102 protein-coding genes, 1 tRNA gene and 1 riboswitch (2 of these 104 cut by a window edge) are annotated in these 114,887 nt (G+C 68.9%); of the genes, 43 read left to right on the top strand and 60 right to left on the bottom strand.

The window, feature by feature from the left end:
• Positions 1-651, top strand: the final stretch of a protein-coding gene (gene gndA / locus M2317_RS10605) for an NADP-dependent phosphogluconate dehydrogenase (protein ID WP_429459954.1). The gene continues 798 nt to the left of window position 1, outside the view; 651 of the gene's 1,449 nt are visible here — the last part of the coding sequence; the start codon falls outside the window, past its left edge; it ends in the stop codon at positions 649-651.
• 49 nt (positions 652-700) lie between these two features.
• Here gndA and M2317_RS10600 read toward each other — a convergent pair whose 3' ends face one another.
• Positions 701-1,933: an FAD-binding oxidoreductase gene (locus M2317_RS10600; protein WP_429459953.1), complete on the bottom strand. Its 1,233-nt coding sequence runs from the start codon at positions 1,931-1,933 to the stop codon at positions 701-703.
• 84 nt (positions 1,934-2,017) lie between these two features.
• Entirely contained in the window at positions 2,018-3,169 is a 1,152-nt protein-coding gene (dgoD, locus tag M2317_RS10595) for a galactonate dehydratase (RefSeq protein WP_429459951.1), read from the bottom strand.
• A 164-nt stretch (positions 3,170-3,333) separates the two neighbouring features.
• Here dgoD and M2317_RS10590 point away from each other — a divergent pair, with 164 nt between their 5' ends.
• On the top strand, positions 3,334-4,062 hold the full coding sequence (locus M2317_RS10590; RefSeq protein WP_429459950.1) for a response regulator transcription factor: 729 nt from the start codon (positions 3,334-3,336) through the stop codon (positions 4,060-4,062).
• A gap of 47 nt (positions 4,063-4,109) precedes the next feature.
• Positions 4,110-5,588, top strand: coding sequence for a sensor histidine kinase (locus M2317_RS10585; protein ID WP_429460219.1), 1,479 nt, complete (start codon positions 4,110-4,112; stop codon positions 5,586-5,588).
• Between the two features lies 1 nt (position 5,589).
• Here M2317_RS10585 and M2317_RS10580 read toward each other — a convergent pair whose 3' ends face one another.
• From M2317_RS10580 to M2317_RS10545, 8 genes are all read right to left on the bottom strand, one after another.
• Positions 5,590-7,164, bottom strand: coding sequence for an FAD-dependent oxidoreductase (locus M2317_RS10580; RefSeq protein ID WP_429459948.1), 1,575 nt, complete (start codon positions 7,162-7,164; stop codon positions 5,590-5,592).
• A gap of 29 nt (positions 7,165-7,193) precedes the next feature.
• Entirely contained in the window at positions 7,194-8,048 is an 855-nt protein-coding gene (locus tag M2317_RS10575) for an FAD:protein FMN transferase (protein ID WP_429459947.1), read from the bottom strand.
• 11 nt (positions 8,049-8,059) lie between these two features.
• The gene (locus tag M2317_RS10570) at positions 8,060-8,515 is read right to left on the bottom strand and encodes an FMN-binding protein (protein ID WP_429459945.1); all 456 of its coding nucleotides are present in this window, start codon (positions 8,513-8,515) and stop codon (positions 8,060-8,062) included.
• Between the two features lie 80 nt (positions 8,516-8,595).
• Positions 8,596-9,630: a ribose-phosphate diphosphokinase gene (locus M2317_RS10565; RefSeq protein WP_429459944.1), complete on the bottom strand. Its 1,035-nt coding sequence runs from the start codon at positions 9,628-9,630 to the stop codon at positions 8,596-8,598.
• Positions 9,605-11,068, bottom strand: a complete 1,464-nt coding sequence (gene glmU, locus M2317_RS10560; RefSeq protein ID WP_429459942.1) for a bifunctional UDP-N-acetylglucosamine diphosphorylase/glucosamine-1-phosphate N-acetyltransferase GlmU — start codon at positions 11,066-11,068, stop codon at positions 9,605-9,607. Before glmU ends, M2317_RS10565 begins: the two co-directional genes overlap by 26 nt.
• A 1-nt stretch (position 11,069) precedes the next feature.
• Positions 11,070-11,141: transfer RNA gene (locus M2317_RS10555), tRNA-Gln, on the bottom strand.
• A gap of 103 nt (positions 11,142-11,244) precedes the next feature.
• Complete coding sequence (locus tag M2317_RS10550) at positions 11,245-12,780, bottom strand: gluconokinase (protein WP_429459941.1); 1,536 nt, start codon at positions 12,778-12,780, stop codon at positions 11,245-11,247.
• Positions 12,781-12,793: 13 nt separating this feature from the next.
• Entirely contained in the window at positions 12,794-14,176 is a 1,383-nt protein-coding gene (locus M2317_RS10545) for a GntP family permease (protein WP_429459939.1), read from the bottom strand.
• A gap of 113 nt (positions 14,177-14,289) precedes the next feature.
• On the opposite strand from M2317_RS10545, the gene M2317_RS10540 reads away from it, so the two are divergent.
• The 6 genes from M2317_RS10540 (at position 14,290) to M2317_RS10515 (ending at position 19,513) form a co-directional block, all read left to right on the top strand.
• Complete coding sequence (locus M2317_RS10540; protein ID WP_429459937.1) at positions 14,290-14,988, top strand: FadR/GntR family transcriptional regulator; 699 nt, start codon at positions 14,290-14,292, stop codon at positions 14,986-14,988.
• Positions 14,985-15,482, top strand: a complete 498-nt coding sequence (locus M2317_RS10535) for a GNAT family N-acetyltransferase (protein WP_429459935.1) — start codon at positions 14,985-14,987, stop codon at positions 15,480-15,482. The genes M2317_RS10540 and M2317_RS10535 overlap by 4 nt, the downstream gene beginning before the upstream one ends.
• Positions 15,483-15,489: 7 nt before the next feature.
• Entirely contained in the window at positions 15,490-15,984 is a 495-nt protein-coding gene (locus M2317_RS10530) for a MarR family winged helix-turn-helix transcriptional regulator (RefSeq protein ID WP_429459934.1), read from the top strand.
• Between the two features lie 5 nt (positions 15,985-15,989).
• On the top strand, positions 15,990-16,898 hold the full coding sequence (locus tag M2317_RS10525; RefSeq protein ID WP_429459932.1) for a pseudouridine synthase: 909 nt from the start codon (positions 15,990-15,992) through the stop codon (positions 16,896-16,898).
• Between the two features lie 62 nt (positions 16,899-16,960).
• Complete coding sequence (locus tag M2317_RS10520) at positions 16,961-17,902, top strand: L,D-transpeptidase (RefSeq protein WP_429459931.1); 942 nt, start codon at positions 16,961-16,963, stop codon at positions 17,900-17,902.
• A gap of 108 nt (positions 17,903-18,010) precedes the next feature.
• Positions 18,011-19,513: an arylsulfatase gene (locus M2317_RS10515; protein WP_429459929.1), complete on the top strand. Its 1,503-nt coding sequence runs from the start codon at positions 18,011-18,013 to the stop codon at positions 19,511-19,513.
• A gap of 53 nt (positions 19,514-19,566) precedes the next feature.
• On the opposite strand, the gene M2317_RS10510 is transcribed toward M2317_RS10515, so the two are convergent.
• The 10 genes from M2317_RS10510 to rsmA all read right to left on the bottom strand — a co-directional run bounded on the left by M2317_RS10510 (position 19,567) and on the right by rsmA (position 30,450).
• Positions 19,567-21,375 (bottom strand): ABC-F family ATP-binding cassette domain-containing protein, encoded by a 1,809-nt coding sequence (locus tag M2317_RS10510; RefSeq protein WP_429459928.1) that lies wholly within the window; start codon positions 21,373-21,375, stop codon positions 19,567-19,569.
• 35 nt (positions 21,376-21,410) lie between these two features.
• On the bottom strand, positions 21,411-21,671 hold the full coding sequence (locus M2317_RS10505; RefSeq protein WP_429459926.1) for a hypothetical protein: 261 nt from the start codon (positions 21,669-21,671) through the stop codon (positions 21,411-21,413).
• 70 nt (positions 21,672-21,741) lie between these two features.
• Positions 21,742-22,863, bottom strand: coding sequence for a substrate-binding domain-containing protein (locus M2317_RS10500; RefSeq protein WP_429459923.1), 1,122 nt, complete (start codon positions 22,861-22,863; stop codon positions 21,742-21,744).
• Between the two features lie 35 nt (positions 22,864-22,898).
• Positions 22,899-24,257 carry a multiple monosaccharide ABC transporter permease gene (gene mmsB, locus M2317_RS10495; protein WP_429459921.1) on the bottom strand — a complete coding sequence of 453 codons (1,359 nt, stop codon included), beginning with the start codon at positions 24,255-24,257 and terminating at the stop codon, positions 22,899-22,901.
• A complete protein-coding gene (mmsA, locus tag M2317_RS10490) occupies positions 24,254-25,774 on the bottom strand; it encodes a multiple monosaccharide ABC transporter ATP-binding protein (RefSeq protein WP_429460217.1) in 1,521 nt (506 codons plus the stop codon). Before mmsA ends, mmsB begins: the two co-directional genes overlap by 4 nt.
• A gap of 155 nt (positions 25,775-25,929) precedes the next feature.
• A complete protein-coding gene (locus tag M2317_RS10485; RefSeq protein ID WP_429459919.1) occupies positions 25,930-26,943 on the bottom strand; it encodes a LacI family DNA-binding transcriptional regulator in 1,014 nt (337 codons plus the stop codon).
• A gap of 108 nt (positions 26,944-27,051) precedes the next feature.
• Complete coding sequence (locus M2317_RS10480) at positions 27,052-27,471, bottom strand: hypothetical protein (protein WP_429459917.1); 420 nt, start codon at positions 27,469-27,471, stop codon at positions 27,052-27,054.
• A gap of 93 nt (positions 27,472-27,564) precedes the next feature.
• The gene (locus M2317_RS10475) at positions 27,565-28,500 is read right to left on the bottom strand and encodes a 4-(cytidine 5'-diphospho)-2-C-methyl-D-erythritol kinase (protein ID WP_429459915.1); all 936 of its coding nucleotides are present in this window, start codon (positions 28,498-28,500) and stop codon (positions 27,565-27,567) included.
• Between the two features lie 25 nt (positions 28,501-28,525).
• On the bottom strand, positions 28,526-29,593 hold the full coding sequence (gene mgrA / locus M2317_RS10470) for an L-glyceraldehyde 3-phosphate reductase (protein ID WP_429459913.1): 1,068 nt from the start codon (positions 29,591-29,593) through the stop codon (positions 28,526-28,528).
• Positions 29,590-30,450, bottom strand: coding sequence for a 16S rRNA (adenine(1518)-N(6)/adenine(1519)-N(6))-dimethyltransferase RsmA (rsmA, locus tag M2317_RS10465; RefSeq protein ID WP_429459911.1), 861 nt, complete (start codon positions 30,448-30,450; stop codon positions 29,590-29,592). The genes mgrA and rsmA overlap by 4 nt, the downstream gene beginning before the upstream one ends.
• A 35-nt stretch (positions 30,451-30,485) precedes the next feature.
• On the opposite strand from rsmA, the gene M2317_RS10460 reads away from it, so the two are divergent.
• Complete coding sequence (locus tag M2317_RS10460) at positions 30,486-31,739, top strand: MFS transporter (protein ID WP_429459909.1); 1,254 nt, start codon at positions 30,486-30,488, stop codon at positions 31,737-31,739.
• 3 nt (positions 31,740-31,742) lie between these two features.
• Here M2317_RS10460 and M2317_RS10455 read toward each other — a convergent pair whose 3' ends face one another.
• The 10 genes from M2317_RS10455 to rsmI all read right to left on the bottom strand — a co-directional run bounded on the left by M2317_RS10455 (position 31,743) and on the right by rsmI (position 43,664).
• A complete protein-coding gene (locus tag M2317_RS10455; protein ID WP_429459908.1) occupies positions 31,743-32,627 on the bottom strand; it encodes a TatD family hydrolase in 885 nt (294 codons plus the stop codon).
• 46 nt (positions 32,628-32,673) lie between these two features.
• A complete protein-coding gene (gene metG / locus M2317_RS10450) occupies positions 32,674-34,251 on the bottom strand; it encodes a methionine--tRNA ligase (protein ID WP_429459906.1) in 1,578 nt (525 codons plus the stop codon).
• 62 nt (positions 34,252-34,313) lie between these two features.
• Positions 34,314-35,483 carry a glycoside hydrolase family 1 protein gene (locus M2317_RS10445; RefSeq protein ID WP_429459904.1) on the bottom strand — a complete coding sequence of 390 codons (1,170 nt, stop codon included), beginning with the start codon at positions 35,481-35,483 and terminating at the stop codon, positions 34,314-34,316.
• Positions 35,484-35,527: 44 nt separating this feature from the next.
• Entirely contained in the window at positions 35,528-37,261 is a 1,734-nt protein-coding gene (locus M2317_RS10440; RefSeq protein ID WP_429459902.1) for an ABC transporter ATP-binding protein, read from the bottom strand.
• Positions 37,258-38,172, bottom strand: a complete 915-nt coding sequence (locus M2317_RS10435; protein ID WP_429459900.1) for an ABC transporter permease — start codon at positions 38,170-38,172, stop codon at positions 37,258-37,260. Before M2317_RS10435 ends, M2317_RS10440 begins: the two co-directional genes overlap by 4 nt.
• On the bottom strand, positions 38,169-39,149 hold the full coding sequence (locus M2317_RS10430; protein ID WP_429459899.1) for an ABC transporter permease: 981 nt from the start codon (positions 39,147-39,149) through the stop codon (positions 38,169-38,171). Before M2317_RS10430 ends, M2317_RS10435 begins: the two co-directional genes overlap by 4 nt.
• Positions 39,146-40,801 (bottom strand): ABC transporter substrate-binding protein, encoded by a 1,656-nt coding sequence (locus M2317_RS10425; protein ID WP_429459897.1) that lies wholly within the window; start codon positions 40,799-40,801, stop codon positions 39,146-39,148. The genes M2317_RS10430 and M2317_RS10425 overlap by 4 nt, the downstream gene beginning before the upstream one ends.
• Before the next feature lie 152 nt (positions 40,802-40,953).
• Entirely contained in the window at positions 40,954-42,063 is a 1,110-nt protein-coding gene (locus M2317_RS10420; RefSeq protein WP_429459895.1) for a LacI family DNA-binding transcriptional regulator, read from the bottom strand.
• Positions 42,064-42,127: 64 nt separating this feature from the next.
• Positions 42,128-42,739: a class I SAM-dependent methyltransferase gene (locus M2317_RS10415; RefSeq protein WP_429459893.1), complete on the bottom strand. Its 612-nt coding sequence runs from the start codon at positions 42,737-42,739 to the stop codon at positions 42,128-42,130.
• A gap of 103 nt (positions 42,740-42,842) precedes the next feature.
• On the bottom strand, positions 42,843-43,664 hold the full coding sequence (rsmI, locus tag M2317_RS10410; protein WP_429459891.1) for a 16S rRNA (cytidine(1402)-2'-O)-methyltransferase: 822 nt from the start codon (positions 43,662-43,664) through the stop codon (positions 42,843-42,845).
• A gap of 36 nt (positions 43,665-43,700) precedes the next feature.
• On the opposite strand from rsmI, the gene M2317_RS10405 reads away from it, so the two are divergent.
• Positions 43,701-45,257: a dolichyl-phosphate-mannose--protein mannosyltransferase gene (locus M2317_RS10405; protein WP_429459890.1), complete on the top strand. Its 1,557-nt coding sequence runs from the start codon at positions 43,701-43,703 to the stop codon at positions 45,255-45,257.
• Positions 45,258-45,259: 2 nt separating this feature from the next.
• On the top strand, positions 45,260-45,481 hold the full coding sequence (locus tag M2317_RS10400) for a hypothetical protein (RefSeq protein ID WP_429459888.1): 222 nt from the start codon (positions 45,260-45,262) through the stop codon (positions 45,479-45,481).
• A 9-nt stretch (positions 45,482-45,490) separates the two neighbouring features.
• Here the strand turns inward: M2317_RS10400 and M2317_RS10395 are convergent, their stop codons facing one another.
• From M2317_RS10395 to M2317_RS10365, 7 genes are all read right to left on the bottom strand, one after another.
• On the bottom strand, positions 45,491-47,026 hold the full coding sequence (locus tag M2317_RS10395) for a DUF222 domain-containing protein (protein WP_429459886.1): 1,536 nt from the start codon (positions 47,024-47,026) through the stop codon (positions 45,491-45,493).
• Positions 47,027-47,189: 163 nt separating this feature from the next.
• Positions 47,190-48,992, bottom strand: coding sequence for a thioredoxin domain-containing protein (locus tag M2317_RS10390; RefSeq protein WP_429459884.1), 1,803 nt, complete (start codon positions 48,990-48,992; stop codon positions 47,190-47,192).
• Positions 48,993-49,156: 164 nt separating this feature from the next.
• Positions 49,157-49,726, bottom strand: coding sequence for an FMN reductase (msuE, locus tag M2317_RS10385; protein WP_429459883.1), 570 nt, complete (start codon positions 49,724-49,726; stop codon positions 49,157-49,159).
• A 74-nt stretch (positions 49,727-49,800) separates the two neighbouring features.
• A complete protein-coding gene (locus M2317_RS10380; protein WP_429459881.1) occupies positions 49,801-50,637 on the bottom strand; it encodes an aldo/keto reductase in 837 nt (278 codons plus the stop codon).
• A 45-nt stretch (positions 50,638-50,682) separates the two neighbouring features.
• Complete coding sequence (locus tag M2317_RS10375) at positions 50,683-50,979, bottom strand: transcriptional regulator (RefSeq protein WP_429459879.1); 297 nt, start codon at positions 50,977-50,979, stop codon at positions 50,683-50,685.
• Positions 50,976-51,629 carry a hypothetical protein gene (locus M2317_RS10370; protein WP_429459877.1) on the bottom strand — a complete coding sequence of 218 codons (654 nt, stop codon included), beginning with the start codon at positions 51,627-51,629 and terminating at the stop codon, positions 50,976-50,978. The genes M2317_RS10375 and M2317_RS10370 overlap by 4 nt, the downstream gene beginning before the upstream one ends.
• Positions 51,630-51,642: 13 nt before the next feature.
• Complete coding sequence (locus tag M2317_RS10365; protein WP_429459875.1) at positions 51,643-52,407, bottom strand: CPBP family intramembrane glutamic endopeptidase; 765 nt, start codon at positions 52,405-52,407, stop codon at positions 51,643-51,645.
• Positions 52,408-52,488: 81 nt separating this feature from the next.
• Between M2317_RS10365 and hrpA the strand changes: the two genes are divergently transcribed.
• The 7 genes from hrpA (at position 52,489) to M2317_RS10330 (ending at position 62,713) form a co-directional block, all read left to right on the top strand.
• On the top strand, positions 52,489-56,679 hold the full coding sequence (hrpA, locus tag M2317_RS10360; protein ID WP_429459873.1) for an ATP-dependent RNA helicase HrpA: 4,191 nt from the start codon (positions 52,489-52,491) through the stop codon (positions 56,677-56,679).
• Between the two features lie 9 nt (positions 56,680-56,688).
• Entirely contained in the window at positions 56,689-57,633 is a 945-nt protein-coding gene (locus M2317_RS10355; RefSeq protein ID WP_429459871.1) for a quinone oxidoreductase family protein, read from the top strand.
• 141 nt (positions 57,634-57,774) lie between these two features.
• Positions 57,775-59,103 (top strand): O-acetylhomoserine aminocarboxypropyltransferase/cysteine synthase family protein, encoded by a 1,329-nt coding sequence (locus tag M2317_RS10350; RefSeq protein WP_429459869.1) that lies wholly within the window; start codon positions 57,775-57,777, stop codon positions 59,101-59,103.
• Between the two features lie 38 nt (positions 59,104-59,141).
• Positions 59,142-60,125: a Gfo/Idh/MocA family protein gene (locus M2317_RS10345; RefSeq protein ID WP_429459867.1), complete on the top strand. Its 984-nt coding sequence runs from the start codon at positions 59,142-59,144 to the stop codon at positions 60,123-60,125.
• 4 nt (positions 60,126-60,129) lie between these two features.
• On the top strand, positions 60,130-61,098 hold the full coding sequence (locus M2317_RS10340) for an NYN domain-containing protein (protein WP_429459865.1): 969 nt from the start codon (positions 60,130-60,132) through the stop codon (positions 61,096-61,098).
• Positions 61,099-61,127: 29 nt separating this feature from the next.
• Complete coding sequence (locus M2317_RS10335; RefSeq protein ID WP_429459864.1) at positions 61,128-61,745, top strand: DUF4166 domain-containing protein; 618 nt, start codon at positions 61,128-61,130, stop codon at positions 61,743-61,745.
• Entirely contained in the window at positions 61,742-62,713 is a 972-nt protein-coding gene (locus M2317_RS10330) for an epimerase (RefSeq protein WP_429459862.1), read from the top strand. Before M2317_RS10335 ends, M2317_RS10330 begins: the two co-directional genes overlap by 4 nt.
• A 6-nt stretch (positions 62,714-62,719) precedes the next feature.
• On the opposite strand, the gene M2317_RS10325 is transcribed toward M2317_RS10330, so the two are convergent.
• Together M2317_RS10325 and M2317_RS10320 are read right to left on the bottom strand one after the other, a co-directional pair.
• Complete coding sequence (locus tag M2317_RS10325) at positions 62,720-63,094, bottom strand: PLDc N-terminal domain-containing protein (RefSeq protein ID WP_429459860.1); 375 nt, start codon at positions 63,092-63,094, stop codon at positions 62,720-62,722.
• A gap of 29 nt (positions 63,095-63,123) precedes the next feature.
• Positions 63,124-64,053, bottom strand: coding sequence for an aldo/keto reductase (locus M2317_RS10320; RefSeq protein WP_429459858.1), 930 nt, complete (start codon positions 64,051-64,053; stop codon positions 63,124-63,126).
• A 50-nt stretch (positions 64,054-64,103) separates the two neighbouring features.
• Here M2317_RS10320 and M2317_RS10315 point away from each other — a divergent pair, with 50 nt between their 5' ends.
• Complete coding sequence (locus M2317_RS10315) at positions 64,104-64,706, top strand: GNAT family N-acetyltransferase (RefSeq protein ID WP_429459856.1); 603 nt, start codon at positions 64,104-64,106, stop codon at positions 64,704-64,706.
• Between the two features lie 13 nt (positions 64,707-64,719).
• On the opposite strand, the gene M2317_RS10310 is transcribed toward M2317_RS10315, so the two are convergent.
• Positions 64,720-64,929, bottom strand: coding sequence for a hypothetical protein (locus tag M2317_RS10310; RefSeq protein WP_429459854.1), 210 nt, complete (start codon positions 64,927-64,929; stop codon positions 64,720-64,722).
• 122 nt (positions 64,930-65,051) lie between these two features.
• Between M2317_RS10310 and pgi the strand changes: the two genes are divergently transcribed.
• Positions 65,052-66,731 carry a glucose-6-phosphate isomerase gene (pgi, locus tag M2317_RS10305; RefSeq protein ID WP_429459852.1) on the top strand — a complete coding sequence of 560 codons (1,680 nt, stop codon included), beginning with the start codon at positions 65,052-65,054 and terminating at the stop codon, positions 66,729-66,731.
• 63 nt (positions 66,732-66,794) lie between these two features.
• On the opposite strand, the gene M2317_RS10300 is transcribed toward pgi, so the two are convergent.
• Positions 66,795-67,646, bottom strand: a complete 852-nt coding sequence (locus M2317_RS10300; RefSeq protein ID WP_429459851.1) for an SDR family NAD(P)-dependent oxidoreductase — start codon at positions 67,644-67,646, stop codon at positions 66,795-66,797.
• Between the two features lie 211 nt (positions 67,647-67,857).
• Here M2317_RS10300 and M2317_RS10295 point away from each other — a divergent pair, with 211 nt between their 5' ends.
• A complete protein-coding gene (locus M2317_RS10295) occupies positions 67,858-68,472 on the top strand; it encodes a flavodoxin family protein (RefSeq protein ID WP_429459849.1) in 615 nt (204 codons plus the stop codon).
• Between the two features lie 166 nt (positions 68,473-68,638).
• Here M2317_RS10295 and M2317_RS10290 read toward each other — a convergent pair whose 3' ends face one another.
• The 4 genes from M2317_RS10290 to M2317_RS10275 are packed head-to-tail and all read right to left on the bottom strand — an operon-like array spanning position 68,639 to position 70,987.
• Positions 68,639-68,938 carry a hypothetical protein gene (locus M2317_RS10290; protein ID WP_429459847.1) on the bottom strand — a complete coding sequence of 100 codons (300 nt, stop codon included), beginning with the start codon at positions 68,936-68,938 and terminating at the stop codon, positions 68,639-68,641.
• A gap of 28 nt (positions 68,939-68,966) precedes the next feature.
• Positions 68,967-69,341: a YciI family protein gene (locus M2317_RS10285; protein WP_429459845.1), complete on the bottom strand. Its 375-nt coding sequence runs from the start codon at positions 69,339-69,341 to the stop codon at positions 68,967-68,969.
• Positions 69,338-70,636 (bottom strand): RNA polymerase sigma factor, encoded by a 1,299-nt coding sequence (locus M2317_RS10280; RefSeq protein ID WP_429459843.1) that lies wholly within the window; start codon positions 70,634-70,636, stop codon positions 69,338-69,340. Before M2317_RS10280 ends, M2317_RS10285 begins: the two co-directional genes overlap by 4 nt.
• On the bottom strand, positions 70,637-70,987 hold the full coding sequence (locus M2317_RS10275) for a YciI family protein (RefSeq protein ID WP_429459842.1): 351 nt from the start codon (positions 70,985-70,987) through the stop codon (positions 70,637-70,639).
• 183 nt (positions 70,988-71,170) lie between these two features.
• Here M2317_RS10275 and M2317_RS10270 point away from each other — a divergent pair, with 183 nt between their 5' ends.
• On the top strand, positions 71,171-71,356 hold the full coding sequence (locus tag M2317_RS10270) for a hypothetical protein (protein WP_429459840.1): 186 nt from the start codon (positions 71,171-71,173) through the stop codon (positions 71,354-71,356).
• A gap of 57 nt (positions 71,357-71,413) precedes the next feature.
• Here the strand turns inward: M2317_RS10270 and nrdF are convergent, their stop codons facing one another.
• Genes nrdF through nrdH form a run of 4 tightly spaced genes read right to left on the bottom strand, consistent with a single transcriptional unit; the run spans position 71,414 to position 75,251 of the window.
• A complete protein-coding gene (nrdF, locus tag M2317_RS10265) occupies positions 71,414-72,394 on the bottom strand; it encodes a class 1b ribonucleoside-diphosphate reductase subunit beta (protein WP_429459838.1) in 981 nt (326 codons plus the stop codon).
• Between the two features lie 35 nt (positions 72,395-72,429).
• Complete coding sequence (nrdE, locus tag M2317_RS10260; protein ID WP_429459836.1) at positions 72,430-74,574, bottom strand: class 1b ribonucleoside-diphosphate reductase subunit alpha; 2,145 nt, start codon at positions 74,572-74,574, stop codon at positions 72,430-72,432.
• Positions 74,571-75,005, bottom strand: a complete 435-nt coding sequence (gene nrdI, locus M2317_RS10255; RefSeq protein ID WP_429459832.1) for a class Ib ribonucleoside-diphosphate reductase assembly flavoprotein NrdI — start codon at positions 75,003-75,005, stop codon at positions 74,571-74,573. The genes nrdE and nrdI overlap by 4 nt, the downstream gene beginning before the upstream one ends.
• A 12-nt stretch (positions 75,006-75,017) precedes the next feature.
• Positions 75,018-75,251, bottom strand: coding sequence for a glutaredoxin-like protein NrdH (nrdH, locus tag M2317_RS10250; protein ID WP_120228032.1), 234 nt, complete (start codon positions 75,249-75,251; stop codon positions 75,018-75,020).
• Positions 75,252-75,662: 411 nt separating this feature from the next.
• On the opposite strand from nrdH, the gene M2317_RS10245 reads away from it, so the two are divergent.
• Genes M2317_RS10245 through M2317_RS10235 form a run of 3 tightly spaced genes read left to right on the top strand, consistent with a single transcriptional unit; the run spans position 75,663 to position 78,752 of the window.
• Positions 75,663-76,829 (top strand): MFS transporter, encoded by a 1,167-nt coding sequence (locus M2317_RS10245; RefSeq protein WP_429459830.1) that lies wholly within the window; start codon positions 75,663-75,665, stop codon positions 76,827-76,829.
• 13 nt (positions 76,830-76,842) lie between these two features.
• On the top strand, positions 76,843-77,598 hold the full coding sequence (locus M2317_RS10240; RefSeq protein ID WP_429459828.1) for an alpha/beta fold hydrolase: 756 nt from the start codon (positions 76,843-76,845) through the stop codon (positions 77,596-77,598).
• Positions 77,595-78,752, top strand: coding sequence for an acyl-CoA dehydrogenase family protein (locus tag M2317_RS10235; protein WP_429459826.1), 1,158 nt, complete (start codon positions 77,595-77,597; stop codon positions 78,750-78,752). Before M2317_RS10240 ends, M2317_RS10235 begins: the two co-directional genes overlap by 4 nt.
• 5 nt (positions 78,753-78,757) lie before the next feature.
• On the opposite strand, the gene M2317_RS10230 is transcribed toward M2317_RS10235, so the two are convergent.
• Positions 78,758-79,030: a metal-sensitive transcriptional regulator gene (locus M2317_RS10230; RefSeq protein ID WP_429459824.1), complete on the bottom strand. Its 273-nt coding sequence runs from the start codon at positions 79,028-79,030 to the stop codon at positions 78,758-78,760.
• Positions 79,031-79,100: 70 nt separating this feature from the next.
• Here M2317_RS10230 and M2317_RS10225 point away from each other — a divergent pair, with 70 nt between their 5' ends.
• The 4 genes from M2317_RS10225 to M2317_RS10210 all read left to right on the top strand — a co-directional run bounded on the left by M2317_RS10225 (position 79,101) and on the right by M2317_RS10210 (position 81,891).
• Entirely contained in the window at positions 79,101-80,378 is a 1,278-nt protein-coding gene (locus tag M2317_RS10225) for a DUF445 domain-containing protein (RefSeq protein ID WP_429459822.1), read from the top strand.
• A gap of 1 nt (position 80,379) precedes the next feature.
• Complete coding sequence (locus M2317_RS10220; protein WP_429459820.1) at positions 80,380-81,267, top strand: arginase family protein; 888 nt, start codon at positions 80,380-80,382, stop codon at positions 81,265-81,267.
• A gap of 118 nt (positions 81,268-81,385) precedes the next feature.
• Positions 81,386-81,625 carry a hypothetical protein gene (locus M2317_RS10215; protein ID WP_429459818.1) on the top strand — a complete coding sequence of 80 codons (240 nt, stop codon included), beginning with the start codon at positions 81,386-81,388 and terminating at the stop codon, positions 81,623-81,625.
• Positions 81,622-81,891: a hypothetical protein gene (locus tag M2317_RS10210; RefSeq protein ID WP_429459816.1), complete on the top strand. Its 270-nt coding sequence runs from the start codon at positions 81,622-81,624 to the stop codon at positions 81,889-81,891. The genes M2317_RS10215 and M2317_RS10210 overlap by 4 nt, the downstream gene beginning before the upstream one ends.
• 8 nt (positions 81,892-81,899) lie before the next feature.
• Here M2317_RS10210 and M2317_RS10205 read toward each other — a convergent pair whose 3' ends face one another.
• Both M2317_RS10205 and mfd read right to left on the bottom strand, forming a co-directional pair.
• Positions 81,900-82,496, bottom strand: a complete 597-nt coding sequence (locus M2317_RS10205; protein WP_429459814.1) for a gamma carbonic anhydrase family protein — start codon at positions 82,494-82,496, stop codon at positions 81,900-81,902.
• Between the two features lie 53 nt (positions 82,497-82,549).
• On the bottom strand, positions 82,550-86,098 hold the full coding sequence (gene mfd / locus M2317_RS10200) for a transcription-repair coupling factor (protein ID WP_429459812.1): 3,549 nt from the start codon (positions 86,096-86,098) through the stop codon (positions 82,550-82,552).
• A gap of 196 nt (positions 86,099-86,294) precedes the next feature.
• Between mfd and M2317_RS10195 the strand changes: the two genes are divergently transcribed.
• From M2317_RS10195 to M2317_RS10165, 7 genes are all read left to right on the top strand, one after another.
• Entirely contained in the window at positions 86,295-86,861 is a 567-nt protein-coding gene (locus M2317_RS10195; protein WP_429459810.1) for a GNAT family N-acetyltransferase, read from the top strand.
• 48 nt (positions 86,862-86,909) lie between these two features.
• Positions 86,910-87,773 (top strand): Fpg/Nei family DNA glycosylase, encoded by an 864-nt coding sequence (locus tag M2317_RS10190; RefSeq protein WP_429459808.1) that lies wholly within the window; start codon positions 86,910-86,912, stop codon positions 87,771-87,773.
• A gap of 48 nt (positions 87,774-87,821) precedes the next feature.
• Positions 87,822-87,967: riboswitch (FMN riboswitch) on the top strand.
• Between the two features lie 53 nt (positions 87,968-88,020).
• Complete coding sequence (gene ribD, locus M2317_RS10185) at positions 88,021-89,058, top strand: bifunctional diaminohydroxyphosphoribosylaminopyrimidine deaminase/5-amino-6-(5-phosphoribosylamino)uracil reductase RibD (protein ID WP_429459806.1); 1,038 nt, start codon at positions 88,021-88,023, stop codon at positions 89,056-89,058.
• Positions 89,058-89,687: a riboflavin synthase gene (locus M2317_RS10180; RefSeq protein WP_429459805.1), complete on the top strand. Its 630-nt coding sequence runs from the start codon at positions 89,058-89,060 to the stop codon at positions 89,685-89,687. The genes ribD and M2317_RS10180 overlap by 1 nt, the downstream gene beginning before the upstream one ends.
• The gene (gene ribA / locus M2317_RS10175) at positions 89,684-90,958 is read left to right on the top strand and encodes a GTP cyclohydrolase II (RefSeq protein ID WP_429459803.1); all 1,275 of its coding nucleotides are present in this window, start codon (positions 89,684-89,686) and stop codon (positions 90,956-90,958) included. Before M2317_RS10180 ends, ribA begins: the two co-directional genes overlap by 4 nt.
• Positions 90,955-91,431, top strand: coding sequence for a 6,7-dimethyl-8-ribityllumazine synthase (gene ribH, locus M2317_RS10170; RefSeq protein ID WP_429459801.1), 477 nt, complete (start codon positions 90,955-90,957; stop codon positions 91,429-91,431). The genes ribA and ribH overlap by 4 nt, the downstream gene beginning before the upstream one ends.
• 57 nt (positions 91,432-91,488) lie before the next feature.
• Positions 91,489-91,848: a Fe-S protein gene (locus M2317_RS10165; protein ID WP_429459799.1), complete on the top strand. Its 360-nt coding sequence runs from the start codon at positions 91,489-91,491 to the stop codon at positions 91,846-91,848.
• 165 nt (positions 91,849-92,013) lie between these two features.
• Here M2317_RS10165 and M2317_RS10160 read toward each other — a convergent pair whose 3' ends face one another.
• Complete coding sequence (locus M2317_RS10160) at positions 92,014-93,003, bottom strand: LacI family DNA-binding transcriptional regulator (protein ID WP_429460215.1); 990 nt, start codon at positions 93,001-93,003, stop codon at positions 92,014-92,016.
• 156 nt (positions 93,004-93,159) lie between these two features.
• On the opposite strand from M2317_RS10160, the gene M2317_RS10155 reads away from it, so the two are divergent.
• Together M2317_RS10155 and M2317_RS10150 are read left to right on the top strand one after the other, a co-directional pair.
• Complete coding sequence (locus tag M2317_RS10155; RefSeq protein WP_429459797.1) at positions 93,160-94,896, top strand: glycoside hydrolase family 35 protein; 1,737 nt, start codon at positions 93,160-93,162, stop codon at positions 94,894-94,896.
• Positions 94,897-94,983: 87 nt separating this feature from the next.
• Positions 94,984-96,438, top strand: a complete 1,455-nt coding sequence (locus M2317_RS10150) for an MFS transporter (RefSeq protein ID WP_429459795.1) — start codon at positions 94,984-94,986, stop codon at positions 96,436-96,438.
• Positions 96,439-96,547: 109 nt separating this feature from the next.
• Here M2317_RS10150 and M2317_RS10145 read toward each other — a convergent pair whose 3' ends face one another.
• Positions 96,548-97,579, bottom strand: coding sequence for an LD-carboxypeptidase (locus tag M2317_RS10145; RefSeq protein ID WP_429459792.1), 1,032 nt, complete (start codon positions 97,577-97,579; stop codon positions 96,548-96,550).
• 92 nt (positions 97,580-97,671) lie between these two features.
• Here M2317_RS10145 and M2317_RS10140 point away from each other — a divergent pair, with 92 nt between their 5' ends.
• Positions 97,672-97,878, top strand: a complete 207-nt coding sequence (locus tag M2317_RS10140) for an AsnC family protein (RefSeq protein ID WP_406246075.1) — start codon at positions 97,672-97,674, stop codon at positions 97,876-97,878.
• 8 nt (positions 97,879-97,886) lie between these two features.
• Here M2317_RS10140 and M2317_RS10135 read toward each other — a convergent pair whose 3' ends face one another.
• The 5 genes from M2317_RS10135 to M2317_RS10115 form a co-directional block, all read right to left on the bottom strand.
• On the bottom strand, positions 97,887-98,642 hold the full coding sequence (locus M2317_RS10135) for an HNH endonuclease family protein (RefSeq protein ID WP_429459790.1): 756 nt from the start codon (positions 98,640-98,642) through the stop codon (positions 97,887-97,889).
• A 157-nt stretch (positions 98,643-98,799) separates the two neighbouring features.
• Positions 98,800-102,369, bottom strand: coding sequence for a hypothetical protein (locus M2317_RS10130; RefSeq protein ID WP_429459788.1), 3,570 nt, complete (start codon positions 102,367-102,369; stop codon positions 98,800-98,802).
• A 1-nt stretch (position 102,370) separates the two neighbouring features.
• Entirely contained in the window at positions 102,371-105,784 is a 3,414-nt protein-coding gene (locus M2317_RS10125) for a tubulin-like doman-containing protein (protein ID WP_429459786.1), read from the bottom strand.
• A 33-nt stretch (positions 105,785-105,817) separates the two neighbouring features.
• Positions 105,818-108,616 (bottom strand): hypothetical protein, encoded by a 2,799-nt coding sequence (locus M2317_RS10120; RefSeq protein WP_429459784.1) that lies wholly within the window; start codon positions 108,614-108,616, stop codon positions 105,818-105,820.
• Positions 108,613-109,029, bottom strand: a complete 417-nt coding sequence (locus M2317_RS10115; RefSeq protein WP_429459782.1) for a hypothetical protein — start codon at positions 109,027-109,029, stop codon at positions 108,613-108,615. Before M2317_RS10115 ends, M2317_RS10120 begins: the two co-directional genes overlap by 4 nt.
• 203 nt (positions 109,030-109,232) lie before the next feature.
• Between M2317_RS10115 and M2317_RS10110 the strand changes: the two genes are divergently transcribed.
• The gene (locus tag M2317_RS10110; protein WP_429459780.1) at positions 109,233-111,122 is read left to right on the top strand and encodes an ABC transporter ATP-binding protein; all 1,890 of its coding nucleotides are present in this window, start codon (positions 109,233-109,235) and stop codon (positions 111,120-111,122) included.
• Between the two features lie 109 nt (positions 111,123-111,231).
• Here M2317_RS10110 and M2317_RS10105 read toward each other — a convergent pair whose 3' ends face one another.
• On the bottom strand, positions 111,232-113,097 hold the full coding sequence (locus tag M2317_RS10105) for a phosphoenolpyruvate carboxykinase (GTP) (RefSeq protein WP_429459778.1): 1,866 nt from the start codon (positions 113,095-113,097) through the stop codon (positions 111,232-111,234).
• A 109-nt stretch (positions 113,098-113,206) separates the two neighbouring features.
• Between M2317_RS10105 and M2317_RS10100 the strand changes: the two genes are divergently transcribed.
• Together M2317_RS10100 and M2317_RS10095 are read left to right on the top strand one after the other, a co-directional pair.
• Positions 113,207-114,649 (top strand): helix-turn-helix domain-containing protein, encoded by a 1,443-nt coding sequence (locus M2317_RS10100; RefSeq protein WP_429459776.1) that lies wholly within the window; start codon positions 113,207-113,209, stop codon positions 114,647-114,649.
• Positions 114,650-114,668: 19 nt separating this feature from the next.
• Positions 114,669-114,887, top strand: partial view of an HAD-IA family hydrolase gene (locus M2317_RS10095; RefSeq protein ID WP_429459774.1) — the 5' end (the start) only. Its footprint extends 432 nt past the window's final position; the window shows 219 of its 651 coding nt (coding positions 1-219); the start codon lies at positions 114,669-114,671; the stop codon falls past the right edge of the window.

Below are 114,887 nucleotides of genomic sequence, written 5' to 3'. Positions count from 1 at the left end.
GCCTGGACCGTGCAGACGGCTCTCTCCCTCGGAGTGCCCGTCTCCGGCATCGCCGAGGCGACGTTCGCGCGCTCCCTTTCGAGCCACCCCGAGCAGCGCGCCGTCGCCGGTGCCCTCCCCGGACCCGATGAGGCGTTCGCGGTCGCCGATCAGGCCGCCTTCATCGAGGACGTCCGCCTCGCCCTGTACGCGTCGAAGATCGTCGCCTACTCGCAGGGCTTCGACGAGATCCGCGCCGGTGCCGCCGAGTACGACTGGTCGATCGACCTGGGGGCCGTGTCGAAGATCTGGCGCGGTGGCTGCATCATCCGCGCCCAGTTCCTCAACCGCATCGCGGACGCGTACGCCGAGGACGCGGATCTGCCCGTCCTGATGACCGCTCCGTACTTCGCCGAGGCGCTCACCCGCGCGCAGGCCGCATGGCGCCGCGTCGTCGTGACCGCCGCACAGGCCGGGATCCCGGCGCCGGCGTTCTCGTCGTCGCTGTCGTACTACGACGGTCTCCGCGCCGATCGTCTTCCGGCGGCCCTCGTCCAGGGTCAGCGCGACTTCTTCGGCGCGCACACCTACAAGCGCATCGACAAGGAAGGCACCTTCCACACGCAGTGGTCGGGCGACCGCACCGAGATCGAAGCCGAAGACACGCACTGAGGTGACGAGACGGAAGGACCGGGGCCAGTGGCTCCCGGTCCTTCCGCGTTCACGGCGCGATGTTGTGATTGCGCCGGAACAGGTTCTCGGGATCCCAGGTCCGCTTGATCCCGATGAGCCGGTCGTATCCGGGACCGGTGAACATTCCCGGCACGTCAGCAGGTCGTTCGACCGGAGAGAAGTTGCCGTACTCGGCGAGACGATCCTGCGCGATCTGCTCCCAGTCCGCGAGGATGCGCCCCCGTGCCGCGTCATCGACCAGGCCGGGGATGTCGAAGGCGCCGGCCATCACGAACCAGGTCGCCTCCCGCGCCGGGAACGCCGTCGACTCCTGCTCGACGGCGCCGAAGGCACCGCCGAGCGATCGCAGGAACACCACGGAGGCCGGGTAGGCGGCGCGGAACGCCACCAGCGCATCGATCAGATCGTCATCGAGTCGCGCGAACAGACCGTTGCCGCCGATGAACCCCGGAGGGGCCTGCTCCTCGCCCTCGGGAGGTGTCGGCGGCACCATCAGGATGTCGCGATACGCGGGTGTCGTGATCTCGGTGGAGACGCCGTCGATCGCGGTGATCGGTGCGAGAGCGTCTCGGAGGCGATCGGGATCCGCGCCGGCCCATACGGCGCTGAGGCTCGCGCCCGCCGGCGCGCTCGGGTCCATCGGCGGGACGTCCATGTAGGTGACGGTGAGCTCGTGCGGCGCGGCCTGCATGACGTCGCGCGTCGCCCGCAGCACGGCCGCCGGGTCGCCGGTGAACGTGTTCTGGGCGAACGCGATGCCGTCGAGCGCGTGGGCGGCGAAATCGAACCGGGTGACGATGCCGAAGTTGCCCCCGCCGCCGCGCAGCGCCCAGAACAGGTCGGCGTTCTCGGAAGCCGACGCCTCGACGACGTCGCCGGTCGCGGTGACGACCTGGGCGCCGACGAGCTGGTCGCCGGCGAGCCCCCAGGCGCGCACCATCCAGCCGATGCCGCCGCCGAGCGTCAGCCCGCCGACGCCGACGGTCGCGGTATCGCCGGAGCTGATGGCGAGTCCGTGCGGGGCGAGCGCGGCCGCGACATCGCCCCAGACGGCACCGCCGCCGACATGGACGGTCGTTCCTTCGATCGTGATCTCGGACAACTCGGAGAGCTCGATGCGCAGACCAGGCGATGCGCCGTGGGACCAGACGCCGTGGCCACCGGCGACGACGGTGAGTGATGCTTCTTCGGTGCGAGCGCGCTGCACGGCGGCAGCGACCTCGGAGACGGTGGTCGGACGGATGATGACGGATTCGGTCATGCCGCAAAGGTAGACCCGGCCGCGGACATCGCGGCATGCTGTGCGCTCACGGCGAAACTGCGAGGCGTCCCGCGTCGCCGGCGCTCACCACTCCGCGACGGACCCGTCCGGATGCCGCCACACCGGATTCTGCCACCGCTCCCATCGTGCCGAGGCATCCCGGACGGCGGCCTCGTCGATCTCGATCCCGAGCCCTGGCCCGGTGAGCCGCTCGAAGTGGCCGTCCACGAAACGCAGCGGCTCGGTGTCGGCGACGTAGTCGAGCACCTCTGCACCGGCGTTGTAGTGGATGCCGATCGACTGCTCCTGGATGAGATGGTTCGGCGTGGCGAAGCCGACCTGCAGGCACGCGGCCAGCGCGAGGGGCCCGAGCGGGCAGTGCGGCGCCACGACGGCATCGAAGGTCTCGGCGAGTGCGGCGATCCGGCGCACCTCCGAGATCCCCCCGGCGTGCGACACATCCGGTTGCAGGATGGCGGTGCCGGCCTGCAGCACGGGGAGGAACTCCTGCCTGCTGTACAACCTCTCCCCCGTGGCGATCGGGATCGTCGTGGCATCGACCATGCGCCCGATCATGTGCGAGTTCTCCGGCACGACCGGCTCCTCGATGAAGAACGGATGCAGCGGCTCGAGCAGCGGTGCGAGCCGACGCGCCGTCGCCAGCGTGAAGCGGCCGTGCAGATCCACTGCGACATCCCGATCCGGGCCGAGCACCTCGCGGGCGCTGGCGACGCGGGAGACCACGCCGTCGAGCTCGGCGACCGAGCCGTTGCGGCTCATGCGACCGGACGCGTTCATCTTCACCGCGGTCAAGCCGACGGCGAGCTGCGCGGCGATGTGATCGGCCACCTCGGACGGATCGTCTCCGCCGACCCAGCCGTAGGCCCGGATGCGCTCTCGCACCGCACCGCCGAGCAGGTCGTGCACCGGTACGCCGAGCCGCTTGCCCTTCAGATCCCACAGCGCCTGGTCGACACCGGCGACCGCGCTCGCGAGCACGGCGCCGCCGCGGTAGAACTGCCCCTTGGACAGCACCTGCCAGTGCTCCTCGATGAGACCGGCAGCCTGGCCGAGCAGATAGTCGGCGAACTGGTCGACAGCGGCACGGACGACATCCGCGTAGCCCTCCAGGGAGGCCTCGCCCCAGCCGACGAGTCCGTCCGAGGTCTCGATGCGGACGAACAGCCAGCGCGGTGCCACGGGGAACGCCTCCACCCTCGTGATGACATCGCTCATCATGCCGCCTCCGGCTTCGCGCGGTCGGCGCACTGCAGTTTCGTCACCTTCGACGTTCCTCTCCTGGCCCTCCCGGAAGAATATCGGGATCGCACGGCGCGATTCACAGCCAGCCCATAACGCGTTCCATAGAAATCACATAGGAGACTCCGCAGAATGGGGTCATGACCACCGATCAGCCCGACCTCCGTCGCCCGGACGGCTCTCCCCTGCGCATCCTCGCCGTCGACGACGAGCAGATGCTCACCGATCTGCTCGCGATGGCCCTGCGCATGGAGGGCTGGGAGGTGCGCACCGCGGCATCCGGTCTCGAGGCGCTCCAGGTCGCGCGCGAGTTCGAGCCGGACGCCCTGGTGCTCGACATCATGATGCCCGACCTCGACGGCATGGCCGTCCTCAAGCGCCTGCGCGAGTCGGGCAACTTCGTGCCTGTGCTGTTCCTCACCGCGAAGGATGCCGTCGGCGACCGCATCGCCGGTCTCACCGCCGGAGGCGACGACTACGTCACCAAGCCCTTCAGCCTGGAGGAGATCATCGCCCGACTGCGCGCGATCATCCGCCGTACCGGTCACGCCACCGCCGACGACGCCCAGTCGATCCTGCGCGTCGCCGATCTGACGCTGAACGAGGACAGTCACGAGGTCGTGCGCGCCGGCGAGGAGATCGAGCTCACAGCGACCGAGTTCGAACTGCTGCGCTACCTGATGCGCAACGAACGGCGCGTGCTGTCCAAGCCGCAGATCCTCGACCGGGTGTGGAGCTACGACTTCGGCGGCAAGTCCTCCGTCGTGGAGCTGTACATCTCGTACCTGCGGAAGAAGATCGATGCCGGCCGCACGCCCCTGCTGCACACGGTGCGCGGCGTCGGCTACATGATCAAGGCTCCGCAGTGACCACGACGAGCCCGGCGCGGCGACCGCTCAGCCTGCAGACCCGGTTGATGGCGGCTGTCATCGGGTTCGTCTCCCTCATCCTCATCGTCGTCGCGCTCATCACGAGCGCGACCCTGGGGACCACGCTCGAGAATCAGCTCGATCAGAAGGTGCTCGCCAACCTCTCCCGGCTCGAATCCCTCACGGATCAGAGGGCGCCGCTGGCGAAGATCACCGGGACCGACCTCACCGCTGAAATGGTCGTGGACGGAATCTCTTCCGGAGACGGTGTCGTCCTCGCGATCGCCGGCGGACAGGACTCCACCCCGCCCAGCGGCGTCATCGTGCAACAGGGGCTCCCGACCGATCTCACCGACACCCAACTGCGTCAGATCGATCAAGCGCTCGACGACGCTCGACTCGTCACCGCCACGATCGACGATCTGGGCTCGTACCGGCTCGCCGCCACTCAGACGCAGCACGGCGGCATCACCGTCGTCACCGGCCTCCCCCGGGACGAGATCCAGAACACGCTCGCCCGCCTGTTCACCGTCATCGCGATGGCCACCCTCGGCGGACTCATCCTGCTCGCCCTGACCACCGCGATCACGATCCGCGTCGGCCTGCGCCCGTTGCGCGCCGTCGCGGCGACCGCGACCCGCGTCGCGAACCAGCCGCTCGATCGCGGCGAGGTGTCCATCACCGAACGCGTGCCCGCCACCGAGGCCGACCCGCGGACCGAGACCGGTCTCGTCGGCGCCGCCCTGAACACGCTGCTCGACCATGTCGACAGCTCGCTGTCCGCGCGTCAGCAGAACGAAGAGCGCATGCGGCGCTTCGTCGCGGATGCGAGCCACGAGCTGCGCACGCCCCTGGCATCGATCCGCGGCTACTCCGAGCTGTCCCTCAAGGCCCTCGAGAAGGCGGAGCAGGCCGGCATCACGACTGCGCCCGCCACGATGGAGAGCACGGGGTCGGCATTGGAGCGCATCCAGGCGCAGTCGCTGCGGATGACCCGGCTCGTCGAGGACCTTCTGCTGCTCGCCCGCCTCGATGAGGGCCGCGAACTCGTCTACGGCACAGTGGACCTCACCCAGCTCGCCGTCGAAGGCGTCGCGGACGCCCGCCCCATCGCCCCGGATCACGCCTGGGAGCTCGAGGTCCCCGAGGAACCCGTCACGGTCGTCGGCGACACCGGGCGCCTGCACCAGGTCGTCACGAATCTGCTGGCGAACGCGCGCACGCACACCCCCGCCGGCACACGGATCACGCTGACCGTGGCGCGGGACGGCGACAACGGCATTCTGCGCGTGCACGACGACGGACCGGGGATCGACCCCGCCGTCCGCGAGGAGCTGTTCGCCCGGTTCGCGAGGGGCGACAGCTCCCGGGCGCGTCAGACCGGCGGCACGGGGCTGGGTCTCGCGATCGTGAAGGCGATCATCGACGGCCACCATGGCGAGATCCTCGTCGACAGCGAACCGGGGTCGACCACGTTCACGGTCCGGATCCCGGTGAACCCGGCATCCGCGCACGAGACGGACTGACTCAGTACCCGGCGAAGGCGTCGGTCGTGAGCGATCGCGCCTTGTGCAGCGCGGGCGCGAGATCGGCGATGAGCCGCGGCGGCCCCGAGATGAACGCGTGCCGCGCGGCCAGGTCGCCCACCACGCGCTCCAGGTGCTCGGCGTCCAGGCGGACGCCACGCGCCCAGCTCCAGTGCTCGGGGAGCCCGACCGGCTCGTCCCGGGTGAACACGATCACCCGGGCCCCCGTCGCCGCGAGCTCGTCGCGGAAGGCGAGCTCGGACGCATCGGAGGCGACGTACACCAGCACGACGTCCCGCTGCTGCCCTGTGAGCTGCAGCTGGCGCAGCTGGGAGACGAACGGCGTCACGCCGATGCCCGCCGCGACCATCAGCACCGGAGCATCGCCTCGGGGCAGCAGGAAGTCGCCCCAGGTGCCTGTGACCGCGAGCGTCGCGCCGGGTTCGGCCGCTGCGAGGGCGAGCTTGTAGCTGGACGGATGCTTCTGATCGCCGTTCTTATAGGCGATCCGCAGCGTGGGGAGGTCCGCCGGCGCGGAGACGATGCTGAACTCCCGGCGGGTGCCCCTGGCGTCCGGACGATGATGCGGCACGTCGAGCTCGAGGTACTGCCCAGCCAGGAACCGCAGCTTCCCGCGGGCCTCGAACGTGAGCTCCTGCACGGTCGGAGTGATGAACTCGCGTGCGCGGAGCGTCAGACGCACCGACCCGCGCAGCGCGAAAGCGAAGGCGAGGAGGTTGCCGATCAGCAGCGCGCGTTCCTGCCCCAGCGTGAAGAGCCCGGCGACCGAGACCGGCCACCCGGCGAGCACGCCGACGACGCCGGCGACCCAGAACTGCTGCCACCGCCTCGGCGGCAGCGTGAGCGGCTCGGACAGCATGAAGGCACCGAGGAAGAGGAACGGCGTCTGCAGCACCGCGAACGACAGAGCCGATGCGAGATCGACGGGGATGCCGAACTGCTGTGCCTGGATGAACTGACGCACGACCGCGGTCGCGACGGCGATGAGCACGAAGACCAGCACCACCCGCACCTTCTCGGTGCGCCAGAGCACGATGAGCCCGAGCACCGCGACCGGCAGCGCCATCGACGGCGTGCCGATCCACCAGGACGACGCCGTGCCGAGCCATTCGAACGCGCCGAAGGAGCCGACGATCGAGACCACGGCCGCCCCGAAGGCGGCCGGGTTGAAGATGTGGCGCCCGCGCCAGGCGATCACGTACTTCGACAGGCTCGCCAGCGCACCGGCCAGCGCCAGGCCGAGGATCACCTGCGGCTCGTACCCCGGTCGCAACACGAACAGCAGGATCAGTGCGGTGACGAGGGACGACTCCACGCGCCACGGCAGCCGCAGGATGCGCTGGGCCGCGGCATCCATCGCCGAGATCACGGCGGTCAGCACGACGAAGGCGACCAGGATCTCCAGCGGCCCGGGCGAGACGATCACGCCGAGACTCGACAGCACGAGGGCGATCACGGCGAGGGTCGCGAGCGCCGTCAGCACGAGGCGGTACATCGACAGGGATCCGAGCCGTGCGAGGACCCGCTGGCGGAATGCGGTGAAGGACGTCGTCACGCTACTCACTCTGCCGTATCCGTCCCGGTTCAGGGCGTTCCGGTGAACAACTCGATCGGACACCCCGGTGAGCGCTGGACACGGCCGTCGGTGCTCATGCGCACCCACGAGACGCCCCAGGTCTCCGCGAGCCGCGCCCCGCCGTCGAAGAACAGCGCGGTCGCCGCGGCATCCGCGTGCAAGGCGTCGGCGGCGATCGCCCAGGTCGCGGCCCAGGTGCGCACCGGCACGCCCGTCCTCGCGTCGAGCACGTGATGCAGACCGTTCCCCCACGCTCGGCGATTGATCGCGGACGCGCACAGCGCCTGGTCGCGGATCGTCGCGACACCGATCGCCCGCGTCGGGTCGAAGGGATGCTCCAACCCGACCCGAATGCTGCCGCCGCGGACGGCGAGATCACCAGAGGCGTCGACGACGACATCTCCGAGGACCCCGGCCAGCGCCTGCAGGACGAGATCGACGAGCCGTCCCTTTCCGAGTGCACCGACGTCGATGATCGCCGGGCCTGCGAGCGTCAGTCGTCCGTCCCAGCCCAGGATCGAGCGCCAGTCGGCCGGTGCCGGCCGCGGATCGGATGCCACCAGCGAGATCGACGCGTCGTAGCCCAACGCGGCCAGGCTGCCGCCGATCAACGGGTTGACCGCGCCGTCGGTGGCGTCCGACAGCTCGCGATAGGCGTCCAGCATGTCCGCGGCATCCGGCGGCAGAGGTGCGGACCCGCCCTCGACGAGCGAGGCGACGACCGAGTCGGAACGGAACCGCGACCACTCCCGATCGAACCGGTCGATCACCGCGGTCGCGGTCGAGCGCTCCTCGTCCGTGAGCTCTCGGGCGCTCTCGATCTCCCAACGGGTGCCGATCGCCTCGAACCGCCACACGGGCATGATGCGGCGACCTACGCTGCCGCCTGCTCTTTGATGTCGTCGACCGCGGCATTGAAGCCGCCGCTCGTCAGCGAGGACCCGGCGACTCTGTGGACGTCGAGCTCGTCGATCGCGACTCCGACGACCTCGGCCTCGATGCCGTCGATGAACTCGCCCTGGTACTGCTCCGTCTCCGGGGCCTGGGGGTCGCCCGTCACCTCGACCTCGGTGACGACGCCGTCCGCCAGCGTCAGCGTGACCGAGATCGTCTCGACCGTCTCGGGCGTCTGATAGGACCCGTCGGCCGTGTACGTGCCGTCGGCGTACTCGCCGCTGCTCGTCGCGGTCGACTCCGACTCGGTCGCGTCCGCATCGGCGCTCCCCTCGGCATCCGCGGCTCCTGAGCAACCGGCGAGAACGAGGAGTCCGGCGACGCCGACGACGGCGGCGCCCTTGCGGGCGGACGAGGGAACGGTCGTGCGGATCATGGCTGTCCTCCTGGCGGAATCGATTGCTTCGACAGTAGGAGCGCAGCCTATGGGCTCGCTGTGGCGCTGCCCCTGTTTCGTTACGCGTCGCCGCCGAACATGCTCGTGACGGAGCCGTCCTCGAACACCTCGCGGATCGCACGTGCCAGCAGCGGCGCGATCGGCAGGATCGTGAGGTTCTGCCAGCGGCGGGACTCGGTCAGCGGGATCGTGTCGGTGACGACGACCTCGTCGATCGAGGAGTCCTGCAGGCGCTCGTTGGCCGGGTCGCTGAAGATCGCGTGCGTCGCCGCGACGATGACGCGGTGCGCGCCGTTGGCCTTCAGCGCCTGGGCGGCCTTGACGATCGTTCCGCCGGTGTCGATCATGTCGTCCACGAGCAGGCAGGTGCGGCCCTCGACCGTGCCGACGATCTCGTGCACGGAGACCTGGTTGGCCACCTTCGGGTCGCGGCGCTTGTGGATGATCGCCAGCGGAGCGCCCAGGCTGTCGGACCACGTGTCGGCCACGCGGACGCGGCCCATGTCCGGCGACACGACCGTGAGGATCTCGCGGTCCTCGGGGCTGAGGGTGCGCTCGAAGTAGTCCAGCAGCACCGGCTTGGCGAACAGGTGGTCGACGGGACCGTCGAAGAAGCCCTGGATCTGCGCCGCGTGCAGGTCGACGCTCATGACGCGATCGGCACCGGCCGTCTTCAGCAGATCGGCGACGAGGCGGGCGCTGATCGGCTCGCGGCCGCGGCCCTTCTTGTCCTGACGCGAGTACGGATAGTAGGGGGCGACGACGGTGATCCGCTTGGCCGACGCGCGCTTGGCCGCGTCGATCATGATGAGGGTCTCCATGAGCCACTCGTTGACAGGCTCGCCGAAGGTCTGGATGAGGAACAGGTCGCAGCCGCGGATCGACACCTCGAAGCGCGCATAGATCTCGCCGGATGCGAACGTGCGGTGCTCGGTCGGAGCGAGCTCGGTTCCCAGCGCCTCGGCGACCGCTCGGGTCAGCTCCGGATGCGAACGGCCGCCCGCGACGACGAGCCGCTTCTTCGTCTTGGCGACGAGCCCTGGAGCTATGCCGTTGTCCCGATCCAGTTCAACGGTCTTCTTCTTGCGCGCCATCGCCTGCCTTCTCTGCCGCATCGTGTGCACGGGATGCCGCATCGGCCGCGCCCGTACCTGCCCTGTTCTTCTCGACCCACCCCTCGATGTTGCGCTGAGGGGCGACGCTCATGGCCAGGGCACCCGCCGGGACGTCCTTGCGGACGACGGCACCGGCTCCGGTCTTCGCTCCAGCACCCAGCCTAACGGGCGCGACGAGCACCGTGTGCGAGCCGGTGTGCACCTCGTCGCCGATCTCGGTGCGGTGCTTGTTCACGTCGTCGTAGTTCGCGGTGATCGTGCTGGCGCCGAGGTTCACTCCACGACCGATCGTCGCGTCGCCGACGTACGACAGATGCGGGACCTTGCTGCCCTCGCCGATCTGCGCGTTCTTGGTCTCGACGTACGCGCCGATCTTGCCGTGCGCGCCCAGGATCGTGCCGGGGCGCAGGAACGAGAAGGGACCGACCGTGGCGCCGGCGCCGATGACCGCCAGGTTCGCGTCTGTGCGCTTGACCACGGCGTCCGCACCGATCTCGCAATCGACCAGTGTCGTGTCCGGGCCGACGGTGGCGCCCTCGGCGATGACGGTGGCGCCGAGGATCTGGGTATGCGGCAGGATCGTGACGTCGGCGGCGAGCTTCGCGTCGTCGTCGATCCAGGTGGTCGCCGGGTCGACGATGGTGACGCCGGCGAGCTGCCACCCCCGCACGATGCGCTCGTTGAGGAGGCGCCCGACCAGGGCCAGCTGCGCGCGGTCGTTGACGCCGTAGGTCACGGTGACATCGGAGACGACGGATGCCGCGACCCGATCGCCTGCCTGGCGGAGGAGCCCTGGCACGTCCGTGAGGTACTTCTCGCCCTGCGCATTGTCGACGCCGACGGTCGGCAGGTACCGGCGGAGCTCTGCCGCGCGGAACACGTACATGCCCGCGTTGATCTCGCTGACCGCGGCTTCATCCGCGGTGGCGTCCTTCTGCTCGACGATGCGATCGACGTCGCCCGCTGCGTCGCGGATGACGCGTCCGTAACCGGTGGGATCGTCGACGACCGCCGTCATGAGGGTGGCCGCGGCTCCCGTGGACCGGTGCTCGGCGACGAAGGCGGCGAGGGTGTCGGCGTCGGCCAGCGGGCAGTCGCCGGAGAGGATGAGCACATCGCCGTCGAAGTCGGGAATGGCATCCAGCGCCACCTCGACCGCGCGGCCCGTGCCGGGCACATCGTCCTGGTCGACGAAGACCGTGCCGGGGTAGTCCTCGGTGAGCGCTGCGACGACCTGGTCGCGCTCGTGGCGGACAACGACCTCGATGTGGTCCGCGCCCAGGCGCCCTGCCGTGGTCAGCACGTGCCCGACGAGGGGGCGACCGGCGATCGGGTGGAGCACCTTCGGCAGGCGCGAGCGCATCCGGGTGCCCTGACCTGCGGCGAGAACGACGATGGCGAGGTTGTTCTGGGTCATGCTCCGCCGCCAGGACTCGAACCTGAACCTCACAGCTCCAAAGGCTGTCGTGCTGCCATTACACCACGGCGGATCACGGGCCTTCCGGCTGCCTGAGCATGTCGAAGGGCCCGCCCGTCAAGTCTGCCATGAGCGACGGAGTGCGACCTGACAGGGATTGCACTGCGTCGCACGCGTCAGTGCGACACGGGCAACGACGGGGCGAGCCGTCGCAGGCGGTGGAAGGTGGGCAGCAGCGCATCGTAGATCTCGTCGAACACGGGCAGCAGCGAGCGGTACACCGCGGACTCGGCCGGCCGCGGCCGCACGACGCGCTCGACCGGCTGCAACCGGGCCGCGACGTCGATCGACTCGATGAGTCCGAGCGCCTGCATGCCGAGGAGAGCTGCTCCGAAGCCCGAGCCCTCCTGACCTGCGAGCAGCCCGATGGGCGCTCCGAAGGCGTCGGCGATCGTCTGCTGCCAGAGAGGATGCTTGATCACACCGCCCGTCGCCCTGATCTCGTCGATCTCGAGACCGGCCGCTCGCATCGACTGCAGCACGAGCGCGAGCTGGAGGGCGACGCCCTCGACGGCCGCCCTGACCATGTGCTCGCGCGTGTGCGCACGGGTGAGGCCGATGTACGCACCGCTGGCGATGCTGCTCCAGTGCGGTGCGCGCTCGCTGAGCAGATACGGCAGCATCAGCAGGCCGCCGGAGCCGACCGGGACCTCCCCCGCGCGGTCGAGCAGCTCCTCGATCGGCGTGGTGGCGTCCGCGATCTCCTGACGCACCCAGTCCAGCGTGACGCCGCCGTTGTTGATGGCGCCGCCGATGACCCAGCGGTCCTCGGTGAGGGCGTAGCAGAAGACGCCTCCGCGGGGATCGACCACCGGCCGGTCCACAGCGACGCGCAGCGCGCCGCTCGTGCCGATCGAGCATGCGGCGACCCCCGGACGCACCGCGCCGACGCCGAGATTGGCGAGCGGGCCGTCGCCGGCGCCGACGACCACCGGAGTCGACATCGGCAGCCCGGTGGCAGCCGCGGCCTCCTCGGTGAGGCCGTCGAGGACCGTGGTGGTCGGTACGAGCTCCGGAAGCTGCTCGGCGCGGATGCCGGCGAGCGACAGCGCCTCCTCATCCCACGCCAGCCGATGGATGTCCATCAGACCGGAGCTCGAGCCCAGCGAATGGTCGGTCACCAGGGCGCCGCACAGCCGCAGCAGCACCCAGTCCTTCGCGTTGACCCACATCGCGGCTTCCTGACGGATGCGGGGCTCCTGCTCGCGGAACCATACGAGCTTGGGCAGCGGCGACATCGGGTGCACCGGCGTGCCGGTGCGGCGATGCAGCTCGAGTCCACTCGCCGATGCGCGGATGCGCTCGGCCTGGACGGATGCCCGCGTGTCCGCCCATGTGACCACCGGCGTGATCGGGGCGAGCTGCGCGTCGAGCGCCATCAGCGAGTGCATCGCCGCCGAGAACGACAGCCCTGCGATGCGCGCCGTGCCGATCTCGGCCACGACCTCGCGCACCGACTGGAGGACGGCGCCGAGGATGAGCTCGGGGTCCTGCACAGCGTGACCGGGGTGCGGCTCGTCCAGCGGATAGCCCTGCGAAGCCGTCGCGATCTGCTCGCCGTCCACCGTGTACGCCACGGCCTTGGTCGCCGTCGTGCCCATGTCGACACCGATGACGATGTCGCGTGCGGTGCCCGTGTCCGGTGCGTTCATGTCGCCGCCCCGGTCAGAAGATCGCGTAGACCGCGAGCACGAAGACGAATCCGATGACCGACTCGATCGCCTGCTGGACCGTCCACGTCTTCAGGGTCGTCTTGACGTCCATGCCCATGAGCCGGCCCACGAGCCAGAAGCCGGAGTCGTTCACGTGGCTGGCGAAGACCGATCCCGCCGCGGCCGCGAGCGTGATGGCCGCGACGTCGATGACGCTGAAGCCCCCGCTGGTGACCGCGGGAGCCAGCAGGCCGGCCGTCGTCACCAGGGCGACGGTCGCAGAGCCCTGAGCCACGCGGAGCGCGACGGCGATGAGATAGGCCGCGAAGATCACCGGCAACCCGAGTCCGTCCAGGCTCGTCGAGAGCGCGTCGCCGATGCCGGAGGCGCGGAGCACGCCGCCGAACATGCCGCCGGCGCCGGTGATGAGGATCACCGAGGCGACGCTGCCGAGGGTGCCCTCGACCAGCTTCTCCAGCGCGCTGCCGGTCTCCCCCCGGAACTTGCCGAGCACGAGCAGCGCGACGAGCGCCGTGATGAGCAGTGCGACCGGCGAGGTGCCGATCAGCATGAGGGCCTGGACCCATGTGGCGTCGCGATCGACTGCGCCGACGCTGCCGAGGGCGTTGAGACCCGTGTTGAGGAAGATCAGCACCATCGGCAGCAGCAGGATCGCGACGACGGTTCCGACCTTGGGCGGGTTGACGGGCTGGTCGTCGTCCTTCTCGCCGAACAGCGCGGGGACGATCATCGGGTAGCGCTTGTTGACGAACTTGCCCCAGAGATATCCGGACAGATACCACGTCGGGAACGCGAGGATGAGGCCGAGGATCAGGACGACGCCGAGGTCGGCCCCGAAGAGCTCGGTCGCGGCGACCGGCCCCGGATGCGGCGGCAGGAACACGTGCATGACCGAGAACGCCGCAGCACCGCTGAGGCCGAACAGCAGCAGGTTCTTGCCGCCGATGCGCCGGGCGACCGCGAAGATGATCGGCAGCATCACGATGAGACCGGCGTCGAAGAAGATCGGGAACCCGAGGATCAGCGAGGTGATGCCGAGCGCGAACGCGGCGCGCTTCTCGCCGAAGATCGACACCATCTTCTCGGCGATGACCTTGGCGCCGCCGCTGGATTCGATGAGCCGGCCGATGATCGCGCCCAGGCCGATGAGCAGCGCGACGGCGCCGAGTGTGCCGCCGAAGTTCTTCACGAGAACGTCGTTGACGAGGACGCCCATCGGCAACCCGGTGGCGATGGCCGTCAGAAGGGAAACGACGATGAGCACGAGGAACGCGTGCAGTCGGACCTTGATGACGAGGAACAGGATGAGGAGCACGGCGGCCGCGGCGATGCCGAGGAGCGGGCCGGTCCCGAGGGTCTGGGTCCAGTCTTCCATGGGGTTTCTCCGTTGAAATGGGATGAATGCGGCTCAAAAGTACTACTTATTAGACCGCGGCGTCAATAGTAGTATCAATTCCGGATTCAGGCGACCACGACCAGGGAGCGACGATGCCCGCAGACCTGCACGGCGATCTACTCGACGACCTCGGGCGCCGGATAGCGGCCGGGGAGCTGCTCGATGGCGAGGTCCTCACGCTCGCGCAGCTCGAGGCGGACTACGGCGCCTCCCGCACGCTCGTGCGCGAAGCCGTGCGGGTGCTGGAGAGCATGGGGATGCTGGCATCCCGCCGGCGCGTCGGCATCACGGTCCAGCCGCGCATCCGGTGGGACGAGCTCGATCCGAAGATCATCCAGTGGACGCTCGCCGGCCCGGATCGGCAGCAGCACCTCGAGGCGCTGATGGAGCTGCGCGTGGCTGTCGAGCCGCTGGCCGCCGCCCTCGCCGCCGAGCGCGCGAGCGATGATCAGCGCGTCGAGATCCGGCGCCTCGCCGAGGTTCTGGACGATCTCGGTCACCGGGGGCTCGGCGCCTCGGCGGAGTACCTCGACGCTGACCTGCGCTTCCATGCCCTCGTCCTCGCCGCATCCGGGAACCCGCTCCTGGCCGCGCTCGAACGGCCCGTCCATGAGGTGCTGACCGGGCGGACCCGGCTCGGCATGCATCCGAGCACTCCTGCCCCCGGCACTCTGGAGCAGCACCTTCGCGTCGCGATGGACATCGCCCACGCAGACGCCGCCGCCGCCGAACAGCACTCGCGCGAGCATCTGCGCGGCGTCTGGCACGAGATCCTTCCGGAGGGCAGATGACCATCGCCATCGAGCGCGTCCGCGTCTCGACACCCGCCCTCGCCGACTTCATCGCCGCCCACCACGCCGACATGGTCGGCACAGCACCGCCGGAGAGCCAGCACGCGCTGCCGATGGACGGGCTGCTCGCGCCGGGAGTGCGTCTGTTCGCGGCCTTCGACGACGGTGCGCCGGTCGCCACCGGCGCACTCGCACGGGTGGGCGACGGCCATGAGGAGCTCAAGTCGATGCGCACCGACCCGCAGCTGCGCGGGCGCGGGATCGGACGCACGATACTCGCGTTCCTCATCGAGGATGCGCGCAGCCGCGGCATCCGTCGGCTCTCGCTCGAGACAGGAGCCGACGACTTCTTCGCCCCGGCGCGCATGATGTACACGAGGGCGGGATTCGTCGAGTGCGAGGCGTTCGGACGCTACGCGCCGGACCCGCTCAGCACGTTCATGACGCTTCCACTCGCGCCCCGAGGCGAGTCCGTCGGCGGCCGCACGCGATAATGAACGGATGAGCGAGGCGGATGAGGTCGACCGGATCGTCGAGGCGTGGAACGTGCAGCGCCCCGATCTGGACTTCTCGCCGCTCGAGGTGCTCTCCCGGATGGACCGCCTGACGCGCCTGCTGGACCGCGCGCGACGCGAGGTGTTCCGTCGCAGCGAACTGGAGCCGTGGGAGTGGGACGTGCTGTCGGCGCTGCGCCGCGCAGGAGCGCCGTTCCAACTGAGCCCGAAGCAGCTGCTGCAGCAGACCCTGGTCTCCAGCGGCACCATGACCAACCGGATCGACCGGCTCGTCGCCCGCCGCCTGGTCAGACGCGAGGCCGACCCCGGCGACGGGCGCAGCGTCCAGGTCACCCTCACGGACGACGGCCGCATCCGTGTCGATGCGGCGATCACCCGGCTCGTCGACGTCGAAGCCGACCTGCTGCAGGCACTCTCGCGCGGCGACCGCGACCGTCTGGCCACCCTGCTGCGCAAGCTGAGTCTGAGCTTCGACGCCTGATGGCCATGCCCTCTCCCCTGCCGGCGCGCGACGGCGTCGGCGCGACCCGCCTGCACGTGCCGCTGAGCGGCGAATGGCCGACCGTCGCGGCCTACATGGTCGAGCGCTTCCATCACCTCGATGCCGATCGCCTGCTCGCCCGCTTCGACGACGGCGAGATCGTCGGCATCGACGGATCCGCGGTGCGACGCGACACCCCGCTGGGCGCCGCCGAGTTCGTCTGGTACTACCGCGAGCCGTCCGTGGAGACCGACATCCCGTTCGATATCGAGGTCCTGCATCAGGATCTCGACCTCGTCGTGATCGACAAGCCGCACTTCCTGCCGAGCACGCCCGGTGGCAAGTACCTGCAGAACTCCGCGCTCGTGCGGCTGCGCCGCCTGCTCGGCAACGACGACCTCACGCCGATCCACCGCCTCGACCGTGCGACGGCCGGGCTGCTGATGTTCTCCGCGCGCGCGGAGACGCGCGGCGCGTACCAGCTCCTGTTCCAGAACCGGCAGGTCGAGAAGGTGTACGAGGCGGTCTCAGCCCGCCCGGCCGAGGTTCCGGTGTTCCCGATCGTGTACCGCAACCACATCGTCAAGGAGCGCGGGCACGTCTGCGTCCGGGTGGATGCCGCGCGGGAACCGAACTCCGAGACGCTGATCGAGCTGCTGCCCGGCGATGAGCACGTCGTGCACACGCTGCTGCGACCGCACTCCGGCAAGATGCATCAGCTGCGCGTGCATCTCTCCGCCCTGGGTCTCGGCATCCTCAACGACGCCTTCTACCCCGAACTGCTGCCCGAGGCGCCGGACGACTTCGCGCGCCCCCTCCAGCTGCTGGCGCGCGAAGTGCGCTTCGTCGATCCGCTCTCCGGCGCCGACCGCGAGTTCGTCACCCGGCGCACGCTGGCGTTCGCGCCGCGCTGATCGCCGCGCTGATCGCGGCGCCACGGTGTCACTGACCCGGAACGATAAGCGACGATGGACTCATGACCGAGACGCCGCAGGCCCCGCCGCTGCGCATCCGCCGGCGGCCGCGCAGCACGCCATGGCGGCGTCGGCACGCCTTCATCGGCGCCGCGATGGTGGTGGTCGCCGCCGCCGCCGCGACGATCGCGCTCTGGCCGCGTCCGTCGCCGGAGCCGGTCGCCTCCGGCCTCGCAGCGGTCGACATCCCGCTGTCCGCTCCGACGCCCACCCGCACTCCCGCCCCGACCGGGTTCCCGGCCGACACCGCAGCGTACGACCTGGCAGCCCTCCCCGACGTGAACGTGTTCGCGATCCTCCCGGCGCTGCAGACCGACGCCGCGGAGAACCCCGATGCCACCGGCGAGACCGCGCGCGCGACCGCGGAGGCGATCCCGGTGTGGTCGGATCCCGCAGCGGCCCCGGTGGCCCGGCTCGGTCGCGACTACCGCTACGGCGGCACCACGGTGCCGGTGATCGAACGCCAGGAGCACTGGGTGCGAGTGCTGCTCACCGGACGGCAGTCGCTGCCGTCCGCGGGGGACCCGGGGCAGGTCACCGGCTGGCTGCGCGTGCAGGACGTCGAGTTCGGCCTGGTCGACAGTCGGATCGAGGTCGATCTGTCCGACCGCACGGTCGACATCGTGAGCGCGGCGGGCACGGAGCGCGTGGCCGCGGACTTCGCGTGGGGACGGGAGGACACCCCCACCCCGATCGGGCGCAGCTTCATCATGCTCGTCGAGACGGTGTCGTTCGCGTACACGCGCGGCCACCCCATGGTGTATCTCTCCGTGCACTCCCCGACCATCGACGACTTCGACGACTCGGATGCCGCGGTCACCGCATTCCACTACCACGACGCCCGCACCGGCGCGATCTCCAACGGCTGCATCCGCTTGGACGGCCCGGCGATCGATCGGCTCGCCCAGCTGCCCGTCGGCACCCCGGTCACGATCCGGGAGTGACGACGTCACCCGCGCGGGACGACAGATCTTCCCCGCACGGATCCGATGTGATGAAGTGGTCCTCGAACGCGTTCCGCGTCGCGCACGACTCCGAAGGGAAGAGGCACCATGGCCGACAAGCCGAACATTCTCATCATCTGGGGCGATGACATCGGCATCTCCAACCTCAGCACCTACACCGACGGCCTGATGGGCTATCGCACGCCCCACATCGACCGCATCGCCGACGAGGGTGTGAAGTTCACCGACTACTACGGCGAGCAGAGCTGCACGGCCGGCCGCGCCGCGTTCATCACCGGACAGAACCCGTACCGCACCGGCCTCACCAAGGTCGGCATGCCCGGCGCGAAGCTGGGCCTGCAGCCGGAGGATCCGACGATCGCGGACGCGCTCAAGCACCACGGCTACGCCACGGGTCAGTTCGGCAAGAACCACCTCGGCGACCGCGACGAGCACCTGCCGACCGCGCATGGTTTCGACGAGTTCTTCGGCAACCTGTACCACCTCAACGCCGAGGAGGAGCCGGAGCATCCCGACTACCCCACCGACGAGGAGTTTCCCGGATTCAGCGAGAAGTTCCGCCCGCGCGGTGTCATCCACTCCTGGGCGAACGCGGACGGGACGCAGAAGATCGAGGACACCGGCCCTCTGACGAGAAAGCGCATGGAGACCGTGGACGAGGAGTTCCGCGACGCGGCCGCCGACTTCATCCGCGCCAAGGCCGAGGAGGACACCCCGTTCTTCGTCTGGTTCAACTCCACGCACATGCACTTCCGCACGCACACGAAGGAGGAGAGCAAAGGCCGCGCCGGCCGCTGGCAGTCGAACTACCACGACACCATGCTCGATCACGATGACACCGTGGGGAGCCTCCTGGATCTGCTCGACGAGCTGGGCCTGGCGGAGAACACGATCGTGATGTACTCCACCGACAACGGCCCGCACATGAACAGCTGGCCGGATGCCGGGATGACCCCGTTCCGCAACGAGAAGAACTCCAACTGGGAGGGTGCGTACCGCGTGCCTGCGATGGTCCGCTGGCCGGGGCGCATCCCCGCCGGGACCACGCTGAACGGGATCGTCAGCCACAACGACTGGTTCGTCACCCTGCTCGCCGCCGTCGGCGACACGGACATCGCCGAACGGCTCAAAGCCGGCACCGAGCTGCACGGCACCGAGTACAAGGTGCATCTGGACGGGCACAACCAGCTCGACTACATCACGGGCGAAGCGGAGCACAGCCCGCGACGGCACTTCTTCTACGTCTCGGACGACGGCGACCTCACCGCGCTGCGCTTCGAGAACTGGAAGCTGGTCTTCCTCGAGCAGCGGGCACCCGGCACGCTCGCGGTCTGGCAGGAGCCCTACATCGAACTGCGCTTCCCGAAGCTGTTCAATCTGCGCACCGACCCGTTCGAACGTGCGGACATCACGTCGAACACCTACTGGGACTGGGTCATCGATCGCATCTTCCTGTTCGTCCCCGCGCAGGCGTATGTCGCGCGCATGCTGCAGACCCTCGCCGAGTTCCCCCAGCGCCAGGAATCGGCGTCCTTCACGATCAACCAAGTGATGAAGAAGCTGGAGAACGCCACGGCCGGCGCCTCCTGAGCACACACGCGAAGGGCGGGGTCCGGATCGTTCCGGGCCCCGCCTTCGTCATGTCAGCCGATCTGCTCCGTGAGCTCGAACCAGCGCATCTCGAGCTCTTCGATCTCGTCCTGCTGCGCCTGGATCGCCTTCATCTTCTCGCCGAGTCCCGCATAGTCCGCCTGATCGTGCTCGGCGAGCGCGTGCTTCGCGCGGTCGACCTGGTCGGTCAGCTTCTGGATGCGGCGTTCGAGCGCCGAGACCTCTTTCTGCGCCGCTCGCAGCGCCGCGCCGTCCAGGCCCTTCGGCGCACCGGGCGCTGATGGCTGAGACGGCTGCGGCTCGGCATCCTGCAGCGCGCGCAGCCGCAGGTACTCGTCCACTCCCCCGGGGAGATGGCGCAGGCGACCGCCGAGGACCGCGTACTGCTGATCCGTGACGCGCTCGAGGAAGTACCGGTCGTGGCTCACGACGAGCAGCGTGCCCGGCCAGGAGTCCAGGAGGTCCTCGATGGCCGCGAGCATGTCGGTGTCCATGTCGTTGGTCGGCTCGTCGAGGATCAGGACGTTCGGCTGGTCGAGCAGCACGAGCAGCAGCTGCAGGCGGCGCTGCTGTCCGCCGGAGAGGTCCTTGACCGGCGTCGAGAGCTGAGCGGTGGAGAACCCGAGGCGCTCCAGGAGCTGCCCCGGCGTGAGGTCCTGGCTCTTCGAACCGGTCCCGAACGTGTAGTCCGTGCGCAGGCCCGAGATGACGACGCGCACCGGATCGTTCCAGTGCTCGGCGAGCTCGTCGATGCGCTGCGTGAGCGTGCGCACCTGGACCGTCTTGCCGCGCTTGACCCGCCCGCTGGTCGGCTCGATGGTCCCCGCGACGAGGCCGAGCAGGGTCGATTTGCCCGCTCCGTTGACGCCGAGGATGCCGGTGCGCTCGCCCGGCGCGATGCGCCACTCGACGTCGCGCAGCACTTCGCGCGCGGGTGCGGCCGCTGTCGAAGGGTACGTCACCCCGGCATCCAGCAGGTCGACGACGTCCTTGCCGAGGCGGGCGGTCGCCAGCGACTGCAGCGACACCGCGTCGCGGATCTCCGGGACGTCCTCGATGAGCTGGTTGGCCGCATCGATGCGGAATTTGGGCTTGCTCGTGCGCGCGGGGGCTCCGCGGCGCAGCCAGGCCAGTTCCTTGCGGGCGAGGTTCTGGCGCTTGGCCTCGGATGCCGCGGCCATCCGGTCGCGCTCGACGCGCTGGAGGATGTACGCCGCGTAACCGCCCTCGAACGGCTCGACGATGCGGTCGTGCACCTCCCACGTCTCGGTGCACACCTCGTCCAGGAACCAGCGGTCGTGCGTGACGACGAGGAACGCGCCGGAGTTCGCGGCCCAGCGCTTGTTCAGATGAGCCGCAAGCCACGTGATCGCCTCGACATCGAGGTGGTTGGTGGGCTCGTCGAGGGCGATGATGTCCCAGTCCTGGGCGAGCAGGGCCGCGAGGGCGACCCGGCGACGCTGGCCACCGCTGAGGGCGTCGACCGGCGCGTTCCAATCCAGGTCCCGCAGGAGCCCGTGGATGACGTCGCGGACGCGCGCGTCGCCCGCCCACTCGTGCTCCGGCGTGTCGCCGACGACGGCCTGCGCGATCGTCTGAGTGTCGTCGAGGGTGTCGGCCTGGTCGAGGACGCCGACGCGGGTGCCCGCACGCATCGTGACGCGTCCGGCATCCGGCTCCTTGCGCCCGGCGAGCATCGCGAGCAGCGACGACTTCCCGTCGCCGTTGCGGCCGACGATGCCGATGCGGTCGCCCTCTTCGATGCCGAGCGTGATGGAGTCGAAGACGACCTTGGTCGGGTATTCGAGGTGGAGGCCTTCGGCCCCGAGAAGATGTGCCATGTCCCCTCAAGGGTAGTCGCGTGGGATGACCCCGCTCACCGGGAGCGGCTCCGAGCCGGGCGAGTGCGAGTGCGGCATCCACGATCGGAGCATGCCGCGCGGAACGAGTCGGTGTGCTCCAGCACGGCGAGGACATCGGCCTTCCACTGGACCTCGCCGTCGGCCTCCGAGGGCCGGAGCACGATCGGTCCGGCACGCCACGCGAGGCCGCGTCCGCCGCGAAGACTCTGAAGCGCGACATCCGATGCGCCGAAGGCTGCGAGGACGGCGTCGGACGGGCGTCGCGGCTCGGTCATGGATCGAGCCTAGACGCGCTGAGCCGCCCGGGTCGGACCCGGACGGCTCGGCGCGCTGTGTACGTCGTGCTTACTGGAACGACTCGACGATCTCGAGGAGGCTCGGGACGTTGGCGTACGCCTCTGCCGCGTTCTCCTTCGTGACGATCAGCGGCTCCAGCAGGTACGCCGGGACGACCTTGACGCCGTTGTCGTACGACTCGGTGTCGTTGACGTCGACCTCTTCGCCCGCCTGCAGCTGCTGCACCATCTTGATCGACTGCTCGACGAGCAGCGTGGTGTCCTTGTTGATCGTGGAGTACTGGACGCCCTCCATGATCGACTTGACGGACTCGACCTCGGAGTCCTGACCCGTGACGACCGGAACCGGCTTGCCGGCCTGCTGCACCGACGTGATGATGGCGCGGGCGAGGGTGTCGTTCGGGGACAGCACGCCGTCGAGGACCGTGTCGCCACCGTACGAACCGGTCAGGAGCGTGTCCATGCGGTTCTGGGCGTTCTCGGCCAGCCAGCCCTCGGTCGCCGTCTGGGCGATCTCGGTCTGACCGGACACGACGTTCAGCGTTCCATCGTCGATCTTGTCCTGCAGCACGCTCATCGCGCCGTCGAAGAACACCGCCGAGTTGGCGTCGTCCGGCGAGCCCGAGAACAGCTCGATGTTGTACGGCGCCTCGTGGGCAGCACGCTCCTCGAGGCCCTGCAGCAGGGCGTTGCCCTGCAGCTCGCCGACCTTGAAGTTGTCGAACGCGACGTAGTAGTCGACGGCCTCGGTGTTCTCGATGAGACGGTCGTAGGCGATCACACGGGCGCCGGCGTCGTGAGCCGCCTGCACCTGCGTGGCCAGCTGCTTGCCGTCCTTCGCGCCGATGATGATGACCTTGGCGCCGTTGGTGACCATCGACTGGATCTGGTTCTGCTGCTCGGCGACCGTGTTGCTGGCCGGGGCGTACTGGACGTCGGCCTTGAACCCGGCCTTCTCCAGCCCGTCGGTGAACAGCTGGCCGGCCAGCACCCAGTTCTCACTGGTCTTGTCCGGCAGGGCGACGCCGATCGTGGAACCGGCCTCGAAACCCGTCGCCGTCTCCTCCTCGGAGCCCGCCGGCGTTTCGCCGCCGCGCTCACCGGCGCAACCGGTGAGGGCGAGCGCTGCTGCGGCGACCAACGCTGTCGCCGCGACTGCCATTCTCTTCATGCGATCTCTTTCTCTCGTGGTTAGGGGGACGGCCGTCACTCGGACGGAGTCGTCTCCTTCTTGCCGCTCGCGGTGCCCGCGGCGGAGGTCGGATAGTCGGTCAGGTTCGGGGCATCCTTCTGATGACGCTTGCGCGTCATGAAGCCGATGAGAGACGGGCGGCCCTGCTGCTTGTTCCAGACGTCGATGCCGACCGCGAACAGCAGCACGAGGCCCTTGATCATCGCCACGACGTCGGCACCCTGGCCGAGCAGCTGCAGACCGTTGTTGAGGAACGCCATCACGAGGCCACCGATGATCGAGCCGACCACCGTGCCGATGCCGCCGGCGACCGCCGCTCCGCCGATGAAGACACTGGCGATGGCATCCAGCTCCCAGCCGTTCCCGTCTCCGGGACCGGATGCCTGGGAGCGGGCGACGAAGATCATTCCGGCGAGCGCCGCCATGACGGACATGTTCATCATGACGAAGAAGTCCACCCAGCGGTCCTTCACACCGGACAGCCGCGCCGCCTGACGATTGCCGCCGACGGCGTAGATGTGCCGGCCGAAGATCGTGTTGCGGGTGATGAAGGAGTACAGGATGACGAGTGCGAGCAGGATCAGACCCGGCACCGGGAAGCTCGTGCCAGGGCGACCCGTGGCGAACATCCAGCCGGCGGCGAGCACGACGATCGACAGCAGCACGACCTTGGTGACGCTCACCCAGAGCGGCGCGCTCTCGGATCCCATCCTGCGCTGGATCCGGCGAGTGCGGATCTCCCAGAAGATCAACCAGGCGACCGCGGCGAGCGCGAGCACCATCGTCAGGACGTTGAACTGGAACGGGCCTCCGACCTCGGGCAGATAGCCGGTGCCGATGATCTGGAACCCCTTGGGCACGGGAATGGTCTGCGAGTTGCCGATCCACTGGTTCGCACCGCGGAAGAAGAGCATTCCGGCAAGAGTCACGATGAACGCCGGTACGCCGACGTAGGCGACCCAGAATCCCTGCCAGGCGCCCACCAGCGCTCCGACGACCAGCCCCAGCACGATCGCCAGGGGCCAGGGCAGGTTCCAGTCCGCCATCGCCTTCGCGACGATGATCCCGACGAACGCGGCGACCGATCCGACGGACAGGTCGATGTGTCCCATGATGATCACCATCACCATGCCGATGGCCAGGATCAGGATGAACGAGTACTGGTTGACGACGTTGATCACGTTGCCGGGAGTCAGTGTGGCGCCGCCCGGACCGTTGCGCAGGAGCGTCAGCACCTCGAACAGCAGGATGATGACGATCAGGCTGCCGAGGATGCCGAACTGACGCAGCGACGAGGTGCTGCCGCCGAACATCTTCCTGATGTCGCCGAAGTGGAAGCCCTGCTTCGCGGTCTCGGTGGACTGGGTGCTCATGCGTTCGCCTTCTGGTTCGTGGAGGTCATGCTGCGCATGAGCGCCTCCGGTGTGGCTTCGGCCGCGTCGATGCAGTCGGTGACGCGGCCTTCGAAGATGGTGTAGATGCGGTCGGTGATGCCCATGAGCTCGGGCAGCTCGCTCGAGATGACGATGACGCCCTTGCCCGCAGCGGCGAGCTCATTGATGATCGAGTAGATCTCGTACTTCGCGCCGACGTCGATGCCGCGCGTCGGCTCGTCGAGGATGAGCAGGTCAGGGTCGGTGAACATCCACTTGGCCAGCACGACCTTCTGCTGGTTGCCGCCGGACAGCTTGGAGACGCCCTCTTCGACCGAGGGGGTCTTGATGCGCAGCGCCTTGCGGTAGCGCTCCGCCACCGCGAACTCCTCGCGGTCGTCGACCACGCCGCGTCGGGCGATCTTGGACAGCTTCGCCGACACGATCGAGCGCTTGATGGTGTCGAGGAGGTTGAGCCCCAGCACCTTGCGGTCCTCGCTGACGTACGCCAGGCCGTGCTGGATCGCCGCCGCGACATCGCGCAGCTCGATCTCCTGCCCGTCCTTGAACAGCCTCCCGCTGAGGAACGTGCCGTAAGACCGACCGAAGATGCTGCGCGCGAACTCGGTGCGACCGGCGCCCATGAGGCCGGCGATGCCGACGACCTCGCCCCGGCGAACGGTCAGGCTCGATCCCTTCACGACCATGCGCTCGCTCACCGTGGGGTGCTGGACCCACCAGTCCTCGACCTCGAACATCACCTCGCCGATCTCGGGGGTGCGGTCGGGGTAGCGGCTCTCGAGCGACCGACCGACCATCCCGCGGATGATGCGGTCCTCGTTGATCTCGCCCTTGGTGATGTCGAGCGTCTCGACCGTGCGGCCGTCGCGGATGATCGTGATCTCGTCGGCGATCTGCTCGATCTCGTTGAGCTTGTGACTGATCATGATCGACGCGATGCCCTTGGCCTTGAGACCGAGGATGAGGCCGAGCAGATGCTGGGAGTCGTTCTCGTTGAGTGCGGCGGTCGGCTCGTCCAGGATGAGCAGCTTGACGTCCTTGTTGAGCGCCTTGGCGATCTCGATGAGCTGCTGCTTGCCGACGCCGAGATGCTTGATCGCGAGGTCGGGGTCCTCATCGAGGCCGACGCGGGCGAGGAGCTCGATGGCTCGGCTCTTCGCCTTCTGCCAGTCGATCGTCCCGAAGCGCGCGATCTCGTTGCCGAGGAAGATGTTCTCGGTGATCGACAGCTCGGGGATCAGCGCCAGTTCCTGGTGGATGATCGCGATGCCGGCCTGCTCGCTGGACACGATGTCCTTGAACCGCTGCTCTTCGCCGTACAGCAGGATGTCGCCGTCGTAGGTGCCGTACGGATACACCCCCGAGAGGACCTTCATCAGGGTGGACTTGCCCGCGCCGTTCTCGCCGCAGATCGCGTGGATCTCACCTGCGCGCACGGTGATGCTGACATCGGACAGCGCCTTGACGCCCGGGAACTCCTTGGTGATGCTGCGCATCTCCAAGATGGGGCCCGATACGACCGGCAACGTTGCTGTGCTGCTCACGGATCTTCCTCGATACTTGACGGCCACTCCCAATGTGACCGTTCACATGGAACACCATATTGCGCCTCCGTCGCTCCGCTGTCAAGTGGAGCGACGAATTCGCAGCGCTATCGAGACGCGCTGGATGACCGCACGCGCAGCAGCGGCTCCACCGGGCCGAACTGCGGCACCGGCTCGTTGCGGATCTCGGCGAGCAGGATCGCCACCGCCCTGCGGCCGAGTTCGAGGAAGTCCTGATGCACGGTGGTCAATGGCGGCCAGACGTGCGCCGCGACCGGGATGTCGTCGAATCCGACGACGCTGACATCCCGCGGCACGTCGAGTCCGGCATCCCGGAAGCCGTGCATCAGGCCGATCGCCATCAGATCGTTCGCGGCGAAGACGGCTGTGAAGTCCCGTCGGCGGGTGAGCTCGGATCCGGCGAAGTACCCGAAGTCCGCGGTCCAGTCCCCCCGGATCGGTGGGAACGTCGGCAGATCGGCGTCCCGCAGGGCGTCGAGGTAGCCCCGCATCCTGGACTCCGCCTCGATCCAGTCCTGCGGACCGGCGAGGTGCAGGATATCGGTGTGGCCCAGTGCGATCAGGTGCTCTGTGACCGAGCGGGCGCCCGCGACCTGGTCAGCCGAGTGCGTGAATCCGTCGGACCCGGATGCCGTCTGAAGACTCACCAGTGGCACCCCGACCGCCATGCCCCTCAGCACGTTGAACACGCGCACCTGCGGTGCGAGAGCGACGATGCCGCTGACCTGCTCGCGTCCGAGCTGACGGATCGCCTCGCCGATCGCCTCTGGCGATGTGGTCGGAAGATTGACCGTGGTCACCGAGTACCCCTCGGCACGCGCGGCGTCCTCGATCCCGGCGATCGACGACGTCGGACCGAACTCGCCGATCGTCGCGGAAAGGATGCCGAGGGTCGTCGTCGTGCTCGTGACGAGGGCGCGCGCTGCGAGGTTCGGCCGGTAGTCCAGCACGGCGATCGCGTCCTGGACGCGCTTCTTCGTCTCGGGCCGGATGCTGGGATGGTCGTTCAGGACGCGGGACACGGTCTGGTGCGAGACGCCGGCCAGCCGCGCGACATCGCGGATGCTGGGAACCCGCGCACGCTCGCCGGAGGCCGCCATGGCATCGCCTCCCTTGCGTGTGCACGGTCACATCTCCTCCCATTATGTCGCCAATGGGGGCCGGAGCGCTCCCCCGCGCTCCGGCCCCCGGGTCTCGTCGCCGTGATGTCAGGCTCGCGGCGCGAGACCCGCATACAGCAGACCGCCGGTCTGCGGATCGCGCAGCACCAGCACCTGCTCGCCCGCACGCGGGATCTCCAGCCGGGACACGAGCGCCGCGATGGCGACCTGCTGTCCGCTCAGATCCAGGGTGAGGACGATGTTCGGGTTGTCGTTGATGGTCTGACCGGTGTCCTGCAGGGCGAGCACGGTCGCCGTCTCGGTCGGGGTGCCGAGCGCCCGCAGCTGCGCAACGTACTCGGCCTGGTGCAGGGAGTTCGTGGCGCCCTGCATCGCCTCGGTGAACTCGCGGCCCATGAAGGCCTGCGTCATCTTTCCCATGAGGCCACGGCCCTGGGCGATGTCATCCGCCATCCGCATGGCCTCGGTCTGGCGCTCCTCCTGCGTCTTCCTGCTGAACAGTCCCATGATCACTCCTGACGTTTCGCGGTGTCTGTCGTGATCCACGCTACGAGGACGACGTCGCTCCCGATCACAGGTTCGGTGGCGGGCGCGTGAACGTCAGGCGGACAGGATGCGCGCTCCGCTCACGGGCCCGTGCACGTGAAGCGCCTCGCGCCCCTGCGCCTCGAGCTGGTCCTGGACGTAGCGGGCCGACTCCGGTGTGTCGCACAGGAAGGCGACCGTGGGGCCCGACCCGGAGACGATGCCGCTGAGCGCACCGGCACCCAGACCCTCGCGGATGATCTCCTCGAGCACCGGACGCTCTTCGAGCGCTGGCGACTCGAGATCGTTGTGCATGCAGGCCGCGAGCGAATGCGGATCCCCGGCGCGCAGCGCCTGCAGCACGGGGATCGGCACGTCCAGCGACAGCGGCGGATCGTCCGCGAGCGCCTCCCCGCGAGCGCGCTGCTCGTCGAGACGCTGATAGATCACCGGCGTCGACAGACCCTCGTCACTGGTCACGAGCACCCAGTCGAAGCGGCCGCGCGCCAGCGCGGGATTGAGCTGATCACCGCGTCCGGTGCCTACGGCCGTGCCGCCGTGCAGCGCGAACGGGACATCCGCGCCGAGCCGGGTCGCGAGTTCGTGCAGACGCGCCGAGGACAGCCCGGTCCCCCAGAGCGCGTCGCACGCGAGCAGGGCCGCCGCGGCATCCGCCGACCCGCCACCCATGCCCCCGGCGACCGGGACGCTCTTGCGCAACTCGAGCGCCACACCGCCGTCGTGCCCGGTCGCCGTGGCGAGCAGTTTGGCCGCGCGCATCGCAAGGTTGCGATCGTCCAGCGGAACGGATGCCGGGTCGACCGCCCCCTTCACGACGATCGAGAAGTCGTCGGAGGGCCGGGCGATCACGTCCTCGTAGAGCGAGACGGCCTGGAAGACCGTGGCCAGTGCGTGATAGCCGTCGTCGTGCCTGTCGCCCACGCCGAGGTAGACGTTGATCTTGCCCGGAGCCCGCACGTGGACGGCGTCCGGAAAGGGCAGCAGGGTCATCTCTGGTTCCTCTCGGCGCGGCGGGTCAGAGCTCGGAGGACTTCGCCCACAGGTCGACGTCGATGCCGTGCGAGAGGGCGTCGATGCGGGCGAGCTGGTCCGCGGTGAATTCCGGCCCGTCGAGAGCTGCGACGTTCTCATCGAGCTGCTCGGGGCGCGAAGCCCCGATGAGCGCGGAGGCGACCACCGGGTCGCGCAGTGTCCACTGCAGCGCCATCTGGGCGAGCGACTGCTCGCGCTCGACGGCGATCTCGTTGAGCGAGCGCAGGATCGCCAGACCCTCGTCGCTGACCGGCCGATCCGGGAGCGACCCGCGTTTCTGCGCGCGTTCGGCGGTGCCGTTCGCGAGGTACTTGCCGGTGAGCAGTCCCTGCGCGAGCGGGACGAACGCGATCGCGCCTACGCCCTCGGTGCGCAGCGTGTCGGTCAGACCGTCCTCGATCCAACGGTTCAGGATCGAGTACGAGGGCTGATGGATCACCAGCGGGGTGCCGAGATCCCGGGCGACGGCGACGGCCCGTTCGGTGCGCTCGGCACTGTACGACGAGATGCCCACGTACAGCGCCTTGCCCTGTCGCACCAGCGTGTCCAGCGCCCCGATGGTCTCCTCGATCGGCGTCACCGGGTCGACGCGGTGGGAGTAGAAGATGTCGACGTAGTCCAGCCCCATGCGGGTGAGCGACTGTTCGGCGCTGGCCATGATGTACTTCCGGCTCGCGAAATCGCCGTAGGGACCGGGCCACATGTCATAGCCGGCCTTCGACGAGATGATCAGCTCGTCGCGGTAGGGCCGCAGGTCCTCGGCGAGGATGCGCCCGAAGTTCTTCTCGGCCGATCCGTACGGCGGACCGTAGTTGTTCGCGAGGTCGAAGTGCGTGATGCCGAGGTCGAACGCGTGGCGCAGCAGCGCGCGCTGGTTGTCCATCGGGATGTTGTCGCCGAAGTTCCACCACAGCCCGAGCGAGATGGGCGGCAGGTACAGGCCGGAGGACCCGACCTGGCGATAGTCGAAACGGCCGTAGCGGCCGGCATCCGCGACGTACGGACGGTGCAGCTCGGGGATGCCTGGGCGGAAGCGCGGATTCTCGGTCACGACTCCAGGCTAGCCGCCTGCGCCTGCGCGATCTTCACGAAGTCCTCGATCCTCAGCTGCTCGCCGCGGGACGTCGGTGCGACGCCCGCCCGTTCCAGCACAGCGGATGCCTCGGCCGACGATCCTCCGAACACACCGGCGAGGGCCTGACGCAGCATCTTGCGGCGCTGCTGGAACGCCGCATCGACGATCCGGAAGGTCGCGAGGCGGAGGGCTTCATCGCCGCGGGACTCGGTGGAGCGCTCGAAGGCGACCAGCACGCTGTCGACGTTCGGCACGGGCCAGAAGACCTGACGCGAGATCGTGCCGGCGAGCCGCCACGGCCCGTACCAGGCGGCCTTGACGCTCGGCGTGCCGTACGCCTTGCTGCCCGGAGGGGCGGCGAGCCGCTCGCCGACCTCGGCCTGCACCATCACGACGCCGCGTTGCAGGCTCGGGAACGTCTCCATGAAGTGCAGCAGCACCGGCACCGACACGTTGTAGGGCAGGTTGGCCACGAGCACCGTCGGGTCGCCGGGGAGCTCGGTGACCCGCAGCGCATCGGCATCGACCACCGTGAGCGCGTCGGCGGGGACGCCGTGGTCGGCCGCTGTCTGCGGCAGGCGGGCGGCGAGGCGGTGATCGATCTCGACCGCGGTCACCGTCGCGCCGGCTTCGAGGATCGCAAGGGTCAGCGAACCGAGCCCCGGTCCGACTTCGACCACCCGCTCCCCCGGCCGCACGGCACCCGCGTGCACGATCTTGCGGACGGTGTTGGCATCGACGACGAAGTTCTGCCCGAGCTTCTTCGTGGGGGTCACGTCGAGTTCTGCGGCGAGCCTGCGGATCTCGGTCGCACCGAGCAGGGTGACGGTCATCCTCCCATTGTCCCCCACGTCGGTACTCTGGACGGATGCCCTCCCTCGGTGAACTCGTCGCGCCTCGTCGGATGGGCCGGGACTTCCGCTGGCTCCTCGCGTCGTCGTGGACGAGCAACATCGGCGACGGCGTGGCGCTCGCGGCGGCTCCGCTGCTGATCGCGTCGATGACGTCGTCGCCGATCCTCGTGGCGGCCGGCGCCGTGCTGCAGTTCCTGCCCTGGTTGATCTTCGGCCTGCACGCGGGAGCCATCGCCGACCGGTTCGACCGGCGGCGTCTCGTCATGTTCGCCAATGCGGCGCGCGCGATCGTGCTCGTCGCGCTGTGCGCGTTCCTCGTCACGGGCACTGCGAACATCTGGATCGTGCTGGCCGTGGCCTTCCTGTACGGCACCGCTGAGGTCTTCGTCGACACCGCGGGCAGCACGCTGCTGCCGATGATCGTGAAGCCCGCTGAACTCGGCATCGGCAACGCGCGCCTCCAGGCGGGCTACCTGGTGGCGAACCAGTTCGCCGGTCCTCCGCTCGGCGCGTTCCTGTTCGCCGCCGGAAGCGCCTGGCCGTTCCTGGTCGAGGTCCTGTGCGTCACGCTCGCGATCGTGCTCATCTCGCGGATGACCAGGACACCCGTGCCTCCGCGCGAGGAGCATGCACCGGTGCACACCGACATCGCGAAGGGTCTGCGGTGGCTGTGGCGCAACCCGCCCGTGCGCACGCTCGTGCTGATCATCCTCGTGTTCAACGTCACGTGGGCCGCCCCCTGGGGCGTCCTGGTGCTGTACGCGACCGAGCATCTCAACATGGGCGCCGTCGGCTACGGGGCACTCACCACGGCATCCGCCGCCGGAGGGCTGCTGGCAACGCTGAGCTTCGGATGGCTGGAGAAGCGGGTCTCGTTCGCGACCCTGATGCGGGTGTGCCTGTCACTCGAGGTGGTCATGCATCTCGCCTTCGCCCTCACCACGACCGGATGGGTGGCGCTGGTGATCATGGCCGGGTTCGGCTTCTACGCCTTCATCTGGGGCACCATCTCGACCACGGTGCGCCAGCGGCTCGTGCCGAAGGAGCTGCAGGGCCGGATCGCCTCGGTGAACATGGTCGGCGTCTTCGGTGGAATGGTGCTCGGCAACGCGCTCGGCGGCGTGATCGCCCAGATCTGGGGGCTGACAGCACCGTGGTGGTTCGCGTTCGTGGGTGCCGCGATCACGCTGCTGCTGGTGTGGAAGCCGATCTCGCACATCGTCAGCGCGAAGCCGGTGAGCGACCCGGAGCCCGACCCGGTGGCGTGAGCGTCAGTCGCCGAAGGCGCCGTACACGGCGACCGTGTTCGCGGCGAGCTGCATGCTGAGCTCGTCGACCTCGACGCCGAGTTCAGCGGCCATGAAGCGCACGGTGATCGGCACGAGATACGGCGCGTTGGGGCGCCCGCGCAGCGGCACGGGTGTGAGGAACGGCGCATCCGTCTCGACGAGGATCCTGTCGAGCGGGGTGACCTGCAGCGCGTCGCGGAGGTTCTGGGCGTTCTTGAACGTCACGTTGCCGGCGAAGGAGAGGTAGTACCCGGCATCCGCCGCGGTGCGGGCCATCGCGTCGTCACCGGAGAAGCAGTGGAACACCGTCCTGTCCGGTGCACCGACCCTGATCAGGGTGTCGAGCACCGCGTCGTGGGCCTCGCGGTCGTGGATCTGCATCGCGATGCCGTGCTTCTTCGCGAGCGCGATGTGCGCTTCGAAGCTCTCGAACTGCGCTGGTCTGCCCGGCTCGTCCGTGCGGAAGAAGTCGAGCCCCGTCTCACCGATCGCGCGCGTGCGCGGGTGGGCGGCGAGCTCGTCCATGATGGCGAGCGCCTCATCGAGCCGCCCGGCGGCCGCGTAGGTCGGTGCATCGTTCGGGTGGATCGCGACGGCGGCGAGGACACGCGGGTCCTGCTCCGCCGCCGCCACAGCCCAGCGCGACGATTCGATGTCGCCCGACGCCTGCACCACGCCGGCGATGCCGACGGCCTGGGCACGATCGAGCTGCTCCGCAAGGCTGAGCTGTTCGTCGCCGTCCGCGATCTCCAGGTGCGCATGGTTGTCGTACACCGGAACGGTCAGCGGCTCGGGCGCCGGCGGATATCGCAGATCCTTGCGACCGCTCGTCGAGCGCTCGCGGACATAGGTTTCGGGCTCGCTCATGCGTTTCGGCTCCTGGCTGCGCTCGCCGCTCGACGAGCGCATGACGTCAGGCCTGCGACTCCACGCGCGGGAACAACGGCGCCAGTCCGTTGACGTCGGAACCAGGCTTCAGGATGCCCCACGCGCCGGCCTCTCGGATCGGCTGGTCCTGCAGGCGCCCGATGCTCTCGGCCGCGCCCAGCGCGATCCACAGCTTCTCGGTGGACTGCGGCATGACCGGCGAGAGCAGCACTGCCAGCGCGCGCAGACCCTCGGCGCACGTGTACAGCACGGTGCCCAGGCGCGAACGCTTGTCCTCGTCGCGGGCGAGCGCCCACGGCTCGTTCTCGGTGATGTAGCCGTTCAGCGCGTCGACGATCGTCCAGATCGACTTGATCGCCTCATCGATGCGGAACTGCTCGACCGCGGCATCCGCCTCAGACGCGGCATCCGCGACGATCCTCTGGATCGCGAGGTCCGCCTCGGTGTAGTCGCCTGCCGGAGGAACGATCCCCTCGAAGTAGCGCTCGATCATGGCGACCGTGCGGGAGGCGAGGTTGCCGAAGCCGTTCGCGAGCTCGGCCTGATAACGGGCGGACAGATCCTCCCAGCTGAACGAGCCGTCCTGACCGAACGCGATGGCCGACAGGAAGTAGAACCGGTACGCGTCGGAGCCGAAGACGTCCGTGATCTCGGTCGGCGCGATGCCGGTGAGCTTGGACTTGGACATCTTCTCGCCGCCGACCAGCAGCCAGCCGTGCGCGAAGACGCCCTTGGGCACGTCGAGACCGGCTGCCATCAGCAGGGCGGGCCAGATGACGGCGTGGAAGCGCAGGATGTCCTTGCCGACCACGTGGTACGCGGGCCAGCGGCGCTCGAACAGCGCCTCATCCGCGCCGTACCCGACCGCGGTGGCGTAGTTGAGCAGCGCGTCCACCCACACGTAGATGACGTGCGACTCGTCCCACGGCAGCGGGATGCCCCAATCGAACGTGGAGCGCGAGATCGAGAGGTCCTTCAGTCCCTGGCTCACGAACGAGACGACCTCGTTGCGGGCGGAGTGCGGGCGCACGAAGTCGGGCTCGGTCTTGTACAGCTCGAGCAGGCGGTCCTGGAACTCGCTGAGCTTGAAGAAGTAGTTCTTCTCCTGCAGCAGCTCGAGCGGCTTCGAGTGGATCGCGCACACCTTGAGCCCTTCGAAGGGCCCGGTGCCGTCGACGATCTCGGATTCCGGCTTGAACTCCTCGCAGCCGACGCAGTACAGCGCCTCGTACTCGCCCGCGTAGATGTAGCCGGCGTCGTACAGACGCTGGAAGAACACCTGAACGTTGGTCTCGTGACGCTCCTGCGTCGTGCGGATGAAGTCGTCGTTGGCGACGTCGAGTGTCTTCAGCAGCGGGAACCAGCTCTCGGTAACGAGCTTGTCGACCCATTCCTGCGGGGTGACGTTGTTGGCCGCCGCAGCGCGCAGCATCTTCTGACCGTGCTCGTCCGTGCCGGTGAGCATCCAGGTGTCATCACCCGACTGGCGGTGCCAGCGCGCGAGCGTGTCGACCGCCACCGACGTGTACCCGTGTCCGATGTGCGGCACATCGGAGGGGTAGTAGATGGGCGTGGTGATGTAGAAGGATTCGCCTGCGGGCATGCGGTCAATTCTAGGTGCGATCACCGGTGCGTTACGCCGGGGGCGGGCGCGCTCGTCCCCGGTCATAGTCCGTTGCGGCGGGCGACCTCTCCCAGCCAGCCGAGGCTGGGCTTGGGCCGGCGCTCGAACGTCTCCTTGTCGAAGGCGATCAGGCCGAAGGTCGGCGCGTAACCGCTGGCCCACTCGTAGTTGTCCAGCGCGCTCCAGTGCTGATAGGCGCGCACGTCGATGCCGTCCGCCATCGCACGGTGCAGGCCCTCCAGCGCGCCCCGCGTGTAGGCGATGCGACGGGAGTCGTCCGCGGTGGCGATGCCATTCTCCGTCACGAGGATCGGCGCTCCCCCGCTGAGCTCCCACGCGCTGCGCACACCGAGTTCCAGCGCCTCGGGGAAGAACTCCCACCCGGTGAGCGTCGTCTCGACGTCCGCCGCCACCGGACGGGGTCCCTCCGGGCCGATGAAGGTGCGGGTATACGCCTGCACTCCGACGAAGTCGTCGCCGGCCGACTGCTCCAGGTACCAGAAATCCCGAGGATGACCGTACTCGTGCAGCATCTCGTCCGCGCCCGGTTCACCGGTCGAGTGGAACGCCTGCGTCGCGATCGTCCACCCCGCCTGCGCGCCGGGGACCGTGTGCACGAGCTCGGAGGCACGGCGGTGCGCGGCGAGCAGCGTGTCGGCCACGGCCAGATCGGGGTTGGGAAGGCCGTAGGCGACGAGATTCGCTGCATCCTCGCCACCGGCGAGCATGGCGGCGATGTTGGGTTCGTTGATGGTGCAGACGTAGGTCACGTCCTCGAGGATCGGCAGCACCGTCTCGACGTAGCGGCTGAACAGGTCGACGGCATCCGGCGCCCGCCAGAAGCCGTCCCGCTGGAACCACTGCGGCACGGTGAAGTGGATGAGCGTGACGGTGGGATCGAGACCGAGGTCGCGCGCGGTGCCGATCATTCGTCGGTAGTGATCGATCATCGCGCGTGAGACGAAGCCGCGCTCCGGTTCGATGCGCGCCCATTCCAGCGAGAACCGGTACGAGTTCAGACCCGCCTCAGCGAGCAGGCGCATGTCCTCCGGGTAGCGGTGGAAGTGATCGGCGGCATCACCCGACGGCTCCACCATGGGCGAACCGGGAGCATGCTCCATGGTCCACCAGTTGCTGGTCGTGTTGTTCCCCTCCACCTGGTGGGCCGCTGTCGCGGCGCCCCAGAGGAAGCCGTCGGGGAAGGTGAGCACAGATGCTCCTCTCGTCAAGGGTGATCGGTTCGGTGCCGCGCGCGTCAACGGGCTGCGCGGGCGGGGTTGGGCACGGCATCCAGGAGCTGGACCGTGTAAGGGTCCTCGGGATGCTGCAGCACCTGCGCGGTCTCACCGCGTTCGACGACGCGGCCATCGTGCAGCACGAGGATGTTCTCTGTGACCAGCCGAGCGCTCAGCAGATCGTGGGTGATGTAGAGCATGCTGATGCCCCAGCGCTCACGGAGATCCTCGAGCAGCGCCAGTACGCCGGCGCGCAGCGAGACATCGAGCATCGACACGGGCTCGTCGGCGATCAGCACCTGCGGGTCGCTCGCCAGCGCACGGGCGATGACGACCCGCTGACGCTGGCCGCCCGACAGCTGGTGCGGCAGCTTGGCCGCGAACTGCTCCACCGGCGTGAGGCCGACCGTCTCGAGCAGTTCGAGGACGCGCGCCCGCGCCTCGTCGCCGCGCAGGCGCGTGTAATTGCGGATCGGGCGACTGAGCGTGTACTCCACGGTGTGCAGCGGGTTCAGCGCCGAGTAGGGATCCTGGAACACCATCTGGACGTCCTTGCGCAGATCCCGAAGACCACCGCGGCGGAGCGACGCGACATCCACGTCTCCGAAGCGCACCGACCCGGAGGTCGGCTTCTCGACGCCGGTGATGAGCTTGGCGATGGTCGACTTGCCCGAGCCCGAGGCGCCGACGAGCGCGAGCGCCTCACCCGGCTCCAGGCGGAACGAGACGTCGTCGACGGCGGTGACCGCCTCCTGTCCCCGACGAGGTGCCGGGTACAGCTTCGAGACGCCCTCCAGCACGATCGCGGCATCCGCCCGGCGCTCATCGCGCTCGGAGACGGTCGGCAGGGTGTCGGTCACCTCCGCGCGGGAGGTCCCCTCGCGGCGCCGCGTGCCCAGATCGACGAACCCCGGGATCGACAGCGACTCCGCCCGCGGGTCCGCGTAGTGACTGAGCAGCATCCGGGTGTACTCGTCCTGCGGACGCTCCAGGATGTCTCGGCTCGGTGCGTCTTCGACGATCCGACCCTCATGCATGACCATGACGCGATCGGTCGCCTCCAGGACGATGCCGAGGTCGTGGCTGATGAGGATCGCGGTGAACTGCTCGGCGCGCTGCAGCTCCTGGATCGTCTCCATCACGGCGTGCTGCACCAGCACGTCCAATGCGGTCGTCGGCTCGTCGAAGACCATGAGCTGCGGCTCCAGCGAGAGGGCGATCGCGATCGAGGCGCGCTGCCGCATCCCGCCGGAGAGCTCGCCAGGGTACCGGTCGAGGACCTCAGGGCCGAGCCCGACCTTTCCGACCAGTTCACGCGCGCGCTGTTCGCGATCGGTCGAGGAGATGTGCCCGTGGGCCGCGAAGACATCGAAGAAGTGAGCCCGCACCGTGCGCACGGGATTCAGCGCGTTCATGCCGGACTGCAGCACCATGGCGAAGCCGCCCTGCCGCTGGCGGCGCAGCTCCTCGGCATCCAGACCCCGGATGTCGCGACCACCGAACAGGATCCGACCGCCGCTGATGCGGGCCGGTGGTTTCTGCAGACGCGTCAGAGCGAAGCCGAGCGTCGACTTGCCCGAACCGGACTCGCCGACCAGCCCGACGAACTCGCCGCGCCGCAGCGTGAAAGAGACGTCCTCGACGGCTGAGACCGGTGTCGCACCCGGCGAGGCGTACTCGACGGACAGCCCCTGGACCTCGAGCAGGATCTCCCGCTCGTCCGCGGCGGTCGCCGCATCGATCGTCGGGTTCATCGTCCCTTCCCTTCCCGCAGGCGCGGATTGGATATGCCGTCCACGCCGAAGTTGATGAGTGTGAGACTCAGCGCGAGGAGGGCGATGCAGAGTCCAGGAGCGAACAGCAGCAGCCATTGCCCGGTGAGCAGCGAGTTCGAGTTCTGCGCCCAGTAGAGCATCGTGCCCCAGCTGACGATGCTCGAGTCTCCGAGCCCGAGGAACTCCAGTCCTGCCTCGGCGAGGATCGCCGCCGTGGCCGCGCCGAACAGCGTTCCGGCGATGATCGACGTCATGTTCGGGAGGATCTCGCGGAAGATGATGCGGGCCGAACTGTCGCCGGAGAACTGCGCGGACGCGACGAAGTCGTTGCCGCGCAGGGACTGCGTCTGGCTGCGGAGCACCCGCGCCCCCCACGCCCACCCGGTGACCACGATCACGGCGATGATCATGAGGATCCCGCCGTTCTGGAGGTAGGCGGCGATGACGATCATGAGCGGCAGGCCGGGGATGACGAGGAACAGGTTGACGAAGAAGCCGACCGTCTCGGAGGCGATGCCGCGCAGATACCCCCAGCTCAGCCCGATGAGCACGGCCACGATCGTGGAGAGGATGCCGGCGGCGAAGCCGACCAGCAGGCTGACCTGCGCGCCGTGGATGAGCTGACTCAGCACGTCTTCTCCGGCGGCGGTGGTGCCCAGCCAGTGCTCCGGGCTGGCTCCGGCGTTGCGCTCGAAGCCGTTGTCCTTCGGATCGTACGGAGCGAGCCAGGGCGCGAAGACCGCGACGAGGACGAACACGGCGAGCAGGCACAGCCCGATCCGCGCCTTGCCGTTGCCCCAGAGGGTCCCGACCATGCGCCCGAGGGAGCGCCATCGGCTGGGGGCCGCGATGCGGGAGGAGGGCACTTTGACGTTCATCGTGGAGGTCATCGGCGGGTCCTTGGGTCCAGCACGCCGTACAGGATGTCGACGAGGAAGTTGGCGATGAGCACGCTGACCGTGATCATCAGGAAGAGCGCCTGCATGAGCGGATAGTCCTGTCCGATCACGGCGTTGAACAGCAGGTACCCGATGCCGGGATAGCCGAACACCTGCTCGACGAGGATCGATCCTCCGACCACACCGCCGAGTGTGAGCCCGAAGCCGGTGAGGTTCGGCAGGATCGCGTTGCGTGCGGCGTAGCGCAGCGCGATCGTACGGCCGCGCAGGCCGTTGGCCTCGGCGAAGGTGACATAGTCCTCACCCAGTGTGTTGATCATCGCGTTGCGCATGCCGATGATCCAGCCGCCGAGAGAGGTGAGCAGGATCGTCAGCGCGGGAAGTGCGGCATGACGGATCAGGTCGACGATGAAGTCGAGCGTGAACCCTGGTGTCGTGGTCGCCGAATACGCCCCGGTCGTCGGGAACCAGTGCAGGACGTAACCGAGGAAGAACAGCAGCAGCAGCGCGGTCCAGAAATACGGGAACGTGCTGAGGAAGGACCCGGTCAGCGTCGGCAGGGAATCCAGCCAGGTGCCGCGGCGCCACGCGGCGGCGACGCCGATGAGCGTGCCGATGACGAACGCGAGCACGGTGACGACGCCCACCAGGACGATCGTGTACGGCAGCGCCGTCGACACCATGCTGGCGACGGTCTGCGGGTAGAACGTGTACGAGACGCCGAAGTCGAGGGTGGCGACCTGGCCGAGATACGTGACGTACTGGTCCCACAGCGAGCCCGTGGGCACGCCGAGCTGCGCCTCGATGGCCGCTCGGGTGGCCTCGGAGACGGGGCCGTTCTGGGCGAGTTTGGCGATCGCGGCGTCCGCCGGCGAGCCGGGCATCATCCTCGGGAGGAAGAAGTTCAGCGTGACGGCCGCCCAGAGCGTGAGGGCGAAGAGGCCGAGTTTCTGGAGTGCGTACTTCACTGGTCCTCTCCCTTCACGCGCTCGAGCCGCGGGAAGATCCCGAGGGGTGCCGAGTCGTAGTTCTGCGGGATCATGTAGGGGTCTTCCTCGGAGGGCCAGCCGGTGAACTTCGCGTCGCTGAAGAGTCCCCAGATGCCGCCGTAGTAGAGGCCGATCACGGGCAGTTCGTCGTACACGATGTTCTGCAGCTCGCGCACGATCTCGTCCTGCCTGACCGGGTCCACCGTGGATCGGAACTCGGCCAGCAGCGCGTCCGCCTCGTCCGAGCGATAGCGCTGGAAGTTGTTCGACGTCGTCTCACCGGCCGGGACGTAGAAGTCGCTCGAGAGCAGACTGTTGAACGCCTGATAGACGTCGCCGTTGCCCATGCCGCCGATCGCCATCTCGAAATCGCCGTTGCCGATCGCACTCTGGTAGCCGGCGGGCTGCGGCAGGTTCAGGGTGACCTTCACGCCGACGTCGGCGAGCTGGCGCTGCACCGCCTGCGCCGCTCTGGTCCAGTCGGAATAGCCGTTCGCGGTCGTGAGGGCGAACTCGAGCTGTGCACCGTCCGCACCGACCAGCCGGTCGCCCTGCAGCGCGTAGCCGGACTCGGCGAAGGCCTCCAGCGCGGCATCCCGATCCTGAGCGATCATGCCCTGATCAGGGATGCCGGGGTCCAGATACTGCTCCTGGTTGGGCAGGATGAGGCCGGTCTGGCCGGCGGGCTCCATGTAGCCCTCGGATGCCGTTTCCGCGATCTCCTCGCGGTCGAGCGCGAGGGCGATGCCGCGGCGGACGTTCACGTCGTCGAACGGCGCGACCTCGAGATTCGGAACGAGCGAGATCACCCCGCCCGGTGGGAACCACCAGGTGTTGTCCGGACTGGCCGCGCCCCAGGTCCCCTCGACATCCGAGATGAACGAGTACGCCCAGTCGTACCCGCGCGTGACCGTGTCGAGCTGCGAGTTCGTGGCCGGAAGCAGGATGTGCTCGATCTCGATCGAATCGGCCTGCCAGTATTCCGGGTTCTTGTCCATCGAGTACTGCTGATCGTTGTAGTTGCCCAGCACGAAAGGACCGGTGCCCACCGGCTCCTCGTTGCGCCATGTGCCCGGGTCGGCGACGTCCGACCAGAGGTGCTCGGGGACGATCATGGTCTGACCGATGATCGACAGCGACGGAGCATCCTCGCTCTTCAGATGGAAGACGATGTCATCCCCGTCGACCTCGACGCTCTCCAGGTGCTGCCAGGCGCCCTTGATGTCGAGCGAGGGGTTCTCCTTCAGCAGGTCGAAGGTGAAGGCGACGTCTTCAGGTGTCAGGCTCTCGCCGTCGCTCCAATCGACGTCGTCGCGGATCGTCATGACGATCGTGCGGGCGTCCGGCTGGGACCATTCGGCGGCCAGCCACGGGATGCGCTCGCCGTCGAGCGGGTTGATGAGGATGAGCGGTTCGTAGATCCACCGTGCCGCCGTGCGCGTGTTGGTGAGATACGGGTTGAAGTTCCGTGTGAAGAACGGGTTGCCGTGGTCGGCGTTGATCAGCATCGTGTCATCGCCGATCGACGGATCGGGCTGGGACGTGATCTGGATGCTGCAACCGCTGAGAGCGATCGCCGCCGCTGTCAGACCGATCGCCGCGGCCCTCCGCCAGCGCTGGAACCTGCGCATCTTCGCCACCTGGGAACCTCATGTCGTCTCTGTCATGACGGGCCCTCTGTCGGGGCACCCGTGCGGATCGCATCCGCTTCCCCGATTGTAAGCGCATACATTTCTGGTCCGCAACCCCCCGACGCCGACCGGGCTCGGTCTCGACGCAGACGTCAGGAGCGGCGCCGCGAGCTCTCGCGCAGGGTGATCGCGAGCGGAAGACGAACGAACATCGGGTCGGCATCCGGCTGCTCCAGCCGACGTGCGAGCACCTGCACGGACGCGCGCCCGAGGTCGATCATCGGCTGCCGGACGGTCGTGAGCCGCGGGTCCGAGAGCGCGGCGGCGTCGATGCCGTCGAACCCGGTCACGAGCAGGTCCTCCGGCACGCGCACACCCGCGGATCGCAGGGTGTCGAGAGCACCGAGAGCCATCTGATCGTTCGCCGACATCAGCGCGGGAGGAAGGCTCCCCGTGAGCAGTTCCCCCGCCGCGCGACGTCCGGATGCTCGGGTGAAGTCGCCGCGCAGGACGGTCACGTCATCGATCGGTATGCCGGCCCCGGTGATGGCCGAAGCGAATCCCTGCCATCGCTGCATGCCGTCGGGCGAGTCGGCCGGCCCCGTCAGGAATGCCGGAGGACGCCCACCGGTCTGCGCCAGCACGAGGCGGGTGAGCTCCGCCATCGCCTCGGCGTTGTTGACCGTGACGTGGTCATAGCGATCGCCACGAGGAGGACCCGCGAGAACGACGACCGGGATCCGCCGGGCGAGCCGGGCGAGAACGTCATCCGGCACACTGCTGGCGAGCACCACCAGACCGTCGACGCGCCCCGCCATGTCCCGCACCGTCGCGCGCTGCGGGTCGTCCCTGCCGACGCCGATCATGAGCACGAAGCCCTGCTTCCAGGCTTCCAGCTCCGCACCACGCAGCACCTCGTCGAGGAACAGGTTCGTCGGATGCTCATCCGGCTGGCCGTCCTGATCGTCGAGCACGGTGAACGGCCGCGCTTTCGAGGTGCCCGACGCGAGAACGTCGAGGGCGGGCGCTTCCTCCGCCGCATCGAAGCCGGGGAAATACAGCCCCAGGACTCCCGTGCGCCGCTCCGCGAGTCCGCGGGCGCTGCCGCTGGGGACATATCCGAGCGCCGCGACGGCATCCAGGACGCGGTCGCGCGTGACCGGCCGCACGGCATCCGGCGTGCGCAGCACTCGCGAGACGGTCGCGATCGACACGCCCGCACGGTCGGCGACGTCGTAGACCGTCGCTGCCTTCGTCACCATGAGATCCCTTCGCCCGGGCTGTCCCCCAGGGTACCGAGGTCGCGCTCGACCGGATTACGGCGCGTCAGGCGCGCCGCGCCATGAGAGCACCGTGCGGGCGACCGCTGACCTCGCCGGGTGCCCGCTCGCGGCGTTCGGAGCGGACGACGGCGAACCCGGCATCCTGCAGCAGGATGCCGAGCGACTCAGCATCCCAGAAGTACGCGGTCGTGATCGCGTGCCCGAACGGCTCGTGAGGGATGCCGTCGAAGTATCCGATCAGCAGCGAGCCGCCCGGCGCGAGCACGCGGGCGAGCTCCGCCAGGATCTCGGGAAGCTCCGCGGGCGGCACGTGGATCATTGCGTACCAGGCGAGGATGCCGTCGAACACCGCATCCTCGAAGGGAACGTCCCGCAGGTTCGCCTGTTCGAAGCGCAGATCGGGGTACCGCGACCGCGCAGTCGTGACGAACTGCGCCGAAAGATCGACGCCGACCGCATCGCGGCCGCCGTCGTGGAGGAGCTGCGTCCAGTGCCCCGGACCGCACCCGGCGTCCAGCAGTCGCCCCGGCGTCGCGTCGCGCCATGCTTCGATGCAGCGTCGGTCTGCGGCATCCATCTGCTCGATCGAACCGAGCAGCGCGGTGTACTCGGCGGCGCGGGCGTCGTAGGCTTCGGCGATCGAGGCGTCGGTCATCGCACCAGCCTATGAGCGGCGGCACGCCCACGACTCTCGCAGATCGACATGGATCTCGTACGTATGCGACCGATTCCTGCGAGCTGCGTGCGCTTCTGCGAGATCAGCGCTGCCGCGACGCCAGCGCCTGCTGGTACAGGTCCCGAGAGCTCAGGCCAGTGACTGCGGCAACCTCGGCACAGGCATCCTTCAAGCGCATGCCGGACGCGACGAGCGCCTGCACCTGCGCTGAGGCGTCCTCCGCGGAGATCTCGACCGGCGACGCACCTTCCACGACGACGACGATCTCGCCCTTGACTCCCTGCTCGGCCCAGTCGACGAGTTCGGATGCCGTCCCCCGCCTCACCTCTTCATACAGTTTCGTCAGTTCACGGCAGACCGCGATGCGCCGGTCCGATCCGAAGGCCGCGCCCATGTCGGCGAGCGACGCCGCGAGGCGCGACGGCGACTCGAAGAAGACCATGGTGCGCGGTTCGGCGGCGAGCGCGACCATCGTCGAGCGCCGCTCCCCCGGCTTGCGCGGCAGGAATCCCTCGAACGTGAACCGGTCGGTCGGCAGTCCCGAGATCGCCAACGCCATGAGCACCGCGCTCGGACCGGGGATCGCCGTCACGGTCACGCCGGCGTCGACCGCCGCGGCGACGACGCCGTAGCCGGGATCGCTGACCGCCGGCATCCCGGCGTCACTGACGAGCACGACGTCCTGGTCGGCGGCGAGGGCGACGAGTTCTGCCGCCTTGTGCTTCTCGTTGTGGTCGTGCAGCGCGATCAGCCGCGGGCGGTTCGCGATCTGCAGCGCCCGCAGGAGCCGCTGCGTGGTGCGGGTGTCCTCGGCGGCGACCACCTCGGCATTCTCGAGCACCTCGATCAGGCGCCGCGATGCGTCGCCGAGATTGCCGATCGGGGTGGCGGCCAGGATGATCACACGTTCAGCTTAGGCGGCACGATCTAGGCTTGAGCCGTGACCGCCCCTGTGCCCCTGCTGCCGCCCCCGGCCCAGCGATCGACGCTGTGGGGGCGCTTCGGCACCCGGTTCCTCGAGGACCCGGAGTGGATCAGGCTCCTGCGCTGGTTCGTCCCGCTCATCATCACCGCGCTCGCGGCGGTGCTGCGGCTGGTGAACCTCGACCGACCGCACACGCTGGCGTTCGACGAGACGTACTACGTCAAGGATGCCTGGGCGCTGTGGGCTCAGGGATATGAAGGCGTCTGGGGCGACGGCGCGAACGAGCAGCTGCCGTCCGGGGACGCGAGCGCACTCGGCGACGAGGGCAGCTTCATCGTGCATCCCCCGCTGGGCAAGTGGATCATCGCTCTCGGCATGGCGCTGTTCGGTCCTGGGTCGAGCGGGGGCTGGCGCCTGACGACGGCGATCCTGGGCACCGCAACGGTACTCGTCGTGTATCTGATCGCGCTCGCGATGACCCGTTCGATCCCGGTCGCGGCGATCGCGAGCGGGATGCTGGCGATCGATGGCCTGAGCATCGTGATGAGCCGGATCGCGTTGCTCGACGGCATCCTCACCTTCTTCATCATGCTGGGCTTCCTGTTCGTGATCCTGGATCGGCGGCGCACGATCCCCGACCTGGAGCGGCGGGATGCCGAGGCGCCCGACCCGCTCTGGGGCCGCATCCTCTGGCGGCGCCCGTGGATCGTCGCGGCCGGCCTCGCGCTGGGTGCCGCGACGGCCGTCAAGTGGTCCGGACTGTACGCGCTCGCCGGTCTCGGCATCTACCTCGTCGTCACGGATGCTCTCGCCCGCCGTCGCGCCGGGATTGTGTTCTGGCCGACGGATGCCGCGGTGCGCCAGGGCCCGGTGACGTTCCTGCTGCTCGTACCACCGGCACTGCTCGTGTATCTGGTGTCGTGGACCGGTTGGTTGGTGACGAGCGCGGGATACGACCGCTCCAGCGACCCGAATCCCCTGACGGCCCTGTGGAACTACCACCAGGCGATGTACGGGTTCCACGTCGGCCTCGCCACCGGCCATCCGTACGCGAGCCCGGCCTGGCAGTGGCCGCTGCTGCTGCGGCCGACGGCGGTCTGGGTGGACAGCTCCGACCAGTCCTGCTGGGGAACCGACCATTGCATCGCCGTGATCACCGCCCTGCCGAATCCGCTGATCTGGTACGCCGGCGTCGCCGCTGCCGTGTACCTGATGTACCGGTTCGTGCGCGGTCTGATCGAGCGGAAAGCGATGCCGTGGCAGTACGGGATCCCACTGGTCGGCCTCACCGTCACCTATGTGCCGTGGCTGCTGACGCCGGGGCGGACGATCTTCCAGTTCTACACCGTGGCGATGATGCCGTTCCTCGTGATCGCGCTCGCGCTCGCGCTGCGGGATCTCGCCGGACGCCGACGTGAACCGCTGCATCGGCGACAGGCCGGCGAGCGGACTGTCATGGTGTTCCTCGTGCTCGCGGTGCTCGCGTCGGTGTTCTTCTACCCGCTCTGGGCCGGGATCAACGTGCCGTACGGATTCTGGCTCGTGCACAACTGGCTGCCGGGGTGGGTGTAGCGATGCGATCCGGTCCGAGCGGGTTCGCGTACACCGTGCGCGGCGCAGAGGTCGTGATCACGCACCATGGTGCGCGCGCCGGTCTCCTTCGGGGTGCGAAGGCTGCCGCCTTCCTCGATGCCGTGGAGAGTGCCGACCCGCAAATGCTCATGGCCAAGGCGACGGGCAACTACCGACACGGCAACGAACGCACAGCCAAGCAGCACCCGCGCAACGCGGGCTGATCGCGCCCGTCAGGCCGGCGTGCGCTTTCGTCGTCGCGGAGGAATGGCGAGGTGGGGCGAACGGGCGCGATGCCAGCTCTGATGGGGATCCCACCAGGCAGGGCCGCGGACTTCGGGAACGCCTCGGTTCATCCGGATGACCCACTCGGTCAGATGCAGAGTGCGGTGATGCCACCAACACAGCAGCACGCCGTTGTCGGTATGGGTGGGCCCTCCGTCGGCCCATTCCTGCACGTGGTGGATTTCACACCAGTCAGCCGGGACGGTGCACCCGGGGATCACGCACCCGCCATCGCGGACGGTGATCGCCCGACGCTGCAGTGCGTTGAAGATGCGGTTGCTGGTCCCGATCGAGACGATCCGTCCGTGATCGTCGAACAGCACACGCTGGATCCCGCCCGCGCATCCGGTCTGCGCCGCTGAGGACACCGGAATCGGATCTCCGGTGCTCAGGATGGTGGCCCACCCCGCACCCCGGGTCAGATCTTCGGCGGTCGCGGTCACGACCAGCGTCGGCGCCGCGCCGCCGACCTGCGGAAACCCGCCCGACGCGGCCGCGGCCGCCAGGATCATCGCCAGTGCGTCGTGCAGGCGCTGCGGCCGGGTACGTCCATCTACCAGCGTGGGATCCTCGGGCGCGTGGTCGAACGAGAGATCATCATCGCCGGACGGCTCGAATCGGACTCCGGCGTCTCGGCCCACTTCAGTGTCGGGCGCGTCCCCCGCCGCCGTCGGGTCGGTCGGCCCGTCGTTGCGAGGGTTGAGGATGCTGTCCATCAACAGCTTCAGTTGTCCGGCGGCTTCGGGCAGCAACGCACCCCGGACCGGATGCACTCCGTTCTTCAACGCACCGATCGTCAGGAACCGCCCCCGCGCGTCCTCTTCTGCAGATGGCTCCGCCCCGTCCGGGTCGAGATACGCCACGATGACCTGCGCGTACACGCCCAGCTCTTCAGGTGAGGCCGATGGGCGCTGCGCGCCGTCCACTTCGACCTCCGTGGCCTCGAAGTCGGGGTCGTCGAGCTCTCGGCCGGATGCGAGTGCCGCGAGATGGATATCCGCCCGTCGACGATCGTCGTCGCTGATCCGCTTGGCCGCCTTTTCCAACGGCCCGGTGGCGGCCAGCACCCCCGCCAATGACAACTCTCCCGCGAGCATCGCCCGCCGCAGGGCGGGGAACCGCGCCGGCTGGAACTCACCATCGGTGATGCGGCGATAGCGCGCATTCAGTCCTGCCGCCTTCACGACCCGGCTTGCACCATGGCGATCCGTGCCGAGAAGCACCTGCACCAGATCGAGCGGCTTCGCGCATCCGTACCGCGTGGTGAGTCGTTCCTCACGGAGTCCCTCGGATCGACCGCGCACCTGCACTGCCGCCTCGACGACGACCGCGTCCAGTCTCCGCTGAATCCGGCCTGCCACAGCCAGCAGACGCACCACGTCGTCATCGGACAGGTCCGGAATCTGCTCGCCGGTGAACGCATCGTCCAGCACGGAGGCGACGCGGGCCTCCGTTTCCTCCAGACGAGCGACGATGCTGTTCATACCCATCATTCAACCTGGGGGCACCGACATTCGAACGCATGTTCTCATGAAACCTTCAATCTCAGGTTGAACCCAGTTTCAGAGTGAACGGCAGGGGCGGTCACGGGCTGTGTCGTGACCCCGTTTCGACTCACTCCACTCGCTCAGCGAACGAGAGGCGGGGTCAGCGCACCTGCGGGATCGCGGAAGGATCCGACGTCGGCAGCCGGCACACGAACGCCCGGCAGTCGTAGGCGACATCTTCTTCCGCGGCCTTGCCCGCGAACAGCTCGAACCCGGCATCCTCGAACGCCTGCGCCTGCGCCGGGGTGACCACGGCGATCACGTCGGCATCCACTCGGCGCGCAGCGGCGGCCAACGCAGACGTCGGATCCGACGTCACAACCACCAATTGACGCGGCGACTCGGCGAGCCCGGCCGCGACCCGCAGCAGGCTGCCGCGCCCGAACGGATGCCGAAGAGCCGCCTCCCCCTGATCCCGCACCCGCGCTTCGGCCGCCGCGCGGTACCGCTCGCCCGCTCCGAGGCGCCATGCCGCCAGCGCCGCCTGCGCGACGGCCGAGACGCCGGACGGCAGGTCTCCATCGGTCTGGTCCGGAGCTGCCGCGATGCCCTGCGCGGTCAGCACCGGGTCGATGTCCGCACCCTCTGTCAGGATGCCGTCGAGGAGCGACAGCGCCGTCACCGCCCACGTGGCATCGCCGGTCGCCACTGCCAGCGAGAGGAGTCCGTCCGCCAGCAGCCCGAGATCAGCGGCCGTGGCCACGGCGCGCGATGCCGAGCCTTCCAGCGACAGGCGCACGAGTCGACCGTCGTCACCACGGTTCGTCACCAGCACGAAAGACGCTGCGCCGACCGCGGCATCCACCCACGCCTGTTCCCCCAGCGCCGCGCCCGCACGCGCGAGCGCACCGATCGCCAGGCCGTTCCAGCCCGTGATGACCTTGCCGTCGACCGCCGGCGGCTCGAGCTCGGCGCGCTCCCCACGGCCGCGCAGGTAGTAGCCGCCCTCGCTGCGCTCGCCGTCGATCCACGATTCCGAATCCTGTGCCGCACCGAACCCTCCGCCGTCGCGGCGGAGCGTGTCGAGCAGGAACGATGAGACTCCGCGCGCGGTCTCCTCATCGCCCGCGCGCACGGCGACGTCCAGCAACTGGGCGTTGTCGGTCAGCATCCGCTCGTAGTGCGGAACCGACCAATCCCGCTGGGTCGCATACCGGAAGAACCCGCCGTCGGCATCGCGCAGGGCGGAAGCAGCCATCGCCTCCAGCGCGCGCGAAGCGGATGCCGCGGCATCCGACGCCTCGGCCTGCACGACCGGGGACTGCAGGTAGACCAGCGTCGTCGCGACCGGGAACTTGGGCGCCCCGCCGAACCCGCCGTACGCACGATCCTCCTGCGCGGCGATCGACCGTGCCGCCTCGGCCAGGTCCTGTGCCGTCGGGAGGTCGCTCGGCACCGAGGCGGATGCTTCGGCGAGCGCGTGCGCGACGGCATCCGCCGACTCCACCACTCTGTCGTGCCGCACCGTCCAGGCCTCCTGCACGGCGGCGAGCACGTCACGGTACGCCGGCAGTTGGCCCCGCGCCTGCGGCGGCCAGTAGGTCCCGGCGTAGAACGTGTGCCCGTCGCCCGTCGCGAACACCGTCAGCGGCCAGCCCAGATTCTGGGTGAAGGCGGATGCCGCGGCCATGTACGCCCCGTCGACGTCCGGATGCTCCTCGCGATCGACCTTGACGTTCACGAAGTCGCGGTTCATCGTGGCCGCGATCTCCGGATCCGAGAAGGATTCCCTGGCCATGACATGGCACCAGTGGCACGTGGAGTATCCGATCGAGATCAGCAGCGGCACCCCGCGGCGGCGGGCCTCCTCGAACGCCTCCGTCCCCCACGGGTACCAGTCGACGGGGTTCTCGGCGTGCGCGCGCAGGTACGGGCTCAATGTGTCGGCGAGCCGGTTCGTCATGATGCCACGGTACGCCGCTGCGGGAAGTCGCGCCCGGCGCACAGCCTCAGCGGTTCGAAACCTCTCCGTGTCGGCGAGAGCTCTCGGTATCCGCGGGATTGCGACGGCGGGCTTCGCAGACACGACGGGTCTCGGGGACAGGTCGTGCCCGATCGCGGCGCGCGTCAGCCGGCGAGCACCTCGACCGACCGCGTCGCGGCATAGCCGACCAGCGGCAGAGCCCGGTCGGCGGCGAGCGCGATGCGGTTCTGCAGGATCTCCGAGGTGATCGTGTACCGATCGAAGTCGGTGTCGCTCGCGTAAACGCCGATCGGCAGCGTGAGCGACTGGAAGAACGCGAACAGCGGTCGCAGCTGATGCTCGATGATGAGAGCGTGCCGCTCGCCGCCGCCCGTCGCGGCGAGCAGCACGGGTTTGCCGACCAGGTCGTACTGGCCGATGAAATCGAAGAGGTGCTTGAACAGCCCCGTGAAGGATGCCCGGTACACCGGGCTTCCGACGATGAGCAGATCGGCCTGCTCGATGGCGACCAGTTGCGCCTCCACATCGGGGGACAGATCGTCGCGGCGCAGTGCGCCGGCGAGCGCCGGGCCGATCGCCGTGAGTTCGATGATCGTGACTTCGGCTGGTGCGCGCTCGGCGACGGCATCCGCGATCGCACGGACGAGGGCGGTCGTCTTGCTGGGCTCGTGGAGCGAACCGGAAACGGCCACGATGCGGTAGGGAGCTGTCATGTCTGAGGACGGTACTCGCGATGACGCCCCGTGGCGCACCAGGCGACACGGGGCGTCATGTGACGTGAGATGACTCAGTTGAACTCGTTCGGGTGCGTGCCCACGCGGCCCGTTCCATCCAGCGGGTCGAGAGCGTCGATCGCGTCCACTTCGGCATCCGACAGGGTGAAGTCGAAGACGTCGATGTTCTCGCGGAGCCGCTCGGGGTGCACCGACTTCGGGAACACGATGAAGTCCTTCTGCAGGTGCCAGCGCAGCACCACCTGGGCCGGAGACTTGCCGTGCGCGGTTGCCGCCTCGGTGACGGCCTGCGTGCCGAACAGGTCGTACTTGCCCTGCCCGAGCGGACCCCACGACTCGATGCGGATGCCGTGTTCGCTCGCCCACGTCGTCACTTCGCGCTGCTGGTAGGCCGGGTGCAGTTCGATCTGGTCGACCGCCGGGATGACCTGGGTCTCGGCGACGATGCGCTCGAGATGCGGCACGAGGAAGTTCGAGACGCCGATGGAGCGGGCGAGCCCCTGCTGACGGATCTCGATGAGCTTCTGCCAGGCGTTGACGTAGTTCTCCTTGGCCGGGGTCGGCCAGTGCACGAGGTACAGATCGACGCGATCGAGGCCGAGCTTCTCGAGGCTCTGGGCGATCGCGGCGTGCGGCTCCTCGCCGTCGTGGCGGTCGTTCCAGAGCTTCGTGGTGATGAACAGCTCATCGCGCGGGATGCCGCTGGACGCGATCGCCGCACCGACTCCCTCCTCGTTGCCGTAGATCGCGGCGGTGTCGATGTGGCGGTAGCCGACTTCGAGAGCTTCGGAGACAGCACGCTCGGTGTCGGCCGGGTCGACCTTGAAGACGCCGTAGCCGAGCTGGGGGATCGAGTGTCCGTCGTTGAGGGAGAGCGTGGGAATCGTCATGGGATCAACCCTAGAACCGATCGGGCGGACACGGCAGGGATCGCATCAGGATGCGCCGTCGAGCACGTCGCGCAAAGCGGTCGTGTAGTCCTCGAACGCCCGCCGGCCGCGAACGGAGAGCGCGACGTAGGTGACGGGGGTGCGACCGCGATGCGCTTTCTCCACGACGACGTACCCGGCGTCCTCCAGCTTGCGCAGGTGCGTCGACAGGTTGCCCGCCGTCATGTCGAGCAGCTCCTGCAACCGAGGGAACGTGACGCTCTCGTCCGCGGCCAGCGTCGCGAGCGCCGCGGTGATCCGCAGACGCGCCGCGGCATGGATGACAGGGTCGAGCTCGGTCATGCGGCACCCCCGCCGCCGACCCGATGGCGCGCGCGCGCCGTCCACACGAAGGTCCAGACCGCCCCGGCGAGGAACCCCCCGCCTCCGGCGATGGCGAACACCAGGAAGTGCGTCGGAGCGCCCGCGAACGGTGCGACGGCGCTCACGAGGATCGCCCACGCACCGAGGAAGACCATCGGCACGGCACGCCACAGCGCCCCTCCCAGGAAGTACATGAGTCCCGCGAAGAACACATAGGCCGACGGGTAGAGGATGCCGAGCAGCGCGTCATCCATGCCGTTCGCGACCATGGCCTGCGCGATGGCGAATATGGCGAGCCCGCCGATCCACCAGGCCTGCCCGTAGACGATGCCGACGAACGCCGCATCCTTCCCAGTGCGCACGCCCCGGCTCGAGCGGATGCCGAGGATGACGGACACCGCGCCCGCAGCGACGAACAGCAGGATGCACAGCGGTCCGGCGACGACCATCGGCAGAGATGCCGGCCCCGCCTCGAGCCAGAGCGCGAGGAAGCCGCCCGACCAGGCGATCCCCCACGCGAGCAGGATGTACGGCACGAAGACACCCATCCGACCGCTGACGCTGCGCTGCTGATCGCGCGCGAGCGCGAGCATCTCGGCCGGATCCAGCGTCGGGTCGTGATCAGTCATGTCAGGCTCCGTTCTACGTGAGGAGGAAGGGGATCGCGAGAGCGGGCAGGGTGAAGCCCAGATTGACCAGACCGTGCGCGAACACGAGCGGCATCAACCGCCCCTGGAGCCGGTAGATGACTCCGGATCCCACGCCCCACACGAAGAATGCGCAGACGAAGGCGACCACGGCGTCGGGGCTCGGGGCGTACCAGACGTGCTGAACGGCGAAGATCGCCGCGGAGACGACGATCGCGAAGGCCGTCGGCACTCGTCGCGACAGCATCCCCTGGGAATAGCCGCGGTAGACGAGCTCCTCGACCGGAGCGTTCAGCGGGGCGAACGTGAGCACCGCGACGACTGCGATGACGGACCAGAAGACCGGATCGAGCGACGGGATGCTCGAAGGATCGAAGAACACGGTCTCCATGGCCACGAACACCTGGTTTCCGTGCTGCAGCCAGACCACGAGGATGATCGCTCCGGCGAACGGCAGATACATCACGGCGACCCAGAGCAGTCCCCAGAGCACGTCTCTGCCGATGCGACGAGGCTCGTAGCCGAGCACCTCGCGCAGCGTTCGACCGTCCCTGCGCAGCAGCCGGGCCACGAGAATCAGGCACACGATGTTCACCGGCAGCATGGCGATCACGGCGATGACCGCGGGCGGCGGAAACGCGACGCCGGGGTCGACCGCGCTGATCACGAGCCAGGCGAGTGCGGATGCCGCGGCCACCGACGCGACGCGCAGCAGAGGCAGGCCGATGGCCCATCCAGAGATCGTCCGCTGCTCGCTCACATCAACTTTGTAACGCAAACTTCTTTGCAAGTCAAGAGAATCGAGGCCAGTGACGCTCTCCACGTCGTACGATGGAGGGCTATGTCCTCCCCCGTGATCACGTACCCCGCCGAGCTGCCCGTCAGCGCGGCCAGGGACGAGATCGCCGGCGCGATCCGCGCGAATCAGGTCGTCATCGTGGCAGGCGCCACCGGATCGGGCAAGACGACCCAGCTGCCCAAGATCTGCCTCGAACTCGGTCGCACGAAGATCGCGCACACGCAGCCGCGACGCCTCGCCGCCCGCACGATCGCGGAGCGCGTGGCGGAGGAGCTGCAGGTCGAGCTCGGAGGGCTCGTCGGCTATAAGGTCCGCTTCACGGATCAGGTCTCGGACGCCACGCAGATCGCTCTGATGACCGACGGCATACTGCTGAACGAGATCCATCGCGACCGTCTGCTGCGCCGCTACGACACGATCATCATCGACGAGGCGCACGAGCGGTCGCTGAACGTCGACTTCCTGCTCGGCTATCTCACCCGCATCCTGCCTGAGCGTCCGGATCTGAAGGTGATCATCACCTCGGCGACGATCGATCCGGAGAGCTTCGCCCGGCACTTCGCGGATGCCGAGGGCACACCTGCGCCTGTGATCGAGGTGTCGGGGCGGACGTTCCCGGTCGAGATCCGGTACCGCCCGCTCGTCGATGAATCCCCGACTCCTGCCGAGGCGGCCGGAGCGACTCCGAATCGAACCGATCCGGCCGGCCGGAAGCCGACACCTCGGAATTCCGAGCCGGACGACGAGGTCTCCGCGATCGTCACGGCCCTGCGCGAACTCGATCGCGAGGCCGCCGGCGACGTTCTCGTGTTCCTCCCCGGCGAGGCGGAGATCCGGGATGCCGCGGATGCCGTGCGCGCCGCGTATGCGAAGGACCGCTCCCCCACCGAGGTCCTGCCGCTGTACGGGCGGCTGTCCGCCGCCGAGCAGCACCGTGTGTTCGAACGCAGCCGCGTCGCCGGTGTGCGCCGCCGCGTCGTCCTCGCCACGAACGTCGCCGAGACGAGCCTCACGGTCCCGGGGATCAAGTACGTCATCGACGTCGGCACGGCGCGCATCTCGCGCTACAGCCACCGCTCGAAGGTGCAGCGTCTGCCGATCGAGGCGATCTCGCAGGCCTCGGCGAACCAGCGGTCCGGACGCGCGGGGCGCACGAGCGACGGCATCGCGATCCGGCTCTACTCGGAGGAGGACTTCGCAGGACGGCCGGAGTACACCGAACCCGAGATCCTGCGCACCTCGCTCGCGGCGGTCGTGCTGCAGATGCTCTCGCTCGGCTTCGGCGACATCCAGGCCTTTCCGTTCCTCACTCCCCCGGACTCGCGAGGCATCAAGGCGGCGTTCGATCTGCTGACCGAGCTCGGAGCGATCACGCTGTCCGGCGAGACGCCGCGTCTCACCCGCATCGGTCGCGACATCTCCCGGATACCGATCGACCCGCGCTTCGCCCGCATGCTCGTGGAGGCGGCGAAGACCGGCGTCGTCCCGGACGTGCTGGCCATCGTCGCCGGACTCTCGATCCAGGACGTCCGGGAACGCCCATCGCAGGATGCCCCACAGGGCATGCGCGACGAAGCCGACCGCGCGCACGCACGCTTCGCCGACCCGACCAGCGACTTCCTCTCGATCCTCAACCTCTGGAACCACCTGCGCGAGCAGCAGCGAGAGCTGGGATCGAGCGCATTCCGGCGGATGTGCCGCGCCGAGCACCTGAACTATGTACGCGTGCGGGAATGGTTCGATGTGCACCGCCAGCTGCGTTCGCTGGTCCCGTCTCGTTCGTCGAGCGAGCGGAGCGAGTCGAAACGCGGTCGCGACGAGGAACGCGTTCCGATGCGGTCGGCTGCGCCGTCTGCGCGGGGCGAACGGGGTGTGATGTCGGCCTCGCCGTCCTCATGGGGCGAACGAGGCGACGCGATCCACCGGGCGCTGCTGTCCGGGCTGCTGTCGCAGATCGGCATCCTGGACGAGCGCACGGCCGCCGCGAAGGGGACGAACAAGACACCGCCGAAGGATGCCAGACGCCGGGTCACCGAGTACCGCGGCGCCCGCGGCATCCGCTTCTCGATCTTCCCCGGCTCGGCCCTGCGCAAGAAGAGCCCGAGCGCGGTCATGGCGGCCGAGATCGTGGAGACGTCTCGCATGTTCGCCCGCACAGCGGCCGCGATCGACCCGGCGTGGGCCGAGGCACTCGCCGGAGACCTCGCCAAGCGCCAGGTCTCGGAGCCGCACTGGTCGAAGGATGCCGGCGCCGCTGTCGCCTTCGAGAAGGTGATCCTCTTCGGCGTCGAGATCATCCCCCGCCGCCGCGTGCAGTTCGCGCGCATCGATCGCCCGGCGGCCCGCGAGCTGTTCCTGCGACACGCGCTCGTCGAGGGCGAATGGGACCCGAGCCGGATCGACAAGCGCGTGAGCGCGTTCTGGCGCAGCAACCGCGAGCTGCGCAAGCGCCTCGAGAAGCTCGAAGAGCGCGAACGGCGCCGCGACATCCTCGCGGGTGATGAAGCCGTCTTCCGCTTCTACGACGAGCGCATCCCGGCCGATGTCTTCGACGTCCGCTCCTTCGAGCGCTGGTGGCGCGAGGCGCTGCAGAAGACGCCGAAGCTGCTCGTGATGCGCGAGAAGGACCTTCTCGACGACGACGACCGCGCCGATCAGAGCGAGTTCCCGACCCGCTGGATGCAAGGCGACCAGGTGCTCGGCCTCGCCTACCGCTTCGAGCCGGGCGCACCGGACGACGGCGTGAGCGTGGTCATCCCGCTGGCGCTGCTCGCCCAGGTCGAGGACCGCGGCTTCGACTGGCAGGTGCCGGGGCTCCGCGCCGAGCTCGTGACCGCCCTGCTGCGCGCGCTCCCCAAGGTCATCCGCCGGCACGTCGTACCCGCAGCCGACTGGGCCGAGAAGTTCGGGGCGGAGATCGCCGCCGACGCTCCGGAGCATCACAGCGGCCTGCCGCCCGTGACGCTCAAGGAATCGCTGGCGAAGCTGATCCAGCCGCTCGCGAATCAGCCCGTCACGGCATCCGACTTCGACGAGGAACGCGTGCCTGGGCATCTGCGGATGAACTTCCGCGCCGTCGACGAGCGGGGCCGTGTGGCGGGTTCGGCCCGGAACCTCTCCCGTCTTCAGGACGAGCTGGCCGACCGCGCCCGCGACAGCGTCGCGCGTTCGATCGCCCGACCGGAGCGCGGTCGCGGACCGGAGACGGCGATGGCGGCCGCCCTTCGACAGGCTCAGGGCGCTGAAGGTGAGGCTCAGGGTGCGCGGGGTGCAGGTGGTGCGCAGGGCGCACCCTGGCAGGGCGTGCAGAACCCGCCGTCCGCGAGCGCATCGGGGTTCGTCGCCCAGGACGGCCTCACCGCATGGACGTTCGGCGACCTCCCCGAAGTCCTCGACACCCGCGTCGCCGGCGGCGTCGTGCGCGGGTACCCCGCGATCGTGGATGCCGGCAAGACGGTGTCCGTCCGCGTGGAGGCCACCGCGGATGCCGCAGCGAAGGCGACGCGCGCCGGCATCCTGCGCCTCGTCCTGCTCAACGTCCCGTCGCCGTCGTCCTACGTCCAGGGGCACCTGACGAGCCAGGAGAAGCTGGCGCTGGCGGCCTCGCCCTACCAGAACGTCGCGGCCCTGATCGAAGACGCGCGCGCGGCGGTCGTCCGCACGATGATCGATGCTTCGACGAGCTCGGCAGCCCCCGCGGCGGTGAGCGGAATCGTCCGCACCGAGGCCGACTTCGCCCGCGTCCGCGATGCGGTGAACGCCGGTCTCGTCGACCAGCTGTTCAACTGCGTCTCGCTCGTCGCGAGGATCCTGACAAAGGCCAGAGACGTCGAGCGCGGCATCAAGTCGCAGAATTCGCTCGCCCTGCTCGGGCCGCTGAACGACATCCGCTCGCAGCTCGCGGCTCTCGTGCGCCCCGGATTCGTCTCGGCGATGGGCGTCGAGCGCCTCGCCCACCTGCCGCGCTACCTCGACGGGATGCTCGAGCGCCTCAACACCCTCGCGAACGAACCGGGCAAGGACCGCACCCGCTTGAGCGAGTACGAGCGCATGGCGCGGGTCTTCGAGGAGGCCGGCGGGAGCATCCCGCTGCCCGCGGATGCATCACCGGCGCTCGTGGAGGCGCGCTGGCTGCTCGAGGAATACCGGATCAGCGTCTTCGCTCAGCGGCTCGGCACGGCTCAACCGGTGTCGCCGCAGCGCATCCAGAAAGTGCTGTCCGGCGCGCGATAGCCTGGCCGCATGGCACGCGCGATCGTCTACACCGAAATCGGCACCCCTGACGTTCTGCAGCTCGTCGACATCCCGGATCCCGTCGCCGGTCCCGGTGAGGTGGTGGTGCGGATCGAAGCTGCCGGAGTCAACCCTCTCGACGCGAAGCTGCGCCGCGGCGCTCGCCCTTCCCCGCCGATCACCGAGCCGCGACGAGTCGGCTTCGACGGCGCGGGCACCATCCAGGCGATCGGCGACGGCGTCACCGGTTTCGCGATCGACGACCGGGTCGCGATCCGCGACACGGTCGGCACGTACGCCACGCACCTGGCGGTCCGGGCGGAGCACGTATCGCCGCTTCCGGATGCCGTCACCACGGAAGAGGGCGCGAGCCTCGGCATCCCGATCGGCACGGCCTACCAGTGCGTCCGGTCGCTGGGGGTCGAGACCGGAGACACCCTGCTGATCCACGCCGGATCCGGTGCCGTCGGGCAGGCCGCGATCCAGTTCGCCATCGCGCGCGGCGCCACGGTCGTGGCGACCGGGAGTCCCGCACGTCATGCACAGTTGCGCGAGCTCGGCGCGATCCCGGTCGCGTACGGAGACGGCCTCGCCGATCAGGTCCGCGAGGCGGCGCCTCACGGCGTCACGGCCGCCTTGGACTGCATCGGCACGGACGAGGCGATCGAGGTGTCGAAGCAGCTGGTCGCCGATCACGATCGCATCGCGACGATCGTGCGCGGTCCGGATGCCGCGGCCCTCGGCATCCGAGCCTTCAGCGGCGGCGCACCGCAACCGCTGACGGCGCAGGAGCTGGCCTGGCGCGCCGAAGCCGTGCCCACGGCGATCGCACTCCTGGCGGACGGCGACTTCCAGGTCGAACTCGGACCGGAGCTTCCGCTGGCCGAGGCCGCCCACGCGCACGAGCTGATCGAGCAGCACGCCGCCCGCGGCAAGATCGTGCTCATCCCCTAGACCCCGTCCATCTGGCGCTCGTGCACGCCCGAGCCGGTGTGTCGCGTGCACAAGCGCCGAACAGACGGGCCAGCGGGGCGTCGGCCGCAACACTTCGACACACGCACGCGGGCGCGCGAGGCACGCCGCGACAATGGACGGATGACCGCACCCGCCGAGCACGGCCCGACCGCTTTCGCCACCCGGCAGATCCAGGCCGGCTACGTTCCGGGTACCCCTCAGAACAGCGCCGTTCCGCCGATCTACCAGACCGCCGCGTTCCAGTTCGCCTCGCTGGCGGATGCCGCCGACCTGTTCGCGCTCCGCAAGGCGGGCAACCTGTACAGCCGCAACGCCAGTCCCACCCAGCAGGTGCTCGAGGACCGCGTCGCCGCCCTCGAGGGCGGCGTCTCGGCCGTGGCTGTGGCATCGGGTCAGGCGGCCGTCGCGGTCACGCTGCTCGCCCTCGCGGGTCGCGGCGGACACATCGTCGCGGCCGACCAGCTCTACGGCGGCACGGTCGACCTGCTGCAGGACACGTTCGACGACTTCGGCATCCCGGTGACGTTCGTCGACCAGGACGACGCGGATGCCTGGCGCGCCGCCATCCGACCCGACACCCGCGTGCTGTTCGCCGAATCGGTCGCGAACCCGATCGCCCAGGTGCTCGACATCCGTCTGGTCGCCGACATCGCGCACGACGCGGGCGTCCCTCTCGTGATCGACAACACCGTCGGCACGCCGTATCTCGTTCGTCCGGGCGAGCACGGGGCCGACTTCGTCGTGCATTCGGCGACGAAGTTCCTGTCCGGTCATGGCACGTCGCTCGGCGGCGTGGTCGTCGATCAGGGCACGTTCGACTTCGGTGCGCAGCCCGAACGGTGGCCGCACTTCACCGCCGAGTACAAGCGCGTGCCGGGGCTCGTGCTGTGGGAGCGCTTCGGTCGGGGCTTCGCCTTCGGCGCTCTCGTGAAGTCCAAGTACGTCCACGACCTCGGCCCTTCGCTGTCGCCCTTCAACGCCTGGCAGATCCTGCAGGGCATCGAGACGCTCGATCTGCGGGTGTCCCGTCAGTCGGCGACGGCGCTCACGGTCGCCGAGCACCTCGCTCAGCATCCGAAGGTCGCGGCCGTCCACCACCCCGGCCTTCCGGGCAACCCCTGGAACGCGCTCGCCCAGCGCTACCTGCCGCGCGGAGTGCCGTCGGTGTTCTCCTTCGATCTCGCGGGCGGCATCGCCGGCGACGAGGACCCCGCAGCCCACGCGCGTGCCGCCAGGGTGATCGACGGCCTCGAAGTCGTCCGGCTCATCGCGAACATCGGCGATGCGCGCAGCATGGTGGCGCATCCGGCATCCATGACGCACTCCCACCTGACCCCCGCCCAGCGGGCGGCGGCCGGCATCTCCCTGAACACCATCCGGTTCTCGGCGGGCCTCGAGGACCCGGCCGACCTCATCGCCGATCTGAACCAGGCACTGGCGCGCCTCTGACGGGATCCCGAGTCAGGGCCGGCCGGTACGCTGAGAGCATGACTGGACTGCGCTGGGGAATCCTCGCCACCGGCGGCATCGCCGCCTCGTTCGCCGCCGATCTCCGCACCGAAGGCCTGGACCTCGTGGCCGTCGGCTCACGATCACAGGAATCAGCCGACGCGTTCGCCGCTCGATTCGACATCCCGCGCGCACACGGTTCGTATGAAGCGCTGGCTGCCGACCCCGACGTCGACATCATCTACGTCGCCACTCCTCACCCCATGCACCACGCGGATGCGCGTCTCGCTCTCGAGCACGGCAAGCACGCCCTCGTCGAGAAGGCGTTCACGGTGAACCGCGCCGAGGCCGACGACCTGCAGAGCCTCGCCGCCGAGAACGGCCTCCTCATCATGGAGGCCATGTGGACCCGCTATCTGCCGCACATGATCCGCATCCGCGAGCTCATCGCCGAAGGTGCTCTCGGCGAGATCCGCGCGGTCACCGCCGACCACACGCAGCTCATCACCTCCGATCCGTCCCACCGCCTGAACGCGCTCGAGCTCGGCGGCGGCGCGCTGCTCGACCTCGGCATCTACCCGATCTCGTTTATCTGGGACATCCTCGGCGAGCCCGAGACGATCAAGGCCGTCGCCCGGCTGGGCGAGACCGGAGCGGATGCCGAGGTCGCCACCGTCATGACGCACGCCGGCGGGGCGGTGTCGACGAGCCTGTCGTCCGCCCGAGGATCCGGCCCCAACGCGGCATCCATCATCGGCACCGAAGCGCGCATCGACATCGACCGCGTCTGGTACACCCCGACCTCGTTCCGCGTGGTCGGCCCCGATGGCACCATCCGCGAGAGTTACACCTCCGAGGTGACCGGCCGCGGCATGCAGTACCAGGCGCTCGCGGCCGAACGACTCGTCGCGAGTGACACGATCGAGGGCGACGTCCTCCCGATCGCCGAGAGCGCCGCCATCATGGGGACGCTGGATGAGATCCGCGCCCAGATCGGCGTGCGGTACCCGAGCGAGGGATGACACCATGGCCGAACCGCAGAACACCCGCGTCGCCGTCTACCTGGACTTCGACAACATCGTCATCTCCTGGTACGACCGCGTCCACGGACGCAACGCCTACGGCAAGGACCGTCAGCGCATCACCGAGAACCCCAGCGACCCGGAGGTCGCCGAGCGCCTGAAGCGGGCGATGATCGAGGTCGGCGCGATCATCGACTACGCGGCGTCGTTCGGAACCCTCGTGCTCACCCGCGCATACGCGGACTGGTCCTCGCCGGTGAACGCCGTCTACCGGTCCCAGCTGGTCGCACGCGCGGTCGATCTCGTGCAGCTGTTCCCTGCCGCCGCATATGCGAAGAACGGTGCGGACATCCGCCTCGCGGTCGATGCCGTCGAGGACATGTTCCGTCTGCCCGACCTCACGCACGTCGTGATCGTCGCCGGCGACAGCGACTACGTGCCGCTCGCGCAGCGGTGCAAGCGTCTCGGCCGCTACGTCATCGGCGTCGGCGTCGCCGGCTCGACCGCGAAGTCGCTGGCGGCCGCCTGCGACGAATTCGAGGCGTACGATTCGCTTCCCGGTGTCGTGCGACCGGCGGCAAAGGCTCCGGCGGTGGCCCCCGCCCCGGTTCCCGAGCCGGAGACCGCTGCGGAGCCGGATGCCGCCGCAGAGGCCCCCGTCAAGACGAAGGCCCCTCGGTCGCGCGCCAAGAAGGCACCCAAGGCCGTCGAGCCCGAGACTCCCGCGCTCACCGAGCAGGAGGAGGCGACGCAGCTGCTCGAGCGCGCGCTGCGCCTCGGCCACGACAAGGCGGACGCGGACGAATGGCTGCACAGTTCCGCGGTCAAGACCCACATGCGCCGCATGGACCCTTCCTTCAGCGAGAAGGCGCTCGGGTACCGGTCGTTCTCGGACTTCCTGAAATCCCGTGATGCGATCACGGAGCTCGAGGAGACCGGCCACGAGCGGCTGGTCCGGCTGCGCGAGCGCTGACGCGCTGTCCGCCCGAGTACGCTCGACACATGCGGCATCCCTCGACGTCCCCGTACGCACGAGCGCTGGGGACGCGGCTTTCCCTGCTCGATCCGCCGACGCAGCGCTACTTCCAGGCCGTTCCGGAGGGACACGTCGGCATCGGCGAGGGCGTGTTCGAGCGCGTCGGGACGCGACGCCGCTGGCTGCTGCCGCTCATGCGCCGCCTGCAGCGGCGCGGTATCGTCGTCGCCGGCTGGTACACCGACGTGCCGTTCCGCATCGAGAACCGCACGATCGCGGGTCGTGCGATCTCGGAGCGCACTCTCCTGCTCCCCACGGGCAACTGGGTCATGCGGGATGCCGTGGCGCTGAAGCCGCACGGCCGCCTGGTCGACGAACTGGGCGAACCGCCCCTGGTCGCCGCGAGCTTCGATGTCGCAACCGACGCGGGCGCACTGCGTCTGACCAGTCGCGCGATCGGCCTGCGCCTGGGGCGCTTCCGGCCCCGGGTCTCGGGAAGGCTCATCCCCCGCATCCGATTGCGGGAGGGGCTGGAGGCGGACACGGGAGATCAGCGGATCGAGCTGACGATCGACGCACCGCTGATCGGCCGGCTCTACGAGTACTCCGGCACGTTCCGCTACCGGATCGAGGAGGACGCATGAATGCCGGGCGCATCGTCATCGGTGGATCGTCCGGGTTCATGGGGCGCCACCTGACCGCGAAGTACCGTGCCGACGGACGCGAGGTGGTCACCATCTCGCGCTCCGGGGCGGACCTCGCCTGGGCGGACCAGAGCGGCATCGATGCCGCCGTCGACGGCGCGGCCCTCGTGATCGGTCTGGCGGGCAAGAGCGTCAACTGCCGCTACACGCCCGCCAACCGCGCCGAGATCTTCTCATCTCGGCTCGAGACGACCGCCGCTCTGAGCGACGCGATCTCCCGTGCCTCGAGCCCACCCGCGCTGTGGGTGAACTCGTCGACCGCGACGATCTACCGGCACTCCGAAGATCGTCCCATGACCGAGTCGACCGGCGACATCGGCACCGGCTTCTCGGTGGAGGTCGCGAAGGCCTGGGAGCGGGCGCTGTTCGCCGATGACCTTCCAGCCACGCGGCGCGTGGCCCTGCGCAGCGCGATCGTGCTCGGGCACGGCGGCGTACTCGGCCCGCTGCGGAACCTGGCGCGTCTCGGCCTGGGCGGCGCTCAGCACGACGGCCGCTGGCCGGTGAGCAGGCGTCGCCGGGAGGCCGGTACCGCGCACCTGCCCGGGGCGCGGCGGGGGCGGCAGCGGTTCAGTTGGATCCATGTCGACGATGTCGCGGGCATCATCGACTTCCTCGAGGACCACCCGGAGCTGAACGGTCCCGTGAACGCCTCGTCTCCGAATCCGGTGGACAACACGACGTTCATGGCGACGGTGCGCGAGGTTCTCGGGGTCCGGTTCGGTCCGCCCATGCCGCGCTGGATGCTGGAGCTCGGCGCCATCGGCATCCGCACCGAGACCGAGCTGATCCTCAAGAGCCGCTGGGTGCTGCCGGAAAAGCTGACCGCCGCGGGGTACGAGTTCCGCCACCCGACGCTGGAGGGCGCGCTGCGCGAGTCCTTCGATCGGGATCAGGTCGCGCGCTGAGGGCGGTCAGTCCTCGCCGCGCTCCTGCTTGCGCTTCTCGATCTCCTCACGGAGCCGCCATTCCTCGATCTCCCGATCGAGGTCGGCGATCTGCTGCTCGGTGGTGCGCGTGTCCACCGGCGTCGGCGGCGTCGCGGGCGGAGCGGACGGCTGCCGGCTCGTGCTCTGTCGTCGCGGCATCCGCGGCATCGAGACCCCCTGCGCGTCGTACTCGCGACCGAGGAGGAACCACAGGATGCTGCCGATCAGCGGCAGCAGGATGACGATGATGAGCCAGACCATCTTCGGCAGGAACCGCACCCTCGAGTCATCGCGGGTGATGATGTCGATCAGCGCGCCGATCATCAGCGCGATCGTCAGCAGCATGAAGATGAACGGCATGAGAACCAGGGTAGACGACGGTGCGTCGGTCAGGGCAGCAGGTGTCCTGCGGCGCGGTAGAGCTCGTACCACTCGGCTCGGCTGAGCTGCACGTCCGATCCATCCGCCGCTGCCACGAGCCGCTCGGGCGTCGTGGTGCCCATCACGACCTGCATCTGCGCGGGATGCCGCGTGATCCACGCGACCGCGATGCCGGTCGGCGTGCTGCCGTGCGCGGCGGCGATGCGGTCGAGCGCGGCATTCAGCTCGGGATACGCCGCGTTGCCGACGAACGGTCCGAGACCGCCGCCCGCCTGCATGGGCGACCACGCCTGGATCGTGATGCCGTTCGTCCGGCAGTACTCCAGGATGCCACCGCCGTCGCGAGTGATGCTCTGCTCGGTGGCCTCGCGGTTGGCCGCGATGGGGCCGGCGATCATCGACGCGTGCGTGAGCGAGAGCTGCAACTGGTTGGCGACGAACGGCTGGGACACGGCCGTTCGGAGCAGGTCGATCTGCCGCGGCGTGTGGTTGGAGACGCCGAACGCGCGCACCTTGCCCGCCGCTTCGAGCTCGTCGAATGCGCGGGCGACCTCCTCCGGCTCGACCAGCGCGTCTGGGCGGTGCAGCAGCAGGACGTCGATCCGATCCGTGCGCAGCGCGGCGAGCGAGTCGTCGACCTGGCGCATGATGTGCTCGTACGAGAAGTCGTAGGCGCCCTCGGCGGGCACGATGCCGCACTTGGTCTGCAGTGCGATCTCATCGCGCTCGGCGGCGGAGAGCTGCAGTGCCCCGGCGAAGCGCTCCTCGCAGGCGTGCATGCGGCCGCCGTAGATGTCGGCGTGATCGAAGAAGTCGATCCCTGCGCCGCGCGCCGCGTCGTACAGCGCGCGGATCTCGGCATCGTCCTTCTCGTTGATCCGCATCATTCCGGCGACGACGGCGGGGGCGGATGCGGCGGCGAACGGCACTGTCTTCATGTCTGCCACGCTAGCGCGGACCGGCGACATCCGACTGGTTGAATGGCCGAATGGCATTCCTCATCGCCCCTGCCCCGCTCACGCTCACCGGTCGGCTGGTCGAGCTGCGCCCGCTCGAGCGGGCTCACCACGACGGCCTGGTCGAAGCCGTCGAAGAGGGCGAGCTCTGGAAGACGGCGTGGTACACCTCGGTACCGGAACCGAGTGGGGTCGCCGCCGCGATCGAGCAGCGCCTGGCCATGGCGGAGCGCGGCGAGATGGTGCCGTTCACCGCGTTCGACGCCTCGGGGCGCATCATCGGGCTCACGTCGTTCTACGACCTGGTCACCGAGGTTCCGCGACTGCACATCGGCTACACCTGGAACCGACCGTCCGCGCACGGCACCGGGACGAACGCCGAGTCGAAGTACCTGCTCATGCGGCACGCGTTCGAGGAGCTCGGCGTCTTCCGGGTGGGGCTGACGACCCAGTGGGTGAACTTCCAGTCGCGAACGGCGATCGAACGCCTCGGCGCCAAGCAGGACGGCGTGATGCGCGCGGTCCTGCGCTACCGCAACGGGGCGCTGCGCGACAGCGTGGAGTACTCGATCATCGAACCCGAGTGGCCCGCGGTGAAGGCGAACCTGGAGATGCGGCTGGCGAAACGGGCATGAGCCGCGAGCGGCGTCAGGTCGCCGAGGGGCCGCCGTCCCAGTTGTTCGAGCGGCGCGTGGCGCCGTTCCGGCCCTGGCGCATCATGAACGCCATGGCGATGCAGATCAGCGACAGACCGGCGACGAACGCGAGCGCCTGCCACTCCGGCAGGCCGAACGAGATGCCCATCAGCCAGAATCCTGCGAGGAAGAGGATCATGAAGAAGATCAAGCTGAGGATCACGGGAGCTCCTGTCGTCGGTACCGTCTGACAGCCTACCGTCGCACGGGTCTGCCGAACTCCTCACACGTCGAATCCCCGTCATGTGAGAACACCGGAACAGTCCGCAGCGCTACCGTGGAGGCGTGACTGCACCGATCGATCCCACCAAGACCCCGGCCTGGGCCGAACTCAGCGCCCTCCATTCCTCGTTCTCCGCCGACCTGCGCGGCTGGTTCGCGGCGGATGCCGATCGCGCCGACCGGCTGTCGCTGCCGCTCGCGGATCTGCACGTCGATCTGTCGAAGAACCTCGTCACCGACGAGGTTCTCGCAGCCCTCGTCCGGCTCGCCGAGCAGACCGGCGTCGCCGAACGCTACGCCGCAATGCTGACCGGCTCCCACATCAACACGACCGAGGATCGCGCGGTGCTGCACACCGCGCTGCGCCGCCCTGCCGGCGCGACGCCGGCGCTGGTCGTGGACGGGCAGGAGGTGGATGCCGATGTGCACGGAGTCCTCGACGCGCTCTCGGCGTTCGCCGACCGTGTCCGCTCCGGCGAGTGGCTCGGCGTGACGGGCAAGAAGGTCACGCATGTCGTCAACATCGGCATCGGCGGGTCGGATCTCGGGCCGGTCATGGTCTACGAGGCGCTGAAGCCGTACGCGGATGCGGGGATCCAGGCGCTCTTCGTCTCGAACATCGACCCGACCGACCTGGCGCAGAAGACCGCGGGCCTCGACCCCGAGACCACGCTGTTCATCGTCGCGTCGAAGACGTTCACGACGCTGGAGACCCTGACCAACGCACGCCTCGCGCGTGATTGGCTGTGGGCGGGTCTTGCGGCATCCGGTGCCATCGCCGATGACGATGCCTCCCGCACGGATGCCGTGGCGCACCACTTCGTCGCCGTCTCGACTGCTCTCGACAAGGTCGCCGCGTTCGGGATCGATCCGACCAACGCGTTCGGTTTCTGGGACTGGGTGGGCGGCCGCTACTCGGTCGATTCCGCGATCGGGCTGTCGCTCGCGATCGTCCTGGGACCGCAGGCGTTCCGCGATCTGCTGGCCGGCTTCCACGCGGTCGACGAGCACGTGCGCACCACGCCGTTGGCCGAGAACGTTCCGGTGCTGATGGGCCTGCTCAACGTCTGGTACGTGAACTTCTTCGGCGCGCAGTCGCACGCCGTGCTCCCCTATGCCCAGCAGCTGAGCCGCTTCCCCGCGTACCTGCAGCAGCTGACGATGGAGTCCAACGGCAAGTCCGTCCGCTGGGACGGGTCGCCGGTCACCACCGACACCGGCGAGGTGTTCTGGGGCGAGCCGGGGACGAACGGTCAGCACGCGTTCTACCAGCTCATCCACCAGGGCACTCGCCTGATCCCGGCGGACTTCATCGCGTTCGTGAACCCGGCCTATCCGCTCGCCGACGGCGGCCAGGACGTGCACGAGCTGTTCCTGGCGAACTTCCTCGCGCAGACCAAGGCGCTCGCGTTCGGCAAGACCGCCGACAAGGTCGAGGCCGAGGGCACGACCGGAGCACTGGTCGCGGCCCGCACGTTCGCGGGCAACCGTCCGACGACGTCGATCTTCGCCCCCGCGCTGACCCCGCAGGTGCTCGGCCAGCTCATCGCGCTGTACGAGCACATCACGTTCACGCAGGGCACGATCTGGGGCATCAACTCGTTCGACCAGTGGGGTGTCGAGCTCGGCAAGCAGCTGGCCATGCAGATCGCTCCGGCGATCTCGGGCGATGCGGATGCCGTGGCCGCTCAGGATGCCTCGACGAAGGCGCTGCTGGCGTACTACGCCGCCAATCGGAAGTAGTCCCGGGTTCTCTCACGACGGCGGGCGGTCCTCCTCGGAGGGGCGCCCGCTTCGTCGTGTCCGTCAGACGGCCTCGTCGAGCATCGGCGCGTATCCCTCACGGAACGACGGGTAGCGGAGTGCGCCGACGACGTCGAGCATCAGGTCGCCGCGCAGCACTGTTCCGCCGCCGTTCTCCGGCGTCACGTGCGGCGGCCGCTCGATCCCGAGACGGTCTGCGATGAAGGTCACGACCTCGCCCATCGCCACCGGCGCCTGATCGACCGCATGGATGAGCGCCGGCGGGTTCTCGGCGCGCAGCATCGTGTGCAGCAGGTCGACGAGATCGAGTTCGTGAATGCGATTCGTCCGCCGCGAATAGTCCACCGGCGTGTGCGCGCGGACACGACGGATCACCGAGTCCCGCCCCGGTCCGTAGATGCCGGCTGGGCGGATGATGCAGGCGTCGAACAGCCGAACAGCGAGCGCTTCCCCCTCCAACAGGGCGTTTGCCCGAGAGCTGGCCGGAGCCGGCGCATCCGCCTCGGTGAGAGGGCGCGGGCCCGCCCGGCCCTCGAGAACTCGTGTCGAGGAGACGAACAGCACCCGGGTCGGTCGCGACGGCAGCGCCTCGGCGAGGTGGGCGAGCGCCGCGGCGTAGAAGCCTCCTTCGGCGCCGTCAGCGTCGACCGGAGGCAAGGTGATGACGACCATGTCGCACGGCGGAAGATCTCGCGGCGCGGCGACACCCAGGTCCTGCGTGATCGCGTGGAAGCCGGACGGAAGCGCCCCGGCAGTTCGACGGATCGCGAGCACGTCGTGCCCATCGGCGAGCAGCCGCTCGCCGACCTGGACGCCGAGCTTCCCGCAACCGACGAGCAGCGCGCGTCCGGGCGACCGGTGCCCGTGCTCCCGAGCCTTCTGCGGCGATTCCACGCGCACTCCTTCCCACTGGGTCCGCCACGGGCCCTGCCGCAGCTCGGCCCCGGCGCTCATCGCCCGGGCACTGCTGTCCATCGTGCCAGGACGCACGGTGAAGCACGGCTCCGCCGCGGTTGCCCCGGCATCCTGGGCCGTTCGCCTAGCGCAGCCCCCGGATCCACGAAAGCCCCTGTAGCCGGTGCGGGACGCGGCTTAGCGTACGGGCATGGACACGCAACTGACCGCACTCCTGATCAACTGCACGCTCAAGCCGTCGCCCGCGGAGTCGAGCACCGAGGTTCTCGGCGAGCAGATTCTCGCCGCCCTCGCCGAGCACGATGTGGCCGGCGACCGCATCAGGGCCGTCGATCACCGCATCCATCCCGGCGTGAAGGCCGACATGGGCGATGGCGACGAATGGCCGACGCTGCGCGCGAAGGTGCTCGCGGCGGACATCGTCGTGTTCGCCACGCCGACGTGGCTGGGTCAGCACTCCAGCGTGGCTCAGCGCGTGCTCGAGCGCCTGGACGCCGAGCTCGGCGAGACGGACGCCCAGGGTCGCCCGATCCTTTTCGACAAGGTCGCGATCGCCGCCGTGGTCGGCAACGAGGACGGCGCGCATCACATCGCCGCCGTCCTGTTCCAGGCGCTGGACGACGTCGGCTTCACCGTCCCGGCGCAGGGTTCGGTGTACTGGAACGGCGAGGCGATGCAGACGACCGACTACAAGGATCTGCCGGAGACGCCCGAGAAGGTCACGCAGGCCACTGCGACCGCCGCAGCGAACGCCGCGCATCTCGCGCGACTGCTGCGCGACCGGGGGTACCCGACCGGTGAGTGACCGGCGACCCACCCATCGGCAGGATGGATGGGCCACCGGCGCGCGGACGTTCAGACCCGAAAGTGCTCCCGCCCCCGCGGGAGCGCCCGAACGACGCCGATCAACACGTTACGCACAAGTCGACGTCGATGCGCAGGGGTTGCTTTTCACGGGGCGCATGCAGTAGTCAGCCGAGCTGGTCGAGCACGAGTTCGCCGCGCACGCTCAGGTTCTCCATCATGCGTTCGATGCGCTTCGGATCGATCGCCGGCATCGTCGGTCCGTCGAAGGCGATGATCAACGGGATGCTGGGGTTCATCCAGATCGTTAGCCGCCCAGGAGACTTGTCATGGTCCTCAGGGAGCCAGGTCATCATGAAGCTCTCCTGGCGGCGCAGCTTCGTTCCGATCACGATCTTCAGATGCGCCAGAGTGTCGTCATCCACGTCGATCGCCGGACGCGTGCTGTTGTATTCGAGGGTTCCCATGAAGAGCACGCTACGCCCACAACGCTGTTCAGGACGCGCCCGACCCGCTTGGCTGCTCCCAGGGGAGCGTCACGACAGGAAGGATGTACATCCGCCCTGCCACGGCCGTCGGGTGTCCGCCCATGTACGCTGCCGCCTCATCGATGGATTCCGCCTCGATGAGGTCGTAGCCCGCGAACCATTCCTTGAACTCCGGGAAAGGGCCATCCGTGATGAGCAGTTCGCCCGCACGGATCGCGACGGATTTCGCCTGCTCGGGCCCAGCGACCGGGGCGCCGGGTCCGAGCATCCCGGCGGCCTTGCCCTGTTCGGCCCATTCGCCGAGCTTCTGCCGGTCCTCTGACTCGGGAAGGGCGGTTCCCTGCGAATCGGTCATGTGGATGACGAGGTACGTGCTGGTCATGAGAGTGCTCCTTCATCGTCGGTGATGCTCTTGGTGGTGGTACTCGCGGCGAGCTGGTCCCGCCGACGGCTGAGATGCTCGTGTTCGGCGGAGTTGACCGCCAGCGCGATCGCGCGGTCGTATGCCGCGCGTGCAGCGTCATCCCGGCCGGTCAGCCGCAGTAGTTCGGCGCGTGTCGTATGGAACGCGTGATGGGTGTCGAGTTCGCCGCCGAGCTGGTCCACGATCGCGAGAGCGACGTCCGGCGAGTCGTACTCGGAGATCGCGATGGCCCTGTTGAGCCGGACGACCGGACTCGGGTCGATGCGTTCGAGCGCGTTGTACAGCGCGACGATCTGCGCCCAGTCGGTGTCCTGTGCCCGAACGGCTGATACGTGCACGGCGTTGATCGCGGCCAGGAGCTGGTAGCGCCCCAGCGCGCCGATATCCCGCCCGGATGCCTCCAGCAGCGCGTCCAGGAGCACGATGCCCTCCTGGATCAGTGTCCGATCCCATGCCATGCGGTCCTGCTCGTCCAATCGCACGAGCTCTCCGCCTGCGGAGAGACGGGCATCGGCGCGCGCCTGCGTGAGCAGCATCAGTGCCAGCAGGCCGGTCGCCTCGGCATCCTGAGGAGATTCCGCGGGCAGAAGCGTCCTCACCAGCCGGGCGAGACGGATCGCCTCCTCGGTGAGATCACGACGGATCGGGTCGACGTTCCCTCCGGAGGCGAAGTACCCCTCGTTGAAGATCAGGTACAGCACCGCGAGCACCCCGGCCACGCGAGGCTGCACATCCTCCCTCTCCGGCATGGTGAACGGGACGCGAGCCGCCTTGATCTTCGCCTTGGCCCGGCTGATCCGCTGCCCCATCGTCGTCTCCTGCACGAGGAAGGCCCGAGCGATCTCCGCGACCGTGAGTCCGCCGACCATGCGCAGGGTGAGCGCGACACGGTCCTGGATCGAGAGCACCGGATGGCAGCAGGTGAAGATCAGTCTCAGCCGATCGTCGTCGATGGCACCCGTCGGCTCGAGAGGCGAGTCGTCGTGCAGCATGAACGCCTCCCTGTGCTTGTCGTCGCGCCGCGCCTCGCGGCGCAGTCGATCGATCGCCTTGCGGTGTGCGGTGGTGGTGATCCAGGCGCCTGGATTCGGCGGCACTCCGTCAATGGGCCAGCGCTCGACCGCGGTGGCGAACGCCTCGGCGGCTGTCTCCTCGGCGAGGTCCAGGTCTCCGTAGCGGCGGGCGAGCCCGCCGACGATCATGCTCCATTCCGCACGGTGGGTGCGGGCGATCTCGGCGTCGACCTCGATCATCTACGCACCGCTCGCGGGGATGACGTACATCCGGCCGATGCGCGCCGTCGAATGCTCGGCAAGAAGCCGCGTCGCCTCTTCCATGTCGGCGGCCTCGATCCATTCGACACCGAGGAACCACTCCGCGAACTCCGGGAACGGGCCGTCCGTCACGACGAGGTCACCGTCGTGCGCCGTGATGCGTCGCGCCTGATCAGGACCCGCGACGGTCTGGCCGTTCGCCTCCCAGCCGTCCGGCCCGTCGCGGAACTCCAGCCAGCGCTGCAGCCGGGTGCCGTCGACGCTCGGGTCCCATTCGGCACCCGCAGGGTCGGTCATGTGGATGACAAGGAACTTCTGCCGTGCACTCATCGTGCTCCTCTCGATCGCACGTGCGGCGACCCTCATCATCACCACGAACGCGCTGCTCTCGATTCGACAGGGACGGCGAGAAAATCGCAAGAGATTCTCGACCGGCCGTGTCGAAGCCCGCTCCGCTCATTCGTAGAGGTGATGAGGAGGTCGCCGACGGCAGCCTCATAGGAGAGGATCACCATGCGAAACGACGTCATGAGCCCCGCCGAAGCCCGCGAGTTCAGCGATCGGATCAGGGAGATGCGCTGGGAGCGTCAGAAGGAGCGCACGGCACGACGAAGCGCTGCGGCTGCACGCCGTGCAGCCTTCGTCCGTTCGATCCCGGCATCCGTCGCCCTCGTCCTGCAGGCGAGAAGTCGGGCCTGATACGACGGAGGGCCCGCGATCGCGATCGCGGGCCCTCCGTCTTACTCGTGCGGGAACTCAGAAGTCCCAGTCGTCGTCTTCCGTCGCCTCGGCCTTGCCGATCACGTACGACGAGCCCGACCCCGAGAAGAAGTCGTGGTTCTCGTCAGCATTCGGCGAGAGCGCCGACAGGATCGCCGGGTTCACGTTCGTGACGCTGGAGGGGAACATCGCTTCGTAGCCGAGGTTCATGAGCGCCTTGTTGGCGTTGTAGTGCAGGAACTTCTTGACGTCCTCGGTCAGGCCGACGCCGTCGTAGAGGTCCTGCGTGTACTGCACCTCGTTGTCGTAGAGCTCGTACAGCAGCGAGAAGGTGTAGTCCTTCAGCTCGTCCCGCTTGGCCTGGTCGAGCGTCTCGAGGCCGCGCTGGAACTTGTAGCCAATGTAGTAGCCGTGCACGGCCTCGTCGCGGATGATGAGGCGGATGAGGTCGGCGGTGTTGGTGAGCTTGGCCCGCGACGACCAGTGCATCGGCAGGTAGAAGCCGGAGTAGAACAGGAAGCTCTCGAGCAGGGTCGAGGCGACCTTGCGCTTGAGCGGGTCGTCACCGCGGTAGTAGTCGGTGACGATCTGAGCCTTCTTCTGAAGGTTCGGGTTCTCCACCGACCAGCGGAACGCCTCGTCGATCTCCTTCGTCGAGCACAGCGTCGAGAAGATCGACGAGTAGCTCTTCGCGTGCACCGACTCCATGAACGCGATGTTCGTGTAGACGGCCTCCTCATGAGGAGTGATCGCATCCGGGATCAGCGAGACGGCGCCGACCGTTCCCTGGATGGTGTCCAGCAGCGTCAGACCGGTGAAGACGCGCATCGTCAGCGTCTGTTCGTCCGGAGTCAGCGTGTTCCACGACTGGATGTCGTTGGACAGCGGCACCTTCTCGGGCAACCAGAAGTTGTTCACCAGACGGTTCCAGACCTCGAGGTCCTTGTCGTCCTGGATGCGGTTCCAGTTGATCGCCTGAACGCTGTCGACCAGCTTGAGCGGTTCGTGAGGTGTCATCATTCTTCCTGTCAAAATCCCTGATCAGACGACAATTACAACATGCACGAAACGCACTCGGCCATGTCCGTGCCCTCGAGTGCCATCTGGCGCAGACGGATGTAGTAGATCGTCTTGATGCCCTTGCGCCATGCGTAGATCTGCGCGCGGTTGATGTCGCGCGTGGTGGCGGTGTCCTTGAAGAACAGCGTCAGCGACAGACCCTGGTCGACGTGCTGCGTGGCCGCGGCGTACGTGTCGATGACCTTCTCGTAGCCGATCTCGTACGCGTCCTGGTAGTACTCCAGGTTGTCGTTCGTCATGAACGCCGCCGGGTAGTAGACGCGACCGAGCTTGCCTTCCTTGCGGATCTCGATCTTCGACGCGATCGGGTGGATCGACGACGTGGAGTTGTTGATGTACGAGATCGAGCCGGTCGGCGGCACCGCCTGCAGGTTCTGGTTGTAGATGCCGTGCTTCTGGATGCTGTCACGCAGTTCGACCCAGTCGGCCTGCGTCGGGATGAACTGACCCGCGAACATCTCCTTGACCTTCTCGGTCGCCGGCTGCCAGGCCTGGTCGATGTACTTGTCGAAGAACGCACCCGAAGCGTACGTGGAGTCCTCGAAGCCGTCGAAGGCCACGCCGCGCTCGATCGAGAGCTTGTTCGACGCACGAAGCGCGTGGAACAGCACCGTGTAGAAGTAGATGTTCGTGAAGTCGATGCCCTCTTCGGACCCGTAGTAGACGTGCTCGCGAGCGAGGTAGCCGTGCAGGTTCATCTGGCCGAGACCGATCGCGTGCGAGCGGTCGTTGCCGTCCTCGATCGAGCGCACCGAGGTGATGTGACTCTGGTTGCTCACCGCGGTGAGGCCGCGGATCGCGGTCTCGACCGTCGCGCCGAGGTCGCCGCCGTCCATCGCCAGGGCGATGTTCATCGAGCCCAGGTTGCACGAGATGTCCTTGCCGATCTGGTCGTACGAGAGGTCCTCGTTGTACGTGGTCGGCGTGTTCACCTGCAGGATCTCGCTGCAGAGGTTGGACATGTTGATGCGGCCCTTGATCGGGTTGGCCTTGTTCACCGTGTCCTCGAACATGATGTACGGGTAACCCGACTCGAACTGGATCTCGGCGATGGTCTGGAAGAACTCGCGCGCGTTGATCTTCGTCTTCTTGATCCGCGGGTCGTCGACCATCTCGCGGTACTTCTCGGTGACGGAGATGTCGCCGAACGGCACGCCGTAGACCTTCTCGACGTCGTAGGGCGAGAACAGGTACATGTCCTCGTCGTTCTTGGCGAGCTCGAACGTGATGTCCGGCACGACGACGCCGAGCGACAGCGTCTTGATGCGGATCTTCTCGTCGGCGTTCTCGCGCTTGGTGTCGAGGAAGCGCATGATGTCCGGGTGGTGGGCGTTGAGGTACACCGCACCGGCGCCCTGACGCGCACCGAGCTGGTTGGCGTAGCTGAAGCTGTCTTCGAGGAGCTTCATCACGGGGATGATGCCCGAGGACTGGTTCTCGATCTGCTTGATCGGCGCACCCGACTCGCGGATGTTCGACAGCAGCAGTGCGACGCCGCCACCGCGCTTGCTGAGCTGCAGCGCGGAGTTGATGCCGCGGGCGATCGACTCCATGTTGTCCTCGATGCGCAGCAGGAAGCAGCTGACGAGCTCGCCGCGCTGCGCCTTGCCCGCATTGAGGAACGTGGGGGTCGCCGGCTGGAAGCGGCCGGAGATGATCTCCTCGACGAGGTCGATCGCGACCTGCTCGTCGCCGTCGGCCAGAGCGAGCGCTGTCATCACGACGCGGTCCTCGAAGCGCTCGAGGTAGCGCTTGCCGTCGAAGGTCTTCAGCGTGTAGCTGGTGTAGTACTTGAACGCGCCGAGGAAGGTCTCGAAGCGGAACTTCTTCGAGTAGGCGAGGTCGTTGAGGCGCTGGACGAAGTCGAACGAGTACTTCTCGATGACGGCGCCCTCGTAGTACTCCTTCTCCACCAGGTAGTCCAGGCGCTCCTTGAGCGAGTGGAAGAACACGGTGTTCTGGTTCACGTGCTGCAGGAAGTACTCCCGAGCGGCGCGCTTGTCGGCGTCGAACTGGATCTTCCCGTCCGCGTCGTAGAGGTTGAGCATCGCGTTGAGCGCGTGATAGTCGAGCCCCTCGTATGCAGGGTTCGCCTTGAAAGCCACCGTCTCGGTCACTGAAGTACCCACCGTCGTTCCAATCCGTCGGTCACGCGATCGACATCGTCCTGTGTGCCGAAGATTTCAAGCCGATACAAGTGAGGCACGTGGCACTTGCGGCTGATGATGTCGCCGGCGACGCAGAAGGCGTCGCCGAAGTTGGTGTTCCCCGCGGAGATGACCCCGCGGATGTGGCGCCGGTTGCGCTCGTCATTGAGGAACCGGATCACCTGCTTGGGTACGGCGCCCTTCTCCTCGCCGCGTCCCTGCCCTCCGCCGTACGTCGGGGTCACGAGCACGAACGGCTCATCGACCACGAACTCCTCGTCGGTGCGGTGCAGCGGGATGCGGCGAGCGGGAAGACCGAGCTTCTCGATGAAGCGCGCCGTGTTCCCGGAGACGCTGGAGAAGTAGACCAGGAGCGGCGCTGCTGTTGCGACGGCGCTCATGACCTCATCCCCTCAGGCCAGGCGAGCGGCGAGCTCGTCGATCTTGTCCGGGCGGAAGCCCGACCAGTGCCCCTCGTCGGTCACGACGACCGGAGCCTGCATGTAACCGAGCGCCTTGACCTGCTCGAGCGCCGCAGCGTCCTCGGAGAGGTCGTGGATCTCGTACTCGATGCCCTTGGCATCCAGCGCCCGGTAGGTGGCGTTGCACTGCACGCACGAAGGCTTGGTGTAGACCGTGATCGACATATCGCTTCCCCTCAAATCCTGGTTTTGCCGGCAGGCCCCCCGCCGGACTTCAATACTACATATAGGGACGGACATTAGGACTGACCACAAGGGATAGTAGTTACATCCGTGTAGTTTTCCACCGCTCTCCACTGATACAACACAGGTTGTCCACCGTTTCATCCACAGCCGGCGACCTTTCTCGAAGCCCCGCGAACCGCGTCAGATCGCGGCTCGCGGACGGCCGTCGAGAATCCATCCACAGGCAGGACGCTACGCCGGGGTTCGGACATCCGATTTCCTGTGGAGAAGGCTCTCCGGCGTGTCGCGGCGTGTCGCCGCAGCCACCGTGCTGACGGCGATCGCGCACCCCGGTACCGTTGTCTGGTGGCGGGATATCGGGACCTTCTTCGCACGCCTGGCGTGGCGCGCATGATCGCGGCCCAGCTGACGGCGCGATTCCCCAACGGCATGGCCTCGCTCGCTATCCTGCTGCACGTCGAGCAGCAGACCGGATCGTACGGGGCCGCAGGCCTCGTGCTCGCCGCGACCTCGGTGGGGCAGGCCGTCGCCGGCCCCGTCACCAGCCGATGGATGGGCGCGTGGGGCATGCGACGCGTTCTCACCCTCACGGCCGCCGTCTGCGTCACCGCCGTGCTCTGCCTGGCGCTGCTGCCGCTGAGCCTCCCTGGGTACATGCTCTTCGGTCTGCTCACGGGCCTGTCCACGCCGCCGATCCAGTCGGCCGTGCGCACGATCTACCCCAAGCTCGTCAACTCGTCCCAGCTGACGCCGCTCTTCTCGCTCGACGCCTCGCTGCAGGAGATCATCTGGATCCTCGCGCCGGTGGTCATCACCCTCGTCTCCACGCAGATCGGCACGACGCAGGGACTGCTGCTCGTCGCGGCCTTCCTCGTCGGCGGGTGCAGCTGGTTCATCCTCTCCCCCGAGGTCGGTCGGGTCCGCATCCCGCGCAGCCGCCGCGCCTTCGGCGTCGTCGTCCTCAAGCCTCCAGTGCTGCTGGCCACCGTGATCGGGTTCCTGCTCATCGGCGCGTGCTCGGCCGTCGAAGTGGGCGTCGTCGCCACCTTCGAGCACGGCAGCCTCGAGGCGGGCCTCGTCCTCGCCGTCTTCGCGGTCGGCAGCCTCGTCGGCGGTCTCTCGTTCGGCCACATCCCGATCGGCCCGTGGGCGATGGCCCGCCGACTCGCCATCGTCACCGTCGGCCTGTCGCTGACCATGGTGATGCTCAACGCCTATTGGCTGGGCGGCACCCTGCTGCTCGCCGGAATCGGCATCGCCCCCGCCCTGGCGGTGATGTTCGCGATCACCACCGCGAGCGTGAAGTTCAGCGAGACCGCCGAGGCGTTCGGCTGGGCGGGGACCGGCCAGTTGATCGGCGCGGCGGCGGGTTCCGCGATCGCCGGGTTCCTCGTCGACAGCACCGGCGGCGCGCAGGGCGCCTATCTTGCCGCCGCGCTCTTCGCCGTCGTCGGCCTGCTCGTGTCCGTCGTGTTCGTCCGTGCCTTCCCCGACCTCCGCCACCGCGACCCGAGCCCGTTCCCCGACACCGAGCCCGTGGCGGTCACGCCTTCCTGAGTAGGCTGGGCGCGTGGCTGCTGTGACTCTTCCCCGACTCTCCTGGGGTGCACCGGATTCTGCGAAGACCGCCCTGCTCGTGCACGGCCTCGGCTCCTCCGGCGCTCTCATGTGGCGCATCGGAGACGCACTCGCGAACGCGGGCTGGCTCGCCGTCGCGGTCGACCTGCGCGGCCACGGGGATGCGCCGCGGGCTCTGGACTACACGGTCGGGGCGTACGCCGAGGATCTCGGCACCACCCGCCCTCACCACGGCCGGGCATGGGATGCCGTGATCGGCCACTCCCTCGGCGGCGCAGCGAGCACTGCAGCCGCGGCATCCGATCCGGCCTGGACGGAGCGCCTCGTCCTGATCGACCCGGCCATCCTGGTCGACGGGCGCAACGCGACGATCGTGCGGCGCAGTCAGGAGCGCGCCTTCGCGGACAACCGCATCGAGGTCGTCCGCGAAGAGCATCCGCACTGGCACGAGCAGGATCTCGAGCTGAAGATCGACGCCGTCACCCGCGCGAGCGCATGGGCGATCGAGCAGACCAGCGCGCAGAACCAGCCGTGGGACGTCCGCGACGACGCCGCCCGGCTGGCGATCCCGACTCACGTGATCGGCGCCGATCCCGAGGTGTACAGCCTGTTCACCGGCCCGACCGCCGAGGGCGTCCTGGCGGCGAATCCCCGCATCACGATGTCGACCGTCCCTGGTGCGGGACACTCCCCGCACCGCGACGAGCCGGACGAGACCATGCAGCAGATCCTGGAGGCGCTCTCATGACGTTCGATCCCTCCGTCCACCTGCCCGACGATCTGCTCGAGCGCATCCGCGAACGCGCTCCGATCCATGACCGGGAGAACACGTTCCCGCAGCAGGATCTGGAGGAGTTGAGGGATGCCGGATACCTCGGCATCCTCGTCCCGAAGGACCGTGGCGGCGCGGGACTCGGACTCGAGCAGGCGGCGATCCTGCAGCAGCGGCTCGCGACCGCCGCCCCCGCGACCGCCCTGGCGATCAACATGCACCTGGTGTGGACCGGCGTCGCGAAGGTCTTCAGCGATCGCGGCGTGCCAGGGCTCGAATTCGTCCAGGACGGCGCCGTCGCCGGCGAGGTCTTCGCCTTCGGCATCAGCGAGGGCGGCAACGATCTGGTGCTGTTCGGCAGCGACACCGTTGCCGTGCCGCAGGCTGATGGCGGCTACGCCTTCACCGGCACGAAGATCTTCACCTCGCTCGCGCCCGTCTGGACGAAGCTGGGTCTGCACGGTCTCGACACCACGAGCCCGGATGCCCCGAAGCTGGTCTTCGCCTTCGTCGATCGCACGGATGCCGTGACCACCAGCGATGACTGGGACACCCTCGGCATGCGCGGGACGCAGAGCAGGACGACGCGGCTCGACGGCGCGGTCGCCGCTGCCGAGCACGTCGTGCGCCGCATCGACCCCGGACCGAACCCCGATCCGATCGTGTTCGGTATCTTCAGCGTGTTCGAGATCCTGCTCGCGTCCGTCTACACGGGGATCGCCCGGCGCGCCTTGGATGTCGCGGTCGAGACGGTGCACAAGCGCCGGTCGAAGAAGACCGGGCTCGCATACAGTCAGGATCCGGACATCCGCTGGCGCATCGCCGGCATGGGGCTGGACTACGACGCTCTGCCGCCGCAGATCGCCGCTCTGGCGCGCGACGTCGACGCTCTCGCGGATCATGGCGGCCGCTGGTTCACGCTGCTGTCCGGGGTCAAGCACCGGGCCGTGTCGATGGCGAAGCGCGTCGTCGACGAAGCGATCCTGACCGCGGGCGGCGGCTCGTACTTCTCGTCGAACGAGCTGTCGCGGCTCTATCGGGACGTGCTAGCCGGCATGTTCCACCCGTCGGATCCGGAATCAGCGCACTCCACCGCGGCGAGTGCCTGGCTGGGGCCGCTCGAGGGCTGAGCCGATTACCGACGGTCGAAGTCGAATGCCTTGAGGAGCTCGGTCACGGCCTGATCGCGCTCGTCTCCCCCGTGCTCGAACATGTGCGTGACGTGCGTGCGCAGGTGGTTCTCCAGCAGCAGCCGGTTCAGCGATTCCAAGGACTTCTGGATGGCGCGGGACTGCGTGATGATGTCCATGCAGTACTCCTCGTTCTCGATCATCCGCGCGACTCCGCGCAGCTGACCCTCGAGGATGCTGGTGCGATGCATGGCGCGCTTCTTGATGTCTTCGATCACCCTTCCGAGCGTACTCGCGTGAGAGCGCGTGCTCGCGTCCCGGGACGTGCTCGCGTGCGAGGATGACGACATGGCGCGCACACCGATGGCTCTGCTCTCTCCGGCCGATCAGGAGCGCGCGCGGGCCCTGCGCCGGATGAAGACCGTCGCCCTCGGCGCGCTGATCGCGATGGCGATCGCATTCGTGATCGCGTTCTGGCTGCAGGAGCGCTACACCTGGCTGCAGTACGTCCGTGCCGCCGCGGAGGGCGGCATGGTGGGCGCCCTCGCCGACTGGTTCGCCGTCACCGCGCTGTTCCGCAGGCCTCTCGGGCTGCCGATCCCGCACACCGCCATCATCCCGAACCGCAAGGACGAGATCGGCCGCACGCTCGGCGAGTTCGTCGAGACCAATTTCCTGGCAGCGGACGTCGTCCGCGACAAGCTCTCGCGCACCCGTATCGCCGAACGCGCCGGCGAGTGGCTGCGCGTTCCCGCGCATGCCGAGCGCGTCGCCGCCGAGGGCGCGACGGTCGCGACCGCCGTGCTCAACGCGCTCAGCGACGACGACGTCCGCGACCTCATCGGCGATCTCGCCCGCGAGCATCTGATCGACCCGGACTGGGGGACGCCGGCCGGCGTATGGCTGCAGCGCATCGTCGAGACGGATGCCCATCACGGTGCCGTCGACCTCGCCGTGGACAGCATCGCGACCTGGCTGGACGCGAACGCCGAGGCCTTCGCCGGTCTCGTCTCGCGTCGGCTGCCGGGGTGGGTGCCGAAGCTCGCGCATCGATTCGTCGACGACACGGTGTACCGCGAGGCGGTGACGTTCGTCCGTGCGGTGCAGTCCGATCCGCAGCATCCGGCCCGCATCGCGATCGACGGCTACCTCGGCCGTCTCGCGGACGGGTTGCAGCACGACCCGGCGACGCGCACGAAGCTCGAGAACGCCAAGGCCGCGCTGTTCGACAGCCCGCGCGTCGCCGCCCTGGCCGCCGAAGCCTGGCACACCGCGAAGGCGGGGCTGCTGACTTCGCTGGCGGATCCCGAGAGCGGGCTGCGTCAGCGCGCCGCGCAGGCGGTCCGCGAGATCGGCGAGCGCCTGACGACCGACGCCTCGCTGCAGCGACGTGTGGACACCTGGATCACGGATGCCGCGGTGTTCCTGGTCGACCGCTACCGCCACGACATCGCGTCGATCATCACCGACACGGTCGAACGCTGGGACCCCGCGGAGACGACCGAGAAGATCGAGCTCATGGTCGGCCGCGATCTGCAGTACATCCGCCTGAACGGCACAGTCGTCGGAGCCCTCGCCGGCCTCGCCATCTTCACCATCGCCCACAACCTGATCCCGGGAGTCTGATATGGCGCTTTCGCACGACCCGCTCTGGCCGCGCGCCGGAGCCTGGCCTGCACCGGATGGCGAGGCGGATGCCGTGATCATCGGCATCCCCGCCTGGAGGACGTCGCTCTCGCCGACCGGCGCGCACGCGACACCCGCCGCGATCCGCGAGGCGCTGCGGCGCTACAGCACCACGGTCATGGGTCCGCCCGCGATCGACCTGAATGCGGCACTGCGGATCGCGGATGCCGGAGACATCGCCGACGCGGACACCGACGTCGAGGGCGTCGTGGCCCGCGTGCGCGGTCTTCGCCCCGCGTTCCCGATCGCCCTCGGCGGCGACAACTCCGTGACCTATCCGGTCGCCCGTGGCGCCGGCGCCACGGGGCTCATCACGTTCGACGCGCATTTCGATCTGCGCGATGGGGTGTCCAACGGCTCTCCCGTGCGCCGCCTCATCCAGGACGCGCCGGACGGCGAGCGGATCGACGGGTCGCGCATCGTGCAGATCGGCATCGCGGACTTCGCGAACTCCGCCCCTTACGCGCAGCGCGCCGCGGACTGGGGCATCCGTGTGATCACACTGGACGACGTGCGGCGGCGCGGCATCGCCGACGTCGTGGCCGAAGCCGTCGAGGTCGCCGGAGCGGATGCCGGAGCGCGCATCCATCTCGACATCGACGTCGACGTGTGCGATCGCGCGGTCGCTCCGGGATGCCCTGCCAGCGTGCCAGGCGGGCTCGCGGCGTGGGAGCTGCGCGCGCTCGCGCGCGCCGTCGCGTCCGACTCGCGCGTCGTCAGCGCCGACATCGCCGAGGTCGATGCGACCGCAGACACCGAGGACGGCCGAACCGTGCGGCTGGCAGCGCTGTGCGTCCTCGAGCTGCTGGCAGGACTCGCATCGCGGTGACGTCGGGAGCTCGCGCCACCCGCTGAGAATACGCTTCCGCGATCTCGAATTCCACCCCCTTCATCGGCGGCTCAGTACCGCGGCATCCTGAGTCCTCACCGAGACGAAGGAGAGCATCATGGCTGCCGCACCCGCATCGGCGATGAAGGACAAGAACTACAACCTCGTCGCCGTCCTGGAATCCTCGCTGCGCAATGCGTGGACCATGCAGACGTATGCGGACGATGCGGAGCGAGCGGGCGACGTGGAGCTCGCGGAGTGGTTCCGCAAGATCCAGCACAACAGCCTGAAGGCCGGCGAGCAGGGGAAGCAGATGCTGCTCGCGCGCCTCGAGGAGGACGACGAGGCCGCATCATGAGCATGAACGCCGCGGCCGGCGGCGGCACGATGACGGCGACGTGCGACACCTGCGGAAACGTCTACGACAGGGTGTTCACGGTGGCCCGCGGCGACCACGTGGGCACGTTCGACAGCTTCGAGTGCGCGATCCAGGCGATGGCTCCCACCTGTGCGCATTGCGGCTGCCGCATCATCGGGCACGGCGTCGAAGCCGAGTCTCAGATCTTCTGCTGCGCGCACTGCGCACGCCTGCAGGGCGAACAGCAGCTGGTCGACCGGGTCTGATCGGAGGTCTAGGCCGGAGTGTCGTCGGCGTGCCTGGCGAGCGAGCGCGCATAGCGCTCGGTGAGCTGCACCATGACGTCCGGCGTCGAACGGTCGACTCCGAAGACGTAGCCGGGGAAGTCCAGCTCCTGCTGCGCCGCGGCGATCTCCTCGTGGCGATCCGGGGGAAGCACGAGGAGGGGCTCGCCCACGGCGACCCAGCCGATCGGAACGACGGCATCAGCCGGCAGAGTCGTGCGCAGATGCACCACCGCGTTGATGCGCACCTCGGCCCGATCGCCGATGTGCGCGCCGTTGAACACCCGTGTCCCGGTGGCGAGGAACACCTCGTCGCCGATGATCGCCCCCGAGACCGACGCCCCTGGACCGATCAGCACGTGGTCGCCGATGTGGACGGGGTTCGCGGAACTCGCGCGGACGATCGCGTTCTCCATGACGATCACGTTCGTCCCGAGCGTGATCGGTCCGCCTTCGGCGGTGATCACGGCGCCGTGCAGGATCTGGCAGTCCTGGCCGATCGTCACGTCCCCCGAGATGACGGCGGTGGGCGCGATGACGGCGGTCTCGTCGATGCGGGGGCGAGCCCCGAGGTGCTCGTACAGCATGCCGTCAGCGTACTCCGGCATCCGTCCTGCGCGGCAGACCGTGCCGACGCGGGTCAGGATGCCGCGGGCACCGGTTCGGGGAAAAGCGCAGTGAAGAGTTGAGCGACCCACTCGAGCAGGCCGGCATCCGTCGGCGCTTCGCCGCCCGGACGTGGAAGCGGCACGACGAGCGCCTCTCCCCCGCCGACGAGCTTGGCGTTCGGGTACAGCCGCTGCAGGCGGACCTTCATCGAATCCTCCAGGCGCGCCGGAGCGACCCGAAGATTCGAACCCATCGCGACGACATCAGCGAGTCCTGCCTTGGCGGCCCTGCGGCGCAGACGTGCGATCGCGAACAGGCCCTCGACCTCGTCCGACGGCGTGCCGTAGCGGTCGATGAGCTCCTCGCGCACCAGGTCGATCGCGTCGTCCTTCGCGGTCGCAGCCGACGCCGCGGACAGCTTCTGGTAGGCCTCCAACCGCAGCCGCTCGCTGTCGATGTAGCTCTCGGGGATGCGGGCGTCCACCGGCAGCTCCATGCGCAGCTCGGTGCCGGTCTCGGTCTCCTCCCCGCGGAAGGTCGCAACGGCCTCGCCGATCATCCGCAGGTACAGGTCGAACCCGACCCCGGCGATGTGGCCGGCCTGCTCGGCGCCGAGCAGATTGCCGGCGCCGCGCAGCTCGAGATCCTTCAGCGCGACCTGCATCCCCGAGCCGAGGTCGTTGTTGATCGCGATGGTCTGCAGGCGGTCGGCCGCCGTCTCGGACAGTTCCTTGCCGTCGTCGTACAGGAAGTAGGCGTACGCGCGCTCGCGGCCGCGTCCGACGCGACCGCGCAGCTGGTGCAGCTGGCTGAGCCCGTACTTGTCCGCCCGGTCGATGATGATCGTGTTGGCGTTGGAGATGTCCAGGCCCGTCTCGACGATCGTGGTGCACACGAGCACGTCGTACTTGCGCTCCCAGAAGTCGTCGACCACCTGCTCGAGCTGGTGCTCGCCCATCTTGCCGTGCGCGACGGCGATGCGCGCCTCGGGCACGAGCTCGGCGAGCTCGCTCGCGATCCGCTGGATCGACTGCACCCGGTTGTGCACGAAGAAGACCTGACCCTCGCGGAGGATCTCGCGCCGGATCGCGGCGGTGATCTGCTTGTCGCTGCGCGCACCGACGAAGGACAGGATCGGATGCCGGTCCTCCGGAGGCGTCTGCAGCGTCGACATCTCCCGGATGCCGGTCACCGCCATCTCCAGCGTGCGCGGGATCGGGGTCGCGCTCATCGCGAGGATGTCGACGTTCGTCTTCATCTTCTTCAGCGCATCCTTGTGCTCGACGCCGAACCGCTGCTCCTCGTCGACGATCAGGAGCCCGAGGTCCTTGAACATCACCTGATCGGTGAGGATGCGGTGGGTGCCGATGACCATGTCGACCGAGCCGTCGATCAGGCCCTGCAGCGTCAGACGTGCCTCCTTGTCGCTCTGGAAGCGCGACAACGGACGCACCTTGACCGGGAACCCGGCGAAGCGCTCGGTGAACGTCTCGAGGTGCTGCTTCACGAGCAGCGTCGTCGGCACGAGCATCGCGACCTGCTTGCCGTCCTGGATCGCCTTGAACGCCGCGCGCACGGCGACCTCGGTCTTGCCGAAGCCGACGTCGCCGGACAGCAGGCGGTCCATCGGGATGGGCCGTTCCATATCGGCCTTGATCTCATCGATCGTCTGCAACTGGTCCGGCGTCTCGGCGAACGGGAACGCCTCCTCCAGCTCCCGCTGCCACGGGGTGTCCGGTCCGAAGGCATGCCCCTTCGCGGACATGCGGGCCGAGTACAGCTTCACGAGCTCGACCGCGATGTCGCGGACGGCCTTGCGCGCCTTGCCCTTGGCCGCCGACCAGTCGCTGCCGCCCATCTTGGAGAGCACCGGCGCCTCGCCGCCGACGTACTTCGAGAGCAGGTCGAGCTGATCGGTGGGCACGTACAGCTTGTCGCCCGGGTAGCCGCGTTTGGAGGGCGCGTACTCCAACACGAGATAGTCGCGGGTGGTCTTGGTGGCGTTGCGGCCGCCGGTGGAGACCTCGCGCTGGGTCATCTCCACGAAGCGCGCGATGCCGTGCGTGGAGTGCACCACGTGGTCGCCCGGCTTGAGCTGCAGCGGGTCGACGACGTTCTTGCGGCGCGAGGCGAGCTTCTTGACGACGCGCTGATCACCGCCGATCGTCCGGCCGTAGAACTCGTTGTCTGTGAGGACGGCGAGCTTCGCGTCCGGCACCTGGAATCCGCTCTCGACGGATCCCGTGACGAGGGTCGCGACGCCGTTGGCCGGCGCCTCGTCCAGGCTCTCGACGATGCGGGCGGCGACGCCGCGGTCGCTGAGCACATCGCGCGCCCGGTCCACGAGTCCTGCACCGGACGCGATGACCACGACGCGCCAGCCGTCCGTGATCCTGGCCTCGACGAACGCGATCGCGCCGTCCACGTTGCCGTGGAAGGACGGGATGATCGAGGCATCGATGTTCTCGGCATCCGTGTCATCCGTCGCGAACGGGCTCAGCCGCCAGAACACGCCGTCGCGCTCGGAGACGACCTCGCGCAGTTGGGCGACCGTGAGGAAGTCGCCGGCGCCGAGGTCGATCGGCGCGGACGCGCCGGACGTGGCGGCGCTCCACGCGGCATCCAGGAACTCGCGATTCGTGTCGCCCAGGCTCTGCGCGCGGGCTGTCGAGCGCTCAGGGTCGACGATCGCCGTCGCGGCCCCCTTCGGCAGGTACTCGACCAGGGACTGGAGCGGGCCCGCCACAGCGGGCAGCAGCGACTCCATGCCCTCGACCGGGATGCCCTCGGCCATCTTCTCGAGCATCCCCGCGATCGCGGGGAACGCGCCGACGAGCGCTCGGGCGCGCTCGCGGACGTCCGCCGTGAGCAGCAGCTCCCGGCTGGCGGGCAGATCGACGCGGTCGACATCGCCGGGGAGCGATCGCTGGTCGGCGACCGAGAACGCGCGGATCTGGTCGACCTCGTCGCCGAAGAACTCGACGCGGTACGGGTGCTCGGATGTCGCGGGGAACACGTCGAGGATGCCGCCGCGGACGGCGAACTCACCACGGCGCGACACCATGTCGACGCGCGTGTACGCCCGCTCGACGAGCTGCTCGACCGCCTGCTCGAGCTCGATGCCGCGCCCGCCGAGGACGAGTTCGAGCGGAGCAGCGTCCCCCAGATTGCCGGCGATGGGCTGGAGGGCGGCTCGTACGGAGGCGACGACGACGAGCGGACGCTCACCGGTCCAGGTGGTGATGCGCCGCAGCGTGTCCAGGCGGCGGCCGACCGTGTCAGGGCTCGGGCTCAGGCGCTCGTGCGGGAGCGTCTCCCACGCGGGGAACGCGAGGATCTCGGCATCCGGCAGGTAGGACTGCAGCGCCTGGGCGAGCGACTCGGCGCGGCGGCCGGTCGGGGCGACGGCCAGCAGGGCGGCCGGATGCCCACTCGCCGCCCGCCTGCCGAGCAGCCCGGCGAGCGCCGGCGCGTCGAGCCCGTCGACCATGCCGAGGTCGGCGTCGGTCTGCGCCCAGGTCAAGGCGTCACGATACAGAGACGCCTCTTCCAAGGCGCGCAGAATCCCCGGAACAGTCACCGGACCAGCTTATGCCGCCCCTCCGACGTCGGCGCGGCGTCCGACGCATCACGGGTCGGTGGCCGTGCCGAGTTCCGGAAGGGTCGCGGTGCGGCCGGTGTGTCGCCTCGTCGGGAGCCCCGGACACGCCGGTTCTCACACGTGCCGTCCGATATTCGGCACGGGTCAGCCGGGCCCGACCTCATAGGATGCCGGGATGGAACCCGTCGTGCTGAGAACCGACCGCCTCGAACTGCGTGCACCGACCGCATCCGATGTCGACGCGATCACGGCGGCGTGCCAGGATCCGGAGATCCCCCGGTGGACGACCGTTCCCAGCCCGTACACGCGCGAGCACGCAGAGGACTTCGTGGGGCTGATCGCGACGGGCTGGGCCGAAGAGGGCGAGTTCGTCTGGAGCATCCGTGCCGACGGCGAACTGATCGGCATGATCGGTCTGCACCACGTGAACGCGCACCCGGCAGGGACGGATGCCGAGATCGGGTTCTGGATGGTCGCCGGGGCCCGCGGGCACGGATACCTCTCCGAGGCCGCGCGAAAGGTCATCGACTGGGCGTTCGCGGATCGCGCCATGGTGCGCCTCGGCTGGCGCGCTGTGGCCGGCAACGTGGCGTCGGCACGCACGGCACGGTCGCTCGGATTCCACTACGAGGGCTTCCAGAGGCTCGCACTGACCAGCCCCCGCGGCCGCGACGACGGCTGGTTCGCGGGACTTCTGGCGACCGACGACCGCACGCCTGTGGACTGGCCAGTACTGGCGTGAACCTGGCCAGGGGGTGACGACGTCGGATGCCGGTGACAGGATGTCCTCATGCCTGAGATGCCAGAGGTCCAGGGACTCGTCGACTTCCTCGGCGAGCGCGCGACAGGTCGCACGATCACGAGGACCAGCGTCGGTGCGATCGCCGCGCTGAAGACGTTCGATCCGCCGAACACGGCGCTGCACGGTGCGACGATCACGGGCACCGCACGGCACGGCAAGTTCATCGACCTCGCCTGCGGCGACGACCTGCATCTCGTGTTCCATCTCGCGAAGGCGGGCTGGCTGCGGTGGTACGAGGAACTGCCGACGACCCTGATCAAGCCGGGAAAGAGCCCGATCGCCCTCCGCGTCGCGCTCGACGACGGCAGCGGGTTCGATCTGACCGAAGCAGGAACCAAGAAGTCGCTCGCCGTCCACGTCGTGCGCGACCCGCAGGACGTACCGGGCATCGCGCGCCTCGGCCCCGATCCGCTCGCGCCCGAGTTCGGCCGCGACGTCTTCGCCGGCCTGCTCTCCGGCAGGCGCATGCAGATCAAGGGGCTCCTGCGCGACCAGGGCGTGATCGCCGGCATCGGCAACGCCTACAGCGACGAGATCCTGCACGCGGCGCGCATGTCGCCGTACGCGATCGCCGCGACGCTCGACGACGGCGAGATCGATCGGCTGTACTCCGCGATGCAGGAGACGCTGCGCGATGCCGTTGCCGAGGCATCCGGCAAGCCGCCCGCCGATCTCAAGGACGCCAAGCGCCGCGGGATGCAGGTGCATGCCCGCAGAGGTGAGACGTGCCCGGTGTGCGGCGACATCGTGCGCAGCGTGTTCTTCGCCGATCGCTCGCTCGAGTACTGCCCGACCTGCCAGACCGGCGGCAAGGTGCTCGCCGATCGGCGGCTGTCGCGGCTGCTGAAATAGTCACGGAATGAAATCCGCCCAGGCGCGTTGACTACACTCAGAGCAGCACACGTGCTCCGGGGTCGGTGAGAATCCGAACCGGCGGTGACAGTCCGCGAACGTCTCGATTCATCCGAGACGCCGATCCGGTGGAATTCCGGAACCGACGGTGATGCGAGAACCATCTCGCTAGTCCGGATAGGAGGCAGCACGGGGCGCGCACGCGCGTCCTCGGCCACCCCGGGAACCTTGACCAAGAGGATGACCGATGGCAGTGACCGAGTCTGAGCGCCGGGCGATGACCCGCGCTCTCGAACTCGCCGTCCGCGGCCCACGAGGAGCCAACCCGCAGGTCGGAGCCGTGTTCCTCTCCCCCGACGGCGAGATCATCGCCGAGGGCTGGCACCGGGGGGCCGGAACCGCGCACGCCGAGGTCGACGCGCTCTCCCATCTCGAACCGGGTGCCGCACGCGGAGCGACCGCCGTCGTGACCCTCGAGCCCTGCAACCACACGGGACGCACCGGACCCTGCGCTCTCGCGCTGATCGACGCCGGCGTGAGCCGCGTCGTCTACGCGCTGGACGACCCAGGGGCCGCGTCCGGGGGCGGCGCCGAGCGCCTGCGCGCCGCCGGTATCGAGGTCGAAGCCGGCGAGCAGGCGGATGCCGCGCGCACCGTCATCGCGGACTGGCTGACCGCCCAGCGCCTCGGCCGCCCGCACGTCACCGTGAAGTGGGCGCAGAGTCTGGACGGACGCGCCGCGGCGGACGACGGCACCAGCCAGTGGATCACCGGCCCCTCGGCGCGCGCAGATGTGCACCGCCGGCGCGCGGCATCCGGAGCGATCGTCGTCGGAACGGGCACGCTCCTCGCCGACGACCCCTCCCTCACCGCCCGCGATGGCGACGCGCTGCTGCCCGACCAGCCGATTCCCGTCGTGATCGGGTCGCGCGACATCCCCGCGGATGCCGCGATCCACCGGCATCCGCACCCGCCGCTGCACTTCGACACCCACGATCTGCACGCTGTCCTCGCCGAACTCCACCGGCGCGGCATCCAGCGGGTCTTCATCGAAGGCGGGCCGACGCTGGCCAGTGCCTTCGTGGCTGCGGGGCTGGCCGACGAGATCCTCGTGTACGTCGCCCCCGTGCTGCTCGGCGGTGCGCGCCTGGCCCTCACCGATATCGGTGTGGGGTCGATCGCCGAAGCGCGACGCCTCACCGTCGACGAGTGGATGCCGCTCGGCGCCGATCTGCTCGTCATCGCCCGCCCGGCCGACTCCGACGCAAGGGAAGAAGGAAGCTGATGTTCACCGGAATCATCACCGAGATCGGCGAGATCACCGCCATCGCCCCATCGGGAGACGGATGGCGGCTCACCGTCCGCGCAGCAGGCGCGGCCGCAGACGCCTTCCACGGCGAGTCCATCGCGGTATCGGGCGTCTGCCTCACGGTCGTCGACTCGACGCCGGAGACCTTCGACGCGGACGTCATGAAGCAGACGCTCGACGTCTCGGCGCTGGCCTCGGCATCCGTCGGAGCGACCGTCAACATCGAGAAGGCGATGCCGGTGGGTGCACGCCTGGGCGGACACATCGTGCAGGGGCACGTGGACGGTATCGGCCGCATCGTGGAGGTGCGTCCCGGCGACCAGTGGAGCGTCCTGCGGGTCGCGCTCCCCGTCGATCTCGCCCCGCTCGTCGTAGACAAGGGCTCCATCTCGATCGACGGCACATCGCTGACGGTGAGCGCAGTGAGCGACGCCGGCGCGACCGACCACTGGCTCGAGGTCTCGCTGATCCCCGAGACCCTCGCCGCCACCACGCTCGGCTCCCGCGTCGTCGGCGACGCCGTGAATCTCGAGACCGACATCGTCGCCCGTCACGTCGAGCGCCTGCTCGCGTTCCGCTCTGCTCCGGAAGGAGGCTCGCGATGAGCCTTGCCACCATCCCCGCGGCCCTGGACGCCCTGCGCGCCGGCCGCCCCGTGATCGTCGCGGACGACGAGAACCGCGAGAACGAGGGCGACGTCATCCTGTCCGCCGAGCTCGCGACGCCGGAGTGGGTCGCGTGGACCGTTCGGTGGTCCTCCGGGTTCATCTGCGCTCCGATGCCCACCGACCTCGCCGATCAACTGAATCTGCCGCCCATGGTGGAGGCCAACGAGGATGCCCGTTCGACCGCGTACACGGTCAGTGTGGATGCCGCAGAGGGCGTCACCACCGGCATCAGCGCGCACGACCGCGCCCACACGCTGAACGTCCTGGCGAACGCGAACTCGACGCCGACGAGCATCATCCGCCCCGGGCACGTCCTGCCGCTGCGCGCCGTCGACGGCGGTGTCCGCGAGCGCAGCGGCCACACCGAGGCCGCGGTCGAGCTCATGAAGCTCGCCGGCCTGCGCCCGGTCGGCGCGATCGCCGAGATCGTCGCCGAGGACGGCAGCATGATGCGCCTGCCCGGCCTCATCGAGCTCGGCGAACGCGACGGCATCCCCGTCATCACGATCGAACAGCTCATCGCCCACCTGGACGAGGTCGATCCGCGCGACACGTCGCCCGCGGCATCCGCTTCGGGCAAGCGCAGGGTGAGCCTGCGTGCGGACGCGACCGTCCCCACCGCGCACGGGACGTTCCGCTTCCTCGCGTACAAGGATCGCGTCACCGGAACCGACCACATCGCGGTGGTCTCGGGCGAGCCCGGCGAGACGGCGCTGGTGCGGGTGCACTCCGAATGCCTGACCGGCGAGGCCTTCGGCTCGCTGAAGTGCGAGTGCGGTCCGCAGCTGGATGCCGCACTCGACGCGATCGAGAAGGACGGCGGCGTCGTGATCTACATGCGCGGCCACGAGGGCCGCGGCATCGGGCTGATCAACAAGCTGCGCGCCTACAGTCTGCAGGAGGAGGGCCTCGACACCGTCGATGCCAACCTGGCGCTGGGGCTGCCAGCGGATGCTCGTGAGTACGCGGCGGCGGCCGGCATCCTCAGCGATCTCGGCATCGCGAAGGTGCGTCTGCTCACCAACAACACCGACAAGGTGAAGCAGCTGCGCGAGCTCGGCCTGGATGTCGTCGAGCAGGTGCCGCTGATCGTCGGAGTCGGCCCCAACAACCACCAGTACCTCGAGACCAAGCGCGACCGGATGGGTCACATCATCGGAGAGGCGGAGCTCGCAGAGGCTCTCGCCGACGGAAAGGACAAGGCATGAGCGGCGCAGGAGCCCCGACCCCGCAGGAGCCGATCGACGCGACCGGCCTGAACGTCGTCATCATCGCCGGCACCTGGCACGACGTCATCACGGACGGCCTGATCGCGGGAGCCGAGCGGACTCTCAACGCCGCGCATGCCACGCACCGACTCGTACGCGTCCCCGGTTCGTTCGAACTGGCGCTGGCCGCGCAGGCGGCCTTCGCCGGAGGAGCGGATGCCGTGGTCGCCCTCGGCGTCATCATCCGCGGCGGGACGCCGCACTTCGAGTACGTCTCGGCGGCGACGACCGACGGCCTGACCCGGGTGTCGCTGGATGCCGGAAAGCCGGTCGGATTCGGCGTGCTGACGCTGGACGACGAGCAGCAGGGGCTCGATCGAGCGGGTCTTCCGGGTTCCAAGGAGGACAAGGGCGCGGAGGCGGCGGATGCTGCGCTGCGCACCGCGCTGCTGGTGAAGCAGCTGCGCGGCTGATCGGGGTCAGGCAGACCTACCTGGCGCATTGACGTCGAGGGGCCTAACGTGAGCGTCATGGAGACCCTGCGCCACATCGTTCTGTTCATCCACCTGATCGGCTTCGCGACACTGTTCGGCGCGTGGGCGGCGCAGGCGTTCGGCGGGAAACGTCAGTTCGGCAAGATCATGGAGTACGGCCTCCTGATCGCCGGCATCGCCGGGCTGGCGCTGGCGGCCCCGTGGGGGCTGCCGGAGGGCGCCGAGATGAACTACGTGAAGATCGGCACGAAGCTCGTCATCCTCATCGCGATCGGCGGCCTCGTCGGTTCCGGCCTGGCACGGCAGAAGCGCGGGGCGACGGTACCGTCTGCAGTCTTCTGGCTCGTCGGCATTCTCACGGCGGCGAACGCCGCCATCGCGGTGCTCTGGCGCTGACGCCGCTCACTCCAGTCGCAGTTCGTGCCGGTCAGGCGCGATCAACCGGCGTTCCGGTCGCATTTCGCGCCGGAAAAACGCGGTCAGAGCGGCACGAAGTGCGACCGGAACGCCGCGAGCAAGGCGAGACCGACACCAACTGCGACCGGGATCGGCGGGGAGTCGTCAGGTGCGCGGGCGCGGCGGAGCCGTACTCTCGCGGATGATGAGTTCCGTGCCGATGAGCGGCATCGATGTCATGCTCTCGCCGTCCAGTTCGGCGAGGAGCAGATCCACTGCGGCAGCCCCCACACGCTCCGGATGCTGCTGCACGGTCGTCAGCGGAGGCCACAGCTGCGCGGCATCCGGCAGACCGTCGAAGCCGACGATGCTGACGTCTCCCGGGACGTCCCGGCCGATCTCGCGGAATGCGCGCAGGACGCCGATCGCCATCTGGTCGTTCGCGGCGAAGACGGCGGTCACATCCGGCTCCTCCCGCAACCGCACGCCGGCCTGATAGCCGGAATCCGCGGACCAGTCCCCCACGAGCGCTTCGGGCACGCGGCATCCGTGCTCCTCCAGCGTCTCCTGCCAGGACTGCCGGCGACGCTCCGCCGAGTAGGACTTCTCCGGGCCCGCGACATGCCACACCGTCGCGTGACCGAGATCGAGCAGGTGCTCGGTCGCCAGCCGCGCTCCCTGAGCCTGGTCGGTGTCGACGAAGGGCCGCGTGGTCTCACGGCTCGAGTCGACGAAGACCACGGGGACGCCGGCCGGAATCTCCACCGCCGACTCGTCCAGCTGGTGCGCTTCGAGAACGATCACGATGCCGTCGACAGCGTGCTCCTCGAGACGGCGGAAGGCCCCTGCCACGGTCTCGGTGGCGCTGGATTCGATCGGGATCAGCGTGAGCGCGTATCCGGTCTGCGCCGCCCGGACCGCGATCGCGTCGAGCGTGCGCTGGTTGCCGTAGGAGCTGAACGAGAACATGACGACGCCGATCGCGCGGAAGCGCCCTGAGCGCAGCGCCCGCGCCGCGCTGTTGGGCCGGTATCCCAGCCGCTGCATGGCCTCCTCGACCCGCGTCCGGGTCGAGGCTCCGACATACCCTCGCGCGTTCACGACACGGGACACCGTCTGTCCTGAGACGCCGGCCTCGCGGGCGACGTCCTCCATCGACGGTTCACGCCGGCGCTGCGGCGATTCCGCCGGGGGCTCTGGAGACACGATCACCCATCGGTCCATGTGTTGACGTTGACACACTAGCATCGTGCTGAACGACGGCTTCGTGCGTCCGCACCCCGATCACCCTCTTCTCCGAAAGCACGGCACGTGACCACCTTCTCCATCGGCGACACCGATTTCCTCCGCGACGGCGCACCCCACCGCATCTTCTCCGGCGCACTGCACTACTTCCGTGTGCACCCGGACCAGTGGCAGGACCGCATCCGCAAGGCCCGGCTGATGGGGCTGAACACGATCGAGACCTACGTCGCCTGGAACGCGCACGAGCCGCGCCGCGGCGAGTGGGATGCCACCGGCTGGAACGATCTGGGCCGTTTCCTCGATCTCATCGCTGCCGAGGGCATGGACGCGATCGTCCGGCCTGGACCGTACATCTGCGCCGAATGGCACAACGGCGGCCTGCCGACGTGGGTCGACGCCGACGAGCGCACGCTGCGGTCCTCGGATCCGGCCTACCTCGCCGATGTGACCGGGTTCCTCGAGCGCGTGTACGAGATCGTCGTGCCGCGACAGATCCACCGGGGCGGGCCCGTGGTTCTCGTGCAGATCGAGAACGAGTACGGCGCCTACGGCTCCGACAAGGCCTACCTCGCAGAGCTCGTCCGGGTGACCCGCGCCGCGGGCATCGAAGTGCCGCTGACGAGCGTCGACCAGCCCACCGACCAGATGCTCGCCGACGGCAGTCTTCCCGAGCTGCACAAGACCGGTTCGTTCGGCTCCCGGAGCTCCGAGCGGCTGGCGACACTGCGCAGGCACCAGAGGACCGGTCCGCTCATGTGCTCGGAGTTCTGGGACGGCTGGTTCGACTGGTGGGGCGGCGTGCACCACACCACCGACGTCGCCGCCGCGGCCGGCGACCTCGACGCGCTGCTCGCGGCGGGCGCCTCGGTCAACATCTACATGTTCCACGGCGGCACCAACTTCGGCCTCACTAACGGCGCGAACCACAAGGGCCGCTACCTCCCGCTGGCGACCTCCTACGACTACGACGCCCCGCTCGACGAGGCGGGCAACCCGACGGCGAAGTTCTTCGCTCTGCGCGACGTGATCGCCAAGTACGCGCCCGTCCCGGACGAGGTCCCGCCGGCCGCTCAGCCCGCCCCGGAGCTCTCGGTCGAGCTGCACCCCGCCGGTACGTGGACGGATGCCGCGGCCACCGCCCCGGCATCCGATGCTCCGTTCTCGTTCGACGACCTCGGCCACCTCAGCGCACTGATGCGTTATGACGCCGAGCTGCCGGAGGGCTTCACCGGCGGCATCCTGCGCGTGGACGAGGAGATCCGCGACCTGGCGTGGGTGAGCGTCGACGGCCGGCGCGTCGGGACGCTCTCGCGCACCCGCCACGACCGCGCCATCGAACTCCCGGCCGGCCGGCGGCTCAGCATCCTCGTCGAGGACCAGGGCCGAGTGAACTACGACCATCGCCTCGGCGAGCACAAGGGCATGATCGGCGCGCCCGTCCTCGACGGCGCGACCCTGACCGATTGGACGTCGACGCCGCTGGACGTGGCGGAGATCGCAGCGGACATCGCCACCGGAACCGTCTCGGACGGCGAGGGCCCCGCCGCGTACGCCGGCGCGTTCACGCTCGATGCCGCATCCGATCTCTTCCTGGACACGTCGGCGTGGAGCAAGGGCTACGCCTTCGTGAACGGCTTCTTCCTCGGGCGGTACTGGCGCAACGGTCCGCAGAGCACCCTGTTCGTGCCCGCCCCGGCGACAGTCGCCGGCGAGAACCGCATCGTCGTCCTGGAGCTCGAGAACGTGCTCGAGCCGATCGCGTCCTTCGTCGCCGAGGCGTCGCTCGGCGACCTCAGCGAGTGACGCGACTGGTCGTAATCCCACAGGGAACGCACAGCCGGGCGTAAACTCCGATGTGCTCTTTCCCCACACGAGCGCCCCGGAGGCACCATGAGTTCCGTCACCAAGCCGGCCAACCCCCGCTCGCGCGTCATCACCGCGAGCCTGGTCGGCACGACCATCGAGTTCTACGACTTCTACGCGTACGCGACAGCGGCCGTCCTTGTCTTCCCGGTGCTGTTCTTCCCGAGTGACAACGACACCGCGTCACTCCTCGCGTCGTTCGCCGTGTTCGGCGCCGCCATGGTCGCCCGTCCGATCGGCGCGGTCGTGTTCGGACATTTCGGCGACAAGTTCGGCCGCAAGGCCACGCTGGTGGCGTCTCTTCTGACCATGGGCATCGCGACCTTCGTGATCGGCCTGCTGCCCACGTTCCAGCAGATCGGCTGGGTCGCTCCCCTGCTGCTGCTGATCCTGCGTCTGGCTCAGGGCTTCGCGCTCGGCGGCGAGTGGTCGGGTGCGGCGCTCGTCGCGACCGAGAACGCTCCGGCGGGCAAGCGCGCCTGGTACGGCTCGTTCCCGCAGTTGGGCGCACCGCTCGGCTTCATCATCGCGAACGTGCTGTTCCTGGCCATCAACTGGATGCTGCCGCACGGCGAGAACCCGGCGCTCAAGTCCGAGGCGTTCCTGGCGTGGGGCTGGCGCATCCCGTTCCTGTTCTCGGCCGTCATGGTCATCATCGGCCTATGGGTGCGTCTGAAGCTCGTCGAGTCCGACACCTTCAAGAAGGCATCCGATTCGGGCGCGATCCGCAAGCTGCCGCTGGTGACCGTGTTCCGCTTCCACTGGAAGCAGCTGATCCTGGGCACGTTCATCATGCTCGCGACCTACGTACTGTTCTACCTGATGACGAACTTCACGCTCACGTACGGCACCAAGGCGGCCGACCTCGAGACGGCGTCCGCCGCCGCCCAGGCCGCTGCGGAAGCGACCGGCAAGGCGTTCGATCCCGCCGCGTTCGCCGCGCAGTTCTACCCGGGTCTCGGATTCGGATACACCGACTTCGTCCTGATGCAGATCATCGGCGTCGTGTTCTTCGGCGTCTTCACGCTGCTGTCCGGTCCGATCGCCGACGCGATCGGCCGACGCAAGCTGCTGCTGTGGACCACGGGTGCGATCATCGTCTTCGGGCTGCTGTTCAACGTGTTCCTGCTGCCTCAGGCCGACCCCAAGTTCACGGGTGCACTCACGCAGGCATTCCTGATCTTCGGCTTCGTGCTCATGGGAACGACGTTCGGACCGATGGGGGCGCTCCTGCCCGAACTCTTCCCGACGAACGTCCGCTACTCGGGATCCGCGATCGCGTACAACGTGTCGTCGATCCTCGGCGCCGCGGTCGCCCCGTTCATCGCGGTGGCGCTGTGGGCGCTCGTGGACGGGCAGCCGTGGCTCGTCGGCGTGTACCTGTCGTCGATGGGCGTGCTCACGTTCATCGCCCTGATCTTCACGCCGGAGACCAAGGACCACGACTACGAGTCCGACCTCGGGGTGGGCGCCGCGCTGTAACGACGCCACGGCGGCGGCTTCGTCGTCCGTTCGAATCGCTCGATTGACCCTTCGTCAGCCCGGTTCGGGGTCATTCGAGCGATTCGAACGCCGGGCGGTGCTGACCGGGTCAGTAGCGGGCGAACACGCGCCGAGTCGCGCCGTCGACCACCAGCGCGCCGCCGTACGGCAGGACCCACTGCGGCCGGGTGTGTCCGAAGGGCACGCCGACGCAGACCACGGCATCCGGGTTGTAACGCGCGATCGTCGCGATCACGGCATCCCGCTGCGCGTCCCGCAGACTCCGGGCCTCGGCATCCGTCGGGTGGAACTCGAAGTCGCTCACCGGCGGACGGGCGACGACGACACCGGCCACGGTGTTCAGGATGCCGCGTTCGCCGAGCCCGCGCAGCCAGCGCGTCACCCAGCCGGCGCTCGGGCGCTCCTCACTCGTCTCGAGGAGGAGGATCGCCCCGTCCAGTTCGGATGCCGCAGGCAGCCGATCGACCCACGCGAGTTCGTCGAGCACTTCGAGGCAGCCGCCCCAGGTGCGGCCTTCGACGCGCACGGGCGGTCCCGCCCACGTCCAGGACTCGGTCGCGGTGCGGTCGCCGAACTCGGTCAGCGCGCGCGGGTCCTCCCAGCGTCGGCCGACGTCCTCGGACTCCCCCGGCTCCGTGATCTCGATCTCACCGCCGTCGAGCAGCGCGGCCCGAAGCGATCTCGCGTGGATCTCATCCACCGAGGGCCCGGGGCCCAGGTGCACGGCCGTCGAGCCGCCGTAGTACCCGGCGATGCCGAGGCCCCACAGCCAGTTCAGGATGTTCGTGTTGTCGCTGTAGCCGATGAACGGCTTGGGGTCCGCCTGCGCGAGTGCAGCATCCAGGTGCGGGATGACGAGCATCTGGTCGTCTCCGCCGATCGTGGCCAGGATGCCGCGGATGGACGGGTCCGCGAATGCAGCATCGACGTCGGCGGCCCGCGCTTCGGGACTCGCGTCGAGCAGGCGGGTGGTCGGGTACTCGACGGGGACGAGCCCGGTGAGTTCGATCAGCCGGCGCAGCGCCTGATCGTGCAGCGCCGGCGCGACGGCCGGTGCGGCGAATGCGGGCGACAGGATGGCGACGCGGTCACCGGGGACGAGCTTGGGCGGGACGATCATGCCTCCATCCCATCACGAACTGGCGCATCAATTCGTCAATAGAAGTTGACGATTGACGGCCGTCAATGTATGTTGACTTTCGGGAGGTCATCTTGAACACGCGCACAGCCAACGCCACGGACCCCGCCGGCGAGCCGATCGCCGAACTACACCGCCTTGCCGATCTGCGCCGCGAGATCGCCCGTTCCGAGGAGGCGCAGGTGCGCAGGGCGCGCACCGCCGGCTACTCCTGGCAGGCCATCGCGAGCGCCCTCGGCGTCAGCAAGCAGGCCGCGCACCGCCGGTTCGGGCGCGCGTAGCGACCCGGTCAGCAGGTCTCGAGCACAGCACGCGCCGCTTCGCGATCGGGGTCGTCGATGCCCAGCGCGTAGGCGCCCAGCACTCCGACCCACTGCTCGACGTACGCGCAGCGCAGGGTGGGCTCGGGAGGCAGCCAGTCGGACGGCCCCGATGCGCTCTTGGACTGATTCGTGTGCTGGGAGGCCGCGACGAGATTCTCCGGGTCGTTCGCGAACGCGGTGCGCTGCTCGTCGGTCCATTCCCAGGCGCCGTGCTCCCACGCCCATCCGAGCGCCACGACATGATCGATCTGCACGAGCACCGACGTGTTCTGGCCCGAGACGAATGCGGTCGCGGTTCCGTCGTACGGATCGATGAGATCCCCGGCCAGCACCTTGCAGTCCCGGGTCCCTGCCTTGAACACCGGATTCAGCAGGTCGCGGCCCAGGACATCGTTGCGGGTATCGCACCCGTTGCGATCGACGTCCGCCCAGCGCTGACCGAACAGGTCGCGGTCGTAGTCGTACGGCGCGTACCCCGAGACGGACTCCAGGCCAGACAGGATGCCGAGCGCCTGGTGAGCAGTCCCGTCGGGATCGGGCTGCGGTGCGGATGCCGTGGGAGCGGGGGTCGCCACGGCATCCGGAACCACCGTCCCCGCCGACGGCGCTTCCGTCGACGGCGCCACGGCGGGTCCGCCCGTCGCGGGCGAAGGATTCGGGGACGCGATGCCGACGCCGATCGCCGCCCCCGCGACGACGACCGCGACCATCGCGATGAGCAACCACCTGCCGCGCAGGCGACCAGGGATGCCTCGACGCCGTGTCCTGACCTGCTCTCGCCCTGGGCGCCGCGCCGGAGACCGCCCGAGCGGTGGCGCGGCGCGTCCGGGCGCAGACCGGTAGGCCCCCGGTTCGCGCGGGGGCGGAGTCGGCACCACGTCAGACGCCGCTGTCGTAGGTCTCGGGGTCGACCTCGATCGCGACCGCGTGCTGCGGGGCATCCCACAAGCCGATCGCAGCGATCGGAAGGGGACCTGCGACGTCCACGCGCCACACCAGGTCGATCCCGGCCCGCCCCGAACCGCGGAACGGGGCCGTCACGACCCTGGCGTCATCGTGGAAGTCCAGCTGCCGCTCGAGACGATCCGGCATCACGAGGTAACTGGTGACGTTCTCGTGGTGGCCCTCCTGCACCTGGCGCTGAGCGAGCCAGGTCGCGCTGAGCGGTGTCACCGGCTCACGGCGCCCGGCCAGCGAATCGAGCAGGAAGTCATCCCAGGCGATGCCGTCGTCCCCGCCGACCGGGTCGGTCATCTGCGCCAACGCGTCCAAGGGGTCGTCGTCGATCGCGGTGACCCGAGGCTTGCTGCCGTGCAGCGAGTGCCGCTGGATCTCGCCCATCAGCTCGCGCAGCCGCGGTGCCGCGACACGCGTCAGCACCGATTCCTGCGACATGGCGTCGCGCAGCATCCGCCTGGCGTTGTTCGAGGAGTGCGGGAGATCATCATCCAGCGCACCGACGCCGAAGGACGCTCCGTCCTGGCCGAGCTCGGCGCCGACTTCGCGCACGAGATCCCGGAAGGCATCCGCGCGCCAGCCGCGCCGGAGCAGGTGCTCGGTGGTCATCCGCCTCAACCGGGTCGCTGCGGCGTAATCGGTCTCGACGACGGTGCCGATGTTCATCGCGAACGGCAGAGACTCCCGTGCGACCTCGTAGTCCGGCTTCGACTCCCACTCCGGTCGGATCGCCCACGGATGGTGCACGGCTCTGGCGAGCAGGTCGAGCCAGTCGACCGTCTGGCGGTGCAGCGAGGACAACCGGGCGAGCTCGCGTCTGGCGTGCCGCGAGGCATCCGAGATGTGTTCGAGGTGCGCATGCGTGAGGTCGACGTGCCGTTGGAACGTCGACCAGCCCCGATGGTAGGCGGCGAGGAAGCCCATCGTCAGCATCGCACCGATCACGAGCGCGGCGGCGATCGTCATCCAGGTGTCCGGATACCAGAAGCCGACCCGGCGCATGGAGTCACGCAGCTGCGGGATGAGCAGCGGAAGCAGTTCCACCAGGGCCACGGCCCCGATGATCACGAGCCAGGAGATGAGCATCCGGAGATGGAATGCCTTCCGCAGGCGGATCAGTTCGCCGGGCATCGGAGCACGCAGGCGATCGATCTCACGGGCGTAGCGCGAGACCGCGGTCTGCGCCGCGGTGCGGTCGGCGTTGAGCGCCGACAGCAGACGCCACGTGAACGACCGATCCCTGGCCACCGCCCAGCTGTCGTACGAGGCGAGTGCGCCGTCGCGCCGTCGACGCTCGTCCTCTGCGGTCTCTGCACGCGCCGCCGCGGCGTCCCGACGCGCTCTGGCGTCCTCCCACTGCACGCGCATCTCGCGCTGCATCTGCTCGCGGTGCTCGCGGTTCGCCGTCTGCTCGGGCGTCTCCGGCGCTGTCGCGGCCGGTGGGGCGGGTGCGGGAGCAACCGCCCGGGCGGGGGCGGGCGGCTGGCCAGCCGCCGTGTCGGATGTCGTGGAAACGGATGCCGGAGTTGCGACAGCCTCAGCCGCAGCGCCGACGCCGGGCTCGTCAGCGGCGTCGGGCTCCGCGACGTCGGGTTCGGCGACGTCGGGCTCCACGATCTCGGCCTCGTCGGCAGACATCGTCTGACGCGCGTCGACCGACTCCGGGTCGACAGACGTGCCCTGAGACGCGACCTCGTTGGGATCCGCGTCAGCCTCCTCTGAAGCCGCCTGCTCACCCGGATGGGTCGACGGCTCGGAGAGCTCGGCCGACCGGGATGCCGAGTCGGCGGAGAGCGCCGCCGTCACCGGAGCGGCATCAACCGGCGCCGCTTCCTCGCCGCCGACCGGCTCGACGATCGGCGAGACCGTCGATTCGACCACGGACTCCGTGGCTGGCGGGACGGCGGCCGACGAGCCCGGGATCGCGGCGGCGACGGGCTCGGGAAGCAGCCGGAACGCGTGCTCGGCCGCCGCGACCTCGTTGGCCGCCTGCTGGGCCTCCCCGACACCGGCGCTGGCCCACGCGGCCAGGTGCGTGCGGGGCTCGCCCGTGGCGAGGACGTACCAGTCCACGGGAACGGGCAGATTCGCCGGGCCCTCTTCGATCGTCCAGACCTCGTCGGGATCGGGGAACACATCGGAGACGCGGCCGAAGACCGGCACCTTCTCCTCGATCTTCTCGAACCCCAGCTCGCTGAGATCCGAACTGCCGTCGAGGGAGCCGAAGACGAGTTCGCGCAGCCGCGCCCACAACCGCGGCGTCGTGCGCACGCTGCTCATGCCGACCGGGGCCGCCATCACCGCGCGTGCGGCCTTCTCGGTATCGAAGATCGCGTCGCGTCGCGCGATGACCTGCGCATCCCTGGCATCCAGCACCGCGTCGTAGTCCTGCCCGACGATGTGCGTGCCGTCATCGGACTGCAGCTGCCGCGTGAGCGCTCTGCCGGTGCGCGACGTGACCCAGCGCCACGTCCAGCGCGGCATCGACGCGAGCTTGTCGACGCCGAACGACGAGAAGCGACGCAGCTGCTCGCCGATCCCGATGCGCCGGCGGTCGGGCTCGCGCTCCTCGTCGATCGGGTGGAAGCTCAGCGCGCCCTGATCGAGCGACATCGATGCGTCCACCATCCGGTCGACGTAGCCGGAGACGAGGCTGTCCTCGATGAACGCGGTGCCCGTGGGCGGTGAACCGGCGCTCGGATCGATCAGCAGCGAATCGGAACGGCTGGCCATGTCGAGCACCTGCGCCGCCGTCCGCCGGCCGAGCGCCTCGGTGATCACCGCGTTGACGAACACGCGCGACACCCACACGCTCTGATGGCTGGACGCCTCGCGCTGCACCAGCTCGAAGCTGCCGACGCCCGCCCCGTTCCACAGCCCGGCGACGCTCGCCAGATGCATCAGGGCGAACCCGACGAAGCGGTCGTTGTCGCGGACGAAGGCATCCCCCGACCACGGCGTCGAGCGGTCCTCCGGCGAAGCCACGACGACGGTCCCGTACTCGGATGCCGCCCAGTCCACGCGCTGCTGCAGTTGGAACTCGGTCGGCGCGCAGATCAGCGTGAGCCGGCTGAGATCGGTCGGCTGATCCGCGATGCTCACCGACGGCACCGCCATCGGCATGGACTTGACGAGGTACTCCCCCACCTGCTCCGCGATCTCGTCCTGCTCGGCGTCGACTTCGCGCGACGGCACGGCCGAGCGGAGTTTGACCAGCCGCACGAGAGCGAGGCTCTCCCTCGCCAGTGTCTCGAACAGATCGACGTCGACCGCGGTCATCCGATGATCCCGGTCGAGCAGAAGGATCGTCGCACCGATGCGCGGCGGGCCCGATCGCGCGCGTCGGACCTTCTCGGGACGCACCCAGAGAGCGGGCCCGAGCAGGCCCATCCTCGTCCACTCCCCGGCGAGCTGGAGCAACGACTCCCCCTGCTGCCCGCTGGGGAGCAGGATCACGCTGACCTTGCGATCCGGCCAGGACGAACGGACCATGTCAGACTCCGGTGTCGACGGCGCGCGTCGCCATCACGGCCGACGACAGGCTCTGCAGCGCCGCGGCGACCTGATGACGGATCTCCCAGCTCACCGGGTAGTCGTACACGGACACCGAGAAGTCGTGCTCGGCGACCTGGGAGCGGAAGTTGACGTATTCGTCGCCGAAGTAGTCGCGCAGCGCCTGCTGGCGGGATGCGAGCGTGCCGGCCTGGTCGCCCGCACGCGCGGCATCCGGAACCGGAGCATCCGGGGCGAGTCGCCCCTCCTGGACCCAGCGCACCAGGGTGTCGGACATCTCGAGGTCGTCACCACCGAGGAACGCGAGGATCTGGTACGGGCGCAGCGGCTCCAGCGACTCCTGCGTGTTGCACAGCGCGAGCGCGATCGTCAGCGACTGCATGACCACACCGGGGTAGTCGTACGGCTGCGTGCGCCGCGTGTCCAGCAGCGGCCGCGGGAAGCCCGCGTGCCGCCGGGACTCCGGGTCCCACAGCGACAGTCCGGGGCCGCGCTCCCCGCCGTCGGCGTCGACCTTGAGCCAGCCCAGCGCCTTGGCGACGTACCAGCCGCGGATCATCGCGTTGATCACGGTCGGATCCGCCGGGATCGCCTCGCCGAGCAGACGGGACCGCTTGAAGCGCCAGAACGCCTCACGGCTCTCCTGCGTGTTCGACTGCCGCAGCCAGTCGCGCGCGATCGGCTCCATGACGGAGTCCATCACGATCGGCTGGTAGGGGAACCCGCTCATCGCGAAGACCTCGATGCCCTCGACCCGCGCGTCCTGGAACCAGCTGTCCGAGACCGCATCGTTCCAGAATCCCATCGCGCCGAGCACCTGCTTGGTCACGGCGTACATCTCCGTGCCCGCCTTGAACGGGATCGAGCTGAACACCAGGCTGGTGGCCTCGTTGACCGACTTGTCGTGCACGAGGCGCAAAAGGGTCGGGTTCAGCTTCACGAGCGGCTCGCTCGCCCCGAGCGCGGACTGCAGCTGCTCGCGGAACTTCTCCCGGCGGCGCCCGAATACGTCGGGGGCGAGCTCGGACTCGTCGAAGAAGCTGCGCAGGTCCTCCGTGACGTAGGAGTTGAAGGCGGTGCCCTCGCGGCGCATCCACTTCCGGGCGCGGTCGACGTAGGCATCCGGCGTGGTCGCCATCGTGAACCGCGGGTTCTGCGGCGATCGCGACGCCTCTGGGTCGGCCGTGACCGAGGGCTTCCAGGTGCGGGCCTGATCGATCATCGACCAGGTGCCGGCGTCCTCCTCGCTGCGCGAGACGGGCGCGACACCGACGATGAGCTCTCGCACGGCGTCGAGGATACCGTCGGCGAAGCGTCCCGTCCCCTCCGAGAAGGTCGAACGGATCAGGCTCTCGAACTCCCGCGGGTACTCGTCCTGCTCGACGAGCAGCCGCTCGTTCGGAGCCGGGGTGTACTTGCGCGGAACCGTCGAGTCCTCGCGCTTGGGCCAGAAGTCGTAGTCGTTGTCGCGGTCGTCAGCGGTCTTGCGTGCCTTCACGCGCAGCGCCAGCTCCTTGTACGCACCCTCGAGGTGCACGCGCAGCGGGCTCAGGAACTCGCGGCGCAGCTCGTTCAGCAGCTGCGCGGCGCTGCGCCGCAGCGGCGCCTCCGCCGCCCATTCGAACGCCTGCTGGATGCGCTCGACGGCGCCGATCACGGCATCCTGATCCGGACGGATCGACTGCTGGTTCGGCGCGCTCTGCAGCTGCTCGCTGACCAGAGACGGCAGCGACTGCACCCACTCCTCATGCATCTGCGCCTCGGACTCGAGACCGTCCACGGTGCTCTTGAGCGTGCGGTCCAGTCGCGTGAGCAGCTCTGCCACGACCGGCAGGCCGTTGGTCGCGACGTGCTCGGCGATGACCCGCAGCATGTCGCCTGGTGCCTCGCGCTCCCAGGTGTCCAGCAGCACCTGCCGGTGGTTCTGCTCGATGCGCAGCAGTTCGGGCTTGCGCACCGACCACTCCGCGAGCAGGCGCTGACTCCAGGTCGTGAGGTCGAGCCCGCCGTTCTTGTCGAGCTGGTTCGGGTCGTTCAGACGCATCTGGATGTCCTGGCCCAGCTTGGTGGCCAGCGCCGCACGCTCAGCGGCTGGGCGCAACCGGTCGATCACGTCGTTGTGGTCGTCGGTGTCCTCGTTGAGCCGCAGCTCGCGGATGAAGAGCTGATAGTCCTGATCGGCGCGGACCGAGATCCACTCGGCTTCGGTGCGCTGGGCGAACAGCGGATCGGCCTCGGTGTGCGCGTACAGCATCCGATCGATGACGGAGCGGGCGAGGCGCTCGGCCGAGTACTCGAAGAACTTCTCGCGTCCCAGCGTCACGCGCCCGAAGCCCATCGAGGAAAAGGCCGGCGAGTGATGGGCCGAGTTGATGAGACCGGTGGCATCCGGAAGCACGTTCGCGCCGACGCGGGCCTGCCAGTTGCCCGACGCGTACGCCGTGATGCTGTCCTGCACCCGATCGTCGGTGATCCACGCCGAAAGACTCGCCGACACCGCGTTGTAGACCTCGCTCTGGTCGGCGAAGGTCACCTTGGAGTTGCTGCGCCCCACGATGAACGGGTACGCGGCGCCCACACGATCGCGGGCGCCGCCGTACGACGGTGCCACACCCTGCGTCTGCAGCAGCTCGATCGTCGAGTTCGACGGGGTGTCGGTCCAGAAGCCGTTCATGGTCTCGGCGATCGCGGCGAGCGCGTTGCCCGGCGTACCGGCTGTGACGCCCAGCTGATCGAAGACGTCCGGGGCGTAGAGGATGCTGAAGACCTCGTTCGACCACGGGTACTGCTTCGCGGTCGACTTGACGATCTCGATGATGTCCAGGAACTGTCCGGCGCCCGAGCCGCCGGCCACCGAGGAGACGACGATCACGGTCGGGCTGCTGTTCGCCGACTCGTCCCTGGCGCGCAGGGCGCGTCCCAGCGTCTGGAGTTCGGCCAATGCCGCGGCATCCCCGAGCCGGGCGATCGCGTTGCGCGCGGCGACGGCGATGTCCCTCGTCGACGACAGCGCGACGGCACGGCCGACGGCACGGAACTGACCGGCGCCCTTCGTGACGTCCACGCGGACGCGCTGCGGGTCGGGCAGCTGGCGGCGGATGTCGGCGTGCACGCTCTGGTTCGTCGCGTGCGCTCCCTCGATCGTCTTGTAGACGGTGTCGTAGTTCGCGCCGGCCGAGACGAGGCCCTTGTACTCCTGCGCAGGCAGGAAGGGCGCCGGGTAGTCGACGCCGTCCTGCACGGTCGGGGTGTCGAAATGGAGGAACTGCCAGGCGGCGGGGAGACCGCCGGACCAGCCGGCCTGCTGCAGCTTGAGCTCGAGCTGGTACTTCAGGCCCCGGAGCGTCTTTCCGCCGGAGCCGCCGACGCCGATGATGAGGAAGGGACGAAGCATGATGTCTCTCTGTCTGTCGAATCGGTCGCTGTGTCAGGGACGCGGGGGCGGCGGGGTGACTGGTCGCGGCGGTGGCGGGGTGCCGGGGCCGCCGGATCGCGGCGGCGTTGCGGAGCCGCCACCGCGAGCGGGTGGAGCGGACGAACCCTGCGCACGGCCCGGAAGCGGCGGAGGCGCGGCCCCGTCGGACGACGGTCGCGGCGCCGGAGCGGATGCCGTGGCACTCGCTTTCTCCGACCTCGGCGTTCCGGAGCCGCGGCGGGCGCCGACCGGCGCCGCCGAGCGATCGCTCTCGACGAGGTCGGCGCGGGCGCGGTTGACCGCCTCGGCGAGCGTCGAGTCGACCGTGATCTCGGCCAGGCGCTGCGCGTGCTGCCCCTGGTCGCTGGGCGATGCACGGTGGTAGATCACGACCGTTCCGGTGACCGCGTCGCCGCGCGCGGTGCGGCGCAGTTCGGCTTCGGGCACGACGATGCCGAAGAAGCGATCCAGTGGCAGCTTCGCGAAACGCAGTCGGCGCCCGGTGTCCTTGGACCCCGTCACCATCCGGCCGGCCCTGGCGGTGATGAGCGCCATTCCGGTCGGTGCGGTGACGTCGTACCACGGGGCACGCAGCGGGAACCACGGCACGCGCGCCCGCAGTGTGCCGAGCACCGGGTCGGAGATCGAGCGTTCGCCGTCGGACGGCGACCGGTAGGCGAAAGCGTCCGACAGAGCGCTGCCCTGGTTCGGTGCGGTGATCTGCACGCCGGCCGGCGCGATCTCGATCGGGAACGCGGCGCGCTGCGTGCTCTTGGGGACGTCGATGCGGGTCGTGAGCCAGTTGAGCACCCACAGCACCAGCAGCGGCAGCAGGAGTCCGATCGCCAGCAGCGCCAGCGCCAGCAGCAGCACGGCCGCCGTGTTCACGGGATGCGTGGAGCGGAACTCGAGCGGCACGTTCTGCTCGACGCTCTCGCCGTTCGCGGACGTGAACGTGATCGGCACGGCTGCGGCGACATCGCTGTCCGCGGCGATCTCGTTCGCTGCGGTGACCGGGATCTGCACCTCCCCGTTCTGCGGAACGGTGATGCACCCGTTCTCGTCCAGCCCCGCGAAGCTCCAGCGCCAGGCGTCCGCGCGGTCACCGGCGTCGCTCGTGATCGCCACCGCGTCCGCGGCGACGCAGACCGTTCCGTCACCGCCCTCGGTCGGTCCGAGGATCGTGACGACGCCCTCGGCCTTGCCGTCGGAACCCTCGAGATCGCTCAGCCGCGCGGGCGGATTGGTCACGGCGTGCGGGAACTGCGCACCGAGCGTGAGCGTGATCGTCTTCTGCGTCGTCACCGGAGCCAGCTGCAGGTCGTGCTCCTGAGTGCGCAGCGGATCGATGGAAGCGGCGACGTCGATCGTCGCGGCGTTCACGTCGGCGGGCAGCGGGATGGTGATGCGCCCTGACTCGGGGTCGACGGTCGCCTCCGGCAGCACGGTACGGGCGCCGTCCGCGAGGTAGGACGCGGTGAACGCCGCCTCCCCGAACCGACCGAGATCGACGGCGTCTCCCTCGGCGTCGCGCACGGTGGCGTTGAGCGCAGCCGCGAACGACCCGTCCGGCGACATCTCGATCTCGTTGACGTCGTCGAACTCGATGCGCAGATCGCTGAACAGGTACAGCGACGCGGAAGCGCGATTGGCCGCTTCCAGCTGCCACCGGCCCTCGGCATCGTCGCCGTCGACGACCACCTCGATGGTGCTCGCGCCGTCGCTCTCGGTGACGTCAGCCCCCTCGGCGTCACCGGCGGTGAGCGGCGACCTCCCCGACCCCTCCGGCGGCGTCAGCGTCCAGTCGTCGGACACGATCACGCGGAAGCGCGAGACGCCCTCGTCGATCCAGAATCCGCCGTCCTCGTCGAACGGCTGCGGGAATCCGCCGGCCACCTGGGCGCTCAGCTGCAGGAACACCAGCGACAGGGCATCGGGCCCGTCCGCGTTGACGAACGCGCCGTGCACGAACGTGTCCGGCATCGGCTGCTGCCCGCACACCGGATCGGCGCCCGGTTCGCTGCCCTCCACGAGCGTCTGCATCGTCGGCGCGGCGTCCGCGGCATCCGATCCGACCGCGAGCAGCGCGCCGACGACCACGACACCGGACTGGCGGAACGTGTTGAAGACGCCGTACCCGGAAGGCGTCGCACCCCGGTCGCTGAGAGGGGCGCCGCACATCGCGTTGAGCGCGTCGAAGTCCTCCTGCTGCTGGCCGTCCGGTGCCTGGATGTCCAGCGCGCCGTCGGTGAGCCAGATGAGCATCTGGCAGCCCGGCGCCGCGCTCTGCTGGCCGGCGAGCTGCTGCTGGGCGCCTGCGAGGGCATCCGGCCAGTTGGTGTAGCCCTCAGGGCGCTTCTGCCTGATCGTCTCGGCCAGCTTCTCGGGGCTGGCGTCGTCGTAGGCCTGCCAGCCGATCGACGCGGAGTAGTCGGACGCGAAGAAGCCGGCGCCCCAGTTCACTGTGATGTCGTCATCGAGAGCGCCCAGCTGCGCGAGGCTGTTGCCGAGGATCTGCGCGCGGACCGTGTCGGGATCCGAGCCTGGGCCACCGCCGTCCGCCCGCCGCAGCGACGTCGACGAATCGATCAGGTAGTAGACGTTCAGGGTGCTCTGCGAGGCCAGGCACGCGCGCAGGTCGGCGATCGCCGCGTTGCCGGAGTCGGAGAGCTCGCCTCCCGAGACCGCCGTGACGACGGGAGCCGCCATCGGCACGGTCGCCGCGACAGCCGACCCGGCGAGACCCAGCGATGCCAGCACGGCGACAGCGGCACCGGCGACAGCCGCCCTGAACCGTGCACTCGACCTCACGAGAGCCCCCACGCCTCGGACAGTGGAACGCTGAGATTCAGGATGTGCCAGACGCCGACCACGACAGCCGGCCAGAGCGCCCAGCGCAGGATCGAGGTGTAGCGCGTGCGGATCGTGAAGTTCGCGTTGCGGCGCAGCCCGCTGCGCTGGGCGATCACGTCCCACCCGTAGCAGGCGATCACGATGAGGGGCGTGAGCAGATAGCCGACGAAACTCAGCCACCAGTACTCCGCCAGGACGAGCGGGAACGGGACGCCGAGGAACAGCTCGACCGGGGCGCTGAACCCGGCGATCACGACGATCGCGATGACGAGGCTCACAGCGAGAGCAGCGATGCCCGCGCCCACAGGGACGGGCGAGGCCGCAGCCGCCGGCGACGCCGGTCGCGCCGTCGCGTGAACCGTTGATGTCATCGCGTGCCTCCACCCCGACGCGGGCGGCGCCCGGCGTTCTTTCCCCGTACTCCACACATTAGCGACGGCCTCCGACTCTGCCTACAAGACTCCTGGGAGCCCTGGCGGTGACATCATCCCGCGTGAACCTCCGCTCCCGATCACAGTCGCGCTCGACAGGAAGTACGGTTTGAGTACTCCCTTTCTCAGAACGAGGTCCCCGCATGTCCCGCACGGCGCCCGCACGCCGCCGCGGTCGCGGCGCGCCGCAGGATGGTCCGCGCGCCACGTTCCGCCAGCTCCTCCCCTTCCTCTTCGAGCACAAGCGCACCCTGATCATCGTGGCGGTGCTCAGCGTGTTCGGCGCCGCGACCTCGCTGGTTCAGCCGCTGCTCGTCGGCCAGGTCATCACGGCCGTGCAGATGCAGCAGGCGCTCGGCGCGCTCGTCTGGCTGCTGATCGGCTTCGTGATCCTGTCGTCGATCATCTCCGGCTACCAGCACTATCTGCTGCAGCGCACGGGAACGGCCGTCGTGCACTCGTCGCGTCGCCAGCTCATCGCGCGCATCCTGCACCTGCCGGTCAGCGAGTTCGACGCCCGGCGCACCGGAGACCTCGTCTCCCGCGTCGGCACGGACACCACCCTGCTGTACGCCGTGCTCACCCAGGGACTCGCGGATGCCGTGGGCAACGCCATCCTGTTCCTCGGCGCCCTCATCGCGATGCTCGTCATCGACCCGATCCTGCTGCTGCTGATCGTGATCGTGATCGGAGCATCCGTCGCCGTGGTCGTCGCCCTCAGCGGACGCATTCGCGAAGCGTCGACCGCGCAGCAGGTGAAGGTCGGAGAGCTCGCCTCCGGCGTCGAGCGCGCGGTCGGCTCGATCCGCACCGTGCGGGCCTCCGGCGCCACGGAGCGCGAGACCGAGGCCGTGTCGGAGCTGGCGAGCGAGGCGTACGGCCTCGGCGTCCGGATCGCGAAGGTCTCCGCCCTCGTCGTCCCGATCGCCGGCATCGCGCTGCAGCTCTCGCTGCTCGTCGTTCTGGGCGTCGGCGGGTTCCGGGTGGCATCGGGGGCGATCGAGATCGCCTCGCTCATCACGTTCGTGATGTTCCTCTTCATGCTCGTGATGCCGCTGGCGTCGACGTTCGGCGCGATCACGTCGGTCAACCAGGCGCTCGGCGCGCTCGGGCGCATCCAGGAGGTGCTCGACCTTCCGCAGGAGTCGGATGCCGACGTCGAGACGGCCGCCCGTGTCGGCCGCAGCGACGACGTCGCGAATGCCCCGGCGCTGGAGTTCCGCGACGTGCGCTTCCGGTACCCGGAGGCCGTCGTCGCGGCGCGCAAGGCCGCAGCGACCGAGGCGCACAGCGTCCTCGTCGACGCGCACCTGGAGCGCGACGGCGACGAGCATCTGCCGACCGACACCGGCAGCGACGTCCTCCGCGGTGTGTCGTTCGCGGTCCCTCGAGGGTCGCGGGTGGCCCTGGTCGGCCCGAGCGGCGCGGGCAAGAGCACGATCCTGTCGCTCATCGAGCGCTTCTACGACCCGACCGGCGGCTCCATCCGTCTCGACGGCCACGACATCCGCACGTATCCGCGCGCCGAATTGCGTGCGCACTTCGGGTACGTCGAGCAGGACGCCCCGACGCTTGCAGGCACCCTCTCCGACAATCTGCGCCTGGCATCGCCCGAAGCGACGGATGCCGACTGCGAGCGCGTGCTGCGCGCCGTCAATCTGGGGGACGTGCTCGAACGCGGATCGCTTGGGCTCGCGACTCCCGTCGGCGAGGACGGCGTGATGCTGTCCGGCGGCGAGCGTCAGCGTCTCGCGATCGCCAGGGCTCTGCTCACCGAGGCGCCGATCCTTCTGCTCGATGAATCCACGTCATCGCTGGACGGCGTGAACGAGCAGCGGATGCGGGAGGCGATCGACGCGGTCGCCACCGACCGCACCCTCGTCGTGATCGCGCACCGGCTGTCGACCGTGGTCGACAGCGACGTGATCGTCGTGCTGCAGGACGGCGAGGTGGTCGGCCGTGGCACGCACACCGAGCTGATCGAGTCGACGCCGCTGTACCGCGACCTCGCCCGCCACCAGCTGCTCGCCTGAGCCTCGCGCCGGCATGACGCGCCGGCATGACGCGACGGCAGGATGCCGGGGACCACTCAGCCATGGGTTCGTCCCCGTCACCCCGCCGCCGCGGGTCTGTGCGGTGCGCTCAGCTCGTGCGCGCGAGCCGGTAGCGCAGTGAGGCGAGCTCTGCCCGCAGCGCCGCCGGCAGCTTGTCGCCGAAGGTGTCGTAGAACTCCTCGATGCCGTCGGCCTCGGCCTGCCAGGCCTCGGCATCCACTCGGAAGAGCTCCTCGAGATCGGCATCCGGGATGTCGAGGCCGTCCAGATTCAGATCCGAGGTCCGCGGAAGCCGGCCGATCGGACTGTCGACGGCGGGCACCTGACCGTCGATGCGGCGGATGATCCAGTCCACGACGCGGGAGTTGTCCCCGAAGCCGGGCCACAGGAACCGCCCGTCGTCGCCGCGACGGAACCAGTTCACCTGGAAGACGCGCGGCGCGCGGTCGAACCGCAGCTTGCGCCCGACGTCGAGCCAGTGCGCGAAGTAGTCGCCCATGTTGTAGCCGCAGAACGGCAGCATGGCGAACGGGTCGCGGCGCAGTTCGCCGACCGTGCCCTCGGCCGCCGCGGTCCGCTCGGACGAGATGGTCGAGCCGAGGAAGACGCCGTGCGCCCAGTCGGTCGCCTCCACGACGAGCGGGACGTTGGACGCGCGCCGTCCGCCGAACAGGATGACGTCGAGCGGGACCGCTTCCTCCCAGTCGTCGGAGATCTGCGGGCACTGCGCGGCAGCGACGGTGAAGCGCGAGTTGGGGTGCGCGGCCGGACGCCCGCTCTCGGGCGTCCAGGCCTTGCCCTCCCAGTCGATGAGCTCGCTCGGCGTGGTGTCCGTCAGGCCCTCCCACCACACGTCGCCATCCGGGCGCAGTGCGACGTTCGTGAAGATCGTGTTGCCCCACAGCGTCTCCACCGCGGTCACGTTGGTCGATTCGCCGGTACCGGGGGCGACGCCGAAGAAGCCGGCCTCCGGGTTGATCGCCCACAGGCGCCCGTCCTCGCGGGGGCGGATCCAGGCGATGTCGTCGCCGATCGTCTCGACCCTCCAGCCGGGGATGGTCGGCCGCAGCATGGCGAGATTCGTCTTGCCGCAGGCCGACGGGAAGGCGGCCGCGACGTGGTACCGGCGACCGTTCGGGTCGATGAGCCGGATGAGCAGCATGTGCTCGGCCAGCCAGCCCTCGTCACGGGCGATGACCGAGGCGATGCGGAGCGCGAAGCACTTCTTCGCGAGGATCGCGTTGCCGCCGTAACCCGATCCGAACGAGTACACCTCGAGCGTGTCGGGGAAGTGCACGATGTACTTCTCGTCATTGCAGGGCCAGGACACGTCCTGCTCGCCTGGTGCCAGCGGCGCGCCCACGGTGTGGACTGTGCGCACCCACGGCGCTCCGCCGGCGATCTCACGGGTCACGGCATCGCCGACCCTGGTCATGATCCCGATGGATGCCACGGCGTACGCGCTGTCGGTGATCTGCACGCCGATGTGCGAGAGCGGCCCGCCGACCGCGCCCATCGAGAACGGGACGACGTACATGGTGCGTCCGCGCATGGAGCCCGCGAACAGGACGTCCATCTTCGTGCGCATGGCACCGGGTTCGGCCCAGTTGTTCGTCGGTCCGGCATCCTCCTCGCGCTCGGAGGCGATGAAGGTGCGCCCCTCGGTGCGCGCGACATCGCTCGGGTGCGAGCGGGCGAGGTAGGAGCCGGGGCGCCACTCCGGGTTGAGCTTGATGAGCTTGCCCTCGTCGACGAGGCCGCGCAGCAGCGTGTCGTTCTCGGCACGGGAGCCGTCGACCCAGTGCACGGCGTCCGGCTGGGTGAGGGCGCGGATCTGCTCCACCCACGCGCGCAGCTCTGCCATCGCCGGGGTGTCGTACGAGGGCTGCGCCCCCAGCGCGCGCACCGGGGCGACGGATGCTGATCGAAGGGTGAAGGTCTCGGCGAGGGCCATGTCCGCTCCTTTGAAGAGTAGGTCGATATGGCAATTCTCCGCCGCCCACGACGCACCTTTCGTGCGCCCGGACGTGTAAGAATCGTGAATCTTTCGCTATGCTCAAGAAATGAGCGGCTCCGGCATCCATCTCACGACCCTCGGTCATCGCATCCGTCACCACCGCACCGCACGCGGCTACACGCTCGACGAGCTGGGCGCCATGGTCGGGGTCGCCGGGTCGCAGCTGAGCCTGATCGAGAACGGCAAGCGAGAGCCGAAGCTGTCGCTGCTGCAGTCCATCGCGCAGGCCACCGGCACCGAGGTGGCCGATCTCATCTCGGGTGAGCCGCCGAACCGCAGGGCGGCGCTCGAGATCGAACTCGAGAAGGCGCAGGCGAGCCCGGTGTTCCGCCAGCTCGGGATCGCGCCGGTCCGTGTGACGAAGGGCACCAGCGACGAGACGATCGAAGCCGTCCTCGGCCTGCACCGCGAGTTGCAGCGCCGCGAGCGCGAGGCCATCGCGACGCCCGAGGAGGCGCGCAGGGCGAACACCGAGCTGCGGCTGCGCATGCGGGCGCAGAACAACTACATCGGCGACATCGAGAAGCTCGCCGAGAAGCAGCTGCGCGCGGCCGGCCACGTCACCGGAGCCCTGACCCATCGCACGGTGAGCATCATGGCCGAGAAGCTCGGATTCGAGCTCATCTACGTCGGCGATCTGCCGCACTCGACCCGCTCGGTGACCGATCTCGAGAACGGCCGCATCTATCTGCCGCCGGCATCCATCCCCGGCGGGCACGGCCTGCGTTCGATGGCGCTGCAGGCGATGGCGCATCGGCTGCTCGGGCACACTCCCCCCACCGACTACGCGGACTTCCTGCAGCAGCGGCTCGAGATCAACTACTTCGCCGCGTGCTGCCTGGTTCCCGAGACGGCGGGGGTCGCCTTCCTGCAGCAGGCTCGGAAGGATCGCAACCTCGCGGTCGAGGACTTCCGCGATGCGTTCGGTGTGACGCACGAGGCCGCCGGGATGCGGATGACGAACCTGATGACCGAGCACTTCGGGATGCCCCTGCACTTCCTGCGCGTCGACGAGACGGGGGCGATCGCCCGCGTGTACGAGAACGACGATCTGCCGCTGCCGATGGACGTCACCGGGTCGGTCGAGGGACAGCGCGTATGCCGCAAGTTCCAGGCGCGGGCGGCGTTCTCGCAGCAGAACCGCACGACGGAGCACCATCAGTACACCGACACGCCCTCCGGCACGTTCTGGTGCTCGACGCAGACCGGGTCGAGCGGCGAGGGCGAGTTCTCGATCACCGTCGGGGTGCCGTTCGACGACGCGCGCTGGTGGCGCGGACGCGAGACCCCGGATCGCGCCGTATCGACCTGCCCGGACGAGGCGTGCTGCCGTCGACCGCCGAGCGACATCGCCGACCGCTGGAGCGGCAAGGCCTGGCCGAGCGCTCGCGTGCACACGCACATGTTCTCGCCGCTGCCGCGCGGCGCCTTCCCCGGCGTCGATGACAGCGAGGTGTACGACTTCCTGGCGCGTCATGCCGCGGAGTGACGCGCCGTACGCTGGAGGGATGACGATCACGCTGCATGCCCGCGCCGCCCTGCTCGACATGGACGGCACGCTCGTCGACTCGACGGCGGTCGTCGAACGGCTGTGGCTGGAGTGGGCGCGTCCGCACGGCCTCGACGACGAGACGGTGCTGCGCACGGTGCACGGCAGGCAGGGACATCAGAGCATGGCGCTGCTGCTGCCGGAGCGCGATCACGCCGTGAACCTGGTGGAGAACCAG

The sequence above is a fragment of the Microbacterium sp. ZKA21 genome, assembly GCF_050434165.1.
Taxonomy (GTDB): Bacteria; Actinomycetota; Actinomycetes; order Actinomycetales; family Microbacteriaceae; genus Microbacterium.
The sequence above is the reverse complement of the archived record's forward strand: the minus strand, read 5'-3'. Positions and strand labels throughout refer to the sequence as shown.

Bases quoted from the DNA above. Each gene is read 5' to 3' on its own strand.
- M2317_RS10350 (WP_429459869.1), top strand. From the start codon at position 57,775: ATGACCGCACCCGCCGAGCACGGCCCGACCGCTTTCGCCACCCGGCAG.
- M2317_RS10225 (WP_429459822.1), top strand. From the start codon at position 79,101: ATGGCGCGCACACCGATGGCTCTGCTCTCTCCGGCCGATCAGGAGCGC.
- hrpA (WP_429459873.1), top strand. From the start codon at position 52,489: ATGTCCTCCCCCGTGATCACGTACCCCGCCGAGCTGCCCGTCAGCGCG.
- M2317_RS10280 (WP_429459843.1), bottom strand. From the start codon at position 70,636: ATGATCGAGGTCGACGCCGAGATCGCCCGCACCCACCGTGCGGAATGG.
- nrdF (WP_429459838.1), bottom strand. From the start codon at position 72,394: ATGACACCTCACGAACCGCTCAAGCTGGTCGACAGCGTTCAGGCGATC.
- M2317_RS10145 (WP_429459792.1), bottom strand. From the start codon at position 97,579: ATGATCGTCCCGCCCAAGCTCGTCCCCGGTGACCGCGTCGCCATCCTG.
- M2317_RS10355 (WP_429459871.1), top strand. From the start codon at position 56,689: ATGGCACGCGCGATCGTCTACACCGAAATCGGCACCCCTGACGTTCTG.
- mmsB (WP_429459921.1), bottom strand. From the start codon at position 24,257: ATGAGCACCCAGTCCACCGAGACCGCGAAGCAGGGCTTCCACTTCGGC.
- M2317_RS10150 (WP_429459795.1), top strand. From the start codon at position 94,984: ATGAGTTCCGTCACCAAGCCGGCCAACCCCCGCTCGCGCGTCATCACC.
- M2317_RS10205 (WP_429459814.1), bottom strand. From the start codon at position 82,496: ATGCTGTACGAGCACCTCGGGGCTCGCCCCCGCATCGACGAGACCGCC.
- M2317_RS10455 (WP_429459908.1), bottom strand. From the start codon at position 32,627: ATGAGCGAGCCCGAAACCTATGTCCGCGAGCGCTCGACGAGCGGTCGC.
- glmU (WP_429459942.1), bottom strand. From the start codon at position 11,068: ATGACCCAGAACAACCTCGCCATCGTCGTTCTCGCCGCAGGTCAGGGC.
- M2317_RS10590 (WP_429459950.1), top strand. From the start codon at position 3,334: ATGACCACCGATCAGCCCGACCTCCGTCGCCCGGACGGCTCTCCCCTG.
- mmsA (WP_429460217.1), bottom strand. From the start codon at position 25,774: ATGCGCAGCATCACCAAGGAGTTCCCGGGCGTCAAGGCGCTGTCCGAT.
- M2317_RS10400 (WP_429459888.1), top strand. From the start codon at position 45,260: ATGCGATCCGGTCCGAGCGGGTTCGCGTACACCGTGCGCGGCGCAGAG.
- M2317_RS10500 (WP_429459923.1), bottom strand. From the start codon at position 22,863: ATGAAGAGAATGGCAGTCGCGGCGACAGCGTTGGTCGCCGCAGCAGCG.
- M2317_RS10530 (WP_429459934.1), top strand. From the start codon at position 15,490: ATGAGCGAGGCGGATGAGGTCGACCGGATCGTCGAGGCGTGGAACGTG.
- M2317_RS10585 (WP_429460219.1), top strand. From the start codon at position 4,110: ATGGCGGCTGTCATCGGGTTCGTCTCCCTCATCCTCATCGTCGTCGCG.
- M2317_RS10325 (WP_429459860.1), bottom strand. From the start codon at position 63,094: ATGCCGTTCATCTTCATGCTGCTGACGATCGCGCTGATGATCGGCGCG.
- M2317_RS10130 (WP_429459788.1), bottom strand. From the start codon at position 102,369: ATGGTCCGTTCGTCCTGGCCGGATCGCAAGGTCAGCGTGATCCTGCTC.
- ribD (WP_429459806.1), top strand. From the start codon at position 88,021: ATGGCAGTGACCGAGTCTGAGCGCCGGGCGATGACCCGCGCTCTCGAA.
- M2317_RS10340 (WP_429459865.1), top strand. From the start codon at position 60,130: ATGGCCGAACCGCAGAACACCCGCGTCGCCGTCTACCTGGACTTCGAC.
- M2317_RS10435 (WP_429459900.1), bottom strand. From the start codon at position 38,172: ATGACCTCCACGATGAACGTCAAAGTGCCCTCCTCCCGCATCGCGGCC.
- ribA (WP_429459803.1), top strand. From the start codon at position 89,684: ATGAGCCTTGCCACCATCCCCGCGGCCCTGGACGCCCTGCGCGCCGGC.
- M2317_RS10195 (WP_429459810.1), top strand. From the start codon at position 86,295: ATGGAACCCGTCGTGCTGAGAACCGACCGCCTCGAACTGCGTGCACCG.
- M2317_RS10100 (WP_429459776.1), top strand. From the start codon at position 113,207: ATGAGCGGCTCCGGCATCCATCTCACGACCCTCGGTCATCGCATCCGT.
- M2317_RS10460 (WP_429459909.1), top strand. From the start codon at position 30,486: ATGCCCTCCCTCGGTGAACTCGTCGCGCCTCGTCGGATGGGCCGGGAC.
- M2317_RS10110 (WP_429459780.1), top strand. From the start codon at position 109,233: ATGTCCCGCACGGCGCCCGCACGCCGCCGCGGTCGCGGCGCGCCGCAG.
- M2317_RS10275 (WP_429459842.1), bottom strand. From the start codon at position 70,987: ATGAGTGCACGGCAGAAGTTCCTTGTCATCCACATGACCGACCCTGCG.
- M2317_RS10475 (WP_429459915.1), bottom strand. From the start codon at position 28,500: ATGACCCTGCTGCCCTTTCCGGACGCCGTCCACGTGCGGGCTCCGGGC.
- M2317_RS10380 (WP_429459881.1), bottom strand. From the start codon at position 50,637: ATGACGATTCCCACGCTCTCCCTCAACGACGGACACTCGATCCCCCAG.
- M2317_RS10390 (WP_429459884.1), bottom strand. From the start codon at position 48,992: ATGACGAACCGGCTCGCCGACACATTGAGCCCGTACCTGCGCGCGCAC.
- M2317_RS10125 (WP_429459786.1), bottom strand. From the start codon at position 105,784: ATGCTTCGTCCCTTCCTCATCATCGGCGTCGGCGGCTCCGGCGGAAAG.
- M2317_RS10180 (WP_429459805.1), top strand. From the start codon at position 89,058: ATGTTCACCGGAATCATCACCGAGATCGGCGAGATCACCGCCATCGCC.
- M2317_RS10505 (WP_429459926.1), bottom strand. From the start codon at position 21,671: ATGACCGAGCCGCGACGCCCGTCCGACGCCGTCCTCGCAGCCTTCGGC.
- metG (WP_429459906.1), bottom strand. From the start codon at position 34,251: ATGCCCGCAGGCGAATCCTTCTACATCACCACGCCCATCTACTACCCC.
- dgoD (WP_429459951.1), bottom strand. From the start codon at position 3,169: ATGAGCGATGTCATCACGAGGGTGGAGGCGTTCCCCGTGGCACCGCGC.
- M2317_RS10540 (WP_429459937.1), top strand. From the start codon at position 14,290: ATGCCCGCAGACCTGCACGGCGATCTACTCGACGACCTCGGGCGCCGG.
- M2317_RS10210 (WP_429459816.1), top strand. From the start codon at position 81,622: ATGAGCATGAACGCCGCGGCCGGCGGCGGCACGATGACGGCGACGTGC.
- M2317_RS10420 (WP_429459895.1), bottom strand. From the start codon at position 42,063: ATGGTGACGAAGGCAGCGACGGTCTACGACGTCGCCGACCGTGCGGGC.
- M2317_RS10370 (WP_429459877.1), bottom strand. From the start codon at position 51,629: ATGACTGATCACGACCCGACGCTGGATCCGGCCGAGATGCTCGCGCTC.
- M2317_RS10215 (WP_429459818.1), top strand. From the start codon at position 81,386: ATGGCTGCCGCACCCGCATCGGCGATGAAGGACAAGAACTACAACCTC.
- rsmA (WP_429459911.1), bottom strand. From the start codon at position 30,450: ATGACCGTCACCCTGCTCGGTGCGACCGAGATCCGCAGGCTCGCCGCA.
- M2317_RS10285 (WP_429459845.1), bottom strand. From the start codon at position 69,341: ATGACCAGCACGTACCTCGTCATCCACATGACCGATTCGCAGGGAACC.
- M2317_RS10335 (WP_429459864.1), top strand. From the start codon at position 61,128: ATGCGGCATCCCTCGACGTCCCCGTACGCACGAGCGCTGGGGACGCGG.
- M2317_RS10295 (WP_429459849.1), top strand. From the start codon at position 67,858: ATGGACACGCAACTGACCGCACTCCTGATCAACTGCACGCTCAAGCCG.
- M2317_RS10565 (WP_429459944.1), bottom strand. From the start codon at position 9,630: ATGGCGCGCAAGAAGAAGACCGTTGAACTGGATCGGGACAACGGCATA.
- M2317_RS10485 (WP_429459919.1), bottom strand. From the start codon at position 26,943: ATGGCGGCCTCCGGCGAGCGTGCGCGGGTTCCCAGCATCCGCGATGTC.
- M2317_RS10550 (WP_429459941.1), bottom strand. From the start codon at position 12,780: ATGAACGCACCGGACACGGGCACCGCACGCGACATCGTCATCGGTGTC.
- M2317_RS10315 (WP_429459856.1), top strand. From the start codon at position 64,104: ATGGCATTCCTCATCGCCCCTGCCCCGCTCACGCTCACCGGTCGGCTG.
- M2317_RS10510 (WP_429459928.1), bottom strand. From the start codon at position 21,375: ATGGCACATCTTCTCGGGGCCGAAGGCCTCCACCTCGAATACCCGACC.
- M2317_RS10270 (WP_429459840.1), top strand. From the start codon at position 71,171: ATGCGAAACGACGTCATGAGCCCCGCCGAAGCCCGCGAGTTCAGCGAT.
- M2317_RS10520 (WP_429459931.1), top strand. From the start codon at position 16,961: ATGACCGAGACGCCGCAGGCCCCGCCGCTGCGCATCCGCCGGCGGCCG.
- M2317_RS10600 (WP_429459953.1), bottom strand. From the start codon at position 1,933: ATGACCGAATCCGTCATCATCCGTCCGACCACCGTCTCCGAGGTCGCT.
- M2317_RS10245 (WP_429459830.1), top strand. From the start codon at position 75,663: ATGATCGCGGCCCAGCTGACGGCGCGATTCCCCAACGGCATGGCCTCG.
- M2317_RS10330 (WP_429459862.1), top strand. From the start codon at position 61,742: ATGAATGCCGGGCGCATCGTCATCGGTGGATCGTCCGGGTTCATGGGG.
- M2317_RS10415 (WP_429459893.1), bottom strand. From the start codon at position 42,739: ATGACCGACGCCTCGATCGCCGAAGCCTACGACGCCCGCGCCGCCGAG.
- M2317_RS10395 (WP_429459886.1), bottom strand. From the start codon at position 47,026: ATGAACAGCATCGTCGCTCGTCTGGAGGAAACGGAGGCCCGCGTCGCC.
- M2317_RS10345 (WP_429459867.1), top strand. From the start codon at position 59,142: ATGACTGGACTGCGCTGGGGAATCCTCGCCACCGGCGGCATCGCCGCC.
- M2317_RS10115 (WP_429459782.1), bottom strand. From the start codon at position 109,029: ATGACATCAACGGTTCACGCGACGGCGCGACCGGCGTCGCCGGCGGCT.
- M2317_RS10575 (WP_429459947.1), bottom strand. From the start codon at position 8,048: ATGCCCGTGTGGCGGTTCGAGGCGATCGGCACCCGTTGGGAGATCGAG.
- M2317_RS10375 (WP_429459879.1), bottom strand. From the start codon at position 50,979: ATGACCGAGCTCGACCCTGTCATCCATGCCGCGGCGCGTCTGCGGATC.
- nrdH (WP_120228032.1), bottom strand. From the start codon at position 75,251: ATGTCGATCACGGTCTACACCAAGCCTTCGTGCGTGCAGTGCAACGCC.
- M2317_RS10570 (WP_429459945.1), bottom strand. From the start codon at position 8,515: ATGATCCGCACGACCGTTCCCTCGTCCGCCCGCAAGGGCGCCGCCGTC.
- M2317_RS10425 (WP_429459897.1), bottom strand. From the start codon at position 40,801: ATGCGCAGGTTCCAGCGCTGGCGGAGGGCCGCGGCGATCGGTCTGACA.
- M2317_RS10190 (WP_429459808.1), top strand. From the start codon at position 86,910: ATGCCTGAGATGCCAGAGGTCCAGGGACTCGTCGACTTCCTCGGCGAG.
- M2317_RS10515 (WP_429459929.1), top strand. From the start codon at position 18,011: ATGGCCGACAAGCCGAACATTCTCATCATCTGGGGCGATGACATCGGC.
- M2317_RS10220 (WP_429459820.1), top strand. From the start codon at position 80,380: ATGGCGCTTTCGCACGACCCGCTCTGGCCGCGCGCCGGAGCCTGGCCT.
- M2317_RS10535 (WP_429459935.1), top strand. From the start codon at position 14,985: ATGACCATCGCCATCGAGCGCGTCCGCGTCTCGACACCCGCCCTCGCC.
- nrdI (WP_429459832.1), bottom strand. From the start codon at position 75,005: ATGAGCGCCGTCGCAACAGCAGCGCCGCTCCTGGTCTACTTCTCCAGC.
- M2317_RS10440 (WP_429459902.1), bottom strand. From the start codon at position 37,261: ATGAACCCGACGATCGATGCGGCGACCGCCGCGGACGAGCGGGAGATC.
- M2317_RS10525 (WP_429459932.1), top strand. From the start codon at position 15,990: ATGCCCTCTCCCCTGCCGGCGCGCGACGGCGTCGGCGCGACCCGCCTG.
- M2317_RS10480 (WP_429459917.1), bottom strand. From the start codon at position 27,471: ATGGGACTGTTCAGCAGGAAGACGCAGGAGGAGCGCCAGACCGAGGCC.
- M2317_RS10545 (WP_429459939.1), bottom strand. From the start codon at position 14,176: ATGGAAGACTGGACCCAGACCCTCGGGACCGGCCCGCTCCTCGGCATC.
- M2317_RS10160 (WP_429460215.1), bottom strand. From the start codon at position 93,003: ATGGAGGACGTCGCCCGCGAGGCCGGCGTCTCAGGACAGACGGTGTCC.
- M2317_RS10105 (WP_429459778.1), bottom strand. From the start codon at position 113,097: ATGGCCCTCGCCGAGACCTTCACCCTTCGATCAGCATCCGTCGCCCCG.
- ribH (WP_429459801.1), top strand. From the start codon at position 90,955: ATGAGCGGCGCAGGAGCCCCGACCCCGCAGGAGCCGATCGACGCGACC.
- M2317_RS10165 (WP_429459799.1), top strand. From the start codon at position 91,489: ATGGAGACCCTGCGCCACATCGTTCTGTTCATCCACCTGATCGGCTTC.
- M2317_RS10290 (WP_429459847.1), bottom strand. From the start codon at position 68,938: ATGGGAACCCTCGAATACAACAGCACGCGTCCGGCGATCGACGTGGAT.
- M2317_RS10320 (WP_429459858.1), bottom strand. From the start codon at position 64,053: ATGAAGACAGTGCCGTTCGCCGCCGCATCCGCCCCCGCCGTCGTCGCC.
- msuE (WP_429459883.1), bottom strand. From the start codon at position 49,726: ATGACAGCTCCCTACCGCATCGTGGCCGTTTCCGGTTCGCTCCACGAG.
- M2317_RS10235 (WP_429459826.1), top strand. From the start codon at position 77,595: ATGACGTTCGATCCCTCCGTCCACCTGCCCGACGATCTGCTCGAGCGC.